The 115,343-nt window shown below is 69.9% G+C and carries 97 protein-coding genes and 1 pseudogene (2 of these 98 running past the window's edge); 51 read left to right on the forward strand and 47 right to left on the reverse strand.

All coding sequences use genetic code 11. The annotated features are described in order from the left end of the window. Positions 1-9, reverse strand: the 5' portion of a protein-coding gene (locus FHR84_RS11700; protein WP_179535529.1) for an FUSC family protein. It extends 1,965 nt beyond the left edge of the window; only the first 9 of its 1,974 coding nucleotides appear in the window; its start codon is at positions 7-9; its stop codon lies beyond the left edge, outside the window. Positions 10-284: 275 nt separating this feature from the next. Further along, positions 285-587 carry a hypothetical protein gene (locus FHR84_RS11705; RefSeq protein ID WP_179535530.1) on the reverse strand — a complete coding sequence of 101 codons (303 nt, stop codon included), beginning with the start codon at positions 585-587 and terminating at the stop codon, positions 285-287. A gap of 131 nt (positions 588-718) precedes the next feature. Here FHR84_RS11705 and FHR84_RS11710 point away from each other — a divergent pair, with 131 nt between their 5' ends. Together FHR84_RS11710 and FHR84_RS11715 are read left to right on the forward strand one after the other, a co-directional pair. Beyond that, entirely contained in the window at positions 719-1,603 is an 885-nt protein-coding gene (locus tag FHR84_RS11710) for a helix-turn-helix domain-containing protein (protein WP_179535531.1), read from the forward strand. A 24-nt stretch (positions 1,604-1,627) separates the two neighbouring features. Then, positions 1,628-1,846 (forward strand): DUF397 domain-containing protein, encoded by a 219-nt coding sequence (locus tag FHR84_RS11715; RefSeq protein ID WP_343075243.1) that lies wholly within the window; start codon positions 1,628-1,630, stop codon positions 1,844-1,846. A 55-nt stretch (positions 1,847-1,901) separates the two neighbouring features. On the opposite strand, the gene thiD is transcribed toward FHR84_RS11715, so the two are convergent. Together thiD and thiC are read right to left on the reverse strand one after the other, a co-directional pair. Further along, positions 1,902-2,777, reverse strand: coding sequence for a bifunctional hydroxymethylpyrimidine kinase/phosphomethylpyrimidine kinase (gene thiD / locus FHR84_RS11720; RefSeq protein WP_179535532.1), 876 nt, complete (start codon positions 2,775-2,777; stop codon positions 1,902-1,904). Positions 2,778-3,131: 354 nt separating this feature from the next. Further along, on the reverse strand, positions 3,132-4,823 hold the full coding sequence (thiC, locus tag FHR84_RS11725; protein ID WP_218862763.1) for a phosphomethylpyrimidine synthase ThiC: 1,692 nt from the start codon (positions 4,821-4,823) through the stop codon (positions 3,132-3,134). Between the two features lie 242 nt (positions 4,824-5,065). On the opposite strand from thiC, the gene FHR84_RS11730 reads away from it, so the two are divergent. Further along, a complete protein-coding gene (locus FHR84_RS11730) occupies positions 5,066-5,677 on the forward strand; it encodes a Uma2 family endonuclease (RefSeq protein ID WP_179535533.1) in 612 nt (203 codons plus the stop codon). 85 nt (positions 5,678-5,762) lie between these two features. Here FHR84_RS11730 and FHR84_RS11735 read toward each other — a convergent pair whose 3' ends face one another. Beyond that, the gene (locus FHR84_RS11735) at positions 5,763-6,335 is read right to left on the reverse strand and encodes a peptide deformylase (RefSeq protein ID WP_179535534.1); all 573 of its coding nucleotides are present in this window, start codon (positions 6,333-6,335) and stop codon (positions 5,763-5,765) included. A 212-nt stretch (positions 6,336-6,547) separates the two neighbouring features. On the opposite strand from FHR84_RS11735, the gene FHR84_RS11740 reads away from it, so the two are divergent. Then, positions 6,548-7,027 carry a DUF3263 domain-containing protein gene (locus tag FHR84_RS11740; RefSeq protein ID WP_179535535.1) on the forward strand — a complete coding sequence of 160 codons (480 nt, stop codon included), beginning with the start codon at positions 6,548-6,550 and terminating at the stop codon, positions 7,025-7,027. Positions 7,028-7,030: 3 nt separating this feature from the next. After that, positions 7,031-7,675: a LytR C-terminal domain-containing protein gene (locus FHR84_RS11745; RefSeq protein WP_179535536.1), complete on the forward strand. Its 645-nt coding sequence runs from the start codon at positions 7,031-7,033 to the stop codon at positions 7,673-7,675. A 466-nt stretch (positions 7,676-8,141) separates the two neighbouring features. On the opposite strand, the gene FHR84_RS11750 is transcribed toward FHR84_RS11745, so the two are convergent. The 5 genes from FHR84_RS11750 to moeA all read right to left on the reverse strand — a co-directional run bounded on the left by FHR84_RS11750 (position 8,142) and on the right by moeA (position 16,188). Then, positions 8,142-10,412 carry an AAA family ATPase gene (locus tag FHR84_RS11750; RefSeq protein ID WP_179535537.1) on the reverse strand — a complete coding sequence of 757 codons (2,271 nt, stop codon included), beginning with the start codon at positions 10,410-10,412 and terminating at the stop codon, positions 8,142-8,144. An 85-nt stretch (positions 10,413-10,497) separates the two neighbouring features. Next, complete coding sequence (gene pssA, locus FHR84_RS11755; RefSeq protein WP_179535538.1) at positions 10,498-11,430, reverse strand: CDP-diacylglycerol--serine O-phosphatidyltransferase; 933 nt, start codon at positions 11,428-11,430, stop codon at positions 10,498-10,500. Further along, complete coding sequence (locus FHR84_RS11760) at positions 11,427-12,158, reverse strand: phosphatidylserine decarboxylase (RefSeq protein WP_179535539.1); 732 nt, start codon at positions 12,156-12,158, stop codon at positions 11,427-11,429. Before FHR84_RS11760 ends, pssA begins: the two co-directional genes overlap by 4 nt. A 592-nt stretch (positions 12,159-12,750) precedes the next feature. After that, complete coding sequence (locus FHR84_RS11765; protein WP_179535540.1) at positions 12,751-14,736, reverse strand: M48 family metalloprotease; 1,986 nt, start codon at positions 14,734-14,736, stop codon at positions 12,751-12,753. A gap of 216 nt (positions 14,737-14,952) precedes the next feature. After that, complete coding sequence (gene moeA / locus FHR84_RS11770; RefSeq protein ID WP_343075244.1) at positions 14,953-16,188, reverse strand: molybdopterin molybdotransferase MoeA; 1,236 nt, start codon at positions 16,186-16,188, stop codon at positions 14,953-14,955. A gap of 345 nt (positions 16,189-16,533) precedes the next feature. On the opposite strand from moeA, the gene FHR84_RS11775 reads away from it, so the two are divergent. The 5 genes from FHR84_RS11775 to FHR84_RS11795 all read left to right on the forward strand — a co-directional run bounded on the left by FHR84_RS11775 (position 16,534) and on the right by FHR84_RS11795 (position 23,605). Next, positions 16,534-17,205, forward strand: a complete 672-nt coding sequence (locus FHR84_RS11775; protein ID WP_179535542.1) for an AIM24 family protein — start codon at positions 16,534-16,536, stop codon at positions 17,203-17,205. A gap of 166 nt (positions 17,206-17,371) precedes the next feature. After that, positions 17,372-17,575: a cold-shock protein gene (locus FHR84_RS11780; protein WP_017973067.1), complete on the forward strand. Its 204-nt coding sequence runs from the start codon at positions 17,372-17,374 to the stop codon at positions 17,573-17,575. Between the two features lie 300 nt (positions 17,576-17,875). Next, positions 17,876-19,168, forward strand: coding sequence for a protein kinase domain-containing protein (locus tag FHR84_RS11785; RefSeq protein ID WP_179535543.1), 1,293 nt, complete (start codon positions 17,876-17,878; stop codon positions 19,166-19,168). Between the two features lie 245 nt (positions 19,169-19,413). Continuing rightward, positions 19,414-21,072 (forward strand): chaperonin GroEL, encoded by a 1,659-nt coding sequence (gene groL / locus FHR84_RS11790; protein WP_179535544.1) that lies wholly within the window; start codon positions 19,414-19,416, stop codon positions 21,070-21,072. Between the two features lie 472 nt (positions 21,073-21,544). Continuing rightward, positions 21,545-23,605: a beta-N-acetylglucosaminidase domain-containing protein gene (locus tag FHR84_RS11795; RefSeq protein ID WP_179535545.1), complete on the forward strand. Its 2,061-nt coding sequence runs from the start codon at positions 21,545-21,547 to the stop codon at positions 23,603-23,605. 21 nt (positions 23,606-23,626) lie between these two features. Here FHR84_RS11795 and FHR84_RS11800 read toward each other — a convergent pair whose 3' ends face one another. Together FHR84_RS11800 and FHR84_RS11805 are read right to left on the reverse strand one after the other, a co-directional pair. Further along, positions 23,627-23,884 (reverse strand): PspC domain-containing protein, encoded by a 258-nt coding sequence (locus FHR84_RS11800; protein WP_179535546.1) that lies wholly within the window; start codon positions 23,882-23,884, stop codon positions 23,627-23,629. Between the two features lie 138 nt (positions 23,885-24,022). Further along, positions 24,023-24,580 carry a suppressor of fused domain protein gene (locus FHR84_RS11805; protein ID WP_179535547.1) on the reverse strand — a complete coding sequence of 186 codons (558 nt, stop codon included), beginning with the start codon at positions 24,578-24,580 and terminating at the stop codon, positions 24,023-24,025. A 231-nt stretch (positions 24,581-24,811) separates the two neighbouring features. Here FHR84_RS11805 and FHR84_RS11810 point away from each other — a divergent pair, with 231 nt between their 5' ends. Then, the gene (locus FHR84_RS11810) at positions 24,812-25,711 is read left to right on the forward strand and encodes an AAA family ATPase (RefSeq protein ID WP_179535548.1); all 900 of its coding nucleotides are present in this window, start codon (positions 24,812-24,814) and stop codon (positions 25,709-25,711) included. A 169-nt stretch (positions 25,712-25,880) separates the two neighbouring features. On the opposite strand, the gene FHR84_RS11815 is transcribed toward FHR84_RS11810, so the two are convergent. After that, complete coding sequence (locus FHR84_RS11815) at positions 25,881-26,135, reverse strand: hypothetical protein (RefSeq protein ID WP_179535549.1); 255 nt, start codon at positions 26,133-26,135, stop codon at positions 25,881-25,883. A gap of 222 nt (positions 26,136-26,357) precedes the next feature. After that, positions 26,358-27,288 (reverse strand): annotated as a pseudogene (locus tag FHR84_RS23250) (LacI family DNA-binding transcriptional regulator). A gap of 142 nt (positions 27,289-27,430) precedes the next feature. On the opposite strand from FHR84_RS23250, the gene FHR84_RS22430 reads away from it, so the two are divergent. From FHR84_RS22430 to FHR84_RS11860, 7 genes are all read left to right on the forward strand, one after another. Further along, a complete protein-coding gene (locus tag FHR84_RS22430) occupies positions 27,431-27,988 on the forward strand; it encodes a hypothetical protein (RefSeq protein WP_246300493.1) in 558 nt (185 codons plus the stop codon). 1 nt (position 27,989) lies between these two features. Further along, positions 27,990-28,910: a formyltetrahydrofolate deformylase gene (purU, locus tag FHR84_RS11835; protein WP_246300494.1), complete on the forward strand. Its 921-nt coding sequence runs from the start codon at positions 27,990-27,992 to the stop codon at positions 28,908-28,910. A gap of 183 nt (positions 28,911-29,093) precedes the next feature. Continuing rightward, a complete protein-coding gene (locus FHR84_RS11840) occupies positions 29,094-30,206 on the forward strand; it encodes a vWA domain-containing protein (RefSeq protein ID WP_179535550.1) in 1,113 nt (370 codons plus the stop codon). A 508-nt stretch (positions 30,207-30,714) separates the two neighbouring features. After that, positions 30,715-31,272, forward strand: a complete 558-nt coding sequence (locus FHR84_RS11845; RefSeq protein ID WP_179535551.1) for a (2Fe-2S)-binding protein — start codon at positions 30,715-30,717, stop codon at positions 31,270-31,272. Next, positions 31,272-33,731 carry a xanthine dehydrogenase family protein molybdopterin-binding subunit gene (locus tag FHR84_RS11850; RefSeq protein WP_179535552.1) on the forward strand — a complete coding sequence of 820 codons (2,460 nt, stop codon included), beginning with the start codon at positions 31,272-31,274 and terminating at the stop codon, positions 33,729-33,731. Before FHR84_RS11845 ends, FHR84_RS11850 begins: the two co-directional genes overlap by 1 nt. Further along, positions 33,728-34,582: an FAD binding domain-containing protein gene (locus FHR84_RS23255; RefSeq protein ID WP_179535553.1), complete on the forward strand. Its 855-nt coding sequence runs from the start codon at positions 33,728-33,730 to the stop codon at positions 34,580-34,582. The genes FHR84_RS11850 and FHR84_RS23255 overlap by 4 nt, the downstream gene beginning before the upstream one ends. Before the next feature lie 324 nt (positions 34,583-34,906). Further along, entirely contained in the window at positions 34,907-35,791 is an 885-nt protein-coding gene (locus FHR84_RS11860; RefSeq protein ID WP_179535840.1) for an SRPBCC domain-containing protein, read from the forward strand. A 184-nt stretch (positions 35,792-35,975) separates the two neighbouring features. On the opposite strand, the gene FHR84_RS11865 is transcribed toward FHR84_RS11860, so the two are convergent. The 5 genes from FHR84_RS11865 to FHR84_RS11885 all read right to left on the reverse strand — a co-directional run bounded on the left by FHR84_RS11865 (position 35,976) and on the right by FHR84_RS11885 (position 43,137). Continuing rightward, positions 35,976-37,337 (reverse strand): SPFH domain-containing protein, encoded by a 1,362-nt coding sequence (locus tag FHR84_RS11865; RefSeq protein WP_179535554.1) that lies wholly within the window; start codon positions 37,335-37,337, stop codon positions 35,976-35,978. Beyond that, positions 37,337-38,989, reverse strand: coding sequence for an SPFH domain-containing protein (locus FHR84_RS11870; protein WP_246300495.1), 1,653 nt, complete (start codon positions 38,987-38,989; stop codon positions 37,337-37,339). Before FHR84_RS11870 ends, FHR84_RS11865 begins: the two co-directional genes overlap by 1 nt. Before the next feature lie 565 nt (positions 38,990-39,554). Then, entirely contained in the window at positions 39,555-40,547 is a 993-nt protein-coding gene (locus FHR84_RS11875) for an o-succinylbenzoate synthase (RefSeq protein WP_179535555.1), read from the reverse strand. 221 nt (positions 40,548-40,768) lie between these two features. Further along, positions 40,769-41,365 (reverse strand): suppressor of fused domain protein, encoded by a 597-nt coding sequence (locus FHR84_RS11880; protein WP_179535556.1) that lies wholly within the window; start codon positions 41,363-41,365, stop codon positions 40,769-40,771. A gap of 107 nt (positions 41,366-41,472) precedes the next feature. Beyond that, positions 41,473-43,137 carry a DNA repair helicase XPB gene (locus FHR84_RS11885; protein ID WP_179535557.1) on the reverse strand — a complete coding sequence of 555 codons (1,665 nt, stop codon included), beginning with the start codon at positions 43,135-43,137 and terminating at the stop codon, positions 41,473-41,475. A 325-nt stretch (positions 43,138-43,462) separates the two neighbouring features. Between FHR84_RS11885 and FHR84_RS11890 the strand changes: the two genes are divergently transcribed. Then, positions 43,463-44,140 (forward strand): LppU/SCO3897 family protein, encoded by a 678-nt coding sequence (locus tag FHR84_RS11890; RefSeq protein ID WP_179535558.1) that lies wholly within the window; start codon positions 43,463-43,465, stop codon positions 44,138-44,140. Between the two features lie 296 nt (positions 44,141-44,436). After that, the gene (locus tag FHR84_RS11895; RefSeq protein ID WP_179535559.1) at positions 44,437-45,183 is read left to right on the forward strand and encodes a hypothetical protein; all 747 of its coding nucleotides are present in this window, start codon (positions 44,437-44,439) and stop codon (positions 45,181-45,183) included. A 28-nt stretch (positions 45,184-45,211) separates the two neighbouring features. Here FHR84_RS11895 and FHR84_RS11900 read toward each other — a convergent pair whose 3' ends face one another. The 4 genes from FHR84_RS11900 to FHR84_RS11915 all read right to left on the reverse strand — a co-directional run bounded on the left by FHR84_RS11900 (position 45,212) and on the right by FHR84_RS11915 (position 48,951). Then, positions 45,212-46,123: an ATP-binding cassette domain-containing protein gene (locus FHR84_RS11900; protein ID WP_179535560.1), complete on the reverse strand. Its 912-nt coding sequence runs from the start codon at positions 46,121-46,123 to the stop codon at positions 45,212-45,214. Between the two features lie 44 nt (positions 46,124-46,167). After that, positions 46,168-46,980, reverse strand: coding sequence for an ABC transporter permease (locus tag FHR84_RS11905; RefSeq protein ID WP_179535561.1), 813 nt, complete (start codon positions 46,978-46,980; stop codon positions 46,168-46,170). Further along, the gene (locus tag FHR84_RS11910; RefSeq protein WP_179535562.1) at positions 46,977-47,741 is read right to left on the reverse strand and encodes an ABC transporter permease; all 765 of its coding nucleotides are present in this window, start codon (positions 47,739-47,741) and stop codon (positions 46,977-46,979) included. Before FHR84_RS11910 ends, FHR84_RS11905 begins: the two co-directional genes overlap by 4 nt. A gap of 184 nt (positions 47,742-47,925) precedes the next feature. Beyond that, entirely contained in the window at positions 47,926-48,951 is a 1,026-nt protein-coding gene (locus tag FHR84_RS11915; protein WP_246300497.1) for an ABC transporter substrate-binding protein, read from the reverse strand. Between the two features lie 612 nt (positions 48,952-49,563). Here FHR84_RS11915 and FHR84_RS11920 point away from each other — a divergent pair. The 4 genes from FHR84_RS11920 to FHR84_RS11935 are packed head-to-tail and all read left to right on the forward strand — an operon-like array spanning position 49,564 to position 54,973. Beyond that, positions 49,564-53,151, forward strand: coding sequence for a nitrate- and nitrite sensing domain-containing protein (locus FHR84_RS11920; protein WP_179535563.1), 3,588 nt, complete (start codon positions 49,564-49,566; stop codon positions 53,149-53,151). Further along, positions 53,148-53,576 (forward strand): roadblock/LC7 domain-containing protein, encoded by a 429-nt coding sequence (locus FHR84_RS11925; protein WP_017973097.1) that lies wholly within the window; start codon positions 53,148-53,150, stop codon positions 53,574-53,576. The genes FHR84_RS11920 and FHR84_RS11925 overlap by 4 nt, the downstream gene beginning before the upstream one ends. A gap of 31 nt (positions 53,577-53,607) precedes the next feature. After that, on the forward strand, positions 53,608-54,387 hold the full coding sequence (locus FHR84_RS11930; protein ID WP_179535564.1) for a DUF742 domain-containing protein: 780 nt from the start codon (positions 53,608-53,610) through the stop codon (positions 54,385-54,387). Further along, positions 54,368-54,973 (forward strand): ATP/GTP-binding protein, encoded by a 606-nt coding sequence (locus FHR84_RS11935; protein ID WP_179535565.1) that lies wholly within the window; start codon positions 54,368-54,370, stop codon positions 54,971-54,973. Before FHR84_RS11930 ends, FHR84_RS11935 begins: the two co-directional genes overlap by 20 nt. Positions 54,974-55,051: 78 nt before the next feature. Here FHR84_RS11935 and FHR84_RS11940 read toward each other — a convergent pair whose 3' ends face one another. Beyond that, positions 55,052-57,361: a helicase-associated domain-containing protein gene (locus tag FHR84_RS11940; RefSeq protein WP_179535566.1), complete on the reverse strand. Its 2,310-nt coding sequence runs from the start codon at positions 57,359-57,361 to the stop codon at positions 55,052-55,054. Positions 57,362-57,569: 208 nt separating this feature from the next. Here FHR84_RS11940 and FHR84_RS11945 point away from each other — a divergent pair, with 208 nt between their 5' ends. The 4 genes from FHR84_RS11945 to FHR84_RS11960 all read left to right on the forward strand — a co-directional run bounded on the left by FHR84_RS11945 (position 57,570) and on the right by FHR84_RS11960 (position 61,083). After that, entirely contained in the window at positions 57,570-57,755 is a 186-nt protein-coding gene (locus FHR84_RS11945; RefSeq protein WP_179535567.1) for a hypothetical protein, read from the forward strand. Between the two features lie 259 nt (positions 57,756-58,014). Then, complete coding sequence (locus FHR84_RS11950) at positions 58,015-59,502, forward strand: NAD-dependent malic enzyme (RefSeq protein WP_179535568.1); 1,488 nt, start codon at positions 58,015-58,017, stop codon at positions 59,500-59,502. A 62-nt stretch (positions 59,503-59,564) separates the two neighbouring features. Beyond that, positions 59,565-60,056: a cyclic pyranopterin monophosphate synthase MoaC gene (gene moaC, locus FHR84_RS11955; RefSeq protein ID WP_179535569.1), complete on the forward strand. Its 492-nt coding sequence runs from the start codon at positions 59,565-59,567 to the stop codon at positions 60,054-60,056. 49 nt (positions 60,057-60,105) lie between these two features. Beyond that, positions 60,106-61,083 (forward strand): molybdenum cofactor biosynthesis protein MoaE, encoded by a 978-nt coding sequence (locus FHR84_RS11960; RefSeq protein ID WP_179535570.1) that lies wholly within the window; start codon positions 60,106-60,108, stop codon positions 61,081-61,083. Positions 61,084-61,432: 349 nt separating this feature from the next. On the opposite strand, the gene FHR84_RS22895 is transcribed toward FHR84_RS11960, so the two are convergent. The 3 genes from FHR84_RS22895 to moaA all read right to left on the reverse strand — a co-directional run bounded on the left by FHR84_RS22895 (position 61,433) and on the right by moaA (position 64,610). Next, complete coding sequence (locus FHR84_RS22895; protein WP_179535571.1) at positions 61,433-62,104, reverse strand: LysM peptidoglycan-binding domain-containing protein; 672 nt, start codon at positions 62,102-62,104, stop codon at positions 61,433-61,435. 1,078 nt (positions 62,105-63,182) lie between these two features. After that, a complete protein-coding gene (locus tag FHR84_RS11970; RefSeq protein ID WP_179535572.1) occupies positions 63,183-63,545 on the reverse strand; it encodes a MoaD/ThiS family protein in 363 nt (120 codons plus the stop codon). A 6-nt stretch (positions 63,546-63,551) separates the two neighbouring features. Beyond that, the gene (gene moaA / locus FHR84_RS11975; protein WP_179535573.1) at positions 63,552-64,610 is read right to left on the reverse strand and encodes a GTP 3',8-cyclase MoaA; all 1,059 of its coding nucleotides are present in this window, start codon (positions 64,608-64,610) and stop codon (positions 63,552-63,554) included. A gap of 184 nt (positions 64,611-64,794) precedes the next feature. On the opposite strand from moaA, the gene FHR84_RS11980 reads away from it, so the two are divergent. The 5 genes from FHR84_RS11980 (at position 64,795) to FHR84_RS12000 (ending at position 68,758) form a co-directional block, all read left to right on the forward strand. After that, positions 64,795-65,199 (forward strand): TOBE domain-containing protein, encoded by a 405-nt coding sequence (locus FHR84_RS11980; RefSeq protein ID WP_179535574.1) that lies wholly within the window; start codon positions 64,795-64,797, stop codon positions 65,197-65,199. Beyond that, the gene (gene modA, locus FHR84_RS11985) at positions 65,196-65,963 is read left to right on the forward strand and encodes a molybdate ABC transporter substrate-binding protein (RefSeq protein ID WP_179535575.1); all 768 of its coding nucleotides are present in this window, start codon (positions 65,196-65,198) and stop codon (positions 65,961-65,963) included. The genes FHR84_RS11980 and modA overlap by 4 nt, the downstream gene beginning before the upstream one ends. Further along, on the forward strand, positions 65,960-66,796 hold the full coding sequence (locus FHR84_RS11990; protein ID WP_343075245.1) for an ABC transporter permease: 837 nt from the start codon (positions 65,960-65,962) through the stop codon (positions 66,794-66,796). Before modA ends, FHR84_RS11990 begins: the two co-directional genes overlap by 4 nt. A gap of 82 nt (positions 66,797-66,878) precedes the next feature. Further along, positions 66,879-67,958: a sulfate/molybdate ABC transporter ATP-binding protein gene (locus FHR84_RS11995; protein ID WP_179535845.1), complete on the forward strand. Its 1,080-nt coding sequence runs from the start codon at positions 66,879-66,881 to the stop codon at positions 67,956-67,958. Positions 67,959-67,996: 38 nt separating this feature from the next. Further along, complete coding sequence (locus FHR84_RS12000; protein WP_179535843.1) at positions 67,997-68,758, forward strand: HAD-IIA family hydrolase; 762 nt, start codon at positions 67,997-67,999, stop codon at positions 68,756-68,758. A gap of 101 nt (positions 68,759-68,859) precedes the next feature. On the opposite strand, the gene FHR84_RS12005 is transcribed toward FHR84_RS12000, so the two are convergent. Together FHR84_RS12005 and FHR84_RS12010 are read right to left on the reverse strand one after the other, a co-directional pair. Beyond that, positions 68,860-69,261, reverse strand: a complete 402-nt coding sequence (locus tag FHR84_RS12005) for a YccF domain-containing protein (protein WP_179535576.1) — start codon at positions 69,259-69,261, stop codon at positions 68,860-68,862. A 116-nt stretch (positions 69,262-69,377) separates the two neighbouring features. Further along, positions 69,378-70,184 carry a PhzF family phenazine biosynthesis isomerase gene (locus tag FHR84_RS12010; protein WP_179535577.1) on the reverse strand — a complete coding sequence of 269 codons (807 nt, stop codon included), beginning with the start codon at positions 70,182-70,184 and terminating at the stop codon, positions 69,378-69,380. A gap of 148 nt (positions 70,185-70,332) precedes the next feature. On the opposite strand from FHR84_RS12010, the gene FHR84_RS12015 reads away from it, so the two are divergent. After that, positions 70,333-71,988: an AMP-binding protein gene (locus tag FHR84_RS12015; RefSeq protein ID WP_179535578.1), complete on the forward strand. Its 1,656-nt coding sequence runs from the start codon at positions 70,333-70,335 to the stop codon at positions 71,986-71,988. A gap of 82 nt (positions 71,989-72,070) precedes the next feature. Here the strand turns inward: FHR84_RS12015 and FHR84_RS12020 are convergent, their stop codons facing one another. Beyond that, positions 72,071-73,057, reverse strand: coding sequence for a R2-like ligand-binding oxidase (locus FHR84_RS12020; protein ID WP_179535579.1), 987 nt, complete (start codon positions 73,055-73,057; stop codon positions 72,071-72,073). A gap of 53 nt (positions 73,058-73,110) precedes the next feature. Continuing rightward, complete coding sequence (locus FHR84_RS12025) at positions 73,111-73,332, reverse strand: hypothetical protein (protein WP_246300498.1); 222 nt, start codon at positions 73,330-73,332, stop codon at positions 73,111-73,113. Between the two features lie 349 nt (positions 73,333-73,681). Between FHR84_RS12025 and FHR84_RS22905 the strand changes: the two genes are divergently transcribed. After that, positions 73,682-74,077 (forward strand): cold shock domain-containing protein, encoded by a 396-nt coding sequence (locus tag FHR84_RS22905; protein WP_017973120.1) that lies wholly within the window; start codon positions 73,682-73,684, stop codon positions 74,075-74,077. Positions 74,078-74,144: 67 nt separating this feature from the next. Here the strand turns inward: FHR84_RS22905 and FHR84_RS12035 are convergent, their stop codons facing one another. Both FHR84_RS12035 and FHR84_RS12040 read right to left on the reverse strand, forming a co-directional pair. Then, positions 74,145-74,639: a DUF2771 family protein gene (locus FHR84_RS12035; RefSeq protein ID WP_179535580.1), complete on the reverse strand. Its 495-nt coding sequence runs from the start codon at positions 74,637-74,639 to the stop codon at positions 74,145-74,147. A 100-nt stretch (positions 74,640-74,739) separates the two neighbouring features. Then, positions 74,740-75,432, reverse strand: coding sequence for a glutaminyl-peptide cyclotransferase (locus tag FHR84_RS12040; RefSeq protein WP_343075247.1), 693 nt, complete (start codon positions 75,430-75,432; stop codon positions 74,740-74,742). A gap of 297 nt (positions 75,433-75,729) precedes the next feature. Here FHR84_RS12040 and FHR84_RS12045 point away from each other — a divergent pair, with 297 nt between their 5' ends. Continuing rightward, positions 75,730-76,578 (forward strand): DUF3027 domain-containing protein, encoded by an 849-nt coding sequence (locus FHR84_RS12045; protein ID WP_179535847.1) that lies wholly within the window; start codon positions 75,730-75,732, stop codon positions 76,576-76,578. A 160-nt stretch (positions 76,579-76,738) separates the two neighbouring features. Here FHR84_RS12045 and FHR84_RS12050 read toward each other — a convergent pair whose 3' ends face one another. Further along, on the reverse strand, positions 76,739-77,119 hold the full coding sequence (locus FHR84_RS12050; protein ID WP_179535582.1) for a cupin domain-containing protein: 381 nt from the start codon (positions 77,117-77,119) through the stop codon (positions 76,739-76,741). A 628-nt stretch (positions 77,120-77,747) separates the two neighbouring features. Here FHR84_RS12050 and FHR84_RS12055 point away from each other — a divergent pair. Beyond that, on the forward strand, positions 77,748-80,783 hold the full coding sequence (locus tag FHR84_RS12055) for a sacsin N-terminal ATP-binding-like domain-containing protein (protein ID WP_179535848.1): 3,036 nt from the start codon (positions 77,748-77,750) through the stop codon (positions 80,781-80,783). 298 nt (positions 80,784-81,081) lie between these two features. Here FHR84_RS12055 and FHR84_RS12060 read toward each other — a convergent pair whose 3' ends face one another. Further along, on the reverse strand, positions 81,082-81,384 hold the full coding sequence (locus tag FHR84_RS12060; RefSeq protein WP_343075248.1) for a DUF2530 domain-containing protein: 303 nt from the start codon (positions 81,382-81,384) through the stop codon (positions 81,082-81,084). 155 nt (positions 81,385-81,539) lie between these two features. Between FHR84_RS12060 and FHR84_RS12065 the strand changes: the two genes are divergently transcribed. Together FHR84_RS12065 and FHR84_RS12070 are read left to right on the forward strand one after the other, a co-directional pair. Next, positions 81,540-81,971 carry a MarR family transcriptional regulator gene (locus tag FHR84_RS12065; RefSeq protein WP_179535583.1) on the forward strand — a complete coding sequence of 144 codons (432 nt, stop codon included), beginning with the start codon at positions 81,540-81,542 and terminating at the stop codon, positions 81,969-81,971. A gap of 140 nt (positions 81,972-82,111) precedes the next feature. Then, positions 82,112-83,440 (forward strand): MFS transporter, encoded by a 1,329-nt coding sequence (locus tag FHR84_RS12070; protein ID WP_218862770.1) that lies wholly within the window; start codon positions 82,112-82,114, stop codon positions 83,438-83,440. A 165-nt stretch (positions 83,441-83,605) separates the two neighbouring features. Here FHR84_RS12070 and FHR84_RS12075 read toward each other — a convergent pair whose 3' ends face one another. From FHR84_RS12075 to FHR84_RS12090, 4 genes are all read right to left on the reverse strand, one after another. Beyond that, on the reverse strand, positions 83,606-85,123 hold the full coding sequence (locus FHR84_RS12075; RefSeq protein ID WP_179535585.1) for a glycosyltransferase family 39 protein: 1,518 nt from the start codon (positions 85,121-85,123) through the stop codon (positions 83,606-83,608). Between the two features lie 493 nt (positions 85,124-85,616). Next, a complete protein-coding gene (locus FHR84_RS12080; protein ID WP_179535586.1) occupies positions 85,617-86,246 on the reverse strand; it encodes a superoxide dismutase in 630 nt (209 codons plus the stop codon). Positions 86,247-86,400: 154 nt separating this feature from the next. Next, a complete protein-coding gene (locus FHR84_RS12085) occupies positions 86,401-87,894 on the reverse strand; it encodes a glutamate-cysteine ligase family protein (protein ID WP_179535587.1) in 1,494 nt (497 codons plus the stop codon). Between the two features lie 232 nt (positions 87,895-88,126). Then, positions 88,127-89,419, reverse strand: a complete 1,293-nt coding sequence (locus FHR84_RS12090) for a multidrug effflux MFS transporter (protein ID WP_179535588.1) — start codon at positions 89,417-89,419, stop codon at positions 88,127-88,129. A gap of 169 nt (positions 89,420-89,588) precedes the next feature. Here FHR84_RS12090 and FHR84_RS12095 point away from each other — a divergent pair, with 169 nt between their 5' ends. The 3 genes from FHR84_RS12095 to FHR84_RS12105 all read left to right on the forward strand — a co-directional run bounded on the left by FHR84_RS12095 (position 89,589) and on the right by FHR84_RS12105 (position 91,838). Continuing rightward, complete coding sequence (locus FHR84_RS12095; protein ID WP_179535589.1) at positions 89,589-90,410, forward strand: TrmH family RNA methyltransferase; 822 nt, start codon at positions 89,589-89,591, stop codon at positions 90,408-90,410. Between the two features lie 316 nt (positions 90,411-90,726). Next, positions 90,727-91,359 (forward strand): DUF2537 domain-containing protein, encoded by a 633-nt coding sequence (locus FHR84_RS12100; protein ID WP_179535590.1) that lies wholly within the window; start codon positions 90,727-90,729, stop codon positions 91,357-91,359. Positions 91,360-91,490: 131 nt separating this feature from the next. Then, positions 91,491-91,838: a hypothetical protein gene (locus FHR84_RS12105; RefSeq protein ID WP_179535591.1), complete on the forward strand. Its 348-nt coding sequence runs from the start codon at positions 91,491-91,493 to the stop codon at positions 91,836-91,838. A 44-nt stretch (positions 91,839-91,882) separates the two neighbouring features. Here FHR84_RS12105 and sepH read toward each other — a convergent pair whose 3' ends face one another. From sepH to FHR84_RS12120, 3 genes are all read right to left on the reverse strand, one after another. Further along, on the reverse strand, positions 91,883-92,920 hold the full coding sequence (gene sepH / locus FHR84_RS12110) for a septation protein SepH (protein WP_179535592.1): 1,038 nt from the start codon (positions 92,918-92,920) through the stop codon (positions 91,883-91,885). A gap of 199 nt (positions 92,921-93,119) precedes the next feature. Further along, a complete protein-coding gene (gene serC, locus FHR84_RS12115; protein ID WP_179535593.1) occupies positions 93,120-94,265 on the reverse strand; it encodes a phosphoserine transaminase in 1,146 nt (381 codons plus the stop codon). A 361-nt stretch (positions 94,266-94,626) separates the two neighbouring features. Beyond that, positions 94,627-95,187, reverse strand: coding sequence for a sigma-70 family RNA polymerase sigma factor (locus tag FHR84_RS12120; protein WP_179535594.1), 561 nt, complete (start codon positions 95,185-95,187; stop codon positions 94,627-94,629). A 195-nt stretch (positions 95,188-95,382) separates the two neighbouring features. On the opposite strand from FHR84_RS12120, the gene FHR84_RS12125 reads away from it, so the two are divergent. The 4 genes from FHR84_RS12125 (at position 95,383) to FHR84_RS12140 (ending at position 102,434) form a co-directional block, all read left to right on the forward strand. Then, the gene (locus FHR84_RS12125; protein ID WP_179535595.1) at positions 95,383-96,138 is read left to right on the forward strand and encodes a zf-HC2 domain-containing protein; all 756 of its coding nucleotides are present in this window, start codon (positions 95,383-95,385) and stop codon (positions 96,136-96,138) included. Between the two features lie 89 nt (positions 96,139-96,227). Next, on the forward strand, positions 96,228-98,501 hold the full coding sequence (locus FHR84_RS12130) for a heavy metal translocating P-type ATPase (protein WP_179535596.1): 2,274 nt from the start codon (positions 96,228-96,230) through the stop codon (positions 98,499-98,501). 597 nt (positions 98,502-99,098) lie between these two features. After that, complete coding sequence (locus FHR84_RS12135; protein WP_179535850.1) at positions 99,099-99,854, forward strand: ABC transporter ATP-binding protein; 756 nt, start codon at positions 99,099-99,101, stop codon at positions 99,852-99,854. Between the two features lie 6 nt (positions 99,855-99,860). Next, positions 99,861-102,434, forward strand: coding sequence for an ABC transporter permease (locus tag FHR84_RS12140; protein WP_179535597.1), 2,574 nt, complete (start codon positions 99,861-99,863; stop codon positions 102,432-102,434). Positions 102,435-102,949: 515 nt separating this feature from the next. On the opposite strand, the gene FHR84_RS12145 is transcribed toward FHR84_RS12140, so the two are convergent. The 3 genes from FHR84_RS12145 to FHR84_RS12155 all read right to left on the reverse strand — a co-directional run bounded on the left by FHR84_RS12145 (position 102,950) and on the right by FHR84_RS12155 (position 107,670). Next, positions 102,950-104,932: a bifunctional copper resistance protein CopD/cytochrome c oxidase assembly protein gene (locus FHR84_RS12145; RefSeq protein ID WP_218862772.1), complete on the reverse strand. Its 1,983-nt coding sequence runs from the start codon at positions 104,930-104,932 to the stop codon at positions 102,950-102,952. Positions 104,933-105,103: 171 nt separating this feature from the next. After that, the gene (locus tag FHR84_RS12150; RefSeq protein WP_343075249.1) at positions 105,104-106,186 is read right to left on the reverse strand and encodes a cytochrome c oxidase assembly protein; all 1,083 of its coding nucleotides are present in this window, start codon (positions 106,184-106,186) and stop codon (positions 105,104-105,106) included. Positions 106,187-106,524: 338 nt separating this feature from the next. Next, on the reverse strand, positions 106,525-107,670 hold the full coding sequence (locus FHR84_RS12155) for a citrate synthase 2 (RefSeq protein ID WP_179535598.1): 1,146 nt from the start codon (positions 107,668-107,670) through the stop codon (positions 106,525-106,527). Between the two features lie 459 nt (positions 107,671-108,129). On the opposite strand from FHR84_RS12155, the gene pdxH reads away from it, so the two are divergent. Further along, the gene (pdxH, locus tag FHR84_RS12160) at positions 108,130-108,783 is read left to right on the forward strand and encodes a pyridoxamine 5'-phosphate oxidase (RefSeq protein WP_179535599.1); all 654 of its coding nucleotides are present in this window, start codon (positions 108,130-108,132) and stop codon (positions 108,781-108,783) included. A gap of 85 nt (positions 108,784-108,868) precedes the next feature. Beyond that, positions 108,869-109,798, forward strand: a complete 930-nt coding sequence (locus tag FHR84_RS12165) for an aldose epimerase family protein (protein ID WP_179535600.1) — start codon at positions 108,869-108,871, stop codon at positions 109,796-109,798. A gap of 49 nt (positions 109,799-109,847) precedes the next feature. Here the strand turns inward: FHR84_RS12165 and FHR84_RS12170 are convergent, their stop codons facing one another. Beyond that, on the reverse strand, positions 109,848-110,981 hold the full coding sequence (locus FHR84_RS12170; RefSeq protein ID WP_179535853.1) for an acyl-CoA dehydrogenase family protein: 1,134 nt from the start codon (positions 110,979-110,981) through the stop codon (positions 109,848-109,850). 179 nt (positions 110,982-111,160) lie between these two features. Here FHR84_RS12170 and FHR84_RS12175 point away from each other — a divergent pair, with 179 nt between their 5' ends. The 3 genes from FHR84_RS12175 (at position 111,161) to FHR84_RS12185 (ending at position 115,097) form a co-directional block, all read left to right on the forward strand. Continuing rightward, on the forward strand, positions 111,161-111,829 hold the full coding sequence (locus FHR84_RS12175) for a TetR/AcrR family transcriptional regulator (protein ID WP_218862773.1): 669 nt from the start codon (positions 111,161-111,163) through the stop codon (positions 111,827-111,829). Next, positions 111,826-112,782 carry a carbohydrate kinase family protein gene (locus FHR84_RS12180; protein WP_179535601.1) on the forward strand — a complete coding sequence of 319 codons (957 nt, stop codon included), beginning with the start codon at positions 111,826-111,828 and terminating at the stop codon, positions 112,780-112,782. The genes FHR84_RS12175 and FHR84_RS12180 overlap by 4 nt, the downstream gene beginning before the upstream one ends. 1,010 nt (positions 112,783-113,792) lie before the next feature. Next, positions 113,793-115,097: a citrate synthase gene (locus FHR84_RS12185; RefSeq protein WP_179535602.1), complete on the forward strand. Its 1,305-nt coding sequence runs from the start codon at positions 113,793-113,795 to the stop codon at positions 115,095-115,097. A 167-nt stretch (positions 115,098-115,264) separates the two neighbouring features. Here the strand turns inward: FHR84_RS12185 and FHR84_RS12190 are convergent, their stop codons facing one another. Continuing rightward, a protein-coding gene (locus FHR84_RS12190; RefSeq protein ID WP_179535603.1) for an ABC transporter permease crosses the window boundary here: on the reverse strand, positions 115,265-115,343 show its 3' portion. 1,118 nt of this gene lie beyond the right edge of the window; 79 of the gene's 1,197 nt are visible here — the last part of the coding sequence; its start codon lies beyond the right edge, outside the window; it ends in the stop codon at positions 115,265-115,267.

A 115,343-nucleotide genomic window follows, 5' to 3' on the forward strand; every position in this document is an offset into this window, starting at 1 on the left:
TTTTAACACCGAATTCGCCCCACGCTCCGGCCGATTGGTCGTGCTGATGAACCGTCGGCGCCGACGATCGGGCCACGGTGGTCGTGGCCCGCGAGACCACCCGTCCGTGGTATCCGCGCCTTCGTCGGGGATGTCGACACACACCACGATCGGGGTTACTGGGTAGCGAGGAAAATCACTCGATGAGGGGCGGTTTCCCGGAGAGGTGGTGTGTCCGGGGAGCGGGTGGTCATCCGGTCGGTCGTGGTGTTGGTCCGGATCCGGGCGGTGCGCGCTCGTCCGGTTCAGCGCTCAGCGCTCATCTCCGGGGGGCGGTCCTGGTGCCGGGGCCAGACCAGCACGACGTCGCGGATGATGGAGAACATCTCCCAGGCGTCGAGCCCCGATTCGCAGTGGGCCAGGATCCCGCCGTCGGGCCGGAACACGCTGGCGTGAGCGCCTATCTCCACGCCCCACGCGAACAGCTCCGTTCCGTGCTCCCCGTGGCGCTCCAACAGGGCGAACACCTTGGGGCCGGGGTCGGGAAGCTCCGGCTCCACCCGTTCTTCCGCTGTGGACAGATCCTGTTCGTCCGATCCTACTGGCATCGCCGCCTCCTGCGTTGCGTAGCATTCCGATTGCTTGTGGTAACCACTATGTTTTGTGGGTACCCACTTTTGGAATGGGTACTCGCATTAACCACTCGGATGGATGACTGGTCGAACAGGAGGACCCAGCGATGACCGCCACCGACGGCGACGTCGTAAGCAGCACTGTCCGACGCTGGCAACTGACCGAGAGCCTGCGCCAGCTTCGTGAACAGGCCGGGTTCACGATGGCCGAAGCGGCCGACGAGCTGCGGAAGCAGCCGGGCAAGTGGTCCCGGTCCAAGCTGCAACGCATCGAGACGCGTGACCAGAAGGTCAAGTACCGCGAAGTCGAACAACTGCTGGACCTGTACGAGGTCACCGATACCGAGCTGCGCGGATGGTTGCTGGAGCTCGCCACCACCGCGAACGAACGCGGTTACTGGTTGGCGATCCGCAAGGAATTTCCCCAGGACTTCCGGGACGTGCTGGCGGTGGAAGGAGCACTGGTCGCCCAGCGACAGCTGGAAACCACGGTGATACCGGGGCTGCTTCAGACCCAGGACTGGGCGCGTGCCGTGATGACCGGAGGCAGTCCGGGGTTGTCGGAGGAAGCGATCGAGCGCAGAGTCATGGCACGGATGGCGCGTCAGCAGGTGCTCACGCGTTCGGAGCCGCTCAAGCTGCACGTGATCATCGACGAGTCGGTGCTGGAACGCCCGGTCGGAAGCGACGCGGTGATGCGGCAGCAACTTCGGGAACTCGTCGAGCACGCCCGACGCGACCACATCACGATCCAGGTGCTCCCCAAGTCGGCCGGAGCGACCCCGGCCGTCGACGGGCCGTTCTCCATCCTCACCCTGCCCGACCCGATCCCCGACTTCGGTTACGCCGAAGCGCCCGGCGGCACTCTGTACATAGAGGACAGAGAAGAAGTAAGGAACTACACCCTTCGTTTCGGTATCCTCACGGAACGAGCGCTGTCACCCGAGGACTCCACTCGGAGGATCGATGAAGCCGCTCGACTCTACGGATGAGCCCTGTTGGAGGGAGTGCGTACGGTGAGCAACGAATTCCCCGGAGCTTCGCTGGTGTGGCGCAGGAGCACTCGGTCAGGCGGCGCCGGCAGCGGCAGCGGCAACTGCGTCGAGGTGGCCTTCGGCGCGGGGTTCGCGGCCGTGCGGGACTCCAAGGCCCCCGAGGACGGTGTGCTCGCGGTCCCTCCGGGAGCCTGGAAGTCCTTCCTCGACGGGGTGCGCGCCGATCGCTACCGGAGCTGACCCGCGGAATCCCTCCGCGTCGCCGAAGCGCTCCGCGGGAGGACGAAAAGCGCGCTCAGATCGAGCGGCTGCTGATCCGCCAGAAGGTCGAGACGGGCCCGACCCCGTCGCCGAGCGGATAGGCGTGCTCCACCGAACGCGTGACGAACCGCTTGCCCAGCCGCACGGCCCGGGACACCGGAGCGCCCCGCGCGAGAGCCGCCGTGGTGGCCGAGGCGAAGGCGTCCCCGGCCCCGTGGGTGTGCGCGGTGGAGTAGCGCGGTCCCGGCAGCATCGTGGCCTCGTGCCCGTCGAACAGCAGGTCCACGCACTCGGAGTCCTCCGGCAGGTGTCCGCTCTTGATCAGCACGTAGCTCGGCCCGAAGTCGTAGATCGCCTTCGCCGCGTCCCACAGCTGCTCCCGGCCACGCACGTCTATCCCGGTGAGCAGCCGCACCTCGTCGAGATTCGGAGTGACCAGGGTCGCGCGCCGGAAGGCCTCGGTGCGCAGCGCCTCCAACGCGTCGGCGTGCAGCAGCGGTTCACCGCTGCGCGAAGCGGCCACCGGGTCGATCACCAGCGGAGTCCGCCCGGCCCCGCCGATGCCGTGCCGGTCGCAGGCCCGCAGCACCGCCTCGATGCACTCGGCGGAAGCCAGCACACCGGTCTTGGCCGCGTGCACACCGATGTCCGAGGCCACGGAGTCGATCTGGGCCGCCACGGTCTCCGGGGGGATCTCGACCACGTCGGTGACCCCGACCGTGTTCTGCACGGTCACCGCCGTGACCGCGGTCATCCCGTGCACCCCGCAGGAGAAGAAGGCGCGCAGGTCGGCGTGCATCCCCGCGCTTCCCCCCGAATCCGAACCGGCGATGGTCAGCGCCGTCGGCGGAGCCGTGTCGTTGGCGGGGCGGGTGCCGTGGCCCACTGGTGTCGAGTCCATCCCGCTCATTTTATTGAAAGTTCTCGCCTCGATTTGCTTGGTGGGTTGCGTGGCGGAACCTCTCGCGGGCTCTCGCTGCGGCGAGGCCCGACATCGGGTAGCGATCCACACAACGTCGGGCCTTCCTCGCGAGAGCACCACGGGAGAACCCGTGGCGGTGCCGACTGCGCGGACTCGTAAGCACCTGCGTCGGAGTGCAGGATTTTCCGGCGGGCCGGTTCGCGTAGCTGGTCGGGTAGCCGTCACGTGAGTCGGCGCCTTGCTGCGTTTGGGCCGCTCTCGGGTAGCGACCTACGCGGCGAGCGGCCCGCCTCCGAGCGAGGGCCGCCGACCCCGGTGGGACCGGCGGCCGCGGTGCGCTCGTCACTCGGCCATCGGCAGGTAGACCTTCCCGCCCGAGGCGGTGAACTCCTCGGCCTTCTCCCGCATCCCGGCCTCGATCGCCTCCACGCTGTTGAGCCCGTGCCTGTCCGCGTAGTCCCGCACGTCCTGCGTGATCTTCATGGAGCAGAACTTCGGGCCGCACATGGAGCAGAAGTGGGCGGTCTTCGCCGGTTCGGCAGGCAGGGTCTCGTCGTGGTAGGCCTGAGCGGTCTCCGGGTCCAGCGCGAGGTTGAACTGGTCGGTCCACCGGAACTCGAAGCGCGCCCTCGACAGCGCGTCGTCCCGCTCCTGGGCCCGTGGATGCCCCTTGGCCAGGTCGGAGGAGTGCGCGGCGATCTTGTAGGTGATCACCCCGGTCTTCACGTCGTCCCGGTTGGGCAGCCCTAGGTGCTCCTTCGGGGTGACGTAGCACAGCATGGCCGTTCCGGCCCGGCCGATGTTGGCCGCGCCGATCGCCGAGGTGATGTGGTCGTAGGCCGGTGCCACGTCCGTGGCCAACGGCCCCAGGGTGTAGAAGGGAGCCTCCCCGCAGAGCTCCTCCTCGAGGCGCACGTTCTCCTCGATCTTGTGCATCGGCACGTGACCGGGGCCCTCGATCATCACCTGCACACCGTGCTCGCGCGCGATGTGCGTGAGCTCGCCGAGGGTCTCGAGCTCGGCGAACTGGGCCCTGTCGTTGGCGTCGGCGATCGAACCGGGCCGCAGGCCGTCCCCGAGGGAGAAGGTGACGTCGTAGGAGCGCAGGATCTCGCACAGCTCCGAGAAGTGCGTGTACAGGAAGCTCTCCCTGTGGTGGGCCAGGCACCACGCGGCCATGATCGAACCGCCGCGGGAGACGATCCCGGTCACCCGCTGGGCGGTCAGCGGGACGTAGCGCAGCAGCACCCCGGCGTGCACCGTCATGTAGTCGACGCCCTGCTCGCACTGCTCGATGACCGTGTCCCGGTAGGACTCCCAGGTGAGGTTGGCCGGATCGCCGCCGACCTTCTCCATGGCCTGGTAGATCGGCACGGTCCCGATCGGCACGGGCGAGTTGCGCAGGATGGCCTCGCGCGTCTCGTGGATGCGCTTGCCGGTGGACAGGTCCATGATGGTGTCCCCGCCCCAGCGGCTGGCCCAGACCATCTTCTCCACCTCCTCCTCGATCGAGGAGGACACCGCGGAGTTGCCGATGTTGGCGTTGACCTTGACCAGGAAGTTCTTCCCGATGATCATCGGCTCGGTCTCCGGGTGGCGGCGGTTGGCCGGGATCACCGCCCGTCCCGCTGCGACTTCCGAGCGCACGAGTTCGGTGGGCAGCCCCTCGCGTGCCGCGATGAACTCCATCTCGCGGGTGACGACACCGGCCCGGGCCCACTCGAGCTGGGTGCGGTGCTCACGGCCGTCCGTCCAGCCGGAGCGCAGCGGATGCAGCCCCCGGTGCACGTCGATCTCGGCGTTCTCGTCGGTGTAGGGCCCCGAGGTGTCGTAGACGTCCAGGTGCTCGCCGTTGCTCAGCTCGACGCGGCGGGCCGGGACGGACAGCCCCGACTCGGTGCGGTGGTGGACCTTGCGCGAACCCCGGATGGCACCCGTGGTGACGCCCGGTGCGGTGATCTCCCCGGACGCTTGCCCGGACCCCGAAGCGACCGCTCCGCTCGAATCGGACGGCTGCGGATACACGTCGGCCATGCCGTTTCCCTCCCTACGCCGGTATTACCCGGTCAGGTTCGTGCGGTCGGCGGCCCCGGACGCTCTCGGCCGCCCTCTCAGCCCGCTTGCGGAGCGAGCTCCCGCGGTTTCGGTTGTCGGCGCCAGACCTTAGCCATCGAACGGGGTGTTCGCAACGCGGTGCGAACCGCTGACGGCCGGGCGAGGAGTCGCTACGCTGCCGAGCAGAGGCGCGGGCACCGGCGCGACAGCGGGAGGATACGATGCGTGACGACCATGACACGGGAGGTGAGCACGCTGTGGCGGCCGCACCGGTACTCTCGCCCGCGAGTTCGGGGGAGTTGTTCGACACCTGGCGGAACCTGGACGTGCCCGAGGGCTGGCGCGCGGAGATCATCGGGGAGAGGATCGTGATGTCACCGCCGCCGGGACACGCGCACAACCTGGTTGCTGATCGCCTGCATCGAGCGCTCGTCCGCGGGTCGCCGGACGATTGGGCGATCTTCCAGACCGCGGGGGTTTCCGTGTCGCCGCACAGCGGGCTGTTCGTGCCGGACCTGCTGGTGATCCCGCGCGACCGCGTTCCGGCGGACACGAGTCCGGACCCGGTCCCCGCCGCGCTCGCCCTGCTGGTCGTCGAGATCACTTCCCCGAGCAACCCGGACACCGATCGCACCACCAAGCTCGCCGCCTACGCGCGAGCCGAGGTGCCGCTGTACCTGCTGGTGGATCGGCACGCCCCCGATGAACCGGCCGTGTCGCTGTACTCCGAGCCGAGCGACGGGCACTACCGGCGCCTGGTCCGGGTCCCCTTCGGGGAGTCGCTCACCGTTCCGGAACCGTTCGGCCTGGAACTGGACACGAGCGACTTCTGACAGCGGTCCTCCGGCGCTGCCGGCACGCTGCCGACGTGGCTCCGCCGGAGCGGATCCCGGACGTGTCCGGGGGCCCGCGCGCGGATCAGTCGGCGAAGGGGTCCGGATCGGTGCTGGGGTTCCAGGAATGCCCCGCCTCGGTCCACCCGTTGCGCTTGAGCATCTTCTTCGCGGCCCGCACGTGCCTGCCCGTCAACCTGCTCAGGTACAGCCTGCCGTCCAGGTGGTCGGTCTCGTGCTGCAGACAACGGGCGAAGTGACCGGTTCCCTCCACCGCGATCTCCGCGCCGTTGCCGTCGGTTCCACGAACCCTGGCCCAGTCGGCCCGTCCGGTGGGGAAGGACTCACCCGGCACGGAGAGGCAACCCTCCCAGTCGTCCTCCGGATCGGGCATGGTCAACGGGATCTCCGAGGTCTCCAGGCGCGGGTTGACGACCACCCCGCGGTGGTTGACCCCCTCGTCGTCCGGGCAGTCGTAGACGAACAGGCGAAGATCCACACCGATCTGATTGGCCGCGAGCCCCACGCCGTGGGCGGCGTCCATGGTTTCGAACATGTCCTCGATGAGGGTGCGCAGCTGCTCGTCGTGAGACGTCACGGGCCGTGTCTCGGTGTACAGCACCGGGTCGCCCGCGATGCGGATCGGGTGGACGGTCATGCGCGAAACCATATCCGGTGCTTCGGAAGCGGAAGGCTCCCCCGAGGTGAGCACGAGCGCGGGCGAACGTGTCGCCGACACCGAGCGCCACGCTGATGTCGTCACTCGTGAGCGTGATGTACACCCGTTTTGATCAAGGCATGGTGTAATGCGTAGGGGGCACGAACCGGTGTCTTCCGGTGCGGATAGTCGATCGTGAGGCGAGGTGCGACATGGACGCCGCCCAGATGTTGACCGCACACGAGATCGCGCGGCAGTGCCAGCAGCGTGCGCGCACCGCCGAGCGGCCCGAACCGGGCCCCGGCCCGGAAAGACCCGGTGCGGAGAGACCCCGCGGACACTTACGTGCCGTCGACCCGATAACTCAGCCGATCGAGCGCGTTCCCGAACAGACCAGGGGGAGCGCGGTCGACGACACCGGCGAGGACGTCCGCTCCGATGAGCTGACCGACCGGGAGCGCGAAGTGCTCGCCTTCGAACGTCAGTGGTGGAAAGGCGCGGACAGCAAGGAGCGGGCGGTTCGGGAACTGTTCGCGCTCACACTGCCCGAGTACCGGAACCTGCTCGATGATCTGCTGGACAAGCCCGCGGCGATGCGGAGCGAGCCGATGTTGATCAAGCGACTGCGCCGCGAGCGCCGATCGGGCGGGATCGACTCGGCCCCCACGCGTCCCGGACCCGTACGGGAGTAATTGATGACCTCCGGAGAACCATCCACCGGCCCCTCCGCGGCGCGGATCGGCGGTTTCACGCTCATAGGAATCGGGGCGCTGGCGCTCGTCTTCGGAGCGGCCTCGATGTTCGCGGGTGGGAGCGACACCGTGGCCGAACCCTCGCCCGGCCCGGTGGCGACGAGCTCGCTGACCGCCTCCGAGGGCGAGAGCACGTCGGCGGAGACGAGTCCCGCGGAGAGCACGGACGGCTCCACCTCCTCCGCACCCCCCGAGGAGTCGAGCGCGCCGACCTCCCCGCCGCAACGGGTGACCTCGGAAAGCCGCCCGCCGGAGAGCACCGGGTCCCGGGAGGGCGCCTCGGACTCCTCGGGGAAGTCCGAGAGCGTCTCCCTGCGGGTGTACAACAACAGCAAGATCGAGGGGCTCGCGCACCGCGCGGCGGACGACCTGCGCGGCGCCGGGTTCGACGTGGTCGAGGTGGGCAACTACTCGGGGCGCATCCCGGTCACGACCGTGTACTACCGGCCGGGCACCGGTGAGCGCGCTCAGGCCGAAGCGGTGGCGCGGAAACTGGACGTGCGGGCCGAATCCAGGTTCGACGGCATATCCGACGCCAGCCCGGGGGTGATCGTGATCGTCACCAAGAACTACGACGGCCTGGGTTAGCGAGAGTTCGGCTGCGCGGTTTGCTCAGCGGGTTACTTGGCGGAACCTCTCGCGGGCTCTCGCTCCGGGTAGGCCCGACATCGGGTAGGCACCTACACAACGTCGGGGCCGTCCTCGCCGGGCACTCGACTGAGAACCCGCGGCGGTGCCGATTGCTCGGGCTCGTAAGCGCCTGCGTTGGTGTGGGCCTCTCGATCGGAAGTGCCTGTCTGGGGGTTCGGCGCTGGCGCGCCGAAGGGAAATCCCGAGAAGCTCAACTCAGGGGCGCATCCCAGCGCAGGTGCTTCAGCCTGAGCAGGACGAGGAGATCCGGTGCGTGAGTCGGATGCGTCGCAAGGCCGGGTCGCTCGCCGCGTAGGTGGCTACTCACCAGCGGCCCAACGCTCCCGAGGCGCCGACTCACGTGACGGCTAAGCGCCCCACCAAGCAACCGGCCTCGCCGTGGGCCGAAGCCGATGCGGTCCGTTCATCTTCCCCGTTCGTACGCGTCGAACGCCGCCAGCTGCTCCGCCGACAGCGAGGGACGCACCCGTGCGCGCGCGGCCTCGACGTGCGCGGTCGAGACCTCGGTCGCGTCCATGCTCTCCCGCAGCGCGGAAAGAGCCGCCTCCCTGATCAGCGCTGAGCAGTCGGCGGCCGAATACCCCTCGAGGGACTCGGCCAGCGCGTCCGGGTCCACATCGGAGGCCAGCGGGGTGTTCCTGCTCGCGGAACGCAGGATCTCGGCCCGCGCCTCCGCGTCGGGAGGCGGAACACCGATGGAACGTTCGAGCCTGCCCGGGCGCAGCAGCGCAGGATCCACCAGTTCGGGCCGGTTGGTGGCGCCGATCACCACGACGTCGCGCAACGGTTCCACACCGTCCAATTCGGTCAGAAGAGCGGCCACCACCCTGTCCGTGACCCCCGAGTTCGCGGACTGCCCCCGCACCGGTGCGAGCGCGTCGATCTCGTCCAGGAACACCAGGGTCGGAGCGGCCTCCGCGGCCCTGGCGAACAACTCGCGCACCGCCCGCTCGGACTCGCCGACCATTTTGTCCAACAGCTCCGCGCCCTTGACCGCTATCGCGTTGAGCTCGCCCGAACCGGCCAGCGCCCGCACCAGGAAAGTCTTCCCGCAGCCGGGAGGGCCGTGCAGCAGCACCCCGCGAGACGGACGAACACCCAACCTGGCGAAGGAGTCCGGATAACTCAGCGGCCAGAGCACGGTCTCGTTCAGCGCCTGCTTGACCTCGGTCATGTCCCCGACGTCGTCCAGCGTCAGATCGCCGGTCCGCAGAGTGTCCGTGGTGGACATCGAGATGGGACGTACGGAGGACAGCGCCCGCTCGAAGTCCTCGACGCCCACTCTGGGCTCGTCCGCGCCGTGCTCCGCGCGGTGCCGCAGCGCGGCCTGCACCGCCGCCTCCCCGCACAACGCCTCCAGATCGGCGGCGACGAACCCCGGGGTGCGCTCGGCGAGCCGGCCCACCTCCACTTCGCGGTGCAACGGGGTCTGCCCGAGCAGCACCCGGAGCAGCTCGGTGCGGGTCGGCACGTCGGGAGGGCCGATGGTCAGCTCCCGGTCGGCGAGCCCCGGCTCCCGAACCCCCGGAGCCACTTCCTGCGGGGACGCGCTGGTGAGCACGAGCGCCAACCCGCGCTCAGCCGTCGCCGAGCGCAGCGCGTCCAGCGCCACCGTGGAAAGCGGTGGTGGATCCGTGGCGGGGAAGAGCTCCTCCACATCCGTGACCAGCAGCACGCAACCACCGTCCCGGCTCGCCGCCGCACGCGCCCGCCGCACCGCGCCGTGAACCCGCTCAGCCGCGGTCGCGGCCTCCAGAGCGGCGACGCTCGGTCCGCTCAGCTCCACGAGGGCGGCGTCCACGGACGCGGCCACCGAACGCACCATCGTCGCCTTGCCCACACCGGAGGGACCGCTGAGCAGCACGCCCAGCCGCGCGGTGGTGCCGAGACGTTCCAGCAGCTCGGGCTGACGGAAGGAGAGCCGCAGCCACTCGTCCAGCCGGGCGGCCGTCTGCCTTCCGGAGACGAGATCGGAGGACGGCAGGACCCGCTGCCCGCCCGCATCGGGCGGGGGAGCGGCGGGTTCCTCCGCGGACCGAGCGGGAGCTCGCCGCTCCGAAGCGCTCGGCGCCGCCGAAGCCGCCTCCGGTTTCGCCGGAGCCCCCGTGGTGCGTTTCCAGCCGACCAGCGTCCCGGGGTGAACCGCCACGGCACCGGCCGGATCCGTCTCCGTGATGGTGACCAGCTCGTTGGTCCAGGTGCTTCCGAACGAGGCGGAAAGCCTGCCGCGGACCGCGCCCGCCGCCCCGGCCGCTCCACCGACGAGGTCCTGGGGCAGCAGCGAAACAGTGTCCCCGGCCAGCAGCACCTTGCCCGTGAGCGCGAGGCGCAGCGTCTCCGGAGATATCGAAGCGCTCGCCATCCGCGAGCCGGAGACGGTGATCGAACGGGCCGTGCGCACCCGCTCGGGGGTGACGAGGAGTTCGCTCCCCTCGGTGGCGCCTGCGTTGCGCAAGGTGATGTCGTCGACGAGCACCGCGCTCGTGGACTCGCCGACCCTGGTGCTCGCGGCCAGCGCCACGGTGTCGGTGGTTCCGGTGATCCGGACCGCGTCGAGACTGCTCAGCCCGAGAGCGTCCAGCACTTCCGGGTGCAGCCGCAGCACACCGCGGCGGTTGTCCGCCGCCGAGCTGGTCAGCCTGGCGGTGAGGGTGATCGACGAAGTCGTGTTCACGATTCGAGCCTAGTAGGTGCGTTCGGCGGCTCGGTCTGCTTGGCGGTGCGGGTGGCGGAATCACGGGCACCACCCGGCGGGGGGCTCACTTCGAGCGGTGGCGCAGTCCCAGAGCCCGGTAGCTGCGCCTGCTCTCCCGGTCGCGGTCGATGTTGCGGCGCGTCAACCTGACACGGCGCGCGGCCCCGGCGACCCGTCGACGCAGCGGGGGGCGCAGTCCGAGCCGACGCTGACTGCGCCGGATCGCCCGGCGCTCCCTCGGCGGGACTTCCCAGGCCTCCGGGTGGTTGGCCAGCCAGTGGTGGCGATACACGGCGTAGGGCACGTGCACGAGATAGCCCGCCAGGGCGATCGTCAGGGAGATGAGCGGGTAGGTCACGATCCCCGCGGCGAGCAGCGCGACCAGCACCAGCAGCGGTGCGACCAGCTTGGCCGGGACCTTGACCGTTTTCAGCGACAACGTCGGGACCCTGCTCACCGCGAGAGCGGCGATCGCGAGCATCCAGACCATCACCGTCGGCTGGGCCGACCACCAACCGTCGCCGCCTGCCGCCGCGGTGATCACGATCGGCAGCAACGCGAGCAGCCCGGCTGCCGGGGCAGGCACCCCGACGAAGAACTCCTTGCTGAACGATGGCTGTTCGCCGTCGTCGAGCAGCGTGTTGAAGCGCGCGAGCCGCAGGATCATGCACACCGCGAAGATCAGGGCCACCACCCACCCGACCCGGTTACCGCCCAGCTGCCAGGCGTAGAGGGTGAGAGCCGGTGCCACGCCGAAGGACATCGCGTCGGACAGCGAGTCGAGTTCGGCGCCCATCTTGCTGGTGGCGTCCAGCAGCCGCGCTATTCGCCCGTCCAGGCCGTCGAGCACGGCGGCCACCGCCGTGGCGGCGATGGCTCCCTCCAACTGCTGGTTGAGGGCGAACTGCACGGCGGACAGCCCCGCGCACATCGCCAGCACGGTTACCGCGTTGGGCAGGAACCGGACCCCGGGTGGGTTAGTACGTGTCTCGTTCATACCGCTGCCGCACCGTTCCCGTGGGGGTACTCGGCGAGGACGGTCTCACCACCGACGGCGCGCTGGCCCGGTTCGACCGGTACCCGGCTGGTGGCGGGGACGTAGAGGTCCACGCGGGAGCCGAAGCGGATCAGCCCGTAGGTGTCCCCGGCCGAGACGGACGCCTTCTCCCGGACCGAGCACACGATCCTTCGCGCGACCAGCCCGGCTATCTGCACCACGACCACGTCGACGCCCTCGCGGGTGCGGAGCAGCATCGCGTTGCGCTCGTTGTCCTCGCTCGCCTTGTCGAGATCTGCGGAGAGGAAAGCTCCCGGCCGGTAGGCGAGCGCGGCGACCTCGCCGTCGGCCGGGATCCGCTGCACGTGCACGTCGAACACCGTCAGGAAGATGCTGATCCGCAGCATCCGCTGCTCCCCCAGTCCGAGCTCGGGCGGGGGGCAGGCCTCCTGGACCCCGGCGACCGTCCCGTCGGCCGGGGCGACGGCGATGCCGGATCCGCTGGGGGTGACTCGACGCGGTTCGCGGAAGAACCACGCGCACCAGGCCGTGGCGAGGGCGCCGAGCACTCCCGCCGGACGCCAGAGGCGGCGCAGCAGCACTGTGGCCAGCGCCCCCGCGAACACGAACGGTCTGCCCGCCCGGTGCATGGGTGGGAGGGTCTCGCGGGCCAGCTGTGCCAGCTTGAGTAACGGGCCGGTTTTCGGTGCGGAGTCCGCGTTCTTCATCGAGGTGGCTCGCCCCTGCGTCGACGGTCAGGATGCGACGTGCCGCTTGCGTCGCCGTGGTTACAGCATCGCTGATATCCGGTCGCCGACCGTGAGCAGGGGGCGGTTGTGGTTGGATTCACGAGCTGTGCTGGCTTTCGAGGACCGCGCCCGCGTCCGGGCTCCGGCCGCGTGGGAGCGGCCTGCGCCGGGAGTCGTCCGCTCGGGCGTCCGGCTGTCGGGCGTTTCGAGCGTCGTCGGTCGGGAGGCTCCGCGGCTTGGGAGCGGAGTGGTGGTGTCTCGGATTCCGGGACGGTGCCGGCACCCCCGAAGTGCCGGCACCGCCCGGAACCACGACCGCTCGGGGCCTCCCCGTTGACTCCGAACGGCCCCCGGTGGATCCGTGCGCCCCCCGACGGCACACGCATCCGAGTCCCGATCTTCTCGCTGGCACCGGGGTGCTGAAAAGGTCCGACGCTCTGTAGGTGTAACGGATCGACAGCTTGTGATGCTGTGTCCAGTGTAATGGAACTCACAAGGAGATGAGTAGCCGCTATCGGAGGACTTTTGTCACAGATTTAATAACATAATGTATTTTATTGCGCAGAGTTGCTCACTCGTCCGAGTGAGGTTCCTTGTCGGCGCTCAACCGGGCCCCCAGCAGGTCACCCAGCCCCGAGTAGGGGGTCCCACGCTCGAATGAGTCAGTGACGCTGGATATACGCAACTTGGCCAATTCCTCCTCGCTCGCGGAATCCTCCGAGGCAGGCTCGGTGAGGGACTCGGAGAGTTCCGAGACCGCGTAGTCGTCCAGGTAGAGCTCCATCGACAGCTCCCAGGACCTCACGTCCCGGTGCAGCTCGGCCGTGGCGACGTCCCGGCTGTCCACCCACTGGGACCCGTCCAGCTCGCGCAGCTCGGCCACGGGGGTCTCCGCCAATCGCTCGAGGCGCTCGTGCTCGGTCCGCCGGAGGCGGGCGAGCGCCCCGGCCAGCAGCCGCCGGAGCGTCCCCGTCCGGTTGGGCAGCAGCAACAGCCCCCGGTCGGTGACGAACAGGTCGTGGGGCTTCTTCGCGATTCGCACCGGGCTGACCATCCCGGAGAGCTTCGGCTCCGGTTCCTCGCTCGGCGGCCGCTCGTGGTCCAACGCCACCCCGAGGTGCAGCAGGTGCCGGTGCAAGCCCGGCACCAGCCGGGGATCGGCCACGGCGGGCCGCACCAGCTTGTCCGGGTCCAGTGCCCGCCCGTCGGCGAGCTGGAGCTTCGGGGGGCCGCTCCAGTCCAGCTCGTGCTGAGCATGCCCCGCCTGGACCAGGGCGTCCACCACGGTGGCCCCGAGCAGCTCCGTCATCGTGTCCACCACGGCCTCGTCCACCAGCTCGGGGGAGAGCCCCGGGTTGAGCGCCGGATTGATCAGGTCGTTCATCTCGCCCCGGTGCATGGCGGCCAGCACCCCGGCCAGGTTCGGCTCGGCCTCCACCCCGCTCTGGACGACGGCCGAGCTGAGCCTGCCCGCCCGCACGGCGACGTCGTGATCGGCGGCCAGCCGAGCCAGTTCCGGCCACGGCACCCGCGTTCCCAGTCCCTCCACCAGCAGTCGGTCCTCGACGGCCGGGATGCTCTTGCGCGGATTGCGGACCAGCGCGACGGCGGGTCGGTCGTCGGTCTCGTCGGGCTCGCCCGAGGAGGCCCGTTTGAGCGCTTCGAGGCGTTGGGAAACAGTGGGGCGGGAGGGCTCGTCGGCCCGCTCGGCCGAGATGGTCTCCTTCGCCCGTTCGGCCAGGTCCTTCTTGCGGTGCTGGTTCTCGAGGAACGAGCGGAAACCGAGCAGTACGTCCGGGGTGTGCTCCACCCGGGCGGCCATGCTCAGGTACTCCTTCGTGTAGTCCCGCCAGCCCAGCTGCAGCCCCACGTGCTTGCGCAGGGTGGCCATCGTGGTGCGCTTGCCCGCCAGGCGGACCGCTATCGCATCCCCCCGCAGGGTGCGGGTGCGCACCAGCGGGGCCGTCAGGGCCGCGCAGAGCCGGGCATGGCCGGAGAACAGCCACTTGGTGGGGCCCGCGGTCAACCCCCGCTCGGTGGCCAGGACCGCGTCGCGGATGCGGCAGGCGAGCGCCTCGGGGGTGCTGCCTCCTCCCTTGCTCAGCTCCTGGGCCAGCACGACCGAGAGTTCGGTGACGGTGAGGCCCGCCAGCAGCGGGAGCCCGACCTCCAGGCACCGGGTGCCGCGCAGCAGGCCGAGCAGTCTGGTCCGTTCCCGCAGCCGCACCCCGGTGTCGCAGGTGATGCGCAGTTCGTCCGGTTCGGGCGCCTCCGCCGTTTTGGCGACTTTGCGGACGGTGCGCCACAGCTGGGGCTGGGCGTCGCCGTTCACGGGGATTCCGCGCGGTCCGTCGTCGACTCCGAGCAGGCCTCTCAACATCACGGCGATGCTGGCCGCGACCACGAGTCCGGCCAGTGCGGCGCGCGCCCCGTTGCCGAAGTCGTAGCGGAGCGCGTAGGCGGCGATTCCGAACAGCCCGAGAACCAGCACTGCCGGTACGGCGAAAAAACCGATGTGCAGTGCCGATGTCAGAGCGGCACGCCATGGGCCACGCACAGTGACAACTCCCGACTGACGATGGTCCGTGAACGCTGGCTCAGGCTAGTCATCCTCGGGGCTCCGGCGGTAGGGAACCCTGGGAGGAGAAGTGTCACCCCAGGTCGTGTCGGCATGGAACCCCTCCGTTCCGATTGGCCGGGAGCGTTCTTTCGGTGCGCCGGCGCCGGCGCACACGACCCGAACGCCCACGAGGACCGCAGCGGGGAGTCCCGGCTAGTCGAGGAGCCATATGTCCACGGTGGTCCCGGCGGGGACCTCGGAGCTCTCCTCCGGCAGCTGGATGAGGCAGTTGGCCGCGACCATGCCCGAGAGGAGGTGGGACCCCGCGCCCCCCTGCGCGCTCACCGTGTCGGACTCCGGGTCGAAGAGCCCGCGCCGGTACTGGCGCTTGCCCGGCGAGGAGCGCAGGGCCCCGGACAGCGTGGCTCTCCTCCGTGGACGGTCCACTGTGTTGTGACCGCCCGCCCGGCGCAGCGCGGGACGCACGAACACCTCGAAGGAAACGATCGAGCTGACGGGATTTCCCGGGAGCGTGACCACGGGGACACGTCTCCCTCCCGCGGTGTAGTGGCCCGATCCCTGCGGCATGCCGGGTTGTACGGCGACCTTCTCGAAGCGGACCTCGTCGCCCTCCAGCGCGTCCTTGACGACCTCGTAGGCGCCCGCGCTCACCCCGCCGGAGGTGAGCACCAGGTCGGTCTCGTCCAGGTACGGCTCCAGCGCGGAGTGGAAGGCCGCGACGTCGTCGGGCACGAAGTGCAGCAGCTCGGCCGTGCCGCCGCACTGGCGCACCGCCGCCGCGAGCATGGTTCCGTTGGACTCGTAGATCTCGCCGCCGCGCAGCGGGGTCCCCGGGCGCACCAGTTCCGAGCCCGTCGAGAGCACGAGCACCCTGGGCGGGCGGTGGACCGGGAGCTCGGCGCTTCCCACGGCCGAGGCCATGCCCAGCTGGGCGGCTCCGAGCGTGCTTCCGCCGTCGAGGACGGTCTGCCCCGCGATCACGTCCTCACCGCTGCCGCGGACATTGGCCCCGGCGGGAACGGTGGCGTGGACCGTGACCCGCTCCGTGCCGCCGTCGGTGCGTTCCACCGGGACCGTCGCGTCGGCCCCGGAGGGCAGCTGTGCGCCCGTCATTATCCGGTGCGCCGTCCCCGGGGCGAGTTCGTCGAGGTGCACCCGTCCGGCGGGTATGTCGGCGGTCACGGGGAGGGTCACGGGTCTCTCCGGGCCCGCCTCCGCGAGATCGGCCGAGCGGACGGCGTAACCGTCCATGGCCGAGTTGTCGAAGGGCGGCAGGGAGATCGGCGCCGTCAGGTGCTCGGCCAGTGCCAGTCCCAGGCATTCGTCCAGCGGCAGGTTCAGCGTCGGGGTCGGGACGAGCAGTTCCGAGACGCGCCTGCGGTACTCGTCCACCGACAGCAGCGCCGAGGGATCGGTAGTGTGAGCCACGCCCCGATCATCGGACACTCGGTTCCGGAGGTTGGAGTTAGGGTCGGCGGCTCGGCTTGCTTGGCGGTGCCGGTGACTCGGGCTCAAAGCGCCTGAGTCGGAGCGGAACCTTGCGTCCGAGGTTCTTGGCAGGAGTTCGGCAGTGCCGGTGGTTGGCTGGGGAAAGCGGATTCGCCGCTGGTCCGATGATCGATCCAGCCGAGTGAGTGCCAACCTGATCCGCGGCCCCGCCCTCGGGGCTCGCTGCCCGCCCGACCCGCTCGGTGGGCGGGGACCGTGCGTGCAAGACTTCCTTCCGTCGGGAGATCGTGTCCGCGGGGCGGCGTCGCCCCGCCTGGAGGGGTAGTGCAGGTCCGAACTCGCCATTCGCCTTCGTTCGGAGTGGCGCGACTCGTGCTCGCGGCCGGTGAGGTCGCGCGCACCGGATCCGAGGCGATGGCCACCAGTTACGGGGTGGCGGGCACTTCACCGGCCCGTGCGGGCAAACGCGGGTCCTGGGGGATCAAGCCCGGGGGCGGCTCGGTTCAGGAGAGGAGCTACACGGCCGGTCCGCAGGGCGGATGGGTCGACGTGGCCCCGAGCTTCCCCGGGGACGTGCACACCGTCGAGATGGACGGCCGGCGGGGTTGGTGCGTGGCCAGGGACTCGTGGCTCGCCGCGGCGGGAACCGTCCGACTCGACGCGGGGTGGAACGGGTTCCGGGAGATTTTCGGGGGCCAGCCGGGATTTCTCGCCCATGCGGGCGGACAGGGACAACTCGTACTGGCCTGCTGCGGGGCGCTGGACGTGCACGAGCTCCAGCCCGGGGAGATCGTGTCCATGGACACCGGTCACCTCGTGGCCTATGTGGACACCTTGCAGTGCAGGCTCCGCCAGTCCGAGCAGGGGCGCGCGCAGTCCATGCGCACGGGCGACGGTCTGGTCGTGGATTTCGCCGGGCCGGGGCGGGTGGTCGCGCAGAGTCGCAACCCGCGTCGGATGACGTCCTGGTCGCAGCACAGCGGAAACGGACGTTGAACGACGTTCCTCCTCGTTCCGGGCGATTCGCCGTGTCACGCAACGCATCGGACGCGGGAAAAATCCGCACGATCGAGAACGGGACGGATCCGTTCGTGTGCGGTAGCGTAGCGATTGCTACATCGGCGCCCCGTGGCGTCGCGCAACATATTTCGAGGAGGACGCCGTGGCAGTCGGCACGGTCAAGTGGTTCAACCCCGAGAAGGGCTACGGATTCATCGCCACGGACAACGGTTCGGATGTTTTCGTGCACTACTCGGCGATCGACATGGACGGGTTCCGGACTCTCGACGAAGGGGACCGGGTCGAGTACGAGGTGAAGCCGGGACGGGACGGTCGTAGTCAGGCCGACGGCGTCCGCAAACTCTGACCGACGTTTCTCCGGTCGAGTTGTTGGTGGGGACGGGGTTCTTCCTTCGGCGCTGGCGGCGCCGGAGCACACCCCCCCGAGCAGCTCGTACCGCCGCGGGGTCTTCCGTACGTGCTCCCGCGAGGACTGCCCCGACGTCGGGTACTCGCTACCCGAGGACGGGACACTCGCCCACGAGACCGCGGGAGGCTCCGCTCGTCGGAATCCCCACGCGAACCGGGACGGCGAAATCCGGATGGGACCGGAATTCGTGAACCGCACCTGCGGACGTCGGCGGTGCGGGAACGTTAGGCTGCCGTTGTGTCGGAAGACCTCACCGGGAGCCGTCTCGGCCACTACAAGATCGAAGGAGTACTCGGTCGCGGTGGCATGAGCGTCATGTACCGCGCCACCGATGTCCGTCTGGGGCGCAAGGTCGCCCTCAAGGTGATGGGTGAGCACATCACCGGTGACGGCGAGTTCCGCGAGCGGTTCGTCGACGAGGCGCGCAACACCTCGGCCATCGATCACGCCAACATCGTCCCGCTGTACGACTTCGGAGAAGTCGACGGGATGCTCTACATCGCCATGCGGCTCGTCGACGGTTCCGATCTCGCGAGCCTCATCTCGGAGGGTCCGATGGACCCCAGCCGGGCGGTCGAACTGCTGGCCCAGGCGGCCGAGGCCCTCGACACGCTGCACGAGCAGGGGCTCGTGCACCTGGACCTGAAACCGGCCAACGTGTTGGTCACCTCGCGCGAGGCCGCCCACGAGCACGTCTACCTGGCCGACTTCGGGCTGACCAGGCGAGGGGCCACCGGGCACCGCACCAGCAGCGGGGACTTCCTCGGCTCGCCCACCTACGCCGCCCCGGAGCACCTGCGTGGCGAGTCGGTGGACGGGCGTACCGATCTCTACGCGCTCGCCTGCATGCTCTACGCGTGTCTGACCGGCGGTCCTCCGTACAAGGGCGAGGTGCAGGAGGTGATCCAGGGGCATCTGCGGACGGAGGCCCCGCGGGTCACCTCGCGGGTGCCGTTGCCGCCCGCGGTGGACGAGGTGCTGCGCCGTGGGATGGGCAAGACCCCCGACCAGCGCTACGGGACCTGCAAGGAGCTGATCTCCGCGGCGAAGAGCGCCCTGGAGTCGGGCAAGCGGGCCGAGCAGACCCCGGCCTCCGGACCGTTGCCGGCCCAGTCGGGGCCCGTGCCGATGCCGCCGCAGCCGGGTACGCCCCCGGGCGGCAGTCCGGGAGCGGGTCCGCCTCCGGCGGGCGCGCCGGTTCCGGGAGGACAGCCGTTCCCCGGCGGCCCCGGGCAGCCCGTGCCTCCGGGGCAGCCACCGCCTCCGCCCGCCAGGGGGGAACCGGTTCGAGTGCGTCCGCCCATGCCCGCCCAGTCGACCTCCTTCGCGCGGAAGTCGGACAGTTCGGCCCGGTGGCTGGTTCCGATACTGGTGATCGCGGCCGTGACCGTGATCGTGGTGATGTTCATCATCATGAGCGAGACGGTCAGTTCCGCGCCCCCGGTGGACGGCGGATTCCCCGGGAACGGTGGGAGCGCGGGAAGTCCCACCCCGGGGGAGGACGGTCCGAGCGCTGCGTCGTTCGGGTGAGTGTGGCACCTCGCGGTGTCTCTTCCGCGCGGCGGCTTGCACTCACAACCGGTGAGTGCTAAACACGATACTGGCACTCAGTAGGGGTGAGTGCCAGGTCGGGACGGTGAGGCCGTATCCGCTCGCATGGACAAGCGTGACGGGGACCGGTCGTCCGTCGCGGGCACCGAGCCTGGCCGAGCACGAGTCCTGCCGTGGAGCCGTCCGGTCCCACGGCGTCCAAAAAGCTGGAGGACCACACCGCAATGGCCAAGATGATCGCGTTCGACGAGGACGCCCGCCGCGGTCTCGAGCGCGGCATGAACACCCTCGCCGACGCCGTCAAGGTGACGCTCGGCCCGAAGGGCCGCAACGTCGTGCTCGAGAAGAAGTGGGGCGCGCCGACCATCACCAATGACGGTGTCTCCATCGCCAAGGAGATCGAGCTCGACGACCCCTGGGAGAAGATCGGGGCCGAGCTCGTCAAGGAGGTCGCCAAGAAGACCGACGACGTCGCCGGTGACGGCACCACGACCGCCACCGTTCTGGCCCAGGCGCTGGTGCGCGAGGGCCTGCGCAACGTCGCGGCAGGTGCCAGCCCGACCGCCCTGAAGAGGGGTATCGAGAAGGCGAGCGAGGCGGTCGCCGAGCAGCTGCTCAAGAACGCCACGGAAATCGAGACCAAGGAACAGATCGCCGCCACCGCCGCCATCTCCGCCGGTGACTCCCAGATCGGTGAGCTGATCGCCGAGTCGATGGACAAGGTGGGCAAGGAAGGCGTCATCACCGTCGAGGAGAGCAACACCTTCGGGCTCGAGCTCGAGCTCACCGAGGGCATGCGCTTCGACAAGGGCTACATCTCGCCCTACTTCGTGACCGACCAGGACAGGATGGAGGCGTCGCTGGACGACCCCTACATCCTGCTGCTGAGCTCGAAGATCTCCAACATCAAGGAGATGCTCTCCTTGTTGGAGAAGGTCATGCAGTCCAACAAGCCGCTGCTGATCATCGCCGAGGACATCGAGGGCGAGGCGCTGGCGACCCTGGTCGTCAACAAGATGCGCGGCACCTTCAAGTCCGTTGCCGTCAAGGCACCCGGCTTCGGTGACCGCCGCAAGGCGATGCTGCAGGACATGGCCATCCTCACCGGCGGCCAGGTCATCAGCGAGGAAGTCGGCCTCAAGCTGGACAGCGCGGACCTGAGCATGCTGGGCCGTGCCCGCAAGGTCGTGGTCTCCAAGGACGAGACCACCATCGTCGAGGGCGTCGGTGACGACGAGCAGATCTCCGGCCGGGTCAACGAGATCCGCGCCGAGATCGAGCGTTCGGACTCCGACTACGACCGGGAGAAGCTGCAGGAGCGGCTGGCCAAGCTGGCCGGCGGCGTGGCCGTCATCAAGGCGGGCGCGGCGACCGAGGTCGAGCTCAAGGAGCGCAAGCACCGGATCGAGGACGCGGTGCGCAACGCCAAGGCCGCCGTCGAGGAGGGTGTCCTCGCGGGTGGTGGCGTGGCCCTGCTGCAGGCCGCCGTCTCCGCCTTCGACAACCTCAACCTCGAGGGCGATGAAGCGACCGGCGCCAACAGCGTCCGCACCGCCGTCGAAGGCCCGCTCAAGCAGATCGCGATCAACTCCGGTCTCGAGGGCGGCGTCGTGGCCGAGAAGGTCAAGGGACTGCCGGCTGGACAGGGCCTCAACGCCGCGACCGGCGAATACGAGGACCTGATCCAGGCAGGCGTCATCGACCCGGCGAAGGTGACCCGCTCCGCCGTGCAGAACGCCTCCTCGATCGCGGGCCTCTTCCTGACCACCGAGGCCGTGGTCGCCGACAAGCCGGAGAAGAACGGCGGCGGCGAGGCTGCCGCTGACCCGACCGGCGGCATGGGCGGCATGGGCGGCATGGGTGGCATGGGCGGCATGATGTGACGTCCTCCGGGACGAACATCGGCGCTGCCACCGTCCGTCGCGGCACCCGTGCCGAGGCGTGAACGAGCACGCTGGACGAAAGGGCCGTTCCCCGCTCGGGGAGCGGCCCTTTCGCGCGTCGGCCCCCCTCGGCCGACGCTCCCGCCAACGGGACGTGGAACGCGGTGACGGGTCCGCGTTTCACTCGGGCAGGACCCCGGCGAGGACTCTTCCAGGAGGGCGTGCGGACCGGCCGACTTCCGAGTGGCCCACCGATGAGGCGGAACCGCGCGAGCGGTTGAGATCGGGACTTTCCTTCGGTCTCGTCGAGCTCGTCCGCTTACGCCCTCCCGGCTCCGGACAACCGTGGGATCCGTCCCCTGAACGGGTCGGGTGATTCGAACCCGGCCGCCCCGCCATGATTCACTTCGGTGAGGCCGCTTGCGAACGCGAACGACCGATCGGCATCGGTTGACGAACCAGAGGAGGCGCCGTGGACCGTTTCCGGCGAACCGCCCGCCGTCCGGCGGTGCTGGTGGCGTTGTCGTGCGTGCTCGCTCTTTTCGCGGTGGCCTGCACGAACGGTGCGCCGCCCTCGGGGCCGGAGGGGACCACCGATTCCGCGCGGCAGACCCGGACGAGCGACCGGGCCGACGACGGGTTGCCCGAGGTGGTGCCGAAACCGAGCCAGGTGCGTTCCGAGGGCGAGGACGTGGAGGTCGAGGGCAAGGTGGAGCTTGTCGTCGACCCGATGGTCGACCCGCAGACCCGTGATCTCGCGGTGCGCGTGCTGACCGAGGCGGGCGCCGCGAACGTGGTGGTGCGTCAGCCCGGCGACCCCGTCGACGGCTCGACCCTGCAGGTGCGTCTCGGAAACCGCTGGGCCCCGATGATCCGGAAGGAGCTCCAGCACTCGGGGCTGGACTTTCCGGACCGGAACGACGACGAGGAGGACCTGGCCGGGGAGAGCTACGCGATCACGGTGCACAGCGGGCAGGACCCCGCCGTGGTGCTCGGTGGTGTCGACGCGGCGGGAGCCTACTACGCGGTGCAGACGCTGCGGCAGATCACTTCCGCGGGGCGCATCGCCGGGGTGAGCATCCTGGACGAGCCGGACGTGCCGACGCGCGGGACGATCGAGGGGTTCTACGGGAGCCCCTGGACCCACGCGGAGCGGATGGACCAGCTGGCCTTCTACGGCTCCGTGAAGCTCAACACCTACGTCTACGCTCCGAAGGACGACCCCTACCACCGTGAGAAGTGGCGGGACCCCTACCCGACGGACCGGTTCGAGCAACTGCGCGATCTCGTGGAGCAGGCGGCCGCGCACCACGTGAAGTTCGTCTTCGCGGTCTCGCCCGGGCAGTCGATCTGTTTCAGCGACGAGCAGGACCGGCAGGCGTTGATCGCCAAGTTGCAGGCGATGTACGACATCGGGGTGCGCAGCTTCTCGGTGCCGTTCGACGACATCTCCTACACCGAGTGGAACTGCTCCGCCGACCGGGAGCGCTACGGGGCGCCCTCGCCGGAAGCGGCAGGCCGGGCCCAGGCCGAACTGATCAACGGGCTCGAGAGCGAGTTCGTCGACACCCATCCGGGGACCCTCCCGCTGCAGACGGTGCCCACCGAGTACTCGGACGCGGAGCGAACCCCCTACAAGACCGCGCTGAGCGGGGAGCTGTCCCCCTCGGTCGAGGTGATGTGGACCGGTGACGGTGTGATCCCGGAGGACGTCTCGGTCTCCGACGCCGCGGCGGCGGCCGAGGTGTGGGGTCGGGAACCGATGTTGTGGGACAACTACCCGGTAAACGATTTCGACGCCACCGAGGGCCTGCTGATGCTCGGCCCGTACGCGAAGCGGGAAAAGGGCCTGACGAAGAAGCTCGACGGCCTGATCATCAACCCGATGAACCAGGCGGCCGCGAGCAAGGTCGTCGAGATCTCGGCCGCCGACTTCGCGTGGAACAGCACGGGCTTCGACGCCGAGCGCGCGTGGCACCAGGCGGCGGAGTACCTCGCGGGTGATCGTTTCACCGAGAACGTGAGCGGCTTCGAGGCCGACGGCGCCACGGTCGACTCGCTGCTCGTGTTCTTCGATCTGAACCGCATGGCCCCCCTGCCGAGCGGGGAGCCGTGGCTGCGTCCGGCCCCCGAGCTGCGGAACAGATTGGAGGAGTTCCGGGAGGCGTGGAACTCGGACGGCGCAGGCAGGCAGCAGGCCGTTGCCGACCTGCGCGGCTACGCCCGGTCGATCGCGGACGCGCCGGAACGGATCGAGCAGAACGCGCCGAAGGACTTCGTCTCGGACGCGCGGCCGTGGTTGCGCGCGACCGATGCCTGGGGCGAGGCCTTGCTGACCACTCTGGACGGTTTCTCCGCGCGGGCCGACGGAAGCTCGGAAACGGCCGCGGACCGCTTCGATCAGGCGGCCGAGCTCGCCGACCGCGCAGAGTCGATACGCACCGTGCCCGGTGAGACCCGTCCCCAGGGGCGGGTGCGTGTCGCGGACGGGGTGCTCGACGAGTTCATCCGGCAGGCCCCGGACATGCGGTGAACCGCTTCGCGCGGTCGCCCGTCACTGCTCGGGAACTATGATCCAGCAGGCGAGGTAGAGCAGGAAGCCGAACCCGAAACCGATCAGCGTCGCGGCGACCAGCCCGATGCGGACGATCGTGACGTCCACGCCGAGCAGTTCCGCCGCCCCGCCGCACACTCCGGCGATCATGCGTTCGTCGCGGGAACGGCGGAACCTGCGGTGTTTCGTGGCGGTTCCGGGGCGGACGACCCCGGTCTCGGGAACGGCGTGTTCGCGGTGCTCATCCTGGTGCGTCATGGCTCCATGGAACGGCGAGAACACCCCCGCCCGCCTCGGGGAACACCCCCGGGTTACCCGGAGTTCCACCACCGCCGGCTCGGGGAACCGGCGGTTCGGGTGCGCCTCATCCCCGGGGGCTCGCGGAGGGCCCGGGGATCAGGCCACGGAGGGCCGGAAGGCATCGAGCAGATCGCTGTCGTGCTGCTCCCACCGGTCGTAGAGCACGTCGCTGCCGTAGCGCGCCACGAGTTGCGCCTCGCCCCGCGATATCGGCAGCAGGGTGATGATGCGCAGTACGGCCTCCCCCGAGTCGTCGCGGAGGATGTCGAAGTCCTCGCCCAGGTAGGGGTGGGGAGCGGCCAGGGCTCCGCTGACCTCGGTTTCCGGGAGCAGCGCCCTGTCGTTCATGATCAGTGCGCCCGGGCCCACGCGGCTGTTCGACTCCTCCAGCAGTTCGGCGATGACGCCGGTCAGGTGCCGCGCCTGCCTCTCCTGTCCACTGTGCAGTGTGCAAACCAGCTCGTGCGGCAGTGGTGCGCCCGCCGCGTGCGAGCGCAGTCCGTTGGTGAGCACCGAGATGTGCGCGCCGTGCGGTGGGTCGCAGTAGACGAGGTGATACCCCCGCTCCCGCGAATCGGTCTCCTGGCTGTCCGCGCCGCGAATCCTGCCGAGGTACTTCTCGACATGGGCGGGGAATCCGCTGAACCGGTTCAAGATCCACCTCGGCTGTACGTGGTCCTTACTCGCGTAAGTATGGCTTCCGGTCCTCCGGGAGGAACGGGCGGGATTCGGTACCGCTCGCGTCGTCCGCCGAACGGGCTCTGCCGGAAAGCTCCCGGGAACGAGGCGTGTGCGTCGAGGGCCTCCACCCGGCCCTGCCGGACCGGCCGGTTCGCGGGACCCGCGGGAGAGCGCACAACGTGATCCGTCGCATACGCTCGCGACATGTTCGACGATCGCAGCTCCGCCGCGCCGGACTCGCCCACCGACGTCTCCGCGGCGTTGCGGAACACCGGCTACCTTCCGGACGAGGGCATAGCCACGGCGGCTTTTCTCGCCGCCAGCATGGGACGGCCGCTGTTGTGCGAGGGGGAGCCGGGCACCGGCAAGACGGCGCTCGCGCACGCCCTGTCCAGCGCCTACGGAGCCGAGCTGATCAGGTTGCAGTGCCACGAGGGCATCGACGCCGCCCAGGCGCTCTACGAGTGGGACTTCCCGCGCCAGCTGCTGCACCTGCGGACGCTGGAAGCCACGGCGGAGGAGGGGATCGACACCGCGCGGGCGGAGGCCTCGCTCTACACCTCCCGCTTCCTGCTGGCACGGCCGCTGCTGCGTGCGCTGTGGCAGGCTCCCTGCGTGCTGCTGGTCGACGAGATCGACCGCGCCGACGACGAGTTCGAGGCCTTCCTGCTCGAGGTGCTTTCCGACTACACCGTGAGCATCCCCGAGTTCGGGACCGTGGAGGCGCGGCGTCCCCCGTTCGTGCTGCTGACCTCCAACCGCACCCGCGAGGTGCACGACGCGCTCAAACGCCGGTGCCTCTACCACTGGCTGGAGCACCCGGACCTGCGGCGTGAGGTGGCCATCCTGCGCAGCCGGGTCCCCGGCCTGGAGGAGCGGCTGGCCGAGCAGGTGGCGGACGCGGTACGCCGGATGCGTTCCATGGAGCTGCTCAAGCCACCGGGGGTCGCCGAATCGATCGACTGGGCGAACGCGCTGCTCGCGCTCGGCAGGGCGGAACTGGACACCGAGACCGCCGCCCGCACCCTGGGAACGGTGCTGAAGTACCGCGAGGACACCCAGCGGGTGCGTGCCTCCGGCGAGGTGCTGGGGTTCGGCGTCTGATCGAAGTTTCCCCGCCTCCCCCCGCCGTGGGCGGTCGCTGAGCGGAACCTCTCGCGGCGGCGCCGCCTGCGGGAGCGGTCGTTGCGGCGCCGGGAGCGCCGAAACGTCCGCGCAACCACCTACGACGGGGAGAACGGGGAACCTCGGTGCGGCGGTGTGCGGATTCCGGTTACTCCGCTTCGGTCTCGTCCGAATCGAGCACGGTCTTCCAGGCGGCCTCCTGCGGTTCGGTCATCCCGCCGATCACGAACTCGCCGTCCTCGTTGAAGATCGGCCCGCCCGCCTGGGCGGTCGCCGCGGTCTGCGCGAGGGTGGCGTGCACTTGGGCGCGTGCCAGGTACGTACGTTCGCTTTCCGGGTCGTTCTGCTCCGATGCTTCGGTGAGCAGGCGCTGCGCGGTCTTGAAGTGTTCGGGCCCAGTCATACCGGCAACCCTGCCAGACCGGGCTCCGGCTTCACACGGGCGTGTAAAACGCGCTCCGAAAACCGCTGCTCCGAAACCGCGCCTGTTCCCCGCTGCCCGTCCCGGAGACGCTCCGGACGGCGGTACCGGTTCCGCGCGTGCCGACTCCCCGAACCGCTCGGTGCGCCGCGGGGCCTCCGGTGAACGGGACACCACTGGTGCGAAGAGCGGGAACGGCCGCCGTCAGGCCGATTCGCGGACGATCACCCGCCCGGGGACCGCGTCGAGCCCGGTGGTGTCGAGCTCCAGAACGGTGCGTGCCGCCAGGCGCCCGTGCGATTCGGCATCGATGTGGACGGTCGTGAGGGCGGGCGTGACCAGCTCGCCGTACTCGGTGTCGTCGAATCCGATCACGGCCACGTCGTCGGGAACGCGGTACCCGAGGTCGTGCAGTCCCGTGACGACGCGGAGCGCGATGTCGTCGTCGAAAGCGGCGATCGCGCTCGGGGGAGGGGAGGTGTCGAGGAAATCCCGCACGGCAACGGTGCCCGCGCTCCTGGGGCGCGGCACCGCGAACCACCGAAGCGGGGGGAGTCCCAGGGTTCGCGCGGCCTCCCGCGCGAAGCGCAGTCGAACCCCGCTCAGGGGCGATTCGGGGTCGGGCAGTGCCATGGCGATCCGCGTGTGACCGCGCTCGGCGAGGTGACGGAGTTGCATCGAGGTGTGTGCGGCGAGCCCGTCCCGCCAGCCGCCGCCCTGGTCCCCGAGCGCGTCACCGGTCAGGTACGCCTCGCCGAGTCGCAGCACCGCCCGGGGAGTGATCGCGTCGAGCACCTGCCGGGTGGACCGTGCCGTGGGAGTGCAGTGCCGGACCATCAGCTCGTGCTCGTGCTCGGCGAGCTCCTCGTCGAGCCCGCGGGTGAAGCTGCGCGAGTAGTTGCCCTCGAAACTGGTGTCGACGTTGAGCACGACGATTCGGGACGTCCCCTCCCGCAGCGCGGGCGATGCCGTGCGGCGCGTAGCCGAGTTCACGCGCCGTGCGCAGTACCCGTTCCCGGGTGGCCGCCGAGATCGTCTGGTTCGGGGTGTCGTTGAGGGCGAAACTCACAGTGGCTCGGGACACGCCGCTGGCGTCGGCCACGTCCCGCAGCGTCACCCGGTCGACATCGCTCATCATCACATCCCGTATCGGTCGTGACCCGAGGCTACCGAGCTCTCGAGCCGGTATCCGTTTCCGGATCCGTTCCACGGTTCCGCCTAACTAGCTCGATTCAGTGCTGGTCAACTCATTTTTTGATACCGGAAGGGAAACCGCCATGACGGCATCCAGTCTTCAGGACGGCATCGATCAGGCGGGGTCACCCTCGAGTCTGCTGTGGAAGCCGAACGCCGCACCTTGGTTGCCGGAAGTGGTCGAATCCGAGTACGCGGGCTGGCGTGCGGAGCAGCGCGCCTGGCACGAGGGCGTGGCGTTCCTGGAGCTCTCGCACCACATGTTCGACACCTTCCTGCGGGGGCCGGATGCCACGCGGTTGCTGATGGACGTCAGCGCGAACGAGCTCCGCGACTGCGCCGTCGGGCAGGCGAAGCAGTTCGTCCCGGTCACTCCTGCCGGTCACATCGTCAGCGACGGCATCCTGCTGCGCTACGCCGCGCGATTCGGCGTCGGCACGAGTGCGGGCATCGCCAGGAAGTACGGGCTGTCGTTGATGACCAATCTGATGGGGACTGCCGGCCCCGACCGGTTCCTGCACACTCTTGCCCGGAACTATGACGTCCGGCGTCACGGTGAGATCGAACTGCACTTTTACACCTTCGGTGGGCTCAGAGCCACAGCGGACTGGGTCACCGAGTTCCGGCGGAAGGAAAGCTGACTTGACTGCAGAACCGGCGACGTCGCGGACGGGGTCGCCCGTCCCGCCCCAGAACCACGCGCTGTCGGAGGACCACGCCTCGCTGATCGTGCAGGGCGAGGACCGCACCGGCATCGTCGCCGCGGTCAGCGCGGTGCTGAGCGGGCACGGCGCGAACATCGTCTCGCTGGACCAGTACTCCGACGACCCGCGGGGCGGTGCGTTCTACCAGCGCACGGTGTTCAGGCTCGACAACCTCAAGGCCGTGCTGCCCACGATCGAGCGGGATCTGGAAACCGAGCTGGCCGGGGGGTTCAACCTCGGCTTCACGCTGCGCGACATGTCGGTGCCCAAACGCGTCGCGGTCTTCGCCTCCAGGGAGGACCACTGCCTGCTCGACCTGCTGTGGCGGCACCGGCGGGGCCAGCTGCCGGTGACTATCTCGATGGTCGTCTCCAACCACACCGACACCGCCGACGAAGTGCGTGCCTTCGGCATCCCGTTCGTGCACGTGCCCACGGGTGAAATGGGCAAACCGGCCGCCGAGGCCGAACACCTGCGGTTGCTGCGGGGCAACGTGGACTTCGTCGTGCTGGCCCGGTACATGCGGATCCTGTCCGGCGACTTCATCGCGAACCTGGGGGTGCCGATCATCAACATCCACCACTCGTTCCTGCCCGCCTTCATCGGGGCGGCCCCCTACGCCAAGGCCAAGGAGCGCGGGGTCAAGCTCGTCGGAGCCACCGCCCACTACGTGACCGAGGACCTCGACGAGGGACCGATCATCGAGCAGGACGTCGTGCGGGTGACCCACGCCGACACCGTCGCCGACATCCGGCGTCGCGGTGCCGACGTCGAGCGCACCGTGCTTTCCCGCGCGGTGCGGTGGCACAGCGAGGACCGCGTGGTCCGCACCGACAACAGCACCATCGTCTTCGCCTGATCGAGGTCCCGGAACGTCGGAGCGGGCGGACCGGTGACTGGTCGCCGAGCTCCCCGGCGGGCCGGTTCCGCCTCGCCCCGGTCCGCGAGGCGCGGGGCGTCGAACCCCGCGTCGGATTACCCGGGTCTCCGAACCGGCGTCGGAACCGGGCCGTGATCGCCGCGCGAGGTGCACAATGCGGATATGAATGAGGTGGGTCACGCGCTGGAAGGGCTCGTCGGGTTCGCTCGTGCGCTGCGCCACTCGGGGCTGAACTGCGATCCGGGGCGGGTCAGGGCCTTTCTGGACGCCACCGCCCACGTCGATCTGACCGAGTGGACGCGGTTGTACTGGGCGGCCAGGTTGACCCTGTGCTCCGAGCCGGATGACCTGCCGCTGTTCGACGCCGCGTTCGCCGCCTGGTTCGGCGGGCTCCCCGAATCCGGTGGCGCGGTGGCCCGGCACCGTGCCGTCCGTCCGCGCGCGGCCCCGCTCGGTGGGGAGTCGCACGGGGAGTCCGAGGCCTCGGAGACCGAGGAGCTGGCCGTTGCCGGCGATGTGGAGACACTGCGCAGGAGGGACCTCGCCGAACTGGGCGAGGCCGAGCGGGCGCACCTGCGCAGGATGCTGTCCCAATTGGACCTGCGTCCGCCGCGACGTTCCTCGCTGCGGCGACGTCCCGCCCGGCGGGGAACACTGGATCCGGACGGGACCATGCGTGCCATGCTCCGGTCCGGCGGGGAGCCGGTGCGGCTCGCTCGCCGGGCGCGGGCGGGCAGGCCGCGCAGGGTGGTGCTGCTCGTCGACGTGTCCGGCTCGATGAGCGCCTACTCCGACGCCCTGCTGCGCTTCGCGCACTTGGTGGTGCGGGCGGCCCCGGCGAGTACCGAGGTCTTCACCCTGGGGACGCGGTTGACCAGGGTCACCCGCCAATTGCGGCAGCGCGATCCGGAGGTGGCGCTCATCTCGGCCGGTCGTGCCGTGCCGGACTTCTCCGGGGGAACCAGGCTGGGCGAGACCCTGCGCGCCTTCCTGGACCGCTGGGGGCAGCGCGGGGCGGCCAGGTCGGCCGTGGTGGTGCTGTTCTCGGACGGTTGGGAACGCGGGGACGCGGCCGAGCTCGCCGAGGCCGCGGGCAGGCTGCGCAGGCTGGCGCACGCCGTGCTGTGGGCCAATCCGCACGCGGGCCGCTCGGGGTACTCGCCCGTGCAGTCCGGGATAGCCGCGGCGCTGCCCCATGTGGACGCGCTGGTCGCCGGGCACAGCCTGGAGGCGTTGCGCGCGCTCTGGAAGGAAGTGCACCGTAGGAGCTCGTAGCGGAACTTTGCTCAGCGGGTCACTTGGCGGAACCTCGGTCGGCGCCCGGCTGCGGGTGCCCCGACATCGGGTAGGCACCTACACGACGTCGGGACCGTCCTCGCCGGGCACTCGACCGAGAGCCCGCGGTCGGTCGAGCTGCGCGGGCTCAGAGCACTTGCGTTGGACGGAGCCTCCTTCCGGGAGTTCCGGTCCGGTTTTTCGGTGGCTCGGGTTGCTCGGGTGGCGTGTTTCGGCGCTGCCGAGCCGAAGGAGAAACCGAGCCAACCGGTGACTCGATCGGTGAAGCCCCGCGCGTTCGCGGCGGAATTTCACCGGATCGTGGCCCGGAGTTCGCTGTGTCGCTGCCCGGACACGGCGCGTGTCGTCCGGGACCATGATCCCGACCGATCGTGGACTTGCTCGAACCGGTGAGGAGCAGCAGGCTCTAGTTGTGATTCCCGTCACTCTGACGGGTTGTTCCGATGTACGTCCGCGCACCGCGGGCCAGGCCCGTTGAGGAGGCCCAATGCCGCGCATAACCGTCGATGTCGACGGAACCACCTACACCGACGAGGTGCAGCCCAGAACCCTGCTGGTGCAGTACCTGCGCGAACAGCTCGGCAAAGTCGGCACCGTCGTCGGCTGCGACACCAGCAACTGCGGGGCCTGCACGGTCCACCTGGACGGGCAGAGCGTGAAGTCCTGCTCGGTGCTGGCCGTCCAGGCGGACGGGCACGAGGTGACCACCGTCGAAGCCCTCTCCCAAGAAGGAAGGCTGCATCCGCTGCAGCGGGCGTTCCACGACAACCACGCGTTGCAGTGCGGATTCTGCACCCCGGGGATGATCATGCAGGCCCTGGACCTGCTCGCGGAGAACCCCGAGCCGGACGACGAGCAGATCCGGGAAGGCCTGGAAGGCAACCTCTGCCGCTGCACGGGTTACCAGAACATAGTCCGCGCCGTGCGGGACGCCTCCGAACAGATGAGGCCGGGTGCGGGACCGGCCATGGAGCACTCCGGGGAGACACCGGCTCCGCGCGCTTCCAGCGAGCAGGCCGACGCACGTGTGACGGGAGGACAGTGATGACCGCCACGCCAGTGAGCCCGTCCGAACCGGAGCTCGGTCGCGCGCGCAAGCGCAAGGAGGACGCCCGGCTGGTCACCGGAAGGACACGCTGGACCGACAACATGAGCCCGCCCGGCACGGTGCACCTCGCCGTGCTCCGCAGCCCGGTGGCCCACGCCCGGATCAGCTCCATCGACACCTCTGAAGCCCGGAGGATGTCCGGGGTGCACGCGGTGGTGACCGGGGCCGACATCGCGCAACGGCAGGGCAGCCTGCCGTGCGCCTGGCCCGTGACCGAGGACATGAAGGCCCCCGACGCCCCCTCCATGGCGGTCGACTCGGTCAACTTCGCCGGTGAGGCCGTGGCCATGGTCGCAGCGCGCAGCGCGGCCGAGGCGCGCGACGCCCTGGACGCGATCGACGTCGACTACGAGGACCTCGACGTCGTGCTCGACATCGAGTCGGCGGCGCGGGACGGCTCCCCGCTGGTCCACGAGGAGCTGGGCACCAACCGCAACGCGACGTGGACCTTCGACTCGGTCGAGGCGGGGACCGGAGGCGACGTGGAGCAGGCGCTGCGGGACGCCGAGGTGCGGGTGGACCGCACCTTCCGGCAGCAGCGGTTGATCCCCGCGTTCATGGAGCCCCGCTCGGTTCTCGTCGACCCGACGGGGGAGCAGTACACGGTCTGGTCGGCCACCCAGGTGCCGCACATCCTGCGCACGATGATCGCCATGACGCTGGGGACCCCCGAGCACAAGGTCCGGGTGATCGCTCCGGACGTCGGAGGGGGGTTCGGCGGCAAGTTGCAGGTCACCCCCGAGGAGATGCTCACCTTCCTGATGGCCGAACAGCTCGGGCGCCCGGTCAAGTGGACCGAGTCCAGGTCCGAGACGATGATCTCCGGCCACCACGGCAGGGACCAGGTGCAGCGGCTCTCCCTGGCCGCGCGCGCGGACGGGACCGTCACCGGCCTCAAGGTCGACCTGCTCGCCGACATGGGGGCCTACCTGCGGCTGGTCTCGCCCGGGGTGCCGATTCTCGGCGCGTTGATGTTCAACTCGATCTACAAGTTCGACGCATATCGGTTCACCTGCACGAACGTGTTCACCAACAAGACACCGACCGATGCCTACCGGGGAGCGGGACGCCCCGAGGCGACCTTCGCGATCGAACGGATGATGGACGAGCTGGCTGCCGAGCTCGACATGGATCCGATGGAGGTCCGCCGCAGGAACTGGATCAGCCACGAGGAGTTCCCGTTCGACACCATCGCCGGGCTGACCTACGACTCCGGGAACTACGAGGCGGCAACGGACCGGGCGATGGAGATGTTCGGTTACCAGCAGCTGCGCGACGAGCAGGTGCAACGCAGGCAGCGCGGCGACACCGTCCAACTGGGTATCGGGATCTCCACCTTCACCGAGATGTGCGGGCTGGCTCCGTCCAGAGTGCTCGGTTCGCTGTCCTACGGAGCAGGGGGCTGGGAGCATTCCCAGGTCCGGGTGCTGCCCACCGGCAAGGTCGAGGTGGTCACCGGCACCTCGCCGCACGGGCAGAGCCACGTGACCGCCTGGAGCCAGATCGTCTCCGACCGGCTGGGCGTGCCCTTCGAGGACATCGAGGTGCTGCACGGTGACACGCAGTCCTCGCCGCGCGGTTTGGACACCTACGGGTCCCGCTCGCTCGCGGTCGGGGGGATCGCGGCTGTTCAGGCCTCCGACAAGGTGGTCGACAAGGCCGGGAAGATCGCGGCGCACATGCTGGAGTGCTCCGAACAGGACCTGGACTTCGCCGAAGGGCGGTTCGCCGTTCGCGGCACGGACAAGGGCGTGGGCATCACGGACGTGGCGCTGGCCGCGTTCACCGCCCACGACCTGCCCGAGGGAGTGGAGCCGAACCTCGACGCAGAGGCCAGTTACGACCCGGAGAACTTCTCCTTCCCGCACGGAACGCACCTGTGCGCCGCCGAGGTGGACACCGAGACCGGAGGGGTGCGCATCAGGTCCTACGTGTGCGTGGACGACGTCGGCAGCGTCGTCAACCCGCTCATCGTGGAGGGTCAGGTGCACGGTGGACTGGCCCAGGGGATCGCCCAGGCGTTGTACGAGGAGGCGATTCACGACGAGGACGGCACGCTGACGACCGCGACCTTCGCGGACTACCTGGTCCCGTCCACGATGGATCTACCCGAGTTCCGAACGGACCGCACCGAGACCGAGGCGACCTCCAACCCGCTCGGGGTCAAGGGAGTGGGCGAGGCGGGCACGATCGCCTCCACCCCGGCCGTGGTCAACGCGGTGGTCGACGCGATCAGGCACTACGGGGTCACCGATGTGCGGATGCCGTGCTCGCCGCAGCGGGTGTGGCGGGCCCTGTCCGAGGCCCGGTCGAGTTCCGCCACGGAGGCGGAATCCGGTGGCGGGCTCGGATCCAGTGACAGCGACGGTGGTTTCGCGACCGGAGGTGACAGGTGATTCCCGCTGAGTTCGACTACGTTGCCCCCTCCACGGTGGAGGAGGCGGTCCGGACCCTGAGCAGCGCGGGGGAGGACGCCAAAGTCCTGGCCGGAGGGCAGAGCCTGCTCCCGGTGCTGCGCATGAGGCTCGCCGATCCCTCGCTGGTGGTGGATCTCGGCAAGGTCGCCGAGATGCGCGGAATCCGCGAGGAAGGCGACGAACTGGTGATCGGCGCCATGACCAGTCACCACGATGTGCTGCGTGACGACCTGGTCTCCGAACACGCCGGGCTGATCGCGCTGACGACGCGGACCGTCGCCGACCCGCAGGTGCGGCACCGCGGGACGTTCGGGGGTTCCATAACCCACGCCGATCCCGCGGGCGACCTGTTGGCGCCCGTACTGGCGATGGACGCGGAGATGGTCGTGGCCGGTCCCTCCGGGAGGAGGAACATCGCGGCACGCGAGTTCTTCGTCGATTACTTCACCACGGCGATCGAGCCGGACGAGATCCTCGTCGAGGTCCGCTTGCCCAAGTACACGGGGTGGAGCGCGCACTACGAGAAGTTCAACCGGGTGGCACAGGCCTGGTCGGTGGTGGGAGTCGCGACCACGGTGCTCGTGGAAGGCGGGAAGATCGCCCGCGCGCGGGTCGGGCTGACCAACATGGGAGCGACCCCGATACGTGCGGAGGGCGTGGAGCAGGCGCTGCTCGGCGCGGCCCCCACGGAGGAGGCGATAAGGCAGGCGGCCGCGCGTGCCACCGAAGGAACGAGCGCGGGCAGCGACGCCAACGCCGATGTGGACTACCGGGAACACCTGGCCGAAGTCCTGACCGGGCGGGCGCTGGCCACCGCTGCGAGTTCTTAGAACCCTCATTCTTGGAATTCCGGCTCGGTTCGGTTTGCTCGGCGGTGCGGGTGGCGGAACCTCTCGCGGGCTCTCGCTCCGGCCAGGCCCGACATCGGGTAGCGGCCCGCACGACGTCGGGCCTTCCTCGCGAGAGCACCACGGGAGAACCCGCGACGGTGCCGCCTGCGCGGGCTCAGAGCGCCCGCGTTGGGCGGAGCCTTTCGCTGGAAGTGCTTGGCAAGGGTTCGGCGCTGGCGCGTCGAAGGGGCGACCTGGGAATTTTCCCGTGCCGCCAGCGGACCGCCGATCCGGACGGACGTTCGGCTGATGCGAGGAGGACCAGTGCAGCTGGAGCACGAATTCACCGTGCCGGTTCCGGTCGACGACGCCTGGCAGGCGCTGCTCGACCTGGAACGGGTGGCGCCGTGTATGCCGGGGGCGACGCTGAAAAGCGTGGAGGGAAACGAGTTCTCCGGCTCGGTCAAGGTCAAACTCGGTCCGGTGTCACTGCTGTACAAGGGCAGCGGCAGCTTCGCCTCGGTCGACCCCGAGGCGCGCCGGGCCGTCGTGGAAGCGAGCGGAAAGGACTCGCGTGGCAACGGCACCGCCTCGGCCACGGTGAGCGCGACACTGCGCTCCGAGGGAGCGAGCACCGCCGTGCACGTGGACACGGACCTGAAAGTAACCGGGAAGCCCGCGCAACTCGGGCGTGGGCTGATCTCCGAGGTGGCGGAGAAGCTGATCAACCAGTTCGCGGACTGCTTGGCCGAGCGGCTGACCGGCACCGAACCCGGCCAGGCCGCCGCACCGGCCACCGCCGAGGAAACAGCCGGTACGACCGGGGACGGGGACGGCCCCTCCGTCTCCGGGAACGGCCACCTCCCGGAAGGCGAACAGCCCGCCCCGGCGGGCGAGCAGGCGGACGAGCAGGAGCGGCAGGAGATCCCCGAAGGGCGGACCGGGTGGAAGGTCACCGGTGTCGAGTCCTCCGGACAGCGGCCGCACTCGGAAGCCGCGCGGACCGGAGGCGGGGGCTCCCCGGAGGGAGCCACACCCGGCGGGAAGCGGGAAGCGGCCGAGTTATCGGGGAGCTCCGAGGACGTGGTGGATCTGCTCGGCACGGCGGGGGTGCCGGTTCTGAAACGACTCGCCCCCGTGGCCGCCGTGGTGGCCGGGCTGGTCGTGGTTCTCGTGGTGCTGCGCAGGAGAGCGCGCGGACGACAGTGAGCGGGCCCCGGAACGCGGGCCGGTACCGGACGGTTCCGGGGCGCTCTTCGGTCGTGCGGTTCCTCGGGGGAGCGGCGTGCCCGGCCCGGTCGACGGGACGGGAGGCCCGGCGGGGTTCTTCGGCACGGCCGCGCCGAAGAACCCCGCGTTCCCGGACACCGGAACGAACGGGCTCAACGAAGCACTACTGGTTGCCCGCCCTGTTGTCCATCATGGACTGAGCGAACTCCTCGGTCCGGTCGACAGCCTGCATCGCCTCGTCCACGCTGCTCCCGCTCCGGGAACTGCCGGAACCGGTCGAGCGGGACGCGGCGTCGCCGCTGGCGAACGCCTCCGAGCTCATCTTCGGCAGCAGCTGGGACACCAGCAGCGTGGACAGCGTCGACTGCTCGCCGCCACCGCCGCGTACGACGACCGGGCGCGGCGCGTGTTCGGCGAGTTTCGCACCGACCTCCAGCCTGCGCTGCGCCAGTTCGTAGCTGAGCACGGCGCGGTTGTCCCGGTAGGCCCGGCCCAGCCGCTCGCGGGACTTCGCCTCGTTCTGCGCCTCGGTGAGCGTGGCCCTGCCGCGAGCCTCGATCTCCCACTGAGCCCGCTGGGCCTCGGTTTCCTGCTCTTCCAGCCTGCGGGCGACGTCGCGCCGCGCCTGGTTGCGGGCCGCCTTCACCTCGACCAGCTTGGCGTCACGCGTCTTCTTCGCACGCTCGATCTCCATCGACAGGTTGTCGATGCGCCGCTTGCGGGTCAGCTCCCACTCGCGTTCGTAGGCGCTGAGCTCCTTGGAGACGCGCTCCCTCGTGGCGAGGTGCTGCTGGTACTGGTCCGGAAGCTGTACGTCCGGGATGTTGGCGCCGAGGATCCACACGCCGTACTTGCTCAGCTGGCGGTTCAGCGTCGCCTGCATGTCCTCGACGTCGCTGCCGCGCAGGTCGTAGGCCGCCTCGGTGTGCACCTGCCTGCCGCGTTGCCGGATCGCGTCCTGCACCGCGCTGGACAGCACCGCGTCGAAGTTACCCGCGCCGATAGTGCGCACGAAGTCGATCGGGTTGTCGATGCGGAACTTCAGGAAGAACTCGATGGCCTTCAGCGGCACGTCCTCGGCGGTTGGACAGGCGGCCACCGGTGCGCTGTAGGGGATCTCGGTGGTGGTGTCCACGATGAAGTCCACCTTGTCCCAGGGCCACCACAGGTAGTGCCGGCCGGGGTCGAGCGTGCCGGTGAACGCGCCGTAACGGCTGCGGATGCCGGTGGTGCCCTGCTCGATCTCCACGATCGAACCACGCCACAGCGCGATCACGGCGAGCACCAGGGCCAGTGCCGCCCCGGCCCCGGTGACCGTGGCGATCAGCCCGCCGCTGAACGCGGCCGTCCCGGCGAGGTAGAGGGCGACGAACAGCAGCACGAGCCAGCCGATCCCCCGGTTGTCCTTCGGGATCACCACCGGCACGAGCTTGCCCTCGTCGCCGCCGCGAATGAGCTGGCGGATGTTCGACCACGACGCGACCGCGTCGGTGATCTTGGAAAAACCGCGTTCCTGGCTCGCCATCACTGCTCACCTGCCTGGTGCTGCTCGTCGATCGGGCCCGCGCCGTTCTCGGGCCGCTCGGAGGTTCGAACGTCCCGCGTGTCCGCCGGTTCCCCGGACCCCGGGGTCTCGGAGCGGTCCTCCTCCGGATCCGCCGGCTCGACGGGGGGTTCCGCATCGGTTTCGGTGTGCCCGCCCGCGGTCAGCAACTGCTCGATCTCGGCCTCGCGCTCGCGCACGCGTTCCTGGATCGTCTCGACGCGCCGCTGGATGGCGGCCACGTCCGCTTCGGAGAGTCCGCCACCGTCCTCAGTGGCCCCGAGCATCCGCCGCGCGGTGGCCAGGTAGTCGATGTTCTCGCCGTCACCGAGCGAGAGGAGCGTCGGAAGGTGCTCGGCGAGACTCTCCAGCTTGTCCAGCGTCTCCTTCTCGTAGTGGTACTCCAGGATCTCCGGGTTGTCCGCGGCGCTGAGCGCCCGGATGTCCAGGGCCTGGGCCTCCAGCAGGGCGGCGTTGGCGTTGGCGGTGCTCTCCGCCTCGACGAAGCGCTGCCGTGCCTGGGCCTTGGCGCGGTTGGTCTCCCGCTCCAGGGAGGTGTCCATCTGCGCCTGGTAGCTGGCGATCTCGGCCTTGATGCCGGACAGGCTCTCGTTCATCGAGGCCAGTTCCTTGTTCAGGTCGCCCTCGTCCTGCTCCTTGCGCAGGCTGAGCTCGTACTCGTAGGTGTAGGCGTCCTTGGCCATCCGCACCATCTCCGGCGCGGCGAGGTCCGCCCGGTACTGCTGGCTGCTCGGCTCGGCATGGGTGATGTTGGCGCTGGTCAGCCGGACGGCGGGCAGGAACTGCTCGTTCAGGTTGTCCAGCAGTTCCTGGGTGCTCTCCCCGACGAGGTCGTAGATGTCATCGGCGCGCTGCTGGTAGATCAGGCTGCGGGTGACCTCGCTGACCGCGTTGGTCAGCTTGTCGGAGAAGCCGGACACCGCGCCGAGCGCGAACATGAACTGCGTCGGGTCCTCGATGCGGAACTGCAGGAACAGGTCGACCGAGGCCTTGATACCGCCCCGGGTGGGCGCCTCGCTGATCGGCGCGTTGAACGGGTACTCCCGCGTCGTGTTCAGCACGTAGCTGACCTGCTTGCGCGGGTCGAGGAGCACTGTGCGGCCCGGCCCGACCGTGCGGTCCAGCTTGCTGAACTTGGTGATCATCGCATGGCAGCCCTCCGGCACCATGACGATGCTGCGCCGCGCCCACAGCATGACGGCCGCGATCGCCAGCAGCACCCAGATGTGCGGGCCGAACCACGCCGTCCCCACGCCGGTCGCCTGCGCCGCGACAGTACCGAGCACGGCGATCACGGCCAGCGCCAGCACCGGCAGTGCGATGCCGGTCAGCGCGTTGCGCTTGGGAATGACCACGGGGCAGATGACATTGACCCATTCCCCGTCGTTCCCGCGCTCGGAAACGCTGCTGTTGACGAGCTGGCTGATCTCGCCCATCGGTGCGGTTCGCTGCTCGATCCGAGTTCCAGCCGAGCTGCCCTGCTCCCGGGCGGAGAGGAAGTCGGCCGGGTCGGTCGTGAATCCTTCGATCGCGTTTTCCGCGGATTCACCGGAAAACCCCTGATTCTCGGCAACCGCGGACATGGCTTGACGCCCGGCCGCTGCAACGGACATGTGTGTTGCCCCCTAGATGACTACGGAATCGTCCGGTTCGGACGCGTGACGACGGCATTCGGTTCCTTACGCGTCGTGATGTCGCTCGGTGCGGCGGTCGAAGGCTATCGCACACCAGGTGAGCCGTGTGTGGTTTTCCCGCCTCCGCGGACGGTGCGCTCGGCAAGCGCGGCGGCCGGGGCGGCCGAATCCGGATTCGTGGACGAGTTGATCAGGAATGTGAACTCCGGGCGAGGAGGAAATGTTCGTGGAATGTGCACCGAAGTGTCGACTTCCGCCCGACCGGGATTTTCCGGTACCGGACATATCGGGTCGCGGTACTCCGCGCCGACGACGGATCGTCGGATCCGGAGCGGGGTGACCGTCCGGCGCGGGTTCCGGCTCGCGCTCTCCCCGGCTTCGCTGTGGCAGGCGTTGCTCGCGCTGTGGTTGCCCAGGAAGTGAAGGGGCTTTCCGTGGTGTTCGGTATAACCGAGCGCGAGCCGAGAAGGGACCGCGCCGGGAGGCGGGGCCCACTCGGTTACCGGCACGGCGACCGGGCCACCGAACGGGGCGGGGAACTCACTCACCCGGTCATCGTTTCGTGCACCCGGCGCAGTCGGTCCAGCCAGCGGTGCTGGGTCTCCGCGGTCGGGGTGGCGGCGGCGACCAGCGCGGGAGCCGGCTCGGGTGCCCGCTCGGGCACGGGCATCCGTCCGGCGACGGGAAGCAGGGAGTCGGTGACGACGTCGCCGTCGAGCAGGGACATCGTGCCCAGCCCGCAGGCGAACGGCAGCCGGGGCAACGCTCCGGCGAGTGCGAGCTGCGCGGCGAGTCCGACGCTGCTCTCCACGGCGGAGGAGACCACGCAGGGTAAGCCGCAGGCCTCGGCCACCTGCAAGGCGCGGTGCACTCCCCCCAGCGGGGCGGCTTTGATCACCGCCACGTCGGCCGCGTCCGCGACGGCCACGCGCAGCGGGTCCTCCGCCCGCCGGATCGACTCGTCCGCCGCGATGCGCACGTCCACCCGCTTTCGCACGGCGGCGAGTTCCTCGATGCTCGCGCACGGCTGCTCCACGTACTCCAGCCCGCCCGCCGCGCGATCGAGTTCCCGGATGCGCCGCACGGCGGTGTCCACGTCCCAGGCGGTGTTGGCGTCCACCCGCACCGCCCCGGAGTCTCCGAGCGCGTCGCGTACGGCCTCCACCCGCTCCACGTCGGCGGAAGCCGGTTGGCCCGCTTCGGCCACCTTGACCTTCGCCGTGCCGCACCCCGAACCGGCGACGATCTCGTGGGCCCGCCGCGGGTCCACGGCGGGGACGGTGCAGTTGACCGGGACCGTCCCCCGCACCGGCTCCGGCCAGCGGTCGAAACAGCTTTCCAGCGCGGCCCCCAGCCACGGGACGGAGTCGGAATCCGAGTAGTCCTCGAACGGGCAGAAGTCCCCCCAGCCGGCAGGCCCGCTGAGCAGCACTCCCCGGCGCACCGTCACTCCCCGGAATCTGGTGCGCATCGGCAGGCTGTAGACGCGCACCGCATCGAGCTCGGACAGGTCCTTCTTTCCGGGGTAGGAGTCCATGCTCACGATCCTGGCACGCGCGTACCACCCGTGGCATCCGGCTACGGCCCACCGCACACCCCGCAGCCGAGCTGTTCGAGAGCCTCGGCTCGGTTCGCGTGGGTGGTCACTCGGCGTGGACCTACCGCGACGGTGCGAGTTGTTCGGGTGGTGGTCTCGGCGCCGCAGGCGCCGAGGGAAAAACTCCGACCCGAGCAGGCCGGCCGTCCCGCGGGAATTCTTCAAGCCACGCTGGGTCTACCCAGGTCGAACACGTCCACCTCGAAGCGCGCCCACTGCTTGCGCAGCGCGGACACCCCCCGGTCGAGGGCGAAGTTCAACTCGCCGAGCGTCACCGGAAGCAGCGTGAAGACCTGCAGCTGCTCCACCCCCTGGGGGTCGGTGAACCTGGTGAACTCGGGGGGGAACATCGGGTGCCCACCCGCGAGCAGCGCGTGGAACTCGGTTCCGGCCAGCAGCGGCTGATCGTTGGGGACGAGCTGGTCCGGTACGAGGTGGGTGCTGTTGCGCACCAGCAGCTCGGAGGAGATGTCCACCAGGTAGCGGGCCGCCTCGGCCTGCTCCCGGTACACCGTGCACGCCAGTTCCTGGGCCGGCTCGGCCCCGATGGGCTGGAAGCGCAGCCCCGAGCTGATCACGGACGTCAGGTGGTACTCGTCCAGGTGGAAGAAGACCAGACCGTAGCCGCGGTCCGGGCCGTGCACGTTCGGGGGTTCCGCCTCCGACGGCCTTCCCGCGTACCGTTCCAGGTTCTCCGCGAGACCGACGAACCGGTGGGCGCCTCCGATAGGAGGAGTTTCCTTGTTATCGGTGTTCAACCTGGCCTCCAGCGACGTCCGGTGGGCGCGAACACGTCACGGGTGCTGCACGGGGACGACCGGTGGTTCCGGTCGGTCCGCCCCCGGCCGTGGGCACCGCGGCGGTGTCAGGCGTCCACATCGGGAATGGCGGGTCCGAGCAGGTCCTCGGAGTCCACTATCCGGTAGGCGTACCCCTGCTCGGTGAGGAAACGTTGCCGATGGGCAGCGTAGTCGGTGTCCATCGTGTCCCGGGCGACCACCGAGTAGAAGTGTGCCTGCCCACCCTCGGCCTTGGGCCGCAGCAGCCTGCCCAACCGCTGCGCCTCCTCCTGGCGGGAGCCGAACGTCCCGGAAACCTGCACGGCGACCGAGGCCTCGGGGAGGTCGATGGAGAAGTTGGCCACCTTGGAGACCACGAGCCGGTTGATCTCGCCGCGCCGGAACGCCTCGTAGAGCTTCTCGCGCTCCTTGTTCCTGGTCGACCCCTCGATGATCGGAGCTTCCAGCTCCTGCCCCAGCTCGTGCAGCTGTTCCAGGTAGGCGCCGATCACCAGTGAGGGCTCCTCCGGGTGCTGGTCGAGGATCGCCCGCACCACGGAGGCCTTGGTGTGCGCCGTGGAGCAGAGCTTGTACCGGTCCTCGGCCTCGGCCGTGGCGTACTCGATGCGCTCGTCCTCGGTCAGCGTCACCCGGACCTCCACGCAGTCCGCGGGGGCGATCCAGCCCTGTGCCTCGATGTCCTTCCAGGGGGCGTCGAAGCGCTTGGGGCCGATGAGGGAGAACACGTCGCCCTCGCGCCCGTCCTCGCGGACCAGCGTCGCGGTCAGCCCGAGCCGCCTTCTGGACTGCAGGTCCGCGGTCATGCGGAAGACGGGCGCGGGGAGCAGGTGCACCTCGTCGTAGATGATCAGCCCCCAGTCGCGCGAGTCGAACAGGTCGAGGTGCTGGTACTCGCCCTTCGACTTGCGGGTGATCACCTGGTAGGTGGCTATGGTCACCGGTCGGATCTGTTTCTGCTCACCCGAGTACTCGCCGATCTCGTCCTCGGTGAGCGAGGTCCGCTCGACGAGCTCGCGCTTCCACTGCCTGCCCGCGACCGTGTTGGTGACCAGGATCAGCGTGGTCGCACCGGCCTCGGCCATGGCGGCGGCCCCGACGAGGGTCTTGCCCGCTCCGCAGGGCAGCACCACGACCCCCGAGCCTCCGGCCCAGAACGACTCGACGGCCTGGCGCTGGTAGTCGCGCAGCTGCCACCCGCGCTGTTCGAGCGAGATCGGATGGGCTTCGCCGTCCACGTACCCGGCCAGGTCCTCGGCGGGCCAGCCCAGTTTGAGCAGGGTCTGCTTGAGTCGGCCGCGCTCGCTGGGGTGGACCACCACCGTGTCCTCGTCCAGGCGCTCGCCGACCATGGGTTTGATCTTCTTGCTGCGCAGGACCTCCTCGAGCACGGCGCGGTCGCGTGCGCCGAGCACGAGGCCGTGCGCGGGGTCGTGGGTCAGTTCCAGCCTGCCGTAGCGGCCCATCGTTTCGACGATGTCGACCAGCAACGGCTGCGGGACGGGGTAGCGCGAGTTGTTGACCAGGGCGTCCACGACCTGCTCGGGGTCGTGCCCTGCGGCGCGGGCGTTCCACAGCGCGAGGGGGGTGATCCGGTAGGTGTGCACGTGCTCCGGCGCGCGCTCGAGCTCGGCGAACGGCGCTATCGCGGTACGCGCCTCTTCGGCCCCGGCGTGGTCCACCTCGAGAAGTACCGTCTTGTCCGACTGAACTATCAGTGGTCCGTCAGTCACGGGCTGGCTCCTGGCTGGACTGGATTGTTGCTGGTTCGTGGCTGCGTGTGCCGCGGGGACCAACGGGATTCCGGCCGTCGAGTATTCCACCGGGGGCGCTGTTCGCGTGGTGCAGGTCGTGGACACCGCGCCGGTGGAGCGCTCCCGGTACGAGGTGGGGCGGTCCGGCCTCCGCGGGATCGTCGCCTGCCGGTGGCCGTGTTACTGCCGGGAAATTCCATTGGCACAACGCTTCGTTTCAGTTCTCGTCACGACCGGTCCAGCGTTCCGGTGACATCCAGTAGTTTGCTCACTCGAACGGGTGAGGCAAGGCAGAGAGGACGGCGTGAGCACTCCACCAGACACACCGGATTCGGAGGATTCCTCGGCGTGGGACGCGCGAGCTCCCGAAGAGATCACGGAGACGGAACCGCGGTTCGAGCGGCAGGTGGAAGGGGAGGAGGTGTCGGAGCCCCACCCGAGGGGCGGGAAACGCGGGAAGCTGTTCGGCTCGTTGGTCGCGCTCGCCCTCGTGGTGCTGATCGGGTGCGGTGCGCTGTTCGGCTGGAACGCGTGGAAGTCCGGCTCGATGGGGGTCGTCGAGGAGATGCTGTCCGACATCGGCGGGGTGGACCTCGCCGAGGGCGACTGCGTGCACATCCCCAGGGGCGGCGAGAACGTCGACTTCGAACGGGCCGGATGCGGTTCGGCCCGCTCGGATTTCCGCGTGGTCGAGCTGCGGGAGGACTCGCGGAAGTGCGCCCGGCAGTCCTACGGCGCGTTGCTCGTGAACGAGGACGTCTACTGCATGATCCCCGATGTGGAGGTCGGCGACTGCGTGGCCGACCTCGAGGGTGAGACGACGCTGCTGACCAAGGTGAACTGTGCCGACGAGGCAGCGGGGTGGCGGGTGACCGGCCTCGCCGATGTGGTCGATTCCGAGGAGTGCGCCGCGGGGGCCATGTACCAGACCTACCCCGAGCCCGCGCGGACGCTGTGCTTCGCGGAATTGGCCCGGGAGTAGTACGGCCCTCCCGTCTCCAGATCGCGGCGGGTTCGCCGGAGCGGGACCTCCCGGCGGTTCGGGTCGGGGCCACTGCCCCGGGCGGTGCCCCCGCCCCGACCGTCGGGTCGACCGGAGAACCGCAGGGGAAGCGCGTGTGGCGGGATCGGTGCGGGTCCCCGCCCTCGTGCCGGAGGTCCTCCGGTGCGGTTCTCGATTTCACAACTTCTGCTCCGCCGGAAGTGTTCGATGGGCGGAGAACCCTCGGATCATCGGTTAGATTTAACCCGAAAGCATGATCTTCGGAAGAGGGGCGCGTGACTTTTCCACCACAGCCGTCGAATGATCCCGAGCAGAACCCCCCGGGCGAGGCGCGGGCCGGCGCGGAGAGCTCCCCCGGCGGCCCCGGAGGGCCGACCACCCCCGGGTGGGACGTCTTCGGGTTGAGCTGGGGTGGTCCCAACGCGGCGTGGGAAGCGCGGTCACCGCGCGCCCGGCTGGGGGGCAAAGCGAGATCGCCGCTGCTGCTGTTCAGCGTGATCGCTCCGATCGTGCTGATCGCGCTGGTCGCGACCCTGGTCGGGGTGGGAGCGCGGACCGAATCGGCGGAGGAGGCCTTCGGCGGCGGAACGGGTGAGGAACTCGGTTCGGAGGCCGGTGGTGCCGACGGCCCGGAAGGCTCCTGCCTGAACATCGTCGACCCCAGCATCGAGGCCGGGGTGCAGCGCCCCGCCACCTGCGGATCGCGGGACTCGGACTACGAGGTGGTGCGCAGCACCTCCTCCCCGCCCCTCGAGTGCCCTTCCGACGCCTACAGCAGGCTGGTCCGCGAGGGGAGCGGGTACTGCCTGATCCCGGACGTCCGGAAGGGCGACTGCATGCGGATCGGTGCGCCCACGGAGTTCCGCACCAAGGTGCGGTGCGTCGACGCCGAGGCCGACCTGCGGATCACGAAGGTCGCCTCCGGCGTCGACGAGATGCTCTGTCCGGTCGGGACGACCTGGTACATGAGCTACCCGGAGCCGGGCGAAACGCTGTGCGCCGAACGGATCTCCGCGATCTAGCACGCTTCCGCGGACGGGTGGGGCGGAGTCACTCGGCGGCCTCGCGCGCGGGGGAGCCCTGTTCCACCTGGAGGGACTCCGGCTCCGCGTCGGCGCGCTCGTCCTCCGAAGTGGACTCGGTTTCCGAGCCGGTGTCCCGCGCGGTGGTTCCGGTTCCGCCCGGCCTCTCGTGGCCTCCGCCGCCGCGCAGCATGCGGGCGATCTCACCGCGCAGGTGCACGAAGGTCTCCGACTCGCGGGTGCCGATCTGGTCGCGCTCGTTGCCGAGATCGACCGGCAGATCGGCGACTACGGTCGCGGGCGTCTCGGACAGCACGAGCACCCGGTCCCCGAGGTAGACGCTCTCGTCGATGTCGTGGGTGACCAGCAGTATCGTGGTGTCCTGCTCCGCGCGGACCCGCAGCAGCAGGTCCTCCAGCTCGAAACGGGTCTGCGCGTCGACGGAGGCGAACGGTTCGTCCATGAGCAGCAGCGCGGGGCGGCAGGCCAACGCCCGTGCGATGGCCACCCGCTGCTGCATCCCCCCGGAAAGCTGCCACGGGTACTTGCGCTCCGCTCCGGACAGTCCCACCCACTCCAGGGTCTGCCGCACCCGCTCGCGTCGCCGCTCCTTGGGGACGTTCCCGGAACGCAGCGGGAATTCGACGTTTCCGCGCACGCTCATCCACGGGAACAGCGAACGACCGTAGTCCTGGAAGACCACGGCCAGGTCCTCGGGAACCCCGCGCACGGGTTCGCCGTGCATCCGCACCTCGCCGCCGCTCGGCCGGATGAGGGAGGCGAGGCAGCGCAGCAGCGTGGACTTGCCGCATCCGGACGGGCCGACGATGCAGGTCAGCTGCCCGGCCCTGACGTCGAAGGTCACTCCGCCGATGGCGGTGTGCTCCTGTTGTCCCGTGTAGGTGTGCTCCAGGTCGGAGACTTCCAGCATGCTGGGCACGGTTCCTCCGCTCCCGTCCGTCGTCGGTTCGTTCCGCGTTCCCGTCATTGCGGCACCGCCTCCAGGACACGCCGCTCCACGACGGACAGGACTGTGTTCAGCAGGTAACCGAGGAGGCCGAGCAACACGATCCCGCTCCAGAGTTGTGCGTAGTCGAATTGGTCGCGCGCGAGCATCATGGCGTGCCCGAGACCGTCGCTGGCGCCGACGAGCTCGGAGATCACCATCATGATCAGGGCGAGTGAGAGGCTGATCCGCAGGCCCGCGAAGATCTTGGGCAACGCCCCCGGAAGCACGACCGAGCCGATCCAGGAAGCGCGCGAGATCCCGAAGGCGCGGGCCGTCTCCGTTTTGACCGGGTCCACGGAGCGGGCCCCGTCGGCGCTGTTGAGCAGGATCGGCCAGAGGCAGCCGAACACGATCGTCACCAGCTGCAGCTTGAAGCCGATGCTGAACAGCACCATGAAGACCGGGAGCAGCGCGGGCGGCGGGATGGAGCGCGCGAAGGACAGCAGCGGACCGATGTAGGCCAGCGCGTTGCCGGAGCGCCCCAGCAGCAGTCCGAGACCCACTCCGACCACTCCGGCCAGCGTCCATCCGAGGAGCAGTCTGCCCACGCTGGGCAGCACGTCGTCGAAGGCCGCCTCGGTCAGGAACAGCGTTCCGATCCCGCCGCTGAACCACATTCGCCACATCTCCGTGACTATGCGCACCGGAGTGGGGAAGAACGGGCTGTCGCCGCCCGCCGTGGCCAGCTGCCACAGCAGCACGGCCCCGAGGAGCACGCCCAGCTGGGACACCACCCCCGTCACGCGGTGGTGCGGGCGTGCGTTCGGCGAGCTCGCGGCGCCGCTCATGTCGTCCCTCCCGAAGGAGCCCAGGTGATCCACTTGCGTTGTGCCCCGGACATCCCCGCGTTGACCAGGTAGCCGAGCACACCCGCGAGCAGGGTTCCGGCCAGGACCTGGTCCATGCGGCCCGCTCCGCTGCCGGCCACGTAGATGAAGCTCCCGATGCCTCCGCTGCCGGGGTTCAGCATCTCCACGCTGATCAGCACGATCAGCGCGGTGCTGGCGGCCAGCCGCAGTCCGGTGAACACGAACGGGACCACGTGGGGAAGCTTGATCCGGAGGATTCGCTGGACGCGCGAGATGCGGAAGGCCCGCGCCGATTCGAGCAGCTGCTCGTCGAGTTGGCCCGTGGAGTAGATCGTGTTGAACAGCAGCGGCCAGACGGCGGCGTAGCAGGCGAGGAAGATCTTCCCGGACGGGCTTCCCGCCGAGACCACGACGACGAGGGGGATCAGTGCCACCGAGGGGACGGGGCGCAGGAACTCGATGAGGGAGGTCGTCGCCGTCCGCAGCAGCGGAACGCTGCCGAGCAGCAGTCCCGCGGGAACGGCCACCAGAGCGCAGATTCCCAGGGCGATCAGCCAGGCGAGCACGGTGGCGACCACATCGAGCAGGAAGTCGCGCTCACCGAGCAGCTCGGCCAGTTCGGTCAGCACGATCGAGGGCGGTGGGAGGTACCGCTGCGGGGCGAGACCGGAGCGGCCCACGATCTCGCAGAGCACGAGAAAGACGGCGACCCCGATCAGTGCGCGGACGGCGTTGCGCATCGTTTCCTGAATCGTCTGAACGGCTGGCCCGTTCGTTTGGCTGATTGGGGCTGGCCTGTCGTGCCGGGGACCGGCGTGGTTCTCCGGCGCCGGTGGGCGGCGCCGGAGAACACCACCCTGCCCACCGGCGCCGCCAAGCGACCACCTGCGACGACCGAGCCGGAGAAACCCGGCAGGGCCGAGTTCACTGCTGCTCGTCGTCGGGGGCGTGGAAGAGCATCGACTCGACGTCGAACTCCTCCGACGGCAGTTCCCCGTTGTTCTGCATGAGGCTGACCACGCTCTTGAGCCTGCTGGCCTCGAGGGTGGAGGGGTAGGAGCCGATGGTCACCAGCGAGGCGGTCTTCGGCTCGATCTCGGTGTACCCCGGCAGGAGTTCCTCGACCTGGCTGCGGTTGTCGTTGGCTTCCGCCTGTGCCCTGGACATCACCCGTTGGAAGTCGGCAGCGGCTTCCTCGTGGTTCTGCACCCACTCGTTGGTGGCCGCGTAGCCCGCGATGGGCATGTTTGCGGTCGGCCCCGAGGTCTGGTCCACCAGGGTTTGGGCGCCCAGCTGGTTGGCTCGCGAGATGAAGGGCTCGATCACCGAGGCCGCCGCGACGTCGCCGTTGCGCAGTGCGGTGGGCATGTCGGGGAAGTCCATCGTGACGAACTCGACGTCGTCCGGGTTGACGCCGTGGGTCTCCAGGGTGGTCCGCGCCGTCAGTTCGTTGAGGTTGCCCCGGGTGTTGACCGCGATCTTCTCGCCCGCGAGGTCGGAGATTTCCTGCGCGGGCCCGTTCGGCATGTGCATCAGCAGGAAGGTGCCCTCCTCGGCCTGGTAGGCGTCGGAGAGGGCCTTGATGTCGGCCGTCCCCTTCTGCTGGGCACGGATGAACGAGACCCAGTTGCCGAAGGTGATGTCCAACTCGCCGCTGGCGATCTTGGGGATGCCGCGCGCGCCGCCGGGGATGGTGGTCAGGTCGACTTCGAGGCCGGCGTCCTTGAAGTAGCCCTTCTTCTTCGCCAGGTGGAGCGGGGCCACGTCGACGGCGGGCATGGTGCCGAGGTTGATCTTCGTGTTCCCCGACTCCGAGTTCGATTCGCCTTCCGAGCCGCTGAGCAGGCCGCAGCCGGAAACCAGGAAGAGACCGAGGCTGGTGGCGAGGGCCAGCGCGGTCCGGAACAACGAGCGGCTTCTCCGGCCGACTCGCACATCGGATCGAACCATGGTCAGCAATGCTCTTTCGGGTGATTGGGCGACGGGATGAGGCAGCTCATTACTTTCACGGTTCCGGTACGAAGAGTCAACAGTGTGGCTGGTTTCGCCCGGACGAGTTAACGCTAGTTAGTTAGGTATTCACATACCGCTGATGCATGACCATTGTCGGAAACCGTCGGGCGCTGCTCTGCCGTGGCACGGCGTGCGGTGTGTCATCTCACAGTCGGCGCGGGGAGTTGCTCACCGTACCCACTTGACCCGGTGATGCCTTCTAACGGGGGAAAACTGGCAATAGTGTGAATAACGCTACGTATAGCGCCCCACTTTTCCGATCGTGGTGTCCGTCAGTACGCTGAGGCTGCCCGCGGGAGTCGCGCAGCCCCGGATTCCCGGGGGAGTGGGTTCGGGACGCCAGGGTGGCGACCATCCCCTGAGCTGCACATCCCGTGTTTTGGTGCCGTCAGTCCATCGACGGAACGGCACGTGCCCGTAACTGTCGGAATGAGGAAGCCACGAGTGGCCGGAGGAAACAAAGGCCCCGATCGGTCGACCGGGAGGGGGTCCGCGGATTCGCACCCACTGATGATGGGTGCGGAAACCGCCACCGCGAGCGATCAGGGTGTGTTAGGGGAAACACCCTCTGCGAGCAGCAGCAGCGGTCCGGCCGACGAGCGCGCCGAGAATCGGCCCTCCGGCGGGCTGCGCATGCGCAACTGGCGGTTGCGCACCAAGCTGCTCGTGGTGCTGCTGGTGCCGACGGTGGCGGCGCTGGTCTTCGGGGCGTTCCAGGTCGTCTCCGACTACAACCAGGCCCAGCAGCTGCTGAAGATCCGCCAGCAGGTGACGCTCGACGCGAGCGCGGACAACGTCGTCCAGGAACTGCAGCGTGAGCGTGATCTCACGGTGGCCCACATCGCGGCGGGGCGTAATGGCAACCGCAGCCAGCTGGTCGAGCAGCGCAGCGCCGTCGACGACGCGGTCGAGGAGCTGCGGAACGCCGTCGAGCAGGCCGAGCAGGCCAACCGCGGCCAGATCGTGGAGCCGTACCGCCAGGCCTTGGGAAGGCTGGACCGGTTACAGGCGCTGCGCACGGTCACCGACGAGACGTCCTACCCGGCCACGGCCGCGCTGCGCGCCTACAGCGATTCCGTGGACAACCTGATCAGCCTCGGGGAAAAGGGCGTGACGCGGATCAACAACCCCGAGGTCTCCCAGCTCTACCTGGCCACCAACGCGATCGCGCGCGCCAAGGAGCAGGAGTCGGTCAAACGTGCCCGGCTGCTCGCCGCCCTGGAGAGCGGGGAGTTCGGGGTCAACGGACAGCGCCAGCTGCTCACGGCCGATGCCGGCCTGCGCGCGGCGATGGACGACTTCCGCAAGTGGGCCGACAACAGCCAGGTCCAGACCTACGAGGACACGGTCGCCGGTCTGGCCGTGGACAAGGCACACACCCTGGAGGAGACCGCGCTGGTCCGCTCACAGGACGGCGGAGGGGTCGGGAACCTCGATCCCCAGGAGTGGATGCGCACCTCCACCGAGCTGGTCAACCGCACGTACCAGGTCGAGACGCAGCTCCGCGACCAGCTGCAGAGCAAGACCAACAGCCTCGCCGGTGCCGCGCGGACACAGACCTACGTCGCGGTCGTGGTCGTGCTCTCGGTGCTGGTCCTGGCCTTCGCGATCGCCCTGTTCGTGGCGCGGTCCCTGCTGCTTCCGCTGCGCACGTTGCGTCGCTCCGCGCTGAACGTGGCCGACAACCGGCTTCCGGAAGCCGTGCAGTCCATCCTCGACGACGAGAACCCGGACCTGGCGACACGCAGCAGCATAGATCCGATCCCGGTGCACACCACCGAGGAGATCGGCAGGGTCGCCCGCTCCTTCGACGCCGTGCACGCGCAGGCGCTGCGCCTGGCCTCCGAGCAGGCCCTGCTGCGGAACAACGTGAACGACCTGTTCGTCAACCTGGCCCGGCGCAGTCAGACGCTGGTGCAGCGTCAGCTCTCGCTGATCGACCGGCTGGAGCAGGACGAGCAGGACCCGGACCAGCTCAGCCAGTTGTTCGAGCTGGACCACCTCGCGACCCGGATGCGGCGCAACAACGAGAACCTGCTGATCCTCGGTGGCACCGACCTCACCCGCAGGACGGTACGTCCGGTCCCGCTCGCCGAGGTCATCGGCGCCGCGGTCTCCGAGGTCGAGCAGTACGCACGAGTGGCGATCGGGGAGACCCCGGACCTCGCCATGCAGGGACGTGTGGTCAACGACATCGTCCACCTGATCGCCGAGCTGCTGGAGAACGCGACCGTCTACTCCAACCCGGACACCGAAGTGAGCGTCCGGAGCGCCTACCGCAGGCAGGAGCTCGTGCTGGAGATCAGGGACCGCGGGGTCGGCGTGGACGTCGAGCAGCTCGACGAGATCAACGACCGGCTGGTCCGTCCTCCGGACATCGACGTCTCCGTTTCCCGCCGGATGGGGTTGTACGTGGTCGGGCAGCTCGCCCGCAGGCACAACGTCACGGTGGAGTTGGAGAACAACGGTGACCTCGAGGGCGGTGCGACGGCCACGGTCCGGCTGCCGGGCGAGCTGATCGTGCAGCTCACCCCGAACGGCCCCATGCCGATGCCGGACGTCCCGCGCGGTGACCAGCCGCGGGAGGGGACGACCGACACGGGGGCCCACTCCGGGCTCGCCGCGGCCTTCGGCACGGCAGGCGGAGACCGCAACCAGCTCGAGCACATCCCCGGTGCGGAGGGTTTCGCCTCCGGGGAGAACGCGGAGCAGGACTCCGCGGAGTCCTCCGCCGCGGGGCAGCGGGAGCTCGACCGCCGCGACTCGGAGGAGTTCCTCTTCCCCGAGGAGGAGTCCGCGGAGGACGTCGAGCAGCAGCGCGCCCCCGCCGAACCGCCGAACTACTCGGTCCAGCTGTCCTCGGGGGCGGCCTACGGGGCCACCGAGGTCCCCCTCTGGGAGGACCACGGCGACTCGACCGAGGGCTCCGCGCGCGGAGCGGATCACTTCGAGCGCGAGTGGCCGGACTCGGACTGGTCGGCGATGGACTGGCCCGATTCCGACGCGACGGCCGAGCACGCTGTCGGGGACGACGCCACGGACTACCAGGGGCAGTGCGGACCACCGCCCGGCGTGGGCGAGCCCGCGGACCTGTTCCACAGTCCGTTCGAAACGGAGAAGACCGACTACCTGCCGTGGCCGGTGCAGGAGCCGGACCCCCGCGAAGCGGCTGCCGAACCGCTTCCGGAACCGACCGAGGACCGGCAGGAACGGGCGGTGCCCCCGCTCGGAAGTGGTCCGCCTCCCGGCAGCACGTTCGAGGCGGACGACGCCCCCACGGAACGTCTGCCCATCTACGAGGCCGTGCTCTCCCAGTGGTTCCGGGAGGAGGACGAGGACCAGGCCCCGTCGACGAGCATGTCCGCCTTCGACCGGAGCACGGAGCTGCCCTCCGACTCCGAGCTCGTCGACGACGCCATCGGCTGGTCGGGCGGAGGTCCGGCCAACGGCTCCTTCGAAGGGGGCGAGGTGTCGCACCGTGACGGCTACTCCCCGGTGGCGTCCGGAAGCCTCGACGAAGCGGGGCGCTCCGCCGACGTCCAGCACGCGAACGGCAGTGCCGAATCGCACCGGGGGGACGACTTCCCGCCGGAACCCCGTCCGGAGGAGGAGCAGCATCGATCGGCGGCGCCTCTTCCGAACCCGTCCGCAGCGGACGGTGAAACGACCGCGCGGGTGCCGGACGAGCACTCGTCCGGCGGTGACGAGAGCGGCTCGGTCCCCGGGAGCGGTCCGGCCAACGCCATGCAGGCCTTCTCCGGCCGCAGGGCCGCGACACGTGAGCAGCGCAACCGGGCCGCCGATGCGCGCCAGGCCGGAAACGATCCCGGCTGGGGCGCCGGTGACGAGGGCTGGGAGGCTGCTGAGGCACTCGTACAGCAGACCGAGCAGGAACCGGAGCAGACCTCTGCGGGGTTGCCCAAGCGCAGGCCCAAGTCGCATCTGGTTCCCGGATCGGCCGCACAACCGCAGTCGCAGGCACCGAGCAAACCGGCCGTGCCGCGGTCGGCTTCCGCCGTGCGTGGGAGAATGTCCAACTTTCAGCAAGGTGTCCGGCGTGGTAGGCACGCCAAGGTCGAACCGGATTCGACCGAACAGTCCCGCTCGATTCCGAGCCGTCACGAGGAGCAGGAGTGACCGGGTCCGTCCAGCAACCCATGAGCAGCAACAGTTTCAGTTGGCTGATTACCGACTTCGTGCGTCGGGTGCCCGGCGTAGCGCACTCGGTCGTGGTCTCCGCGGACGGCCTGCTGCTCGCAGGCTCCCAAGGTTTGCCACGTGACCGCGCCGAGCAGTTGTCGGCCGTCGCATCAGGGCTGGTCAGCCTTACCCAGGGGGCGGCGCGATGCTTCGAGGCCGGCGACGTCACCCAGACCGTCGTCGAGATGGAGCAGGGCTACCTGTTCCTGATGTCGATCAGTGACGGTTCTTGCCTTGCCGTGTTGGCAGCACCCAATGCCGACATCGGCTTGGTCGCCTACGAGATGACCCTGCTCGTCGAACGGGTCGGGCGCCAGCTCACCCCGGAGCTGCGTGCTCAGTTGCAGGGTATGGGTCGATGAGATCAGCCTCGGCTGACGTTGGGAGCTCATTATGAGCGAGGGGGCCAACCCGAACTGGGACGGTGACCTGTTCCGTCTTTACGGTCAACGCACAGGAGCCGACGACTGGCAGGACGACTTCCTCGGCGGTCCTCGGGGCGGGGGGCCCGGCGACCAGCCCGCCCGAGGAGGGGACACGGCCAGTACGGAGGAGTACCAGCGCGGACTGTTCGGCGGTCCGGGAGCCGACCTGTTCGGGTCCGATCGCGACGGTCCCGGCCCCGGTGCCGATCCCGGTGACCGCGGGGAACCGGAGCGCGGCGGACCCGACCGGCCGGGGGCGGACCGCGGGGGAGCGGACGGCGGGCCCGTCTCGATGCCGTCCATCTCGCAGCCGATGTCACCGCTGTCCCAGTCGATGCCGTCGCTGTCCTCCTCCATGCCGTCCATCCCGGGACAGGAAGGTGCGTCCCCGGAGGGCGACTCGGAGGAAGCGGGTTCGCTGATGCGGCCGTACGCCCGCACGCGCGGTCGTACCCGGACCGAGTACGACCTCGCGATCGAAACACTGGTCTCGACCAGTGAGCGGGGGCGTACCCAGAGTGCTCAGGCCAGTCCCGAGCACCGGTCGATCTGCAATCTGTGTACCGATGCGCGCTCGATCGCCGAGATCTCGGCCCACCTGCGGTTGCCGCTGGGTGTGGTGCGGGTGCTGATCGGCGACATGGCCGGACTCGGCCTGGTCGAGATTCACGAGAGTGGAATGGTCGTGGGCGACCGGCCTTCCATGGAGTTCTTGGAAAGGGTGCTCAGTGGGCTTCGCAAGCTCTGATCCCCGCGCGGCGGCCGGTGACGGTGCGGGCAAGACTTCGACGAAGATCGTGGTCGCCGGTGGCTTCGGGGTCGGCAAGACTACGCTCGTCGGTTCGGTCTCCGAGATCCTTCCGCTGACGACCGAAGCGGTCATGACCGAGGCCAGCGTCGGCGTCGACGACCTCACCGCGACCCCGGGTAAGGTGACCACGACGGTCGCCATGGACTTCGGCAGGGTCTCCCTGGACTCCGAACTGATCCTCTACCTGTTCGGGACCCCTGGCCAGCACAGGTTCTGGTTCATGTGGGACGACCTGGTGCGGGGAGCGATCGGCGCCGTGGTGCTCGTCGACACGCGCAGGCTCGCGGACGCCTTCGCCTCGATCGACTTCTTCGACGACCGGCAGCTTCCCTACGTGGTGGCGGTGAACACCTTCGACGGGGTGATGCACCACCGCCTGGAGGACGTCCGCGAGGCGCTGACCATCGACGACTCCGTCCCGATCCTCGGCTGCGACGCCAGGGACAAGGAGTCCACGAAGAACACGCTCATCACCCTGGTGCAGCACGCCATGAAGCAGCGCATGGCCGCCTCGCAGAGCTGAGCGGAGCCGCCGTCCCGCGGGCCGGTGTGCACGGTTTCGCGCGAAACCGTGCGTTCCCGGGGATCCACCGGCGGCGGGCTAGCCCTCCACGACCGCGACGGACGTGATCCTGTGCAACGGGAAGTTGCCCAGCTCGTCGCGGGACGAGTCGAAGCCCTGCAGGACCCCGCTGCCGACGCTGACCGGCTGCACGATCCGTTGCGTCGAACCTCCCTGGGTGTCCACGAAACCCAGCCAGACGCTGTGCCCCTGCCGGGCCGCCTCGCGGAGCAGCTCCAGCGTCGCGTTCGCGCTGGGGCGCCCCTTCTCGGGGGCGAGCTTGTTGCCCCGCACGTTCGCTGCCTGGTCCCCGGCGCGCAGCGTGCGCACCCGCTCGGCGAGCTGCTGCTCGCTCGGATGGCCGGGGCCGGTCGGGTCGCCGGGCTGACCTCCGTACCTGCCACGCCCCCGGATCCGCCGGGCGCTGGGCCGCAGGTCCAGCACCCCGCCGTCGGAGCCCTCGGCGACCGGGGCGTAGCCGGCCGCGCGCAGTTCGTCGACCAGCTCCTCCAGCGGAAGCGGGCTGATCAGCACGGTAGGGGCTATCCGGCGCAGCGCGAGCCCACCGAGATCGGACCTGCCGAGCACCTCGGTGATCACCACGGGGTCCTCACAGCGCAGGAACGACGAAGCCGTGCCCGCGCGGAGCCTGCCGTGCCTGCGGGCGGTGTCGTCGATGAGGTAGCTCAGCCCCTGCGGAACCGGGGTGCGGGAGCGCGTCCGGAACAGTTCGTGCAGCTGCTCGCTGCTCCGCCCCGCGTCCAACGCCCTGCGCACGCTCGCCTCGCCGATCCGGTAGACGGTCGCGCTGCCCGCCGATTCGACGTCGGCGACCAGATCCATCTCCCGGGCCAGTTCGGGTTCGAGCCTGCCCGGCGCGACGATCGTCAGGTCCGCCTGGACCAGCACGTGGTCGACCGGTTCCGGGATCGCGCGGCCCATCATCTCGGCCGCGGCGTTCTCGTCCCCGGCCAGCAGGGCGCGTCCACCGGAGGACAGCCCACCGGCCGCCACCACGCCGAGAGTGATCCCCTCGGACAGCGTCCAGCGCACCGTCTCGTCGCGCAGCGCCCCGCCGCGCCGCGGGGCGCGCCAGGCCAGCACGGCGGCGACGTCGGCGTCGCGTCGTACTCCGTACCCGGAGGGCTGTTCGTCGACGAGTTCCAGCACACGACGACGTTCCCCCGCCGCGTTGGGACGCCGCAGCCCTTCGGACAACGGGCCGAGCAGCCGCCCCCGCTCGTCGCGGGCCCCCACGAGCCCCGGGAGGCGGGGCAGGTCGAGCCAGGAGGCGGCGAGCGCGGCCCAGCGCTGCTCCGGGGAGGACGCCAGCCACGTGTCGGCCCGCACGGTCGGGGCCCACTGCGGGTCCTCCTCCCCGCTCGTGTCGACGAGCCCGGCGGCCACCACCAGCTCGGCCAGCAGCGCCGCGCGGTTCTCGGTGATGTTGAGCTCCTTGCCGGTGCGGCGTATGTCGCGCACGGCGATGCCGCCGGAGCGCAGCACGTCCGGGGGATCCTGCCCCCACGAGTCGAGCAGCAGTTCGACGTGCCTGTTCAGTTCGAGGAGCTCGCCCGCGGCGGCCCCGTCGATCCGCTCCTGCCCGTGCTCGGTGAGTTCGAGGGTCGGTTCCGCGGTCTCGACCTCGCCCATCGGGCGCTCCGGACCTCGCGCGGCCAGCCCGAGCTGCCTGGGGAGCTCCACCGTTTCCTCGTCCCGGCGGAGCAGCAGTCCCCGGTCGAGCAGCCGCTGGATCGGAGTGGGCCGCTGCCCGCGTTCCGCGTCCCGGCGGACTTCCCCGGTGCGGCCGAGCGGGGACGCCCCGGCGAGCTTGTCCACCACCCGGCGCTCCTCGTCGTCCAGCTCCCCCAGGAGCTCGTGCGCGCGTTGTTCGGACAGTTCCGCTGCGGGGGTCCCGAGCCCGCCGGGGTGGGCGCGCGTCGTCTCCCGAACAGTGGGGACCATTCGGATCGATCCGTCCCCGCCCCACACGAGCGCCCGGGCGCGCAGCACCCCGACCCGGGAGGCAGCCTGCCGTTCGGTGACGTCCTGCCCGAGGAATCCGCTGAGACGTTCCACCGGCACCTCGTGCTCGTCCGCGTCGAGCAGCACGAGCGCTTCGAGCACGGTGAGCGTGAACGAGTCGAGGTCCTCGCAGGCGCGGGCCACCGAAGCACGCGCCATCGCGCGCCTGGCGAGCACAGCGGCGTCCGTGGGCGGTGGTGTGGCCAGGTCGGGGCGCAGCCGGAACAGCTCGAGCAGCTGCTCGTCGTCGGAGGCACGCAGCGCGCGGGCGAGCGGCTCGGCGTCGTACGTCGACGGGTCCTGCGACGCGGATTTCGGGGGCATCTCCTCCAACATACCCGTGCCCTCCCGCGGAGATCCGACGTGTGATACGCGGCTCTCCGGGAGAGGGGGTAGCGACCGGGGGCCGCGGAGCTTCAGGCAAACTGGTCGGTGGACGAGCAGGCTTGGGAAGCTCTTCGTGCGGCAGGTGACGCCGGGGCGCCCGGGTACGCGGCGAGATCGTGGGAACGGTCCGGTAAAGGAGGTTGGCGTGGCCGACGCGAACAAGTCCAAGAACGAGCGCATCGACCCGGAATGGCCGCACGAGGGTGAGCACCCCGTCAGCGAGTTCCTGGCCGATCGGCAGGGGGCCATGTCACCCTTCGGCGACGTCACCTTTCCGCTCTCCGAGGGTGCGCTTCCCTACGAGCACCCGCACACCGAGATCAACAAGTGACCGGTCTCCGTTGACCGGTGCTTTCCGGTCGTGTTGACGGCTCTCCGGTCGTGCCCGCGGTTGGTCGGGGCTTTTTCCCGGCGCCGGAGCGCGCCACCCCGTCCGCCGAGCGAACCGGGCCGTCGGCCCTCCAAACGGATCGCGTGCCGGAAATCACCCGCATCGGAACGGTGGGGTGGCAGTGCTTCCGCGGTGGTGAGTTCTAGTCTCGGTCGGGCCACAGGGTTTCGCGAGAGCTCATCACTGACAGAGGTGCTACATGCCGGTTCCAGGTCCGGGTTATTCGATCACCGTTCGCGTCGAGGCTCCTCCCTCGGCCACAGCGGCCGGTGACCTGACCACGGCGGTCGGTCGTACGGGTGCGGTGATAACGGCGTTCGACGTCGTCGAATCGCACGCCGATCGCATAGTGGTCGACATAACCTGCAATTCGTTGTCGGCGGACCACGCCGACGACATCACCGAGGCGCTCGAAGCGCTGCCGGGGGCACGTGTCCGCAAGGTCTCCGACCGGACCTTCCTGGTCCACCTCGGCGGCAAGATCGAGGTCAATTCCAAGGTAGCTCTGGCGAACCGGGACGACCTCTCCCGCGCCTACACGCCGGGAGTGGCCCGGGTGTGCACGGCGATCGCCAAGAATCCGGAGGACGCGCGGCGGCTGACCGTCAAACGCAGCTCGGTCGCCGTTCTCACGGACGGCTCCGCCGTCCTCGGCCTCGGCAACATCGGCCCCGAGGCCGCCCTGCCCGTGATGGAGGGCAAGGCGGCGCTGTTCAAGAAGTTCGCCGGCGTCAACGCCTGGCCGGTGTGCCTGGACACCCAGGACACCGAGGAGATCATCCGGACCGCCGAGCTGATCGCTCCGGCCTACGGTGGGATCAACCTCGAGGACATCGCCGCGCCGCGTTGCTTCGAGATCGAAGCGCGGCTCCGGGAGCGGTTGAACATCCCGGTCTTCCACGACGATCAGCACGGCACCGCGATCGTGGTGCTCGGTGCGCTGCGCAACGCCTTGCGCGTGGTCGACAAGGACCTGTCCGACTGCCGCGTGGTCGTGTGCGGTGTGGGAGCAGCCGGATCGGCGATCATCCGGCTGCTGCGGCAGAAGAACCCCGCCGACATCGTCGCGGTGGACGTCGACGGGATCGTGCACGACGGTCGGGGAGACACCGACGAGCACCTGCGTGCCATAGCCGCCGAGACCAACGCGGAGGGGCGTACCGGCCCGCTCGGGGACGCCGTGCGGGGCGCCGACGTGTTCATCGGGGTCTCCGCGCCGAATCTGCTCAGCGCGGAGGACGTGGCCACGATGAACGACGACGCGATCGTTTTCGCGCTGGCCAATCCAGATCCCGAGGTCGACCCGCTGGAGGCCCGGCGGCACGCCACGGTCGTGGCCACCGGCCGCAGCGACTACCCGAACCAGATCAACAACGTGCTGGCGTTCCCCGGTTTCTTCCGCGGTCTGCTGGACGCGCACGCGCACGAGATCACCGACGAGATGATGCTGGCCGCGGCCAACGCGATCGCCGATGTCGTGGACGGCAACGACCGCGTCAACGCCTCGTTCATCGTTCCGAGCGTGTTCGACAGCACCGTCTCGCCCACCGTGGCGGAGGCGGTCCGCCGGGTGGCCGTGTCCGGGGACGAAGCCGGTGGTGGAGGCCAGGGGGGAGCGGCCGGTTCCTCCGTGGCGGCAGCGGGAGTTCCCGGTTTCGCCGATATGGAGGAGGACGCCGGGTTCTGATCTCTCCGGTGGTGCTCACAGTTTTAGGCAAAACTGTGAGCACCACCGAGTAGGGTCGGCGCATGGCGTCAGAGCAGGAACTCACCCACGTGGACGAATCCGGTGCCGCGCGCATGGTCGACGTGGGCGACAAGGAGAGCACCGCGCGCCGCGCCGTCGCGTCCGGCACTCTGCGCACCACGCCCGAAGTGATCACGCGGCTGCGTGGGGACGACCTCCCGAAGGGCGACGCGCTCGCGACCGCGCGCATCGCGGGGATCATGGCCACCAAGCGCACTTCCGACCTGATCCCGCTGTGCCACCCGATCGCCATAGCGGGTGTGGACGTGGAGCTGGCCACCGCCGAGGACCGAGTGCACATCACCGCGGCCGTGCGCACCACCGACCGCACCGGGGTGGAGATGGAGGCGTTGACGGCCGTGACCGGTGCCGGGCTGGCGCTGCACGACATGGTCAAAGCCGTGGACCCGGCCGCCGTGCTCGACGGGGTACGCGTGGAGCGCAAAGAGGGCGGCAAGACGGGGCTGTGGGTCCGGGACGACGCGCGGGGATGATTGTGCGCGTCGACACGTCAACCGTGATCACGTTCAGGGAAGGGCACCCATGACCGAACGACACGCCCGGGTGATCGCCGCTTCGAACCGTGCCGCGGAGGGAACCTACGAGGACCGCACCGGGCCGATCATCGTCTCCTGGCTGCGGGAGCGCGGGTTCCGGGTCGCCGACACCGAGGTGGTGCCGGACGGCGCTCCGGTGCGCGCTGCGCTGGGAAGCGCGGTCGAGGAGAAAGTCGATCTGGTGCTGACCACGGGCGGAACCGGCATCAGCCCCACGGACCGCACCCCCGAGATGACAGCGGAACTGCTGGACCTCCCGATCCCGGGGCTGGCCGAAGCGCTGCGCACGGCCGGACTGCCCGAGGTCCCCACGGCGGTGCTCTCGCGCGGTCTCGCCGGCGTGGCCGGTGAAACGCTGGTGGTGAACCTGCCCGGTTCCCGCGGCGGGGTGCGGGACGGACTCGGTGTGCTGGACGGAGTGCTCGAGCACGCGTTGGACCAGGTGCGCGGAGGAGACCACCGGCGTGCCGGGGACCCCGCCCCGGAGACCGCCGTTTCCGCTGCCGACGGGGACGCGGCGGAGACCGGGAGCAGCGGTGCGGCAGCGGTCTCGCGGGCGGCGATGAAGGAGGAGCACATCGACGTGCCCCTGCTGGAGCGCGAAGTGGGGCACAGTGCGGCAGGGGCCGTGGTCACCTTCGCGGGAGCCGTGCGCGACCACGACGGCGGCCGTGGTGTCCGCGAACTGGAATACACGAGCCACCCCTCGGCCGCGGAAGTGATCCGCGAAGTCGCCGCGGACGTCGCGTCCCGCTCGGACGGAGTGCGCGCGCTGGCGGTGGAACACCGCACGGGAGTGCTGCGGATCGGAGACGTGGCCCTCGGCTGCGCCGTATCGGCCGAACACCGCAAACAGGGCTTCGACGCCTGCTCCGAGCTCGTCGACGAAGTGAAACGGCGGCTTCCGGTGTGGAAGCGCCAGGTTTTCGAGGACGGGCAGGAGGAGTGGGTCAACTGCCCTTAGTGAAGGTCGGCCGGTCTTGTTGTGCGGCGGTGCCGACCGCTCGGGTGGTGCCTGCTGAGCGGTGGCGCCGCTTTTCGGAGCGTGTCTCGGGAGCGGCTGCGGCCGGTCCGGGCCCGGACCGGCCGCGAAGGTGGAACGGGGCCCCGCCGCTGGGGGAAGGCGGCGGGGCCCCGAGCTTCGGAGTCCTCATCGCGGCGGCCCGAGCGGGTGCGCGGACGACCGTGTCGACCGTTCCGCCGGGCAGGGCGTCCGGTTCACGGATGGAGCACCACGCTGCTCGATCCGAACACCCGGCTCGGGAGCCGCTTCGAGAGGACGGCTGGCGAACGCGGTTCGGGGCCGCGTCCGATCAGCGGATGTCGAGCTGCTGCCCGGGGAAGATGAGATCCGGGCTGTCCAGCACGTCGTTGTTGCGCTCGAAGATGTCCTGGTAGTTCACTCCGAACTGGTTGCCGATACCGCTCAGCGTGTCACCGGACTCGACGGTGTAGTCGGCACCGTTGGAGCGCACGCTGGACTCCTGGGAGGACGTGCTCTGCTGGGAAGCCCTGGCCTCCTGCTCGCCCGAGTCGCTCTGCTGCGAGGGCTGACTGCTGGTGGTGGTTTCACTCTGGGAGGAGGAGCTGCCGGAGACGCTTCCCGTGCCGCTCGTGCTGCCGTTGACCCAGTTGGTCTTGGCGGTGCAACCGGGCCAAGCACCGGGGCCCTGCGCGGCGAGCACCTTCTTGGCGACGGCGATCTGCTCGGAGCGGCTGGCCTTGTGCGCGTTCGAGGCGTACTGGTCACCGCCGAAGGCGGACCAGGTCGAGGGGGTGAACTGCAGGCCGCCGTAGAAGCCGTTGCCGGTGTTGATCTGCCAGTCGCCGCTGGACTCACACTGGGCCAACTCGTCCCAGTCCGCCGCGCTCGCCGGGGTGGCAACCGCGAGCGGCGTGGCGACCACGGCACCGGCGATGGCCACTCGTGCGGCGTTTCGGGTGAAATTGGAAGACTTACGGTGTTTGCCCTTGTAACGAGCCATGTCCCTCTCTCCTGCCGCGCTTGCGGGAGTTCTCCGGAACCGTGTTCGGGCGTTTCCGGTGGATTCCGCGGAACCCGTGTCATCCGTGGAGCCTCGGGGCGCTCCGCGGATTCCCGTCCCTGCCCGGTTTCGTTTCGTTCGGGGGTAGGAAGCCCGCCGGGCAGGGATCGGCGCTGCGGGCTTCCCCTATTTTTCGTTGATCCGGCCGGTTCGGGGCCGACCGGTGGGAACAGTACGTAATCAAGCAAGCGAACGGAAACTTAATGGAATGTGACGCTAGTCACAGTAACGTATGAACCGGGGGGTGCGATCAAGGGTGTTTATGCAGCGCACAGCGTTGTTATCAACTTGTTTTCTAGTCGATATCGATCACTCGCGGTGAGGTGTGGCTCACTCTTCCGCTCTGCCGTCGAAGGCTCGTTACGTCCGGTGTTACGTCAGATTCGCCATTTTTTCGGTTCGAGTTCGCAGGTTCAAGGCTTTCGTGAACTCGTTACACATCGCAGGTTCATGGTCGCGAAACGTATCCGAAAAGGGTTCATCGAGTGATCCTTCACCCTTTTGGAGAATGGCTGAAGCTCGCGACCGGCTCCACGCGGAGAAGGCTCGTGTAAATCACGCAACAGAGTGAGAGCGACACGCCGTGCCATTAAATTGTGCGTCGCTCGTTCCGAGCGCGGCTCGCTCCGCGCGAGACTCCGTCGTCATACGCGACACGGATCGTCGTGCCCGGTACAGGCCGTCGTGCCCGAACGGGATCGCGACGACCGAGTTGCCGTGGCACGGCAGACCTCGGAGAAACCGGGGGACGGAACCGGCGAACCGGCGCGACAGTCCAATCCCGTGAACCCGATCATACCCGAGGGTGGATCAACTCGAGATCACGGGGATCACCGTGTTGCTGATCCTTTCGGGCGACACGCCGCCACTCACCCACCGCCGAACGGTCGTCCGCGAGTGGCGATCCCCCTGAGAAGCACGGCGGCGCGAGAAGCACCGCCTCCCCGGTGGGCCGTTCGAGCAGGGGCTCCAGCCGGCGCGCCGGTGCACCGCTGCCCGCGTGGCCGCCCGGAAGTCCTCAGCCGCCCGCGAAGGGCGGAAGCACATCGAACTCCGCCCCGTCCGCCACGGGCGCGCCTTCCTCGCGTACCGCGACGCCGTCGACGAGGAAGCCGCAGGCGCCCATCACGCGGGCGAGTGCGTCACCGTGCGAGGCGAGCACCGTCCGGACCACATCGGCGACCGTCACCGATGTCGTGGACGCCGCCGCGGAAGGGGTCACCCGCAGCCGCTCCTCCGGTACGCCGGCAGCGGCCCGGGCCCCGGCGAAGTAGCGCACCCGCACCGTGGCGGTACTCGCGCTCGATGCGGACGTGTCCTCCGTGGAAGAGCCGGTGCCCGCTCCACGGAGGGGGTCCGTCGTGTTCCGCTGCTCGCCCAAGGTCGACTACCCGCCGATCGAACTCATCGGACGCGCGGGCTGGACGAAGTCCTCCCGGTCCATGCCGTGCCCGGCCGCCTTCGCCCACATGGTTTCCCGCCACATGGTGGCCAGTTCCGCGTCCTCGACACCCTCGCGCATCGGCTCACGCAGGTTCGTCTCCGTCTGGGAGAACAGGCAGGAACGCAACTGCCCGTCGGCCGTGAGCCTGGTGCGATCACAGGTCGCGCAGAACGGTCTGGTCACCGAACCGATGACACCGACGGTGGCCGGTCCGCCGTCCACCAGCCAGCGCTCGGCCGGAGCCGAGCCGCGTTCGGCCGTGTGCGGGGTCAGCGAGAACTCCTCGCCGAGCAGACGCAGGATCTCGTCCGCGGTGACCATCTCCGCGCGATCCCACCCGTGCTGCGGATCCAGCGGCATCTGTTCGATGAAACGCAGTTGATATCCCCGCTCCAGGCAGTAGCGCAGCAGGTCACAGGCTTCGTGATCGTTGACGCCGCGCAGCAGGACGGAATTCACCTTCACCGGCTCCAGCCCGTGCTCCTTCGCCGCCTCGAGGCCGGCGATCACGTCCTCGAAGCGGTCCCTGCGGGTCAGACCGTGGAAGGTCTCGCGGTCCAATGTGTCCAGGGAGATGTTGACCCTGTCCAGCCCGCTCCCGGCGAGCTGCTCGGCGAACCTGCCGAGGTTGATCCCGTTGGTGGTCAACGAGGTCCTGGGAGCTTCGGGCAGTGCGCTGGTGGCCGTGATGATGTCCACCAGGTCCTGGCGCAGCAGCGGCTCCCCACCGGTGAAGCGCACGTTCGTGATCCCGAGCTCGCGCACCGCCAAGCCGATCAGGCGGATCATCTCACCGGTGTCGAGCATCTCGGACCGCTTCATCCACGGCAGGCCCTCGGCGGGCATGCAGTAGGTGCAGCGCAGATTGCATTTGTCGATCAGGGACACCCGCAGGTCGGTCGCGACTCGTCCGAAGCGGTCGACCAGGTACGGCGTATCCGGGCGCGCCGACGTGTCGATCGTTCGGCGGGCAACCGGGATGCCCAGGTCTACGGAAGTCACGTCCCGAGCGTAACTCTCCTGACGGGGGGAAATCGATCGCACGAGCGGGTTTTCGTAGCACCGGACCCGGAGGGGCCCTCGTGGCCCGGCCCGGTTCGGAGGAAGACACGAAAAGTGCCGCGAAACCGCTCCTGCGGGTGCATTTCCTGGATTTGACCGCACGAGCGGTTTTAACGTGTCCCTCGTGCCGCAGTACCGGATTTCCGAAGTCGCCGAGCTGATCGGCGTCAGCGACGACACCGTCCGCAGGTGGGTGGACGACGAGCGGTTGCCCGCCGAACAGGACCCGTCCGGACGACTGGTCGTCGAGGGCTCGGTGCTGGCCGAGTTCGCGCGGGCCAGGGCCACCTCGGCCCGCGACCCGTCCGGGGTGGAGCGCTCGGCGCGCAACCGCTTCGTCGGTCTGGTGACCGAGGTCGTGTCCGACAAGGTGATGTCGCAGGTCGAGCTGCAGTGCGGTTCCCAGCGGGTCGTCTCGCTGATGAGTACCGAGGCCGTGACCGAGCTGGGACTGCGGCCGGGAGTGCTCGCGGTCGCGGTCGTCAAGTCCACGGCGGTGGTGGTGGAGAAGCCCGGAGGTGGAAGATGAGGAAGTTCCGTGGAGTCGTGCCCTCGTTGGCGCTGCTGCTCGCGCTGTTGTCCGCCGTGGCCGGATGCGGGGTGAGCGCGGAGGAGGACGACGACACCCTGACCGTGCTGGCCGCCGCGTCGTTGACCGAGTCCTTCCGCGAGATCGGGGACCGCTTCGCCACGGCGAACCCCGAGGTGGACCTGCGGTTCAACTTCCAGGGGTCGTCGATGCTGGCCGAGCAGATCAGGCAGGGCGGAGCGGGGGACGTTTTCGCCTCGGCCAACACCGGGATGATGGACAAGGTGCGCGAGGCCGGTGCGGTGGCGCACGGACCGGACACCTTCGCGACCAACCGGCTGACCGTGGTCACTCCCCCGGACGACCCGGCCGGGATCGACTCCTTCGCCGACCTCGCGCGCCCCGGAGCGTCCGCTGTGGTCTGCGCTCCCCAGGTGCCGTGCGGTTCGGCCGCCGAAGGAGTGGAGCGGAACTCGGGCGTGCGGCTGCGCCCGGTCAGCGAGGAGGACGACGTCAAGGACGTGCTGCACAAGGTCACCTCGGGCGAGGCCGACGCCGGGCTGGTCTACGTCACCGACGCGGTCGCGGCGGGTGACGAGGTGCGGCGGGTGGACGTTCCGGATGCCGACCAGGTGACGAACGAGTATCCGATCGCGACCCTCGACGGTGGGGGCCACCAGCGGCTGGCCCAACGTTTCACCGACTTCGTCCGCGGGGAAGAGGGCCGCGAGGTGCTCCGGCGCCACGGGTTCGGGACGCCGTGACCGGAAGGCCGTTCCGCCCGGTGCGGCGGAGGAAGCAGTCCTCCGAGCGTGTCGTGGGGGTGCCCGCGCCGCTGTGGTTGCCCGCCTCGTGCGCGCTGGGGCTGATCGTGCTTCCGGTGCTCGGTCTGTTCGCACGCGTGGACCCGGCCGGGCTGCCCGCGCTGCTGACCAGCCCGGCGGCCCTGTCCGCCCTGGAGCTGTCGCTGCGGACCGCGGTGACCGCGACGCTGCTTTCCGTGCTGCTCGGAGCCCCGCTCGCCGTGGTACTGGCCCGTGCGCGGTTCCCGGGAACGCGGCTGGTCCGGGGAGCCGTGCTGCTCCCGCTGGTGCTTCCTCCCGTCGTGGGTGGACTGGCACTGCTCTACCTGCTCGGACGTACCGGACCGGTGGGGAGTCTCCTGGACGAGCGGTTCGGTCTGACCATTCCGTACACCACGACGGCGGTGGTGCTCGCCCAGACCTTCGTGGCCATGCCCTTCCTGGTGATGGGGCTGGAGGGGGCCCTGCGCGCGGCGGGAACGGAGTACGAGCGGATCGCGGCCACGCTGGGCGCCGGTCCGTGGTTGACGTTCCGCAGGGTCACCCTTCCGATGCTGTTGCCCGCGCTGGGGTCGAGTCTGGTGCTGACGTTCGCCCGCGCGCTGGGCGAGTTCGGAGCGACCATAACCTTCGCGGGCAGCCTGCGCGGCACCACCAGGACTCTGCCGCTCGCCGTCTACACCGAGGCCCAGGCCGATGTGGACGCCGCGGTGGCGATGTCGCTGCTGCTGGTGGGGGTAGCCCTCCTCGTGATCCTCGTCGCCCGTCCGGGAGGAGTGCAGGGCCGTGGCTGAGGACAGGAACCCGGCCCCGGAGGGGGAAGGGCGCGTCACGTGGAACGGCGAACCCCGCCCCGGCGACGATGCTCCCGACGGCCTGTCCGCGGAGCTCCGGGTCCCCCGGTCGACGTTCACCCTGGACGTGGACCTGCGGGTCCCCGCAGGAGAGGTGCTGGCCGTGCTCGGGCCGAACGGGGCGGGCAAGTCGACGCTGCTGTCCGCGCTGACTGGGAGCGTGCTTCCCGAACGAGGCCGCGTGCGGCTGCGCGAACGCACCTGGCTGGACACGGACCGGGGGATCGACCTGCCCACGCACCGCAGGTCGGTGGGGCTGCTGGCCCAGCGCGCCATGCTGTTCCCGCACCTGTCCGCCCTGGACAACGTGGCGTTCGGACCGCGGGCGGCGGGAACCCGCAAACGCCGGGCCAGGCGGACCGCCCGGGACTGGCTGGAACGACTGGGCCTGGGTGAGCTCGCCGGACGCGCCCCCGCCCGGTTGTCCGGGGGACAGGCGCAGCGCGTGGCCCTGGCGCGGGCGCTGGCCGCCGACCCCGACGTGCTGCTGCTGGACGAGCCCCTGTCCGCGCTGGACGTCGATGCAGCCCCGGCGATGCGCGGTCTGCTGCACCGGGCGCTCGGTGCTCAGCGCGGTCCCTGCGTGCTGGTCACCCACGACGTGCTGGACGCGGTGGTGCTCGCGGACCGGGTGCTGGTGCTGGACGAGGGCGGTGTGGTGGAACGCGGGCGCACCGGTGATGTGCTCGCCAGGCCGAGAACCGCCTTCACCGCGCGGGTCGCCGGACTGAACCTGGTCGCGGGGAGGGCGACGGAGCGGGGAGTGGAACTGGCCGGAGGCCGTCTTCGCGGTCACGTGGTCGAGAGGGTCGACCCCGGCGCTCCCGCCGCCGCGACCTTCTCCCCCACGGCGGTGGCCGTGCACCGCGCCAGGCCGGAGGGGAGCCCGCGCAACGTGCTCGCGGTTCGCCTGGTGGGCATCGAACCCCGCGGGGACGCGATCAGGCTGCGCGGCGAGCACGGTCCGCCCGGATCCGGTGTCGCACTCGCGGCCGACGTGACTCCGTCGGCCGTGGCCGAGCTCGGTCTGGGGACGGGCGAGGAGGTGTTTTTCGTCGTTAAGGCGACCGAGGTGGCCGTGCACCCGGTGTCGGATGGATGATCGAGGGCGTGACTGAGGTATCTCCCTGGACTTATCTGATGGACATGGACGGCGTGCTGGTGCACGAGGAGCACATGGTTCCCGGCGCCGACGCCTTCCTGAACGATCTGCACGAGAACGGCTTGCCGTTCATGGTGTTCACCAACAACTCCGTGTACACCAGGCGTGACCTGCGAGCACGACTGATGCGGAGTGGTCTCGACGTGCCGGAGTCGTCCATCTGGACCTCCGCGCTGGCCACTGCGCAGTTCCTGGACAAGCAGCGCCCCGGGGGGTCCGCCTTCGTGGTGGGCGAGTCCGGGCTGACCACGGCGCTGCACAACATCGGCTACGTGCTCACCGACCGCGAGCCGGACTACGTGGTTCTCGGGGAGACCCGGAGCTACAGTTTCGAGGCGATCACCAAGGCCATCCGGTTGGTGGAGAGCGGCGCGCGTTTCATAGCCACCAATCCGGACGAGAAGGGCCCCAGCCGGGAGGGGACGTTGCCCGCCACGGGAGCGGTCGCGGCGCTGATCGAACGGGTGACCGGCAGCGAGCCGTACTACGTGGGCAAGCCGAATCCGCTGATGATGCGCTCGGCCCTGCGTGAGATCAGGGCGCACTCCGAGAACACGCTGATGATCGGGGACCGGATGGACACCGACGTGCGCTCGGGGCTGGAGTCCGGCCTGCAGACGATCCTGGTGCTGTCGGGGATCTCCGGGCAGCACACGGCCGAGCTGTTCCCGTACCGGCCCACGAGGGTCATCGACTCCGTGGCGGATCTGGTCGGACGGGTCGCGAACCCGTTCGACTGATCAGGGGCCGCTTCGCTTCCCCGAGTTCGCGTCCGCGGCCCGGGACCTCGAGGAGCCCCGGCCCGGGAGCTTCCTGCGCCGTCGGACGGCGCGTGGTCGGGTCAGGGGCGCGGGATCAGGGCGTGTGCGTCGTCGGTGTCGACGATGCGCTTGCCGAGCGGGAACAGTGAGACGGGAACGAGCTTGAAACTGGCGAGACCGAGGGGGATTCCGATGATCGTCACGCACATGGCCACCCCCGTCACGATGTGACCGATGGCCAGCCACCAGCCCGCGAGGACGACCCAGAGCACGTTCCCGATGGCCGAGAACACTCCGCTCCCGTCCTCCTCGACCAGCTGCCGCCCGAACGGCCACAGCGCGAAGTTCGCCATGCGGAACGAGGCGATTCCGAAGGGGATTCCGATGATCGTCACGCACAGCAGGATTCCGGCGAAGGCGTAGCCGATCGCCATCCACAGCCCGCTGAGCACCAGCCAGACGATGTTGAACAACAGTCGCATGACACCACACTGCCAGCCGGCGGGGCGGAACGACTCGGGGTACTCCCCCAGATCGGTGGTCGGGGGAACCGGCCGGTCGGTGTGTGGCGGTGCGGGGGCGTACCCTCTCGCGGGCTCTAACGGGAAAGCGGTGCGCGGGCTCCGTCGGACAGTGCTCCGCGGAGCACCGTGACGGCGTGGCCCGCCAGCGCCACCCGGTCCCCGTGCGGGCGCATCAGCACGGTTCCCCCGCGCGGGGAGGCCTGTTCGGCGAGCAGTTCGGTGCGGCCGAGCCGCTCGGCCCACCAGGGTGCGAGCGCGCAGTGCGCTGATCCGGTGACCGGGTCCTCCGGAACGCCGACCGACGGGGCGAAGAACCTGCTGACGACGTCGACCCCGGGGCGATCACCCCGCGCCGTGACGGTTGTCCCGCGTCCGGGGACGCGGGCGAGCGCGGACATGTCCGGACGCAGTTGGCGCACCAGGGACGCGTCGGAGAGCTCGACGATCAGGTCGGACTCGCTGCGTGCGACGTGCTCGACCTGCTCGTCCGACAGCTGTCCCAGCGCCGACAGCACCCCGGTCCCCTCGGTCGGGGAGCACGGTTGGGCGGGGAAGTCCAGCTCGATCATCCCGTCCTCGCGCACCGAGCACCCGAGTTCGCCGCTCCGGGTGTCGAACCGCTGTTCGCCGCCGAGCACGTGCGCGGTGGCCAGCGTCGCGTGCCCGCAGAGGTCGACCTCGGTGGTCGGGGTGAACCAGCGCAGCGGTTTGGCCTCGCCCGCGGGACCTCCCACGACCACGAACGCGGTTTCCGAGTGGTTGAACTCGGCTGCCGCGTGCTGCATCCACGTGCTGTCGGCCGGTTCGTCCAGCAGGACCACCCCGGCGGGGTTGCCCGCGAACGGCCGGTCGGTGAAGGAGTCGACTACGTAGGCGTCCACGATCACGATGCTAGTAGGGCCTCGCCCGCTCGGTCTCCGAGATGCGGTCCCGACGCGAGCGGGATTCGTTGCCGGGCTCGACTGCGCCGTTCGTCTGAGCGATCATGTGCCCTCGAACACACCGGCGTGGCTCGATCGGGAGGGAACCGTGCTGGAGACCGAACACGACGAATCGGTGGGGGCGCCCGCGTGGCGCAGCTATGCCTCCGGAACCTCGGACGTCGCGCTCATCGGCGACACGATCGGAGCCGACCTGCTGCGCACGGCCGAACGCTTCCCGGAGCGGGACGCGCTGGTCGAGTTCGCCACGGGACGCCGCTGGACCTACCGGGAGTTCGTGGCCGATGTCGATTCCCTGGCGCTCGGCCTGCTGGCGGCGGGGATCTCCAAGGGAGACCGGGTCGGTGTCTGGGCTCCGAACAGGGCGGAGTGGACGCTGGTGCAGTACGCCACCGCCCGGATCGGCGCGATCCTGGTCAACATCAACCCCTCGTACCGGGTGCACGAGCTGGAGTACGTGCTCAACCAGGCCGGGGTCCGGATGCTGATCGCGGCCGAGCGGTTCAAGAGCTCCGACTACGTGGACATGGTCGAACGGGTCCGCCCGCGCTGTGCCGCGCTGGAGCAGGTCGTCTTCCTCGGCGGCGACCGGTGGGCGGGGCTGTTCGACACCGTCTCCGACAGGGGCGGACTGGCCGAGGTGGAGGCGGGACTCTCCGCCGACGACCCGGTCAACATCCAGTACACCTCGGGGACAACGGGGTTTCCCAAGGGGGCGACCCTGTCGCACCACAACATCCTGAACAACGGGTTCTTCGTCGGCGAGCTGTGCGGCTACACCGAGGCCGACCGCGTGGCGATCGTTCCGCCCTTCTACCACTGCTTCGGGATGGTCATGGGCAACCTGGCCTGCACCAGTCACGGCGCGACGATGGTGATCCCCGCGGAGGGTTTCGAGCCCTCGGCCGCGCTCGGTGCGGTGCAGGCCGAGCGCTGCACCTCCCTGTACGGGGTGCCCACGATGTTCATCGCCGAGCTCGGGCTGGCGGACTTCGCCGACTACGACCTGTCCTCGCTGCGTACGGGGATCATGGCCGGTTCGCCGTGCCCGGTCGAGGTGATGAAGCAGGTCATCGAGCGGATGGGCATGACCGAGGTCGCCATCTGCTACGGGATGACGGAGACCTCGCCGGTGTCGGTGCAGACCAGGGCCGACGACTCGCTGGAACGGCGGGTCTCGACCGTGGGCAGGGTGGGTCCGCACCTGGAGGTCAAGATCGTTGATCCGGACACCGGCCTGACCGTCCCGTGCGGCGAGGCCGGGGAGCTGTGCACCCGGGGGTACTCGGTGATGCTCGGCTACTGGAACGAGCCGGACAAGACCGCCGAGGTGATCGATTCCGCACGCTGGATGCACACCGGCGATCTGGCCGTGATGGACGAGCACGGTTACGTGAGCGTCACGGGGCGGATCAAGGACATGATCATTCGCGGTGGGGAGAACATCTATCCGCGCGAGATCGAGGAGTTCCTGTACACCTGCCCGGACGTGCTGGACGCGCAGGTGATCGGGGTGCCCGATAGCCGCTACGGCGAGGAGCTCATGGCGTGGGTGCGGATGCGGGAGGGCGCCGAGGAGCTCACCGCGGAGACGTTGCGGGAGTTCTGTGCCGGCAGCCTGGCGCACTACAAGATCCCGCGGTACGTGCACGTGGTCGACGAGTTCCCGATGACGGTGACCGGCAAGGTGCGCAAGGTGGAGATGCGGGAGCAGGCGGTGCGACTGCTCGGGCTGGACACGTGACGCCCCGGGGCGGCCCGATTTTGCCTATAACTGGGAGTTGTCCCCAAGAGACCGGTGAGCGGCCGGTGAACGGGGCCGCTGCTCAGCCTCCCTCCGAGGCGCCGCCGAGCGCGTCGAGCGCGGCTGCGTCCTCGGCCCCGAACCGTTCCTCCAACCGCTCCGGGGTCGCGTCCACGTCGATCCGAGCGAGGTCGGCTCCCCTGGCCGCGGAGATGGCCCCCAGCCGCCTGCCCGCGCGGTCCGAGGCGTAGGCGGACAGCTCCTCGACGTCGAGCCCGAACGGCTCCCGATCGCCCGCCCCCTCCGGGCGCCACTGGATCTGCTCCACCGCGTGCGGCAGCAGTTCGTCCATCCGCTGCTGGACGGTTTCCCAGTGCCGCTCGTCGGCCGCCACGTGCCTGCGACAGGTGAACGTTCCCCAGGCCATGTGCCTGCGCTCGTCGTCGCCGATCCTGCGGATCACCTCCTGCATCCCGGGCAGGATGCCGCGGGCGCGGCAGATCTTGTTCCAGGCGTAGTAGCCGGTCAGCGCCAGCGTTCCCTCGACGACGTGGTTGTAGGTGACCGAGGCGCGCACCTGGTTGGCCGGGCTCGGGTCGTGGTGCAGGGTCTCCAGCGACTCGGGCAGGGCCTCGTAGAAGATCGTCCGGTAACCGGGGTTGTCCTCGACGTGGTGGTGCAGGTCCTCGGTGATGCCGACCGCGTCCAACCAGAGCCGGAACACCTGGGTGTGCTTGGCCTCCTCGAAGGCGAACTGGCTCAGGTAGATCTCGTCGGCGAACCGTCCCTCGGCGCCCATGGCGGCTATGAACGGCCGCAGGTCCTCGGTGACGGCCTCCTCGCCCGCGATGAACTGCGCGCACAGCAGCGCGACGCTGTACTGCTCCTCCTCGGTGAGGGCCCGGAAGTCGGCGGCGTCCCCGGAGAAGTCGATCTCGGACGGGTTCCAGAACTTGGCGTTGCCCTTGTCGAACAACCGGAGCGGGAGCGAGTCCCAGTTCACTCCGCCCGCGCGCAGGGAGTGGAATTCGGTGCGTTGTGCGCTCCGCCCGTTCCCGGTGTCGTTCATGACTCCACCTTCACCGCCTGTGAGGAATACAACACCGGGATTTTCGGTACGAATCAGTTTCGCGTCAAGGAGCTCCCGTGCCGGGCCCGCGCGAGGGCCGACACGAGACCGACGGCCAGACCCAGTGGACACAGCATCGTCATGGCGTTGAGCCACCACGGCAGGTCCCGGTACCCGGCGATCGACATGCCGAATATGACCAGGACGACGACCAGACCGACGCAGAACAGGCCCACGGCCACCGGCATAGCGCTGCTGCGTGTGGATGTGCTCATGCGGCCACCCTATGCGGTGCGACGATCCCCGTCCGTGCCGCCGTGTCGAAGACCTCTTCGGTTTCGGGCTGCCTCCGGCGGCGGACGCGGCCCCGCCTGAGACGTTGTCGCGCTTCCCCGGACGGGTACGCTTGAGGTGACGCGTCCTGGAACGCAATTACCGCAACAGGCTCGCAGTGCCTGCGAGGCAGGTAGGCGTATCCGGGGCGCGTTCGTCGTGCCGGGACAGCTCCGATCGGCGTCGGCGCGCATTGGCAACAACCGAACGTAGGCAACAGCGTTTCCCGCCGGCCGCACGTCCTCCGGAGTGCGGGCGGGAACACGTATCTGACAGGGAACGGTGAGGACTGTGCCGACCGGCAGGGTCAAGTGGTACGACGCGAATAAGGGCTTCGGCTTCGTGACCCAGGACGGTGGGGAGGACGTGTACGTGCGGGCCTCCGCGCTGCCGTCCGGGGTCGAGGCGCTCAAAACGGGTCAGCGTGTCGATTTCGACATGGCCCAGGGGCGTCGCGGTCCACAGGCGCTGCGCGTCCAGTTGCTGGACCCACCGCCCTCGGTGGTGGAAGCCCGTCGACGCCCTGCCGACGAGCTGCACGGCATGGTCGACGACATGATCAAGCTGCTCGAGTCCAGTGTGCTTCCCGAGCTGAACAAGGGACGCTATCCGGACAAGAAGGTGGCGAAGCGGGTCGGCGGCGTGGTGCGCGCTGTCGCGCGCGAGCTCGATCCGGGTGGTTCCTGAGCGGTCGTTCCCCGAGCGGCCCGCCCGCTCCGAAGGCGAGGACGGGGCCCGGCGGGCGGAAGTTCGCTCAGCTCTCGGCGGGATCGGGACGATCACCTTTCAGCACCCAGGTCCCACCGATGACGAACTGCCGGCTTTCCAGCTCGTTCACGAACACGGCCGTGTAACGCTGTACCTCGACCTGTTCGAGCCGTGCGCCCGGTTCGGACAGGTCGAGCGTGTAGGCGAAGCGCTCCTCGGGGGAGAAGACCTTGCTGCGGCCCTGCCGCTGCTCACCCGAAGCGGTGCGGTACCTGAACACCACCTGCCACGGCGTGGCCTGTACGTCCTCGGAGACCGAGATCTGCATCGGGGAGTCGGCGGGGACGGTGAGATGCCGCACCGCGCCCGGCCGTGGTTCGGAGCACTCCTGCGCGAGCGGCTCGCAGTAGCGAACGGGTGAGACCCGCACGGATTCCCCGTGCGAGTAGAAGGTCACCTGCGGTCGTTCGTCCTGGGTGGCACCACACCCGGTCAGCAGGATTCCGGTCAGGGCGAGCAGTGCTGTGAGTCCTCGGCGCACGGTGCTGAGCCTACGACCACGGCCCGGCGCGGGCCGTGGCCGGTCCCGGAAGCCTGCCTCACCCGATCCGCCGAAACGTTCACCCCTCCGGGGCGGCGCGTCATTCGGGGACGAACCGCACGCGGAACATCTTCGGCCAGTACTTGCCGGTGAGCAGGAACTCGCCCTCCGCGTCGGTGGCGGCTGTCCCGTTGAGCACTCCCGCGCCGGACTCCGCGCTCTCGTCGAGGAGTCCGCTCGCGTTCACCACGGCAGTGACCCGTCCCGAGTCCGGGTCGATTCGCACGATCCGATCGGTTTTCCACACGTTGGCCCACACCGAGCCGTCCACGCACTCCAGCTCGTTGAGCTCCTCGACCGGTTCCCCGCCCAGTCGGACCGTCACCCGTCCGCGCTCGGCGAAGGTGTTCGGGTCCCGGAAGGTCAGCTCCTCCGAGCCGTCGCTCATCACCAGTCGCCCGCCGGAGGAGCAGAGCCCCCAGCCCTCCCCGTCGTAGCTCGCTCGGCGCTTCTCCCGCAGGGTCGCGCGGTCGCGCAGGAAGGCCGTCCCGGACTTCCAGCTCAGCTGCCAGATCCGGTCCCCGACGACGGTGATCCCCTCGCCGAAGAACCGGCTCGGCAGCTCGACCCGTTCGAGTTCCGCGCCGTTTGTCAAGTCGACGGCGCGCAGAACCGATTCACCGTGCTTACCGGTGCTTTCGTAGAGTGTTCCCGAGTTCGTTTCAAGACCCTGGGTGAACAAGGACGGATCATGCGGCAGAACGTGGATCACATCGGCGCGCAGGTGTGGCACGCTGCCCCCGTGCCACAAGCCTTGTTCGCTCTGATCGCTGCCTCGGTTGCCGTGTTGTTGTGGTTGTTGCGACGTTCCGCATCGAGCGGTTCCCAGGATCGCCAGCGGCACGAGGCAGGTGACGAGCAGCCGCGTCCTTCTCCGCCGTCGGACTCCGAAGTGGAACCCCCCCGGAACGACCGGTCCGCCCCGGAAGCGGTCGAACAAACCCCACCAGTTCCGAACTCGCACCCCGAAAGCGTGGCACGCCCGCCCACTCCACGAAACACGTGCGGCACAATCGGGAGTGTGACGCCTATGCCTGCTCCGATCAGCGACGTCGAGACGGCGTCAGAGCCAAGCAACGCTGCCGGAGGCGAGCGGCGACCCGATCCGAGACTCGCCGAGGCGGTGGACATCGCGCGTTCCGCCGCGGAGGAGGAGGCCGCCGCCGGTAGCGATCCGAACGCCTCGCCGGTGCTCGCGATGGAGACGCAGGGGGCGGCTGTCGGCGAGCACGTCAGCGTCGAGCACGAGTCCGACACGGCCGCCACGCACTACTTCGAGACGACCTATCACGGGTACGTCGGGTGGCGTTGGGCGGTCACCGTGGCCTCCCCCGGGGAGGGGTACCCGGTGACGGTCAGCGAGGTGGTCCTGCTGCCCGGGTCGCAGGCCCTCGTGGCACCCGACTGGGTCCCCTGGAGCGAGCGAATCCGTCCGGGTGATCTGGGAGCGGGGGACCTGCTGCCGAGCGAGCGGGACGACCCCCGGCTGGCCCCGGGCGCGCTGCCCGGCGACGACTCGGCGGCCGAGTTCGCCTACGAGGTGGACGGTGGCCGGGGACGGGTCCTCAGCAGGCAGGGGCGCCTGGAAGCGGCCGAGCGGTGGCAGCAGGGCGAGTTCGGGCCCGATTCCGAGACCGCCAGGCTCGCTCCGGGGCCGTGTGGGAGCTGCGGTTTCTTCCTGCCGCTGTCCGGCTCGATGCGGGCGGCCTTCGGCGCGTGCGCCAACTCGGTCTCACCCGCGGACGGACGGGTGGTTCACGTCGAGTTCGGCTGCGGGGCGCATTCCGAGGCGGAGGTGGACACGTCCTCGACGATTCCCGTGGCCGACGTCGTCTACGACGACACCACGATCGACTTCGAGTCCAGGGACGCCGACTGAACAACGGCGGTCGTGCCCGTCCCGGGCGGTCCCACGGTGCCGCTCCCGGCCCGCGGGCCGGGAGCGGCACCGTGGCGCGCGGCGGTCCGGCGGGGCCGTGGTGCTTCTCCGGGCGGGGCGCTTCGAACGTACCGAAGCCGCGGGACCGGGGCGGTTGGGTTCAGCGCGCGGCGCGCAGCGTCGCGGTGTCCACGGCGTAGGTGGCGACGTCGGAGAAGTCGATGAGCGTCACCGTGTCCGCACCCAGCGTTCGGGCATCGTGCCCCGGTTCGATGTGCAGCATCTCCCCGGCCTTGATCACCCCGTGGGTCCCCTCGTCCATCATCACTTGCAGGTTGCCGGTCAGCACGTAGCCGACATGGCGCTGTTGGCAACTGCTCGTCCCGGCCAGCGGCGCGACGTCCTCGGCCCAGTGCCAGCCCGGTTCCAGCACGAACCTTCCGACGGCCGAACCGTGCAGGTCGAACAGTTCGAGCCTGCCGTGCGGAAACTCGCGGACCTCCGTGGGCTCCGCGAACGACATCGTTACCAGTGGTCCCATGATCGCCTCCTGCTGCGAGGAGTCCGTCCGCCGGGGTGCGCGGGTGAGTGGGAACAGCTCCCGGCGGAAGTCCCGGAAGGGTGCTTTCCGCGTCGTCCGGTCGTCCGGCCCGGGGCGGTGGTGCCTCCCCCGGAAGTCCCGGCAACCCTGGAGCGGTGGGAGTCGCGGCCCGAAGGGCCGTGGCCGTACGGGTGGCCCCGTACCCGGTTTTCGTGCACGCCACGGCAACGGTGTCCTCAGCGGACTCGCCGTGCGTTCCGTGGCTGTATTCGCAGGATACAGTTACAACGCACGGAGCACAGGGGAAGCGACGGAAGTTTCGGGACATCGTCGGTGCCGCTGAAGTCCTCCGTTCGGCCCGCCGGTCGGGTGGGGGACGTGCTCTTCCGGCACGGTGGTGACGGGACGACCACGCCGTTCACCGGTACCACCGGGAGGTCTCGAGCGTGTGATCCCGCGTGGACGGGCCCGGCGCTGTGCGGGCCGCTGCCCGGTGCCGGGGCACCGCGGTGGATCCGGCGGGTGGTTCCGCCGGAACGGACGTCCCGACGACCGCAACGGAAAATCCCCACAGGCGCAGAGGGCACAGTTGTTGAGTGATTCATCCGAGGACCGGACCGCGGGCGCGATGCCCGGTGAACTCCGAGAGCGTGCTCGTTCGAGTGCGGACCCGTTCGGCACGGCCGAGCTGCGCGCCGCGGTGCTCGACTCGTGGCGTGATTCACCGACCCGCTTCCGGGAGGACGCGAACGCGGAGGAGGACCTGCGGCTCGGGGGTTACCGGAACCGGCTGCTGGTCGAACTCGCCCAGAACGCGGCCGACGCGGCCACGGCCGCGGGCGCTGCCGGGCGGTTGGTGGTGACCCTGCGGGACGGTGAACTGCGGGTGGCCAACACGGGAGCGGCCCTGGACCGGGCCGGTGTGGCCGGGTTGGCGGCGTTGCGTGCTTCCCCCAAGCGCACCGAGAGCTCCGTGGGCAGGTTCGGGGTGGGGTTCGCCGCTGTTCTCGCGGTGACCGATGCCCCGCGGCTGGTCTCCACGAGCGGGGCCGTGGCCTTTTCCGCCGGGGAGACCAGGGCCGAGATCGAGGAGCTGGCCTCTTCCGAGGGAGGGGCTTCGGCGGCGGCGCGGGAGCTCGCCGAGCGCACGGGTGAGGTGCCCGTGCTCCGGCTGGTCTGGCCGGTGGAGGAGACGCCCCCCGAGGGGTTCGACACCGAGGTGCGGTTGCCGTTGCTGCCCGAGGTCGACGGTGCCGACCTGCTGGACGCCGTGGAGGAGCAGGCTGCCGATCTGCTGCTGGCGCTTCCCGCGTTGGACGAGATCCGTGTCGGGGAGCGCTCGTACTCGAGGGTGGAGCTCGGCGCGGGGAAGGTCGCGGTGCGCTCACCCGAGGGGGAGCGCACGTGGCTGCTCCGGCGGGACGCCGGGGAGTGGCCGGAGTCCACGCTGACCGGGCTGGGGGTGGAGCAGCGCGCCCGCGACGGATGGTGGGTGTGCTGGGCGGTCGAGCTGGACGGGGACGGGCGCGTCGTACCGCTGAGCCGCGACGTGCTGCACGCCCCCACGCCGACCGAGGAGAGGTTGTCCCTGCCCGCCCGGCTGCTGGCGGGGGTTCCGCTGGAACCGGACCGCAGGAGGGTCTCGTCCTCGCCGGCCACGGGGCTCGTGCTGGACCGGGCCGCGCGCGCCTACTCGGAGCTGGTCTCGGCGGTGGACCCGGCCGACCGGATCTCGTTGGTGCCCGCTCCCGAACTTCCGTTGTCCGACACCGACGAGCGGTTGCGGGATTCCGTCCTCGAACGGCTCGGCGAGGTCGAGTGGCTGCCCGCCGCCGACGGTTCCGCCGTCACACCGCGGCGGGCGACCGCGCTGGACTTCCACTCACCGGAGCTGGTGGAACTGCTGTCCGATGTCGTGCCGGGGCTGTTGATCGCGGAGCTGGCGGGGCGGGCTCATCGGCGTGCGCTGCGTTCCCTCGAGGTCGCCCGGATGGGCGCGGCCGACCTGGTTCGGGCGGTCACCGGGCTGCGACGCCCGTCGCGGTGGTGGTGGCGGTTGTACGACGCGCTGGCGCCCGTCGAGAAGGAGGACCGTACCGCGCGGGACGAGTTCGTGGCCCTGCCCGTGCCGTTGGCCGACGGGCGCACCGCGACCGGCGTGCGCGAGGTCCTGCTGCCGGGGGGACCGGACGGGTCCGACTCGGCCGCGGTCATGGTCCGGGCGGACGTGACCGGACTCCGGGTGGCCGATCCGGAGGCGGCGCACCCGATGTTGGAACGCCTGGGGGCCCGCTACGCCGGTGCGGACGAGCTGCTGGACGCTCCCGCTCTGGTCGAGGCCGTGCACAACAGCGTTTCGGACGCGCGGTCCGGTACCGATCCGATCCCGCTGGCCGAGGCGGTGTTCTCGCTGGTCGAGAGCGCGGGTGGGCGTGACTGGCTGGGTGCGCTCGCGTTGCGGGACTCGGACGGGGAGATCCGCAGGGCGGACGAGCTGCTGATCCCCGGGGCGGCGCTGTTGGACGTGCTCGACTCCGGTGCGGTGGGGGCCGAAGCGCCGCTGGGGGTTCTGGAGTCGGACACGGCCGCGCGGTGGCCCGGGTGGGTGCTGCGCTCCGCGGGGTTGTTGGACTCCTTCGCCGTCGTGACCGAGGAGGAACCCGACTCGCCGCACGAGGGCCTGGCCGACACCGTCGAGTGGTGGCAGGAGTCGGAACGGGCCCGTGGTGCTGAGTGGCCCCCGGCCCGCTTCGTCGGGGTGCGTGATCTGGACCTGGTCGCAGGGGACTCCTGGCCCGCGGCGCTGGGGCTGCTCTGCTCCGAGCCGGACACCTTGGAGGCGCTGCGCGAGTCCGGCGGGTACACCTCGTGGTGGGTGTCCAGGTACGCCCGGTTGGCCGGACGCGCTCCGCGGCACTGGCGCTCTCCGGAGGCCGAGTGGCTGGCCGGGTTGTACGACCCGGTTCCGGACACGGGGCTGGAGGACTGGCAGCTGCGGCTCGCCGGGGTGCGCACGGAGCTGGACGTCTCCGACGGGGCGGACGCGGAGGACCTGATGCACCGCCTGGCCGATTCGGAGCGCACCGTGGGGGCGGGCATCGCGCTGCGCGCCCACCGGCTCCTCGCCGAGGCCGTGGCCTGCGAGAGGTTCGACCCCGCCGAGGTCGAGCCGCCGCAGGCCGTCCGTTCCGTCTCCGGGGCCGTGGTGACCGCCGACCGCGCGGTGGTGCTGGACGAGCCGTGGTTGATCGGTGTTTTCGAACCGGCGCTGCTGGTCGCCGGGGGCAGCCCCGACGAGTTCGACGCCGAGTCCCTCGCCGAGCTGCTGGATCTGCCGCTGGCCTCCGAGCAGGGGGTGCTCGAGGTGTTGGGCCAGGGGACCGCGCAGAGTTGGAGCGACGTGGCCAGGGTGCCCGCTGCCTGCGAGTTGCTGGGCGTGCGGGTTCCCTACGGGCAGGTGGTGCTGCGGGACGGTCTGCGGGTGCGCACTTCGGAGGGGGAGCACGACGTGCACTGGTGGGTCGAAGGCGGTGGAGTGGTTTACAGCGAACGGACACCGGACGGTTTGGCGCGGGCGCTGGCCTGGGTGACCGATCGTTGGGATCTGCGCTTCGCCTTCGCGGCGCTGCTGGCCGAGCCCACGGCCACCACCCTCCTCCGGTAAGGGGAGGGTCGGCGGGTCCTTTTGCTTGGCGGGTCGCTTGGCGGAATCCCTCGCGGGCTCTCGCTCCGGCGAGGCCCGCCATCGGGTAGCGGCCCGCACGACGTCGGGCCTTCCTCGCGAGAGCACCACGGGAGAACCCGCGGCGGTGCCGACCGCTCAGGCTCACAGCGCTTGCGTTGGACGGTGCTCTTCTGCTGGGAGTCCTGTTCAGGGTTTTGCGCCGACTCGATTGGCTCACGGCGGTGCCGACTGCCTGCGTGGGGGTCGACACCGGGCGCCTGGGGGCCTTCCGGTGCGGTCAGCCGTCCAACCCGGCGAGTCCGCGCCAGGCACCGCGGGAGCCGCGGCGCGAGGCGGCGCGCTGCCACCGGAAGACGCCGTACCCGAGCAGGCCGAGCGCCGTTCCGACCACGCAGGTCCAGAAGTGCACGTTGACGCCGTCGCCCGTCCAGCCCAGGATTCCGAACACCGCTGAGGCGAGCAGCCAGCACAGCGTTCCCGTGAGGACCACGGGGGTCGGTTCCGCGAGTCTGCGTGGAAGCGATGGGACCGGACGCATCGCCGGTGCGCCTTTCGACGGTTCCGAGCTGTCCTCGGCCACGGGGTGGAGGCTCCCTTCGGGGGACGGGCCGACGGGTAGTAGCGTCGACGTGTTCGCCCGGCCAGCGCCGCGCGGACGTCCTCAGGTTACCCGCGGACGGGGGTGCTCCTCCGCGCGGCACGGTGGAATGTCCGATATTTTGCTAAACTAACGATGTGTCCGATACCGCTGAACGTGAGCGCACGCTGGCGAGCAGGTTGCGCATCGCGATCGTGCGCTTGAACCGCCGGTTGCGTACGCAGACCGAGTCGAACGTCACGCTGTCCCAGATGTCGGCGTTGGCCTGTCTGTGGCGCAACGGCCCGCTGGCGCCCCGCGAACTGGCCACGAAGGAGGGTGTCCAGCCGCCTTCCATGACCAGGGTGATAGCGGCGCTGGAGGAACTGGGGCTGGTCCGCAGGCGCCAGCACCCCACCGACGGCAGGCAGGCGATCGTCGAACTCACCGATTCCGGCAGGGCACGCATGGACCAGGAGGTGTCCGTGCGTGAGCAGTGGCTGGACCTGCGGTTGGCCGAGTTGACCGAGCAGGAGCGCACGACCCTCTCCGAAGCCGCGCGAATACTGGACCGGATGGCCCAGCTGTGAGGGGTTGGGAGGTCGGCGGCTCGGTTCGCTCGGCGGCGCCGGCGGATCGGGTGGTCGCGAGTGGCGGTGCGAGCCCCGCGGCGGTGCCGGTTGCGTAGGTGGGGAAGAGCGGTTTCGGCGCTGCCGGGAAAGACCCCCTCATGACCGCTTCGCCGGACACGCCGGAGCGGGGAACCGGCCGGGCCGAGCGCTCCACCGCGGAATGCGCCGCGGACACCGCCGAGGCCCCGTCCTCCGGTGACCGGGGCGGGATGTTCCGCTCCCTGCGGGAGCGCAACTACCGCTACTACGCCTCCGGGCAGGTCGTTTCCCTGACCGGAACGTGGATGCAGCGCGCGGCCCAGGACTGGCTCGTGCTGGAGCTCTCCGGTGGCTCGCCCGCGGCCCTCGGGGTGGCTGTGGCGTTGCAGTTCCTGCCGACGATGCTGTTCACGCTCTACGCGGGCGTGATCGCGGACCGCTTCGACAAGCGGCGGATGCTGATCCTCGTGCAGAGCGGGATGGGGCTCTGCGGAGTGGTGCTCGGACTGCTCGACGTCGGCGGGCTCGTCGAGTTGTGGCAGGTGTACGCGCTCGCGTTCGCGCTCGGCTGCTTCTCCGCCTTCGACGCCCCGGTCCGGCAGTCCTTCGTCGTGGAGATGGTCGGCGCGGCCCAGCTGTCCAACGCGGTCGCGTTGAACTCGATGACGTTCAACCTGGCCCGGATCGTCGGCCCGGCCGTGGCGGGAGGGCTGATCACCGTGCTCGGCACCGGTCCCGTCTTCCTGGTCAACGGTTTGAGCTCGGGCGCCGTGGTGCTCGGTTTGTCCCTGATGGACACCGCCCGGCTGCACCGTGCCCCGGAGCCGGGCGGGAAACGCGGTCAGCTGCTCGCCGGGCTGCGTTACGTGTCGGGGCGTCCCGAACTGGTCGTGGTCCTGTCGCTGGTCTTCTGCGTGAGCACGTTCGGGATGAACTTCGAGAACGCCTTCGCCGTGATCGCGCGCAACGTGTTCCACCGGGACGCCGCCGGGTACGGACTGCTGATCACGGCGTTGGCGGTGGGCACGCTGACGGGGGCTTCGCTCGCGGCGCGCCGGGCCGGAGGCCGCCCCCGGTTGCGTCTGGTGTTCGGCGGGGCGGCCGCTTTCGGCGTGCTGGAGTCCGTCGCCTCGCTGATGCCGAGTTACCGGACCTTCGCGCTGGCCCTCGTCCCGGTGGGGATCGCGGTGATGACGTGCACGACGGCGGCCAACTCCACCGTGCAGCTGTCGGTCGATCCCGCGGTTCGTGGCCGGGTCATGGGGCTGTACATGATGTTGTTCCTGGGCGGGAGGCCGCTCGGCGGGCTGCTGTCCGGGTGGTTGGCCGAGGTGTTCAACGGCAGGGCACCACTGCTGCTCGGAGGGGCCGTGGTGGCGCTGGCGAGTCTGGCCGGGGCGGTGGTGCTGGCACGGCGGACCACGGGGTTGCCCACTGGTCCAGGTTAGGCTAACCTAAATGGTGTCCGCTTCGTGGTGGGAGCGGTGTCAGTTCGGGAACCCGGCGGGCCCGTCGAGCGCAGCTCGGCGGGCCCGTTTCGGCTCCTCGGGGTCCACAGTGGAACTCGTGCGCCTGCGCGGTCGGTCGCGCCACGTCCCGCGGCGGACGGTTCGTCATTCCCACATGCCCATGCCGCGCAGCCGCGGCCATATCTCGGACCAGGGCAGCTCGCGCTGCTCGGCGAGCCAGACCGGCCTGCTCTTCGCCGGGTCGTGCGCGTAACCGGCCGTGCCGACCCGCTCCACCTCGCCGAAGAAACGCAGCAGGGAGGTCCGGCTGCCACCCACGTACAGGGTCGCCTGCGAGCTCTCCGGTGGCCGTCCGAAATAGCCGTAGCCCCTGCTGCCGCTGTGGATCTCCGGAAGGCCGTGCTCGGGGCCGAAGTGGTGCAGCGCTCCCGCCGTCCAGTAGGAGGAGGCCAGCACGGTCGTTCGCCGTCGTCGCGTCTCCGGCAGGGCCCGCAGCTCGGCGGCGACGTCGCGAGTGATCACGGGCCATTCCGGCCCGCTGTTGTTCGCCAGGTGGCCGGGCAGCGCCGGAACCACCGGGGCGGGGGTGAGCGAGGTCAGGCACACGGCGGCGGAGAGCCCGTAGGTGGGCCAGGCCAGCCGGCTGACCCACGGGCGCCGCGCCCGCTCGCGCCTGCGTTGCAGCCCCACGGCACCGGCGGCGAACAACACCGGGTACAGGCCGACCATGTAGTACTCGCGCGCCCCGGTGCTCAGGAAGGTCACGGCGAGCACGCAGCACGTCACACCGATGAACCGGTACTGACGCGATCCCGGCTCGAACAACAGCCTCGCCAGGCCGTAGCACAGCAGCACGGCTCCGACGACTCCGGACAACGCGAGCCACCTGCCCAGCAGCTCCACGCCGCCGTACTGGCTCTCCCCGTTGACCACGCCGCTCATGCCGAGCTGGGGCCAGTCGTGGCGGGCCTGCCAGATCAGGGTCGGAACCGTGGTCAGCACCGCGATGCCCGCGCCGATCCAGAGCTTGCCCCGAACCAACAGCTCCCGCGGCCCGGCGAGCAGTACCGCTGCGCCGAGCGCTCCCCAGAAGCCGAGCACGAGGAACTTGATCTGGATGGCCGCCGCGGTCACGACCCCGGCCCACAGCAGCAGCCCGTCGTCCGTCCTGCCCGCTTTCCGCAGCCGTACCCAGCGAACGAGCAGCCAGGTCAGCAGTGTCCACAGGATGGGGTCGAAGGTCATGGTCCCGAGCAGCCTGCCGTTGAGCAGGATCTGCGGGCTGAGCACGAAAGCTCCCGCTGTCAGGAGCTGTGCCCTGCGGTCCCCGCCCAGTTCACGGGCGATCTGCGCGGAGAGGGGGACGCCCGCCGCGGTGGCCAGTACGGCCGGCAGGCGCAGGGTGAGCGGCGAATCGGGAAGGAGCAACTGCGTCGCGCCGGCCAATACGGGCAGTGCGGGTTGCTGGTCGGCATACCCCCACGCCAGGTGATCGGCCGCGGCCATGAAGTACAGCTCGTCCCCGAAGTAGTCGTACCACCACGCGGCCACTCCCAGCAGGAGTGCGAAGGCACCCGCGAGGAGGAGAACCGGCCTCCTCGCGAACGGGAAGAGCCCGCTGACGGCCGGCGCCGCCGCAGGAGCGGCTACCGTGCTACTCATGCGGTGTGGGGGTTTCCTTTCGGAACGACTCCTCTGAAGCGATGACGGCGGGGGCTCATCGGGAGAGACCGCCGTTTCGCGGCGGAACGGTTCACCGGACGGTGATCGATCGGTTCCGCACTTTGTGAAAGATACTCGCCCGCGGCGTCCCCGTGTCCCGCGCCGCGGATTCGTAGTGGAGTCGTGATTGTCCGAAGAGGACCAGCAGGGCCTTGTTGGCCCGGTTTCCGTGGCTGCTCCGGCACCGCGCGGCGCCGTCCCGAGCGCCGGCCCGAACACCGAGTGAGCCGTGGCTGCGCGGAACTCCCGGCTCGGAGCCGCCCCCGGCAGCGGAAACGGGGCCTCCCGCCGTGGCGGGAGGCCCCGTCGAAACCGGCAGATCCGCTTGTCGGAGCATTCACTGCCGGGGCCGCTGTGACCGCGCGGCCATGCGCGGGAAGCGCACCTCGCCCGGTCACGTGTCCCCCAGGACCCCCAGGATCGGACCCGTGGATCAGGACTGGGGCAGGCGAAGACCGTTGTAGCCTGCGCGTGCGTCCGCGAAGCGGCGCGACACCTCGTCCCAGTTGACGACGTTCCAGAGCTGCTGGACGTAGTCGGCCTTGGCGTTCTTGTACTGCAGGTAGTAGGCGTGTTCCCAGATGTCGAAAACCAGCAGCGGAGTCGTGGCGATCGACAGGTTCGAGTGGTGGTCCCGCAGCTGCTGGGTGATCAGTCGCTGGCCGACGGGGTCCCAGGCGAGCACGCCCCAGCCGTTCCCCTGGATGGTGGTGGAGACGGCCTCCATCTGGGCGCGGAACTTGTCGAAGGAACCGAAGTCCTGATCGATGGCGGCCGCGAGCTCACCGGTCGGCTTGTCGCCGCCGTCCGGGCTGAGCACCTTCCACCAGACCAGGTGCATCGAATGCCCGGCCAGGTTGAACGCCAATGTGGTCTCCAGCCCCACGATCGACGAGAAGTCCCCCTTGTCCCGGGCCTCGGCGATCTTCTCGATCGTGTCGTTGGCGCCCTTGACGTAGGTGGCGTGGTGCTTGCTGTGGTGAAGCTCGTTGATCTCCCCTGCGATGGCGGGCTCCAGCGCCGAGTAGTCGTAGTCCAACTCGGGCAGCACGTACTGAGCCATGAACCCTCTCCCTGTTGCGTATGGGTTGCGACAACGAGTCTGTCTTAGTTGCAATCTATTAGCAACTGTTCGGGAGACCGGGGGCGGGTGCCGGATCGTGGAACCCGGTGCCGGAAGCGCCCGGGCGGAGCGCTCCCGGCGCCGGAACCTGCGGTTACTCGGCCGGCCAGGTGTGCACCGGATCTCCGGCGGCGCCCAGCGCGGTGTAGCGGCGCAGCATCTCGACCAGGGCGGTTTGCCGGTCGGTGTGCTCCTGCAGGGCGAGCACGGTGTCCCGCTGCCAGTCGGCCCCCGTCTGCCTCGCCCTGCAACGCCGCTCCAGCACACCGAGGTGGCGTTCGCGCACGGCATCCGAGACCCCGCAGGCCCGGAGCCCCTCGTGGGCCAGGGGCAGCAGTTCGCGGAGCACCAGCTCGTACGCGGGAACCCAGCCCAGCCCCGGCCAGTAGAGCCGGGCGCTCATCCCGTGGCGGGCCCCGCTGTAGAAGTTCTCCTCCGCGGTGGCGAACGACAGCTGCGTCCACAGTGGTCTGTCTTGTTCGGCCAGCGCACGCTGTGCCCCGTAGAAGAAAGCCGCGTTGGCGAGCATGTCGATCACGGTCGGCCCCGAGGGCAGCACCCTGTTCTCCACCCGCAGGTGCGGAATCCCGTCGGCCAGGTCGTAGACCGGCCGGTTCCAGCGCCACACCGTGCCGTTGTGCAGCCTCAGCTCCGAGAGGTTGGGGGCGCGGCCCGAGTCCAACGCGGCCACCGGGTCCTCTTCCTCCGGCTCCGGCATCAGGGCGGGGAAGTAGCGCACGTTCTCCTCGAACAGGTCGAAGATCGAGGTTATCCAGCGCTCGCCGAACCACACACGCGGACGCACTCCCTGGTTCTTCAGCTCCTCGGGTCTGCTGTCGGTGGCCTGCTGGAACAGCGGAACCCTGGTCTCCTGCCAGAGGGCCTTGCCGAGCAGGAACGGCGAGTTCGCTCCCACGGCGATCTGCACCCCTGCCAGGCACTGCGCGGCGTTCCAGTGCGCCGCGAAGTCCTCCGGAGCCACCTGGAGGTGCAGCTGGACCGAGGTGCAGGCCGAGGTGGGCAGAATCGACTCCGCGTGCGAGCGCAGCCGTTCCTGGCCGTGCTCCCCCAGCGGTGTGCCCGCCATGTGCAGCAGGATCTCCTCGCCGCGGGCCGCGCAGATCTGCTGGTTGAGCAGTCCGTAACGCGGGGGGCGGGACAGCCATCTCGGGTCGAAGTGCGAGCTGCGCAGGGTCGGCAGCGTCCCGATCATGACCATTTTGGCCCCGCTGTCGTGTGCCTTCGCGTCGGCGTCGACGAGCGAGGCGCGCAGTTCCTCCTCCAGTTCGAGCGCCCCCTTGCCCGCCAGCACGCGCGGGGGGACGTTGAACTCGATGTTGTGCTGTCCCAGTTCGGTGGTGAACGTGGGATCGCCGATCTTTTCCAGTACCTCGGTGTTGGACATCGACGGGTTCATCGCTTCGTCGACCAGGCTCAGCTCCATCTCCAAGCCCATTTGCTGGTGGGGGAAGGAGAAGTTGCCCTCGGCCAGCATCCGGGCCAGCGCGTCCAGACCGCGCTGCATCTTGTCCCGGTACCGCTGCCGATCACCAGGTCTGAAAGCCTGATTGGCCACGTGCGTTCCCATGCCGCGTCACCCCGCTCCGACGGTGCGAACATCGGCAGCTTCCGTGCTGGTCAGCGCCGGATTTCACAGTGTCACAACGGATCACGGGCGTGCCAGGGGCCAAAATGGTGGCACGGTTCGGCGAACGGGCTAACCGGGTGGAAGCGCTGCGTGTTCCGCGGTGGAGGAAGGCGCCCGCCACCGGTGGCCGGGTCCGAGCCGCACCGGACTCGGACCCCGCCGGAGCGAGTGCTCAGGTCTCCGCGGAGGCGGCCTCGCCGGAACGCCTGCCGAGCGTGAGGTACACGGTGAGCGAGGCCAACACCACCCCGAACATCACCAGCGCCATCGGCAGCGCGGACTCCACTCCGCCCAGACCGACCAGCGGTGCGGCCATCGCCCCCACGACGAACTGGGTGACGCCGAGCAGGGCCGATGCGCTCCCCGAGACCTCCCGGCGCTCGGCCAGCGCGAGCATCGTCGTGTTGGGCAGCACGAAGCCGAGACTGGCGATCATCACGAACAGCGCGGCCAGCAGCACCGGCAGGGGCAGCCCCAGCAGCACCGCGCCGAGCAGGACCAGCCCGGCCGTCGCGGAGGAGATCAGCGCGGCCAGCAGCAGCTGGGACTCCGTGGCGATCCGGCCGACGAGCCGTGCGTTGGCCTGGCCCCCCGCGACGAGTCCCACCGCGTTGAGCCCGAACACCAGGCTGTAGGTCTGGGGGGACAGGCCGTAGATGTCCTGCAGCACGTAGGACGATCCGCTGATGTAGGAGAACATCGCCGCCATCGCCAGCCCGGCGGCCAGGGCGTTGCCGAGGAACGAGGGAGTCGCCAGCAGCCCGCCGAAGGTACGCATCGTCGAGCCGAGACGCAGGGGCTGGCGCCACCGTCCGGGTTTGGTCTCCGGCAGCGCGAAGGAGGCCACCAGCAGCAGTACGATCGCGAAGCAGGTGAGCACCACGAAAACCCCGCGCCAGGTGGTGTGGGCCAGTATCTGCCCGCCGATCACCGGGGCGAGGATCGGGGCCAGTCCGGTCACCAGCATCAGCGCGGAGAAGAAGCGGGCCGCTTCCACACCGGAGTAGAGGTCGCGCACCGCCGCGCGAGCTATCACCATCCCCGCCGCGGCGCCGAACCCCTGCAGGGCGCGCAGCCCGGTGAGCGCGTAGATGTCGCCGGACATCGCGCACAGCACCGAGGCCGTCAGGTACACGGCCAGCCCGACGAGCAGCGGTTTCCGCCTGCCCACCGAGTCGCTGATCGGTCCGGCGATCAGCTGTCCGAAGGCCAGTCCGAGCAGCACCGCCGTCAGGGTCAGCTGCCCCTGCGCCGAACTCGCCCCCAGGTCCTCGGTCAGCTGGGGCAGCGCGGGCAGGTACATGTCGATGGTCAACGGCCCGAAGGCGGTCAGGCCGCCGAGGATGAGCGCGAACCTCGTCTTGCGGCGCAGAGTCGAATTGTCCGGGGACGGAGCCTCCGCGGTGTTCGGCCGGCCGGTTGCGGGGTCGTGCGCGGCGGTGTCACTCGCTTGTGCGTCGCTCATTCGCCCGGGCCTTCCGCGTTTCGGGAACTTCGGGACACCGACGATAAACGCGTTGGGACTGTTCGTTATGCCTGTTCGCTGGAGCGGGCCGGTGAGTTTCGCCATCCGGCACGCTCCGTGTCCGCCGCGGGCCGAGGTCCGGGACCGGCCGCCGGAACCGAATGCGACGATGCGGTGTGTGGCCAGACTGATCGAAGTGACCGATCCGGAGGACCCCGCGGTCGACGATTTCCGCGACCTGACCACGGCGGACCGCCGTCCCGACCGTCCCGGTGGACGCGGTCTGGTCATCGGGGAGGGGAGACTGGTCGTCGAACGGTTGCTGGACTCGCCGTACCCGTTGCGCGGCCTGCTCGGTGAACGACGTCGTATCGACGCGTTGTCCGGGGTGCTGGAGGGCCTGGACGTTCCCGCCTACGTCGTCGAGCCCGACGTGCTGGCCAAGATCGTGGGGTTCCACCTCAACCGGGGGGTGCTCGCGGTGGCGGACCGGCCACCCGAGACCGACCCGGCGTGGTTGATCGAGAACTCCCGGCGGCTCGCCGTGCTGGAGGGCGTGGTCGACCACGAGAACCTGGGGGCGATGTTCCGCAACGCGGCCGGGCTCGGCCTGGACGGGGTGCTGCTCGGCCGGGGGTGCTCGGACCCGCTGTACCGCCGCAGCGTGCGGGTTTCCATGGGACACGTGCTGCGGGTGCCCTTCGCGCGGCTGGATGACTGGCCCGCGGATCTGGGACTGCTCGAAGCGGCCGGTTTCCGCGTGGCCGCTCTGGCGCCTCGTTCCGGGGCCGTTCCGGTGGCCAAGGCCGATCTCTCCAGCGGGAAGGTCGCCGTGCTGCTCGGTTCGGAGGGGCCCGGGCTGAGTGAGCGGGCCCTGGCCGCGGCCGATCTCACGGTGGGGATCCCGATGGCCAGAGGAGTGGACTCGCTGAACGTGGCGGCCTCGGCCGCGATCGTGTTCCACGCGATGGGCGAGGACCTCGTCGATTGACGTTTTCCGTCCCCCGTCTCGGGCTGTTGCGCGACGGAACCTCTCGCGGGCTCCCGCCGCGGGTGCCCCGACATCGGGTAGGCACTGCACAACGTCGGGGCCCTCCTCGCGAGAGCACCACGGGGGAACCCGCGGCGGTGCGAGTCGCCCGGGTGGATGTTTCGGCGCCGCAGCGCCGAGGAAAGACTCGAGCCGACCGACAACTCGCGAGGAAAGCACCAGTGAGGTCGCTGTCCGGGGTATCACGCGACGCCGTCGAGGTTCCGCTCAGCAACCACCTGCGACAACCGAGCCGCCGACCTTCTGAAACCGTGGAGTGCTGTTGACCGGCAGCGTCACCGAAGAACCGGAGCTGGAGCTGCGCGCGGGCCGGGCGGGTGCCGTGCTCGTGGACGCGAGCGGGACTCTGGGGCTGGCTCCCGAGCACACGGGGGTTTCCGAGAGGCTGGCGGGGGCGTTGCGCGAGTGGTCCGAGGTGGTCGAACGGATACGCCGTGGCGAGACGTCGGGGCGGAAGGCCGCCGAGACGGCGACGCGGCGCGGGGAGCTGCTCGCTACCGAGCTGGCGACGGAGACCGGTGCGGCGCTCCGCTACAGGGACCCGGTGGACGGGAGCGTCCGCCGCGTGGAACCGCAGGAGCGCGACCGGAACCGCGAGGGCCTGCCAGGCGGAGCTGCGACCCCGGAGGGGGACGTGCCGTGGCTGCCGGGGCTGACGGTCGCCGCGATGGTGGCCGCGCTGACCGCGATCGCCCTCGTGGTGGTTTCCCTCGGTCTGGGAGAGGTGAACCCGCTGCTCGCCGTCGTGATCAACCTGGCCGTGGCGGGAGGGTTCGCCCCTTCGATCTGGCTGGGCCGGGACGTGCCCACCTGGCGGTGGCCGGTGCTGGGACTGGCCTGCGGGATAGTGCTGTCCTGGATCGTGCTGCCGTTGAGCCTGCTCGGCTGACGGCGGGTCCTCCGCCTCGGCACCGCCGCGCCGCGGGAAGCCCCGCTCCCCCGCACCGGACCGGCGGCCGTCCACGGGTGTGACGCGACGACCGTGGCTTCCCCGTGGCCTCGTTGGGCACAATCAAGGTCATGTCACCGTCCGCGCGTGCGTTGTTCTTGATCGGTGCCCTCGCGATCCTGCTGGCCCTGCTCGCGGTAGCAGTGCCGGAGGAGCTGGGCTATCTCGGTTGGACGGCCGGGACGATCGGAGCGCTTTCCGTGGCGGCGGGGTTCGTGACCAGGGCGCTCAGCTCGGAACCCGGGGAGAACCGGCAGGGGGGCAACCGCGGCCCGAGCGGTGAGCTCGGGAAGCTCGTCAGCAGACCCGGCACGAGACTGCGCGCCCGGATCGCGCAGCGCGGGCAGAGCAGCGCGCGGCGGGGGGAGCCTCCGCGGAACGGGGCCCCCTCCGGGGAGGAGACCCCGAAGAGCGGATAGCCGGGGCACCCGCTGGTCCGGAGCGGGAGCTCCCACGAACGTGTTCAGCGGTTGGAACGCACTCCGAGCAGCACGTCCTCCCAGGAGGGGACGATCGGGTGGTCCTTGCGGTTCTGCGAGGTCTCGGACTCGTCGTCGTCCGCCTCCTCGTCGGAGAGCTCCTCCTGCTCCTCCGCGCCGGGAGCTGTTCTTCCGGCCTGATCCGCTCCGGTCTGCCCGTCCTGCTCGGCATCGCGCAGATGTCCCGCATCGGCGGACTGGACCGTCGCTCCCACGATCGAACCGGTGGTCATCGGAGGGACGTGGGGTGTTCCCACTCCGGGACCGTCCACGCCGTCACCGCCGCGCGCCCCGGCTGCCGTGGCCTGCCCCAGCACCGGAGCGGGAGTTCCGTGCTCCGGACCCGATTGTTGGGCCGTGTCGTCCTCCGAGTCGGAGTGGTCCAGCTCGAGCGCTTCCCGGGCCAGCTCGGTCACGGGACGCACCGTGCGCAGCGGGCGACTGGGTGAGGGGTCGAGCAGATCGACCGCGTCGTCGTCCAGCGGAGCGATCGTGCCTCCCTGGGCGCCGGGGTTGAAGGTCCAGTGTGCCGTGTTCTCGGTGCGTCCGGCCTGCCAGTACAACGAGACGACCCACTTGCCGTCGTCGCCGCGCCAGGAGTCCCAGGAGGTCTCGCCGTAGTCGTGTCCGCGCATGCCGAAGGTGTGCGCGACGACCTCGCCGAGCGTCTGCACGTCCGGACCGTCCTCGCGCACGGGGTGCGCCCGCTGAGCCCGTTCGGCGACCTGGGCGCGTTCCAGCAGCACGGGGTGGGCGTAGCGTTCGACGCGCTGTTCGGGGAGCCCGGACTCCGCCGCTATCTCCTCGACGGAAGCGCCCCCGCGCACCCGTGCCTGGATCTCGCGTGGGCGTATCTGGGACTCCATCTCGATCTGAACCTGCCCGAGACGGGTGAGATCCCCCCGCGCGGCGGCACGCAGTCGTTCATCGGCGGGCACCGCGAAGCGTTCGCCGTTGTCGGGATCCTCACAGACGACCGTCTCGCCGTCCTCCTCGAGTCCCACCACTCGCAGCGCTCGCATAGGTGCCTCCCCGCGCCTCCCGCTGATTTTAGATCACCAAGCTATAACGATAACCCGGCGGCCCACGGTTACGGGCGAGGACGCGCCGGGTTGACCGATACGTCGAGCGATCCTGCCGGATTCGGAGCGTCGCGCGAATCAGTAGAAATACCCGGACGGACCGGCGCCGGGGACGGGTCGGCCCCGGCGCCGGAACGCATCAGCCCAGTTTGCCGATCACCCAGTCGATCGCCCGGGTGAGCTTGGTTACGTCGTCCGGCTCGATCGCGGGGAACGTGCCGATGCGCAGCTGGTTGCGCCCCAGCTTGCGGTACGGCTCGGTGTCCACGATCCCGTTCGCGCGCAGCGCCTTGGCCACGGCGGCCGCGTCGACGGACTCGGCGAAGTCGATCGTGCCGACGACCTGGGAGCGCTTGGCCGGGTCGGCCACGAAGGGGCTCGCGTGCTCGGAGGCCTCGGCCCACGAGTACAGCCGGCGCGAGGACTCGCCGGTGCGCTGGACGCACCAGTCCAGGCCGCCCTGCTCCAGCATCCACTCGATCTGGTCGGCCAACAGGAACAGCGTGGCCACCGCGGGCGTGTTGTAGGTCTGGTCCTTGCGGGAGTTGTCCAGCGCGGTCGTCAGCGAGAGGAACTCGGGGATCCAGCGATCCGTGCTGCCGATCTCCCCGACCCGTTCCAGCGCGGCCGGGCTCATGGCGGCGAGCCACAGGCCGCCGTCCGAGGCGAAGCTCTTCTGCGGAGCGAAGTAGTAGACGTCGGCGTTCTCGGCGTTGACGGGCAGCCCGCCCGCACCGGAGGTGGCGTCGACGGCGATGAGCGCGTTCTCCGAACCGGCGGGGCGCTGCGGCGGCAACATCACGCCGGTGGAGGTCTCGTTGTGCGCCCAGGCGATCAGGTCCACGCTCGGGTCGGACACGGGGTCGGGAGCGTCCCCGGGGTCCGCGGAGACGACCATCGAGTCCTGCAGGAACGGTGCTGTCTTGGTCGCTTTGGCGAACTTCTCGGAGAACTCACCGTAGGTCAGGTGCAGCGCGCGCTCCCGGACGAGCCCGAGTGTTGCCGCGTCCCAGAAAGCGGTCGTTCCACCGACTCCGAGGACGACTTCGTAGCCTTCCGGAAGGGAGAAGAGCTGGCGAAGACCTTCCCGCACGCGCCCGACGAGCGACTTAACCGGTTTCTGCCGGTGCGAGGTGCCCATCACGGAGGCTCCCTGGTTGGCGAGCCTGTCCAGCTGTTCGGGGCGGACCTTGGACGGCCCGCAGCCGAATCGCCCGTCCGAGGGGACGAGTTCGCTGGGCAACCGCAGCGTCGTCGGGTCGGTGTTGGTTTCGGCCTGCGTCATGCCGGCGCCTCCGGTCCTTGTTGTGTTGAGTTCAGCCCGCCGTGGCGGGCTGCTTGCGAACGATCACGAAGTTGGCCAGATGACCGGCGCCGTTGCCGGCTCAAGCACGGTGGTGCACATCGTCGGCGGGGTACGGCTCGCGCCGTGGCCGACGGTGTGAACCAGCCGTCGGAAACTTACTGCTTCGGCTGCCTTCTTGGCCACAGCGACGAGCCGGGCGTCACCCGAGGGATGCTCCGGCCTTCGGCGGGCGCGCGGCTCGGCCTGCGCGGCGGTGCCCACTCGGTGCGCCGGATCCCGCAGCGGGACCCGCCCGAGGTGCCCCCGCGGAACCACCTGCTCGAACCGAGCCGCCGACCGCTCACTCGCCCGCGGTTCGCTCCGGTTCGTCGTGCTCGCGCAGCTGTGCTGCCAGGTCCTCCCGCGCCCTGGCCACCCGGGAGCGCACGGTCCCGGTTCTGCAGCCGGTGACCTGCGCCGTTTCCGCGTAGCTGAGCCCGAGCACCTGGGTCAGCACGAACGCCTCGCGCCGCTGCGGACCGAGACCGGCCAGGGCGCTGCGCAGCGCGTAACCGTCCAGCAGCGTCGGCGTCCGCGGTTGGGCCAGCTCCGCGGCTCGTTGCCAGTCGGGGTGGTCGGCCCGTTGCGGGCGGCGTTTGCGTCGCCGCAGGTGGTCGGCGGCCACCTTCCGGGCGATCGAGAGCAGCCAGGTGCGAGCCGGCGCCCTCCCCCGGTAGGAGCTCAGCGAGCGGAAAGCCCGCAGGTAGCACTCCTGGGTGAGGTCCTCGGCGGAGCCCTCGTCGGTGAGGTGCCGCAACAGTTGCCAGACCTGCCGCTGCGTCCCGCGGACGAACGCGGCGGCGGCCTCGGTGTCGCCCTGCTTGGCCGCGAACGCACGACGCGTGAGCTCCTGGTCGTCCACACCCAGTCCAATGAGGTTCGGGGACGGAAGGTCCACCGGAAGAGTTGCCGTTGTCACGGTGAACGCCCGCCCTGCCTCGCTCGCCCGGCCCGGCCGCGCTCACCTCGCCGAACGATACTCGTTCCCACTCCCGACCGGTCGTACGGCTTCGGGAACCAACCGGGGCTTTCGGACGACCAGCACCGTGTGGACTGCGTGACGAGTGTCGAGATCCTCTCCGCCGAGCTCGACGGAGCGGCGACGACGGAGGAGCGCCGTCGAGCACGGCTGCACGTGGACGGCTGTGCCTCCTGCCGGGACTGGTACCGCGAGGCCACGGCGCTGACCAGAGCGGTTCGGGTGATGCCCGCCGAGCCGGGGCCCGATGTGACCGAGGCGGTGCTTCCCGCCCTGCGTCCGAGCAGGCTGGACCGGCTGCGCGGCGCCAGGGGCAGGCCGCTGCGGCTCGGGCTGCGCTGGCTGCTCGGTCTGGTGGCGCTGCTCCAGCTCGGGACGGCGGTGCTGTATCTCACGGGCCCGGGGGTCCGGGTGCTGCCCGGCGCTTCGCACGGCACCGCGCCGCACGTCGACCACGAGACCGGGGCGTGGAACGCGGCGCTTGCCGTGGCGCTGGTCTGGGTGGCGCTGCGTTCCAGGCACGCGGCCGCTCAACTGCCGGTGCTGGCGAGCTTCACCGGTGTGCTCGGCGGGCTGTGCCTGCTGGATCTGCTCACCGACCGGGTGGGCCTGGGCCGGGTGCTTTCTCACGTGCCCGTGCTGATCGGGCTGGCGCTGGTGGCAGTGTTGGCGGTGTTGCGCGGGCCGGAGCGGTTCCCCGGCTTCCCGGAGTCCGGGTACGCGGGGGCGGATCCGGATGAGGCGGACGAGCCCGGGACCGGTCCCGGTCCCGCGGAGGCCGCGGAGCCGGAGGGGTCCGGTCCTTCCCCGGTCGCGCACCGCGCGAGCGCGTGAGGGGTTGGAGTGGGCGCACGGCCCGAGTTGGAGGTCGGACGCCGTGGCGGGGAGCGCTCACCACGGCGAAACGCACGAAAGGTGTCCGGATGACGATGTCCGCGGGTTCCTCGACGGCCGAGCGCGCTTCGGATCAGCGCGCGATCGAGCTGACCGTGGGCGGTATGACCTGCGCCGCCTGTGCCACCAGGGTGGAGCGCAAGCTGAACAAGCTCGACGGGGTGCGAGCCAGCGTCAACTACGCCACCGCACGGGCCAGTGTCACCGCCTCGCCCGACACGGAGGACGAGGTGCTCACCGGAACGGTCGAGAAGGCCGGTTACCGGGCCGAGGTGCTGCGCCCCGCCGAACAGCGCCGGGAGGAGGACTCCGGGCAGCGGGTGCGCGATCTGTGGCGCAGGCTGGTGGTAGCCGTCATGCTGTTCATCCCCCTGGCCGACCTGGCGATCCTGTTCACGGTCCTGCCCGAGGCGCGGTTCACCGGCTGGCAGTGGCTGATCATAGCGCTGGCCCTGCCCGTGGCGGGTTGGGCGGCCTGGCCGTTCCACCGAGCCGCGCTGGTCAACGCCAGGCACGGTTCCTCGTCCATGGACACCCTGGTCTCGGTGGGCATAGCCGCGGCCTGCGTGTGGTCGCTGTACGCGATGTTCACGCCGAGCGGGGCCCCGGACGACGCCTCGGGGCTGTGGTTGCTGCTGAACACCGACGGCGCCGCCTACCTCGAGGTGGCGGCAGGGGTGACCACCTTCGTGCTGGCCGGGCGTTACTTCGAGGCGAAGGCGCAGCGCAAGGCCGGGGGTGCTCTGCGGGCGCTGGCCGAGCTGAGCGCCAAGACCGCCACGGTGCAGGACGCGGACGGTACGCAGCGGGAGGTCCCCGCGGAGCAGCTGCGCGTCGGCCAGCACTTCGTCACGCGCTCGGGAGGAACGATCGCCACCGACGGGCGCGTGGTGCGCGGGCAGGCTGCCGTGGACCGCAGCTCCATGACCGGTGAGTCCGTTCCGGCCGAGGTCACCGAAGGCGACGAGGTCACGGGAGGGACCGTCGTCTCCAACGGCTGGTTGCTGACCGAGGCCACCGAGGTCGGAGGGGACACCCAGCTGGCAGGGATGGTTCGGCTGGTGGAGCAGGCGCAGAGCGGCAAGGCCGCCGTGCAGCGGCTCGCGGACCGCATCTCGGCCCACTTCGTCCCGGCCGTGCTCGTGCTGGCCGCGCTGACCCTGACCGGGTGGCTGCTGCTGGGGGCCGGTCCCGAACGCGCGTTCACCGCGGCGCTGTCCGTGCTGGTCATCGCCTGCCCCTGTGCCCTGGGGCTGGCCACTCCGACGGCGTTGATGGCCGCGTCCGGGCGCGGGGCCCAGCTGGGGATCTTCCTGAAGGGGTACCAGGCGCTGGAGTCGACCAGGGAGGTCGACACCGTCGTGCTGGACAAGACCGGCACGGTCACCACGGGCGGGATGTCGTTGACGGACGTGCGCTGCGTGTCCGACTTCCCGCGGGAGCGGGCGCTGCGGCTGGCCGGGGCGGTGGAACACGCCTCCGAGCACGCGGTGGCCGCGGCCGTGGCCGCGGCGGCTCGTGCCGAGTCGGCGGGGGAGGCGGAGTCGCTGCCCACCGTCGAGGGCTTCGTGAACGAACCCGGGCTCGGGGCGCGCGGCGAGGTCGAGGGGCACCGGGTCCTGGTCGGCAGGACGAAGCTGTTCACCGACCGGGAGGTCCCGGTCCCGGAGGAGCTGGACCGGAAGCGTTCCGAGTGGGAGAGCGCGGGACGCACCACCGTCCTGGTCGGTTGCGACGGCGTCGCCGTCGCGGTTCTCGCGCTCTCCGACCGGGTCAAGCCCTCGGCGGAGGCCGCGGTGCGCGAGCTGTCCCGGCTGGGCATGAGCACGGTGCTGCTCACCGGGGACAACGAAGCCACCGCTCGCTCGGTCGCGGCCGAGGTGGGCATCGACGAGGTCGTGGCCGGTGTGCTTCCGGGGGAGAAGGTGGCCGAGATCGAACGACTGCGGGAACGGGGGCGCAGGGTGGCGATGGTCGGCGACGGGGTCAACGACGCCCCGGCCCTGGCCACCGCCGAACTCGGTCTCGCGGTGGGGGCGGGCACCGATGTCGCGATCTCGGCCGCGGACCTGATCCTGGTGCGGGACGATCTCGCCGCGGTGCCCGACGCGATCAAGCTCTCCCGCAGGACGCTCGGCACGATCCGGGGAAACCTGGTCTGGGCCTTCGGTTACAACCTCGCGGCCGTTCCGCTGGCCGTGCTGGGATTGCTCAACCCGCTGATCGCCGGAGGGGCCATGGCGCTGTCCTCGGGGTTCGTCGTTTCGAACAGTCTCAGGCTGCGGCGGTTCGCCCCGTCCTGACAGGGCTCTTACGGAGCGGTTCGCGCGGGGGCCGGCCGGGCGGGGGCGCTGTTCCGGGGCGGCGCCGGAACAGCACGCCACGGCCGAGCCGTCACCCCGGTTCGGCCGTGCGTCTCATCCGGACGGTTGCTCACGAGGAGCGGGCTCGGGTGACCGGTCGCTTCGGACGGTTCTTCCGTTCCCGGAACCACGGCCTGTCCGCGCTCCCGCGCGGTGCGCGCGTCCCGACCCCGGGGACGATTCAGGGGAGCCTGGGGGATTCACCCGAGGCGTTTCCCGCGCCCGCGGTGTTTCCTTGATCCGTACCTTCCGGAGTTCCGCGCGAGCTCCGGCCCGCCGGAGGCGGGAGCCGTGGTACCGGAGGCGTCCCGAACGAGGTCCGCGTTCGCGGTGGCTTCGCCCACCCGGGCGGGAGCGCGGAGGGACAACCGGATCACTCCTCCGGACGTCGTGTGAACGGCACGTATTGTGCTTCGTGCTCAGCACGTCACGTTGAGCCAATTCCACAAGTTGAACAGACCGCAATGGGGGATTCACGTGAGTGTCCCGAACGGGCCGCGCCGGGACGCGGCCTCATCGGAGGACCCGGCCGGTGGTTTGTCCACCGCGACCTCGACCGAACCGGCGCAGGGATACGCGACGGGGGGTTCCGCGCTGGTGAAGGTGTACGGCAGCGGTGCCGCCCAGGTACGTGCGCTCGACGGGGTCGACATCGGCTTCGGCAGGGGGCAGTTCAGCGCGATCATGGGGCCTTCGGGGTCGGGCAAGTCGACGCTGATGCACTGCCTGGCCGGGCTGGACGTGCCCACCTCCGGGCGGGTGATGCTCGGTGACACCGACCTGACCGCGCTGCCCGACAAGAAGCTGACGCTGGTGCGCCGGGACAGGATCGGGTTCCTCTTCCAGTCCTTCAACCTGCTTCCGACGCTGACCGCCGAGCAGAACATCCTGCTCCCCCTGGAACTGGCCGGTCGCAAACCGGACAGGGAGTGGCTGGGCAGGATCACCGACGCGTTGGACATCACCCAACGCCTCAAGCACCGCCCGAGCGAGCTCTCCGGTGGGCAGCAGCAGCGGGTCGCGGTGGCTCGCGCGCTGGTGACCGGCCCGGAGGTGGTGTTCGCCGACGAGCCCACCGGGGCGCTGGACTCCCAGTCCGGGACGAACCTGCTGAACTTCCTGCGCGGTTCGGTCCGGGACCTCGGCCAGACGGTGGTGATGGTCACCCACGATCCGGTGGCCGCCTCCTACGCCGACAGGGTGGTGCTGCTGGCCGACGGGGGCATCGCGGGACAGATCGACAACCCCACTTCGGACGCCGTGCTCGAAGCGCTGCGTCAGCTGGGTGGGTGAGGCCCGATGCTGCGCAACACGCTGTTGCAACTGCGGTCCAACCTGGGACGCGTTTCCGCGGCGGGACTGGCCATCGTGCTCGGAGTCGCCTTCGTCGCGGCCAGCCTGGTCTTCGCCGGGACCATGCGCTCATCGATGGAACGCATGCTCTCCGCGCCCTACCTGGCGGCGGACATCGTGGTGTCGAGCAACACGATGCCGGGACAGGGCACGACCCCGGGCGAGCGGAAGGAGGACCAGGACGAGCGGGTCGACAGCATCCGCCGGGTGGACGGGGTCGCCACGGCCTCACCCCGCTACGAGGGCTACGCCAACGGGTCCTGGGAGAAGGGGCAGGGCGCCGTCCAGCTGAACCGGCTCCCACAGGACCAGCAGCTGCGCTGGTACGAGCTCAGCGAGGGCGAGTACCCCGCGGAGCGGAACCAGGTCGTGGTCAACGAGCGCGCCGCGAACTCGGAGGGGATCTCTCCGGGAGACACGATCGAAGTCGAGGGGTTCGGCAGCCCGTACGCGAGCAGCGCGGGCGGCGAGCAGCAGGAGCCGACGAAAACCGAGGTGACCGTATCCGGTCTGGTGGACACCGGCAGGACGCTGCTCACGGGCTCGGGCAGGCCGACGCTGTTCGCCTCCCCCGGGATGCTGCGGGAGTTCGAGACGAGCGGCTACACCGAGATCGACATGGTCGTCGCGAGCGGTGCCGACACCCAGGCCGTGCTCGACGGGGTACGAGCTGTCGTGCCGGAGAACGCGGAGGTGCGCACCGGTGAGCAGGCGGCCGAACGGCAGGTGGAGCAGTTCAGCGCCAGCGCGTCCGTCGCGCTGAACGCGGCGCTGCTCCCCTTCGGGGCGATAGCCCTGTTCGTGGCCGGTTTCGTCATCGTGAACACCTTCTCGGTGCTGCACGCGCAGCGCAGACGTCAGTACGCCCTGCTGCGTTGCGTGGGGGCCACCCGGGGCCAGATCCGTCGCTCGGCGTTGGCCGAGGCGCTGATCATCGGTGTGGTCAGCTCGGTGATCGGTACCGCGTTGGGAATCCTCGCCGTGCCTGCCGTGGGCTGGCCGATCGGACTGACCGACTCCCCGGCCGATCTCGGCGCCCTGGGGATGACGCCGTGGGCGTTCGTCGTCCCGCTCCTGGCGGGTGTGCTGGTCACGTTCCTGGCGGCGCTGGCTCCGGCCGCGCGTGCGATCCGGGTTCCCCCGCTGGCCGCGCTGCGGCCCGTGGCGGACGAGCAGTCGGCACGCAGGATCGGCAGGGTCCGGCTCGTTCTCGCCGTCGTGCTGACCGCGCTCGGTGGCGCCCTGCTGTTCGGGGGCGCCGTGCTGGGGGTGGTGCTGCTCGCCGCCGTCGGGGCCGCGATCGCCGCTGTCGGGGTGCTGCTGTTCACGCCGACGCTCATTCCCGCCGTGGCCAAGCTCATCGGTCGGCTCTTCCGGGTGTTCGGCCCCACCGGGGTGCTGGCCACGGGCAACGCCGTCCGCAACCCCTACCGGGCCTCTTCGACCAGCACCGCGCTGATGATCGGCGTCGGCCTGCTCGTGGTGCTGATGACCGGCGCCGCCACCGCCGAGCGCAGCGCCGTGGCGGAGATCGACCGCAACATGCCCGTCGACGCGCAGGTCAGTTCCGCGAGCCGGGACGGCGCGGTCCCCGACGGGTTGGCCGCGAACGTGCGGGCCATGGAGGGCACGGCGAGCAGCGCCGAGCTGAGCGGTGCTCGGACCGGGATCGACACCGGGGAGGAGGTCGGTACTCCCTCCGGGAAAATGCCCGTGCAGCTGCTCGGCGTCGATCCGGCGAAGCTGAGCGAGGTCGCCAGGCACGGGGGCGACACGCTGGAACAGGGCAAGGTGCTGGTCAACCCCGACTTCATGTCCTCCCTCGGCTGGTCGGACGGACAGCGTGTCGAGCTCTCCGCGGGGCCGCGACCGATCACGGTGCGCGTCGCGGAAAGCGAGTTCGACGGCTACAACAAGCTGCTGCTGTCCGAGACCGACCTGCGGGCGACCGGGCTGGAGACCAAGCCGATGGCCGTGTGGGCGCGTGCCTCCGCGGAGGCGGACCTACAGCAGTACGCCTCCGACCTCCAGGAGATCAGCGGCACCGACGGCGACTCCGCGCTCAGCGTGGGCGGGGCCGCGCCGAGCCGTGCCAGCGTCATGCAGGTGCTCAACGTGATGCTGCTGGTGCTGACCGGGCTGCTCGGAGTGGCGGTGATCATCGCGGTGGTCGGTATCGCCAACACGCTCGGACTGTCGGTGATCGAACGCGGCAGGGAGTCCGCGCTGCTGCGCGCGCTCGGGCTCACCAGGGGACAGCTGCGCGGAACCCTGGCGCTGGAGGCGATACTGCTGGCCCTGGTCGGCGCGGTGCTGGGCGCGGTGCTGGGCGTCGTCTTCGCCTGGGGCGGTGTCGCCGCGGTGCTGGGGCAGACCCAGGTTCCGGTCGCCCTCGCGGTGCCGTGGTGGCAGGTGGCCCTCGTGCTGGCGTGCTCGATCCCCGTGGGGATCCTCGCCTCCGTCCTGCCCGCGCGGCGCGCGGTCCGGGCGGTTCCGGCCGCCGCGTTGGCCGAGGAGTGAGTTCCCCGCTCCGGCGGTGACGGAGAGCCGGGTGCGCCTTCCGCGCGCACCCGGCTCTCCTCATGAGTTCGTCGGCTCGGTTCGCTTGGCTGCTCACAAGGCACCGAAAAGGACGGAGGAACCCGTGACCGGGCTCGCGGTCGCGATGTGGATGCTGCTCGCGAGCACGCCTCCACCCTCACTCGCGCCTTCGCGCTCGGCGCCCGGCTGGCGCGACCGCGCGAGAACCAGCATCCGGTCCAAAGCGAGCTCGCGGAGCGCACGGGGGCCGGCCAGGCACGTGTGAGCGGATCGGAGCAGGGGATCTCGCCCATCTCGAACTCGGCACCATCCGGCGTTGCGTGTCCGCGCTGGGAGCGCGGTTGAAGCTCGTGGCCGACTTCGACGATCACGATGTCACGGTCTCAACGAGCCGGGGCGGGAGTTCCGCCGTGTGCTCCTGGAGCGCGGGGTGGTTCGCGCGGGTGGTTCCCGGACGTCGGCGGCGAAGCCCGGGATCGTGCCGCCGCCGACGATCACCCCCGCCGCGTGGCCTCCAGGCGGGCCATCATCGATTCGTGCGCGTCGGTGTCCTCGCCCGTGCCGTGCTGGTCCCGCTGCCACTGGCGCAGCAGCACGAACAGCACCAGCAGCATCGGCAGCTCGCCGCCCAGCCAGCCGATCAGCGCCCCGGCCTGCTGCGCGGCCATCGGGTCGATGCTCCACGCCAGGTCGAGAGTGCGGTAGTAGTTGCCCGCGATCGGGGCGGACATGCTCAGCACGAGCACCCCGAAGAAAGCCAGCAGCGGCATCATCCCCAGGGTGACGCCGAGCCTGGCCAGCTGTGGAACGCGGCGCGGGGTGCGGTCGGCATCCAGGATCGACCAGAACCACAGGTAGCCGGTGACCAGGAAGTACACGTTCATGATCGTGTGTGCCCAGTGCTCCTGCATGATCAGCTGGAACAGCCCGGTCGGGTAGAGCCCGTACAGCGAACCGGCCAGCAGCAGGGACGCGACCACCGGGTTGGTCAACAGCCGTGTCACGGGGGAGTCCACCACCCCGAGCAACCACTCGCGCGGACCGAACGGCCGGCCCTCCCCCGCGCGGGGCAGCACCCGGAGGGCGAGGGTGATCGGAGCCCCGAGCGTCAACAGCGCGGGTCCCACCATGTTCAGCAGCAGGTGCGCTGACATGTGCACCCCGAACGTCGCCGGGGCGTAGCTGGCCACCCCGGAGGAGCTGGCGATCAGCACGGCGGCGCAGCCCGCGAACCAGCTGGCGGTGTGGAGGGCCGGCCAGCTCTGCCCGTGCGACCGGAGTCGGCGGACACCGAGCGGGTAGAGCACGGCCAGCAGCACGGCGGCCGTGCCCAGCAGCAGGTCGAACCGCCACAGGGTGATCAGCTCCCAGACCCCGGGGAAGTCGGGCAGGTTGTAACCGATCAGCAGTTCGGAGGCGGTGGCGTCCCGGTCGAGCAGGTTCGGCGGTGGCGTGTGGGCCATTCCCATGGACACCCCGAAGGTGCCCAGCAGGACGGCGAGCTCCACTCCGCCCAGCCGGAGCAGCGCGCGGCGCGGGTCGTCCCCCGCGCGGGAGACGCGGCGGCGCAGCGGGATCGACACCGCTCCGATCAGGAGCAGGCACCCCACCTTGGTCAGCACCAGGGCGCCGTACCTGGTGCCGACCAGCTGGTCCACGGGAACCAGCACGAGCGAAGCGATCACCCCGGAAGCGGCCAGCACGCTCCAGCACCCCACCGCGAAGCGTCGGTAGCGGCGCAGCACGGCCTCCGCGCAGGCCCCGTTCCTGCGGGAGTGGGCGAGCACGGCGATCAGGGTTCCGAGCCACAGCACGGCGGCGACCACGTGGAACGCCATGCCGTCCGAGGCGAAGTCGTGCCCCGCGTTGGAAGCGGCGTGGCCGACCAGGACCGGCGGCAGCAGCGCGAGGACCCCCACGGCGGCCAGCGCGATCGTGGTGCGCCACCGCAGCACGAAGTGGCAGGCGAGGGCCAGCGCGAGCGTCACGACCGCCGAGAGGAGCCAGGCCTTCGGCACGTCCAACGCGTCCAGCAGCCCGAGAAGCGCGGTCGGCGAGAGGCTCTCGGACACCGACTGCCCGGCAGAGTCGGCCGCGTCGAAGACGGTGAGCAGCAGGCTCGCCCCGCCCCACACCCACGCGGCGGCCCCCGCGGTGCGCAGCGCCGCGTACCCGTCGGGGGAAACCAGGTTCCCCCGCTGAGGGGCGGTGAAGAACGCGCAGAACACCAGCGATCCCACGCAGGTCGCCGCGGCCAGGTCGAACACCAGGCGCAGCAGGTTGAGGCCGAGTTTGGTCGGCGCGCCGGGGTCGGTGTAGCCGAGCACGCGGTAGACGTCCTCGCCGGCGGCGAGAACCAGCACGACCGTCAGCGCGACGGCGAGCACCGCGCCCGCGGCCGTCCAGCGAACGGGCCACTTCCGAGCCCGCGGCTCCGGGGAGCCGTCCGTGCGGGTACTCGGGACGGGAGCGGACATGGGTGAACCTCGTGCTCGATGCGGGGAACGGGATCTTGCGGGTGGCTTGCCCGCGCGGCGGGGCCGTACGCAGCATAGCGGCGGCCGACGGGGAGCCACGCCGGCCTGCCGCCGAAGCCGCGGAGGTCCGGCGAGCGGCCGCCCGCGGGAACCGGGACGACGCGGTCCCGGCTAACCCCCGCGCTCGTTCCGGTCGTGCTGGGCGAGGCGGGCGAGCATGGCGTTGTAGGCCTGACGAGCTCGTTCGTCCTCGTCCAGGTCCTCGCTCGCCTGCAGGCTCCTGGCCGCCGAACCGCCCTCCTCGTCGGTGTCGGCGAGCGCGCTGCGCCGGGCGGATTCCAGCCAGTTGCCGAATCCAGCCTCCGAGCCCTTGGCACGCATCCACTGCTTGACCAGTATCAGCGCGAACACGGCCATCAGCGCGTCACCGAAGAACCACATGATGCCGCCGCCGAGCCGCTGATCGGCCAGCACGGTCAGGGTGCCGTCGTCCAGCCACCAGTCGCGCATCCCGAAGTAGGCGGGGAAGAGCGGGTCGTCGGCCATCATCAGGATCACGCCGATGCCCGTGTCCGGCCCCATGCCCATCATCGCGCTGAACACGCGCAACGGGTACGGGAAGTGCTGCCAGCGCGTCGGTTCGGTCCCGAGCAGCGGAAGGAAGGTGAGGTATCCGGTCACCAGGTAGAGCGCGCTCTCCGCGTGGTGCAGCCACGGGTTCAGCAGCATGATCTGCATGAACGAGGTCAGGTGGGTGGCGACGAGCACCACGGTGTACAGCACCATCGTCCACGCGGGGTGGGTGAGCATCCCGACCGCGCGTCCGCGCAGGAGGCGTTCACGCGCGCCGGACTCGTCCAGTTCGCTGTAGAGCTGGAGCGGTTTGCCGTAGATCAGCAGGGCGGGAACCAGCATGATCAACATCAGGTGTTGGACCATGTGCATGGTGAACAGGGCGTGGCTGTAGACCCCGACGAAGCTGTTCATGGCCACGAACCAGCTCACCAGCCCGGCGGCGAACAGCCAGCTGCGGTGCGCGGGCCACTTCCGGTGGGGTGCCCGGCGGTGCAGCCGTAGCACGCCCGCCGTGTAAGCGGCCCCGATCAGCGCGATCAGCAGGTCCCACCAGAAGGCGAACTTCCAGCTGAGCAGCGCGCTGCTGAATGTCAGCGGTTCGACGTGGTGCACACCGACACTGTCCCGCATCCGGTTCGTGCCGTTCTCGGGGACGTGCCCGACAGTGGGCTGCGGCACCTTCCCGAGGGATCCCTCCCCCGGGAACGTTTCGCGCGAAGCGTTCCTCCCGGAGCCGCTCCGGAGCGACGGTTTCGCGCGAAACGCGCGCGAGCTCCGCACTCGGTCCTCCGGCGCGGGCAGCGCCGAAGCGAGCACACACCACCCCGGCGAGCCGAGCCGTTCGCACCTCCCACCCACGCACGCGGGGCGGGGACCCCGGTGCGTGAGCCGGACGCGCCGCGAGGCCGGGCCGCTCGCCGCGCGGGCCGCCGCTCGAGAGCGGCCCAGCCCTCCCGAGGCGCCGACTCACGTGACGGGTCCCCGGCCAGGCGCACAAGCCGTGCCGTGCGGGCTCCTCAGTCGAGGGAGGCTTCCAGGGGGGAAGTACTGTTCCAGCCCTCCACCTCGTGCGGCGCCCGCGCGCCGGGGCCGACGTAGCGGGCCGCCGGGCGGACCAACCGCCCGGTGCGTTTCTGCTCCAGCACGTGCGCGGACCATCCGGCCAGCCTGGCGCAGGTGAACATGGCGGGCATCATCGCGGTGGGGACTCCGGCGAAGTCGAGGATCACCGCGGCCCAGAACTCGACGTTGGTCGCGATCTGCCGGTCGGGGCGTCGTTCCGCGAGCACCGACAGCGCCGCCCGCTCCAGTTCGGTGGCGACCTCGAACCTGGGGGAGCCGAGGTGCTTGCAGGTGTCGCGCAGCACGCGCGCCCGCGGGTCCTCGGCGCGGTACACCCGGTGGCCGAAGCCCATCAGTCGTTCACCGCGGTCGAGGATCGATTCGACGACGGCCCGCGCGTCGCCGCGCTGCTCCACTTCCTCGATCATCGGCAGTACCCGGGCGGGGGCTCCGCCGTGCAGCGGTCCGGACATGGCCCCCACCGCCCCGGACAGACTCGCGGCGGCGTCCGCTCCGGTGGAGGCGACGACACGAGCGGTGAAGGTCGAGGCGTTCAGCCCGTGCTCGGCGGCCGACACCCAGTAGGCGTCCAGCGCCTTGACGTGGGCGGGATCGGCCTCTCCCCGCCAACCGGTCAGGAAGCGCTCGGCCAGGGTCGAGCACTTGTCGAGCTCGCCGCGGGGCACGGGCGCGCGGTCGCCGCGTGCGGACTGCGCCGCGTAGGACAGCGCCAGTTCGGAAGCCAGCGCCAGCTGTTCGCGGGCCTGCCGTTCGTCGATGTCCAGCAGCGGTGAGAACCCGTTGGCCGAGGCCACCATGGCCAGGGCCGACTGCGTGTCGACGCGGACGTCTCCGTTGCGCACGGGAAGCGGTGCGTCCGCGGTGGCGCGGAGGCCCTCGCCGAACTCCCCGTCCACCAGCAGCGCCCACACGTCGCCGAAGGAAACCTTGCCCGCGAGCTCCTCGATGTCGACCCCGCGGTAGCGCAGGGCCCCGCCGTCACGGTCCGGCTCGGCGATCTCGGTCTCGAACGCCACCACGCCTTCCAGCCCCGGGCTGACCGTGGTCTGCGCCGATTCGTTGTCCACTCGGTTCGGCATCGTCGCCTCGTCTCCTTGGTTCCGGTTGTGACCGTGGCTCCCGTGCGGGAACACGGTGGGGGACGTGGCGGGGTGTGGAACACGGTCGCTTCCGGGGCGGCCCGTGTCGTAGCGGTAACGGTGCACCCGCGCGTGGACCGATGGCAATCGTCTCGGCCGCCTATCGGGCCGTAATGAAAAAGATCACACCACGTCGTGTCGCGTTTCGCCCGCGTGGCGAGGTCCGCTGCCCGGTTCGAGTGACGTGCTTCGCGGCGACGGGGTGCTGAATCGATTACGGAATCGATCGGGAGAACACTCCGGTTCGGCCCCGGTTCGGATTCCGTTTACCGTCGTTGCTGGGCCGTTCCCCGTGCCGGGGAGCGGCCGGTTCAGCACGCACCATACCGCGGTTCGCCGTGAGCACGTTCGATTCAGCGACGGCGCCCCGAGGCGTCGGTGTGAGTCAGGAGGAGATGGATGTCGCAGGCAAAGGCCACGTTGTCCGGAATGCGCGTGTCCTACGACGCCGAACCGCTTCGCGAGGACCTGCTGGGGGAGACCTGGCACGAACAGCTCCGGGAGTGGTTCGACGAAGCAGTGCGGGCGGAACTGGCCGAGCCGAACGCGATGGTGCTGGCCACGGCCGACGCCACCGGTATGCCCTCCTCGCGGACCGTGCTGTGCAAGGGCTTCGACGAGCGCGGCCTCGTCTTCTTCACCAACTACACCTCCTCCAAGAGCCACGACCTCTCCGCGACCCGGGTCGCCGCGGCGACCTTCCCCTGGCTGTCGTTGCAGCGGCAGGTGAACGTGCGCGGAACGGTCGAGAAGGTCAGGCAGGAGGAGACGGCCGAGTACTGGGAGCACAGGCCGCGTGGCTCACAGCTCGGCGCCTGGGCCTCCCCGCAGTCCAGCGTCGTGCCGGGAAGGGAGTCCCTGGAGTCCTCCCTGGCCGGGATCGAACGCCGGTTCTCCGACGCGGAGCGGGTTCCGGTTCCGCCGCACTGGGGCGGCTGGCGCATCCGTCCCGAGTACGTCGAGTTCTGGCAGGGACGTCCGGATCGGCTGCACGACCGGCTGCGTTTCCGCAGGCTGGACGACTCGTGGAAGGTGGAGCGTCTCGCTCCGTGAGAAGCGCGCCGTCCGCGCCGGTATCGGCCCCGGCCGCTTTCCCGACGGTGGTCCGCCAAGATCGGCCACGACCTACAGTGGTCGGGTGACCGAAAACATTCCGGCCACCGGACGGCAGTTCGAGATCGTCCACGGTGGCGCGCACGCTGTGATCACCGAAGTCGGTGCGGGACTGCGTGGTTTCCACGTCGACGGCGTTCCCTACAGCGAGAGCTACGAGGCCGACCGGCTGCCCCCGGGAGCCGCCGGTGCGGTGCTGGTGCCGTGGCCGAACCGGGTGGCCGACGGGCGGTGGGAATTGGAGGGGGAGCCCCAGCAGCTCGCGCTCACGGAACCGGAACGGCGCAACGCCATTCACGGATTGCTGCGGCACACGCCGTGGGCGGTCAGCGAGCACACCGATTCGACGGTGGTGCTGCACGCGATGATCCCGGTGCAGCCGGGCTGGCCGGTCCCGTTGCTCACCTCGGTCGAGTACGTGGTCGACGAGAACGGGCTCGGGGTGCACCACACGGTGGAGAACCTCGGCTCCCGGCCCGTTCCCTTCGGGCTGGGGGTGCACCCCTACCCGAGGGCGGGCAACGCGGCCACCGACGACTGCGCACTGCGGTTGGCGGCTTCCAGCGTGCTTCCCGCGGACGAGGGGAGAATGCTGCCCGTTCCTCCCGGGCGGGAGCTGGAGGGCGCCGAGGTGGAGCTGCTCGGGGGCAGGTCGTTGCGGGGGGTGTGGCTGGACACCGCGTTCGGTGGTGCCCGTCCGGCTCCGGACGATCCCCGGGGGCTCGTGCGTCATTCGGTCACCGATTCGACCGGGCACGGTGTCGAGGTGTGGGCGGACCCGGTCTTCGGGTGGGTGCAGGTCTACACGGCGGGGGATTTTCCCGGCCGGGGCAGGGCCGTCGCCGTCGAACCGATGACCTGTCCTCCGGACGCGCTGAACTCGGGAACCGATCTGATCCGCTTGGAACCGGGCCGCACCTGGTCCGCCCGCTGGGGGGTGCGGCCCGTCGGGTGAGTCGTCCGGGACCGCGCTGCGGTCTCGTGCGGTTCTTCTCGGCCGTGGCTCACTCGGCGAGTTCGCGTCCGATCACCATGCGCTGGATCTGATTGGTCCCCTCGAAGATCTGCAGCACCTTGGCCTCGCGCATGTACCTCTCGGCGGGAAAGTCCCTGGTGTAACCGGCCCCGCCCAGGACCTGAACAGCGTCCGTGGTCACCTTCATCGCGGTGTCGGTCGCGATCAGCTTGGCCACCGCGGCCTGCCGTCCGAAGGCCCGTCCCGCGTCCCGGCGGCGGGCCGCGTCCAGGTAAGTGGCGCGGGCGGACTGCACCGCCGCCTCCATGTCGGCGAGCATGAACTCGACTCCCTGGAACCGGATGACGGGCTGTCCGAACTGGCTGCGCTGCTTGGCGTACTCGACGGCCAGCTCCAGCGCGGCCTGGGCCAGGCCCACGGCGCACGCCGCTATTCCGAGCCTTCCCGAGTCCAGGGCACGCAGTGCTATTCGCATCCCCTGGCCGCGTTCACCGATGAGCCGGCCGCCCTCCACCCGTGCTCCGTCGAAGACGAGCTCCGTGGTGGGGGAGCCGTTCAGCCCCATCTTCCGCTCCGGCGTTCCGGCCGAGATCCCCCGCGCGTTCCCGTCGACCAGCAGGCAGCTGATCCCGTCGTCGGCTGTCCGGGCCATCAGGGTGTAGAAGTCGGCCACGCCTCCGTGGGTGATCCAGCACTTGGTGCCCGTGATCGAGTAGTCCGGGCCCCGCGGTTCCGCCCTGGTGCGCAGTGCCGTCGCGTCCGAACCAGCCTGCGGTTCGGAGAGGGCGTAGCCCCCGAGCGTCCGTCCGCCGAGCATCTCGCCCAACCACCGGCGGCGTTGTTCGTCGGTGCCGAACTCGGCGAGCGGGTAGCAGGACATGGTGTGCACCGACAGCCCGACTCCGACCGTCATCCACGCGCTGCTGAGCTCTTCCAGCACTTGCAGGTAGGTCTCGTACGGCTGGTTCGCTCCGCCGAACTCCTCGGGGTAGGGCAGCCCGAGCAGTCCCGCGTCTCCGAGCAGTTTGAACTTCTCCCTGGGGAACTGCTCGTCCTCCTCGGCCGCCGAGGCCTCCGGGGCGAGTTCGTTCCGGGCGATCTCCCTGGTGAGGGCGATCAGATCGTTCGCTTCGGTGGTGGTGAGCATGCGTTCGACCGACATCGGATCCTTGCTCCAGTGTCCGTGCGGACTGGTCAACAGTACTCCGTACAGTACTGTGTAACCGCACTCAGTACGGTTACTGGGCACGCATAGTACTGCTTCCGCTCACCGGGCGAAACCGCTTTCGGGCTGTGCGTCCCGCACATCCGTTCGGGTGAGAGCTGTGGCAGCCTCGAACGATGAGCTATTCCCGTCCGACGGAGACCCCCGGGGACAAGAGTGCCGGTGTCCCGAGCCGGGGCGTGCGCGCGCGGCGGGCGGAGCTGTTGGACCGGTTGTGCGATCTCTTCCTGGCCGAGGGGTTCGCGCACTTCACGCTGGACGAGTTGGCCGCGCGGCTGCACTGCTCCAAGTCCACGCTGTACACGCTCGCCCGGAGCAAGGAGCAACTCGCGGTTCGGGTGGTCGGGCACTTCTTCAAACGCGCGACCGCCAACATAGAGCTCCGGGTGGCCGAGGTCGCCGATGCGCGCTCGAGCATGCGCGTTTACCTGAAGGCCGCTGCGGCGGAGCTCGCCCCGGCCGGCAGGCGGTTCATCGCCGACATGGCGGACAACCCCGCCACGCGGGCCTGCTACGAGGCCAATGCCACCGCGGCGGCGGACCGGATCCGTTCGGTCGTGCACGAGGGAGTGCGCACGGGTGTTTTCCGCGAGGTCGACGCCGCCCTGGTCGGGGAGATGGTCGGTTTGACCATTTCCGCGATCCAGCGTGGAGAGATAACCGAGCGCACCGGGTTGTCCGACGCCGCGGCCTTCGACGCGCTCTCGGACTTCCTGGTGGGTGGCCTGGCGGTTCCCGAGGAGGGGCGGGAAGCGGCCGATACGCACCGAACGGAGGAACCTTGATCATTGTCGGTGGCGAGGCGCTCGTCGATCTCGTGCCCGACGGCGACTTCGCGGAGGAGTTGCCGCCGTTGCGTCCGTGGCTGGGAGGCGGCCCCTACAACATAGCCATCGCCCTGGGCAGGCTGGGCGAGCCCGTCGGCATGCTCACGAGGCTGTCCACGGACCGCTTCGGGGAGAAGCTGGGCGAGCGGTTGCGCGAAGCCGGAGTGGACACCGCTCTGGTGCAGCGCGGCCCCGAACCGACGACGCTGGCCGTGGTCGAACTGGACGAGAACGGTGCCGCGCGGTACGGCTTTCACACGGAGGGCACCGCCACCCCGCTCCTCGACGACCCCGGAAGCCTCCCAGAGGGGACCGAGGCCGTCTCGTTCGGAACGCTCGGCATGGTTCTGGAGCCGGGGGCCTCGGTGTACGAGCGGGTGCTTCTCCGCGCGGCGGAGCGCGGGACCTTCGTGGCCCTGGACCCGAACATCCGGGCCGATCTGATCGACGATCCGCACGCCTACCGGCGCAGGTTCCTCGAGTGGTTGCCCGCCGTGACGCTGCTCAAGCTCTCGGTGGAGGACGCGGCGTGGTTGGCCGGACTCGATTCGGAGACCGAGTCGGAGCAGTTGTTCGCGGCGTTGCGCGACTGGTTGGCGAGGGGCCCCTCGGCCGTGGTGCTGACGCGGGGAGCGGACGGCATGGCCGTGCTCACTTCGGCGGGGGAGTTCGCGGAGGTCGAGGCCGCACGGGTTCCGGTGGTGGACACGATCGGTGCGGGGGACACCATCCAGGCCGCCCTGCTCGCCTGGTTGCGGCGCGCCGGGGCCCTTTCCGCCGCGGCGGTCTCCGGGATGGGGACCGGGAGTTGGTGCGAGGCACTGCGCTACGCGGCTTCCGCGGCCGGGGTCACGGTTTCCCGTTCGGGTGCCCAGCCGCCTTACGCCAGTGAGATCGCGGACCGGCGGTGAGCCCGCGGGAGGTTCCGCCAAGCAACCTCCCGCGACGGGGGAGGACCGGAGACCTCGACGGAAAAAGGGGGTGCCCCTCGGCGTGGGGCACCCCCTCCTCAGCGGACCGGTCCGACGTCGTGCCGGACCGGTCCGTCGACGTGATCCCTCGTGTCAGAGGACGTCGATGTTCACCAGCAGGTCGATCAACGACTGGATAATGACCACTTTTGTCGTCCTTTGCTCATTTGGCGATTGTTTTTCATGTTGCGGCCGCAATGAAGAAATTAGTAGCGGATCGCGGCTGTGTCGTCACTCGAAAGTGCAAAGTGGACACGACTTTGCGTGACCCTGAAGCACGCCCAGTGATCATGAAACACTTTTGTGAAAATTAGTCATTTATATGTGGCGCCGGATCGACTACGTGGAGTGCAAGTTACTGCCGAGTCGCCGGGTGGCGGTTCGGGCGACCCCTGTCCCGGTCGGGCTTTCTGGTGCGTTGTGGACGTGTTGCGGTGCTGAAATGCTTCGATGATCACTCGTCCGGGTGGTGTCTAACTCTTTCGAGTGAGCATCGGGGCGGAGATCCCTGGTTGTGATTTGAGCCACCATGTTGGCGGTCGGTGTGGACCGCTCCCGAGCGGGAGCGGTGCCCGGCGGGGAACCGCCGCACACGCGCGGGGGTTCCCGCCCCGGAGTGCCGTCCCCGGACGAGTTGCCCCCGCGTGCGGGCGGCGGCATCCTGTGACGGGGTCGGCCGTATCGGTGATGTGGACGACCGCTTCGCGGGGCATCAGGTGTGATCGTGGTCCCACCTGCCCATTTCGACTAACACTGTTGCTGCGTGAGAGGCCTTTCGCGGTCTAGCGTGACTACCGACAGGACCCCAACGGGGTGGTGCTGCGGCGGTTCGGAGGATCCCGACCGGCGTGTGCGCTCGATCGGGAACGGGTGACCCCGGCGCCTCGGGTGTCGGTCGTACCGCTGGTCGGCGGCAGCCCCACCCCCGATTGAGCGCGAGAGGTTCCCGAATGCCCGACGACGCGACCGCCAAACGCTCCGTCGCGCTGCGCTACGACGCCGGCGAACACGAGATGTCCGTGACGGCCCCCACCGAGGGCACGCCCGGCGTCAACCTGGACAAGCTGATGGCCAAAACCGGTTTGGTGACGCTCGATCCGGGCTTCGTCAACACCGCGGCCTGCGAATCCGACATCACCTACATCGACGGTGAAGCGGGAATTCTGCGGTACCGGGGTTATCCGATCGAGGAGCTGGCGAGCAACTCCAACTTCGTGGAGGTCAGCTACCTGCTGATCTACGGTGAGTTGCCGACCAAGGAGCAGTACGAGGACTTCGCCGACCGCGTTCGCAGGCACACCCTGCTGCACGAGGACCTGCGCAAGTTCTTCGACGGCTTCCCCCGGGACGCCCACCCCATGCCGGTGCTGTCCTCGGCGGTTTCCGCGCTGTCCACTTTCTACCAGGACAGCCTCAACCCGTTCGATCAGCAGCAGGTCGAGCTGTCCACGCACAGGTTGCTGGCAAAGCTGCCCACGATCGCCGCCTACGCCTACAAGAAGTCCGTCGGCCAGCCGTTCCTCTACCCGGACAACTCGCTCGGGCTGGTGGAGAACTTCCTGCGGATGACCTTCGGGTTCCCCGCCGAGCCGTACGAGGTCGACCCCACGATGGCGCGGGCGCTCGACATGCTGTTCATCCTGCACGCCGACCACGAGCAGAACTGCTCCACATCGACCGTGCGGATGGTCGGTTCCTCCGAGGCGAACCTGTTCGCCAGCACCTCCGCGGGAATCAACGCGTTGTTCGGGCCGCTGCACGGCGGTGCGAACAGTGCCGTGCTGGAGATGCTGGAAGGAATCCGGGCCGAGGGCGGTGACGTCGACTCCTTCGTGGAGCGGGTCAAGAACAAGGAACCCGGCGTGAAGCTGATGGGTTTCGGGCACCGGGTCTACAAGAACTACGACCCGCGTGCGCGGATCATCAAGAAAACCGCCGACGAGGTGCTGGAGAAGCTCGGGGGCGACGACCCGTTGCTGGACATCGCGTTGAAGCTGGAGGAGCGCGCGCTGTCCGACGACTACTTCATCGAGCGCAACCTCTACCCGAACGTCGACTTCTACACCGGGTTGATCTACAAGGCGATGGGCTTCCCGACGAAGTTCTTCACCGTGCTGTTCGCGCTCGGCAGGCTGCCGGGCTGGATCGCGCACTGGCGCGAGATGATGGACGATCCGGCACGCAAGATCAGCCGCCCGCGTCAGGTGTACACCGGTTACGCCGAGCGCCCCTACGTTCCGATGAACGAGCGCTGAATCCTTCTCGAAACCGTTGTGCGCGTGAGAACGGGCCGCCCGGACCGGGTGTCCGAGCGGCCCGCTCGATCGGGGGAGCGCACCCCTCCGGAAAGCGCGGCGAGGTGACCACGGGGCCGGTCCCGCCACTCCGCCGCCTCGTGCGGTGACGCCGGGCGGGGCGCCGTTCAGGACGCCCGGAGCGCCTCGCGGAGTTTGACGCGTGCCCCGGTGCGCAGGATGGCGTTCGAGTAGATCCGTCCGCCG

Source organism: Actinopolyspora biskrensis (genome assembly GCF_013408175.1).
Taxonomy (GTDB): domain Bacteria; phylum Actinomycetota; class Actinomycetes; order Mycobacteriales; family Pseudonocardiaceae; genus Actinopolyspora; species Actinopolyspora biskrensis.

Excerpts from the sequence above, each read along its gene's own strand:
- pssA (WP_179535538.1), bottom strand. The coding sequence starts at position 11,430 with ATGAACGAGACACGTACTAACCCACCCGGGGTCCGGTTCCTGCCCAAC.
- FHR84_RS11745 (WP_179535536.1), top strand. The coding sequence starts at position 7,031 with ATGACCTCCGGAGAACCATCCACCGGCCCCTCCGCGGCGCGGATCGGC.
- FHR84_RS12075 (WP_179535585.1), bottom strand. The coding sequence starts at position 85,123 with ATGAGTAGCACGGTAGCCGCTCCTGCGGCGGCGCCGGCCGTCAGCGGG.
- FHR84_RS11760 (WP_179535539.1), bottom strand. The coding sequence starts at position 12,158 with ATGAAGAACGCGGACTCCGCACCGAAAACCGGCCCGTTACTCAAGCTG.
- FHR84_RS11870 (WP_246300495.1), bottom strand. The coding sequence starts at position 38,989 with ATGTCCGTTGCAGCGGCCGGGCGTCAAGCCATGTCCGCGGTTGCCGAG.
- FHR84_RS11740 (WP_179535535.1), top strand. The coding sequence starts at position 6,548 with ATGGACGCCGCCCAGATGTTGACCGCACACGAGATCGCGCGGCAGTGC.
- sepH (WP_179535592.1), bottom strand. The coding sequence starts at position 92,920 with ATGCGAGCGCTGCGAGTGGTGGGACTCGAGGAGGACGGCGAGACGGTC.
- FHR84_RS11940 (WP_179535566.1), bottom strand. The coding sequence starts at position 57,361 with ATGCCCCCGAAATCCGCGTCGCAGGACCCGTCGACGTACGACGCCGAG.
- FHR84_RS12140 (WP_179535597.1), top strand. The coding sequence starts at position 99,861 with ATGCTGCGCAACACGCTGTTGCAACTGCGGTCCAACCTGGGACGCGTT.
- FHR84_RS12020 (WP_179535579.1), bottom strand. The coding sequence starts at position 73,057 with ATGAACGACACCGGGAACGGGCGGAGCGCACAACGCACCGAATTCCAC.
- FHR84_RS22430 (WP_246300493.1), top strand. The coding sequence starts at position 27,431 with ATGACGGCATCCAGTCTTCAGGACGGCATCGATCAGGCGGGGTCACCC.
- FHR84_RS12145 (WP_218862772.1), bottom strand. The coding sequence starts at position 104,932 with ATGTCCGCTCCCGTCCCGAGTACCCGCACGGACGGCTCCCCGGAGCCG.
- FHR84_RS11905 (WP_179535561.1), bottom strand. The coding sequence starts at position 46,980 with ATGAGCGGCGCCGCGAGCTCGCCGAACGCACGCCCGCACCACCGCGTG.
- FHR84_RS12055 (WP_179535848.1), top strand. The coding sequence starts at position 77,748 with ATGCCCGGTGAACTCCGAGAGCGTGCTCGTTCGAGTGCGGACCCGTTC.
- FHR84_RS12130 (WP_179535596.1), top strand. The coding sequence starts at position 96,228 with ATGACGATGTCCGCGGGTTCCTCGACGGCCGAGCGCGCTTCGGATCAG.
- FHR84_RS11815 (WP_179535549.1), bottom strand. The coding sequence starts at position 26,135 with ATGACTGGGCCCGAACACTTCAAGACCGCGCAGCGCCTGCTCACCGAA.
- FHR84_RS11845 (WP_179535551.1), top strand. The coding sequence starts at position 30,715 with ATGCCGCGCATAACCGTCGATGTCGACGGAACCACCTACACCGACGAG.
- FHR84_RS12170 (WP_179535853.1), bottom strand. The coding sequence starts at position 110,981 with ATGTCGGTCGAACGCATGCTCACCACCACCGAAGCGAACGATCTGATC.
- groL (WP_179535544.1), top strand. The coding sequence starts at position 19,414 with ATGGCCAAGATGATCGCGTTCGACGAGGACGCCCGCCGCGGTCTCGAG.
- FHR84_RS11710 (WP_179535531.1), top strand. The coding sequence starts at position 719 with ATGACCGCCACCGACGGCGACGTCGTAAGCAGCACTGTCCGACGCTGG.
- FHR84_RS12070 (WP_218862770.1), top strand. The coding sequence starts at position 82,112 with ATGACCGCTTCGCCGGACACGCCGGAGCGGGGAACCGGCCGGGCCGAG.
- FHR84_RS22895 (WP_179535571.1), bottom strand. The coding sequence starts at position 62,104 with ATGGCTCGTTACAAGGGCAAACACCGTAAGTCTTCCAATTTCACCCGA.
- FHR84_RS12045 (WP_179535847.1), top strand. The coding sequence starts at position 75,730 with ATGCCTGCTCCGATCAGCGACGTCGAGACGGCGTCAGAGCCAAGCAAC.
- FHR84_RS12000 (WP_179535843.1), top strand. The coding sequence starts at position 67,997 with ATGGACATGGACGGCGTGCTGGTGCACGAGGAGCACATGGTTCCCGGC.
- FHR84_RS12005 (WP_179535576.1), bottom strand. The coding sequence starts at position 69,261 with ATGCGACTGTTGTTCAACATCGTCTGGCTGGTGCTCAGCGGGCTGTGG.
- FHR84_RS11730 (WP_179535533.1), top strand. The coding sequence starts at position 5,066 with ATGCGTGACGACCATGACACGGGAGGTGAGCACGCTGTGGCGGCCGCA.
- FHR84_RS12025 (WP_246300498.1), bottom strand. The coding sequence starts at position 73,332 with ATGAGCACATCCACACGCAGCAGCGCTATGCCGGTGGCCGTGGGCCTG.
- FHR84_RS12085 (WP_179535587.1), bottom strand. The coding sequence starts at position 87,894 with ATGGGAACGCACGTGGCCAATCAGGCTTTCAGACCTGGTGATCGGCAG.
- FHR84_RS11705 (WP_179535530.1), bottom strand. The coding sequence starts at position 587 with ATGCCAGTAGGATCGGACGAACAGGATCTGTCCACAGCGGAAGAACGG.
- FHR84_RS11865 (WP_179535554.1), bottom strand. The coding sequence starts at position 37,337 with ATGGCGAGCCAGGAACGCGGTTTTTCCAAGATCACCGACGCGGTCGCG.
- FHR84_RS11875 (WP_179535555.1), bottom strand. The coding sequence starts at position 40,547 with ATGGACTCCTACCCCGGAAAGAAGGACCTGTCCGAGCTCGATGCGGTG.
- FHR84_RS12090 (WP_179535588.1), bottom strand. The coding sequence starts at position 89,419 with ATGAGCGACGCACAAGCGAGTGACACCGCCGCGCACGACCCCGCAACC.
- FHR84_RS11800 (WP_179535546.1), bottom strand. The coding sequence starts at position 23,884 with ATGACGCACCAGGATGAGCACCGCGAACACGCCGTTCCCGAGACCGGG.
- FHR84_RS11735 (WP_179535534.1), bottom strand. The coding sequence starts at position 6,335 with ATGACCGTCCACCCGATCCGCATCGCGGGCGACCCGGTGCTGTACACC.
- FHR84_RS12080 (WP_179535586.1), bottom strand. The coding sequence starts at position 86,246 with ATGGCTCAGTACGTGCTGCCCGAGTTGGACTACGACTACTCGGCGCTG.
- FHR84_RS12185 (WP_179535602.1), top strand. The coding sequence starts at position 113,793 with ATGCCCGACGACGCGACCGCCAAACGCTCCGTCGCGCTGCGCTACGAC.
- thiC (WP_218862763.1), bottom strand. The coding sequence starts at position 4,823 with ATGGCCGACGTGTATCCGCAGCCGTCCGATTCGAGCGGAGCGGTCGCT.
- FHR84_RS11840 (WP_179535550.1), top strand. The coding sequence starts at position 29,094 with ATGAATGAGGTGGGTCACGCGCTGGAAGGGCTCGTCGGGTTCGCTCGT.
- moaC (WP_179535569.1), top strand. The coding sequence starts at position 59,565 with ATGGCGTCAGAGCAGGAACTCACCCACGTGGACGAATCCGGTGCCGCG.
- FHR84_RS12175 (WP_218862773.1), top strand. The coding sequence starts at position 111,161 with ATGAGCTATTCCCGTCCGACGGAGACCCCCGGGGACAAGAGTGCCGGT.
- FHR84_RS11915 (WP_246300497.1), bottom strand. The coding sequence starts at position 48,951 with ATGGTTCGATCCGATGTGCGAGTCGGCCGGAGAAGCCGCTCGTTGTTC.
- FHR84_RS11910 (WP_179535562.1), bottom strand. The coding sequence starts at position 47,741 with ATGCGCAACGCCGTCCGCGCACTGATCGGGGTCGCCGTCTTTCTCGTG.
- FHR84_RS12105 (WP_179535591.1), top strand. The coding sequence starts at position 91,491 with ATGTCACCGTCCGCGCGTGCGTTGTTCTTGATCGGTGCCCTCGCGATC.
- pdxH (WP_179535599.1), top strand. The coding sequence starts at position 108,130 with ATGTCGCAGGCAAAGGCCACGTTGTCCGGAATGCGCGTGTCCTACGAC.
- FHR84_RS11950 (WP_179535568.1), top strand. The coding sequence starts at position 58,015 with ATGCCGGTTCCAGGTCCGGGTTATTCGATCACCGTTCGCGTCGAGGCT.
- FHR84_RS12095 (WP_179535589.1), top strand. The coding sequence starts at position 89,589 with ATGCGGTGTGTGGCCAGACTGATCGAAGTGACCGATCCGGAGGACCCC.
- FHR84_RS12155 (WP_179535598.1), bottom strand. The coding sequence starts at position 107,670 with ATGCCGAACCGAGTGGACAACGAATCGGCGCAGACCACGGTCAGCCCG.
- FHR84_RS11810 (WP_179535548.1), top strand. The coding sequence starts at position 24,812 with ATGTTCGACGATCGCAGCTCCGCCGCGCCGGACTCGCCCACCGACGTC.
- FHR84_RS11850 (WP_179535552.1), top strand. The coding sequence starts at position 31,272 with ATGACCGCCACGCCAGTGAGCCCGTCCGAACCGGAGCTCGGTCGCGCG.
- FHR84_RS12050 (WP_179535582.1), bottom strand. The coding sequence starts at position 77,119 with ATGGGACCACTGGTAACGATGTCGTTCGCGGAGCCCACGGAGGTCCGC.
- modA (WP_179535575.1), top strand. The coding sequence starts at position 65,196 with ATGAGGAAGTTCCGTGGAGTCGTGCCCTCGTTGGCGCTGCTGCTCGCG.
- FHR84_RS11960 (WP_179535570.1), top strand. The coding sequence starts at position 60,106 with ATGACCGAACGACACGCCCGGGTGATCGCCGCTTCGAACCGTGCCGCG.
- thiD (WP_179535532.1), bottom strand. The coding sequence starts at position 2,777 with ATGAGCGGGATGGACTCGACACCAGTGGGCCACGGCACCCGCCCCGCC.
- FHR84_RS11930 (WP_179535564.1), top strand. The coding sequence starts at position 53,608 with ATGAGCGAGGGGGCCAACCCGAACTGGGACGGTGACCTGTTCCGTCTT.
- serC (WP_179535593.1), bottom strand. The coding sequence starts at position 94,265 with ATGACGCAGGCCGAAACCAACACCGACCCGACGACGCTGCGGTTGCCC.